Consider the following 115,343-nt stretch of genomic DNA (forward strand, 5'->3'; position numbering starts at 1 on the left):
GCTGACATGGCATGCCGATGGCCAGATCGACATGGCTGAGCGTCGCTACGGACCAAATGGCCGGTGGTTGGGCGAAACGGCACTGTCGCTGGACCTGAATAACCGCGCATGACACCGCTTTATCGCGGTTGAGACCACTCCTGCAAAACCCAAACACCTCAGGTGATCCGTCGCATCCGGCAGGTAGCAATTGAGTGCCTACAGCTCCGACAATCCTGCATGCTCAATCCTTCGGCGGCAGCAGGTGAGCCAACTCCCATTCGCCCAGCCGCTTTTCCAGATGATCCCGGACGGCCTTGGGAGTGGGCAGACACAGCGTCTCCTTGACCAGTGCCTTGGCTGCACTCATCGGCACCCGACGAATGGCAGCGCGCACCCGAGGCAGGCTGGGCGCATTCATCGATAGAGTACCGAACCCCATCCCCATCAGCAGCAAGGCGCCAGCAGGATCACCGGCCAACTCGCCACACACCGAGGTCGGCATCTGCAATGCCGAGGACTCCTCGGCGAGGCGAGCCAAGGCAACGAGTACAGCCGGATGGCAGGCATCGTAGAGTTCGGCGACACGCGGATTATTGCGATCGACCGCCAACAGGTACTGGGTCAGATCATTGCTGCCGACCGAGAAGAAATCCGCCCGTTGCGCCAACGCCTCGAGCTGGTACAGCGTCGCCGGCACTTCGAGCATGATGCCGACCTTGGGACGATCGACATTGACGCCGTCTTCGGCGAGCTCGATACGCGCCCTGTCGAGCAGCTTGAGCGCATCATCGACCTCATCCACATTGGTGATCATAGGCAGCATGATCTGCAGATTGCCGAGCCCCTGAGACGCTCGCAGCATGGCACGCAACTGCACCATCAGCACTTCGGGATGGTCGCGGGTGACCCGGATGCCCCGCCAGCCGAGAAACGGGTTGGCTTCTTCAATCGGAAAATACGGGAGGTCCTTGTCGCCACCGATATCCAGGGTACGCATGACGACCGGCAGAGGCTCGAAACTTTCGAGCTGTTCACGATACAGTCGTGTCTGCTCCTGCTCCCCCGGAAAGCGCTCGGTGATCATGAACGGCACTTCCGTTCGGTACAGCCCGACACCGGCGATACGGGACTTCAGAGACGCGACGGCATCCACCGCCAGGCCGGTATTGACCATGAGCGGTACGTCATGGCCGTCCGGCGTGCGGCTGGGTAGATCCTGCTCGTGTTCGAGCACTTCCGCCAGCGCCTGCTCTTCGTCAATGAGCATCTGGTAGTGGGCCGAGATTTCTTCCCCGGGCCGGACGAACAATCGCCCCCGGTGACCATCGAGAATGACCGGTGCCCCATTAAGGCGTGGCAGCGGCAGATCGACCATCCCCAGCACCGTGGGAATGCCCATGGCACGTGCCAGTATGGCGACATGCGACGTGCTCGATCCGCGCACCGCCACCAGACCGGCCAGCTTGCCACGGGGGACTTCCCCCAGGGTTGCCACGCTCAGCTCGTCGCCGACCAGAATCGCCCGATCGGGAAACGTATCGGGCGTCTGTGGCGTCTCTTCCTGAAGGTGCGCCAGTACGCGTCGTCCCAGGTCCCGGACATCGGCTGCCCGCTCACGCAAATAGCTGTCATCGACGCGTTCGAGGTACTGCACGTGGCGACGTACCACATCGGCCAGCGCGCCAGGTGCCCACTGCCCTTCACGAATACGTTTTTCGACTTCCTGGCCCAACGCCGCTTCGCTAAGCATCTGCTGATAGACTTCGAACAGCGCCAGCTCCTGGGCACTGATACGGCTGGCCAGCCGCTCTCCCGTTGCGCGAATGTCGTCGCGGACATAGTAGATGGCATCCTTGAGACGCTGGACCTCGTAATCGATATCGGTGGGAATCAGGTCCGGGACGTTATCCAGGTCGGCAGGCGGCGACAGCACCAACGCTTCTCCGATCACCATCCCCGGAGAGGCCGCCACACCGGTAAAAACCGCCTGACCGTCAGGTTGTGTCGGCCGACTCAGGGTTCCCGTCGCCAGCGCATGTGCCAGCACACCGGCCAACTGCGCCGCCATGGTGACCAGAAAGGCTTCATCACCTTCATCGAAACGACGCTTATCCTGCTGCTGGACGACCAGCACGCCCAACATACGGCGCTGATGAATGATCGGCGCCCCCAGAAAACTGGAGAAACGCTCTTCGCCGGTTTCTTCGAAATAGCGGAAGTGCGGATGCGCCGTGGCATCCTCCAGATTAAGCGGTTCGCCACGTTCGGCCACCAGGCCGACCAGCCCTTCTCCAGGCTGCATGGTCACATGTCCCACGGCCTCGGTACGCAACCCGATGGTCTCCATCAATACCAGGCACTCCTGCTCGGTATCGTAGAGATAGAAGGAGCAGACATCAGTACGCATCGCCTTACGAATGCGGCGCACCATGGTCGCCAACGCCGCGTTCAGATTACGGGCGCCATTGACCTCCTGGACGATCCGGCGCAAAACCTCGAGCATAGTTTATCTTCTTGTCGTTACGGTATCGGCGGGAATCAGCCACGCCTTTCCAATGCCAATCGCTGTGCCCGAGGTGCCAGCTCACGCAACGCACGCCGGTACACCTCGCGCTTGAAGGAAACGACCTGCCCTAATGGATACCAGTAGCTGACCCACCGCCATCCGTCGAATTCCGGCTTGGGTGACATATCCATGCAGATCCGGCTTTCCTGACAGCGGATACTGAGCAGAAACCATTTCTGCTTTTGACCGATACACACCGGCCGCGAATGCGTTCTTACCATGCGTCTGGGTAGACGGTAGCGCAGCCACCCTCGAGTACAGGCCAACACCTCGACATCGGCCTCTGTCAGCCCGATCTCTTCTTCAAGCTCGCGGAACAGCGCCTGTTGCGGTGTCTCGTTGGACTTGATGCCTCCCTGAGGAAATTGCCACGCATTCTGTCCTACCCGACGCGCCCAAAGCAGCTGGCCCTCGCAGTTGGCGATAATGATGCCAACATTGGGGCGAAAGCCGTCAGCGTCGATCACGGACATCACCTTTTAAACCAGTATTGCAGCCATTCTTCCACAAAGCTCGAAAGGGCATCAATACACGCGTCGAGTCGCTCGCCGCTCCCCCGTCTTTCTGCCATACTCTGCGGCGTTGCAACATAACACTCGACACAGGGGAGGATAGCGTGAGCCTGGCCATTTTCGATCTGGACAACACCCTGATCAGTATTGACAGCGACCATGCCTGGGGGGAGTTTCTGCTTGAACAGGGCGCCGTGGACCCGGTGGCCTATCGCGACGCCAACGAGCGTTTTCTCCGCGACTACGAAGCCGGGACCCTGGACATACACGCCTTCCTGGAAGTGGCTCTGAAACCGCTCGCCGACAATTCCCCCGAACAACTCGCCGCCTGGCACCAGCAATTCATGGCCAGCAAGATCGAACCCAACATTCTGTCCAAAGGTGAAGAGCTACTGGCAAAGCATCGGATGCAGGGGGATACCTTATTGATCGTGACCGCCACCAACCGTTTCATTACCGGCCCCATCGCCAAGCGACTGGGAGTCGACGACCTGATCGCCGTGGAGCCGGAGATCATCAACGGGCATTATACCGGTCGCGTCATCGGCACACCCAGCTATCGTGAAGGCAAGATCGTACGTGTCGAGGCGTGGCTCGCCGACAAGGAGCATACCCTGGATGACGCCTGGTTCTACAGCGATTCGCACAACGACCTGCCGCTACTGGAACGCGTCGGTTATCCGGTGGCCGTCGATCCGGATGAGGTACTCGAACACGAAGCGGAAGCACGAAACTGGCGCATCATGAGCCTGCGTTGATCACTGCCATCGGCGAAACAAGCACTGTCGATGCCTCGAACCGATTTTTTCATATTGCGCCGCATCATGTAGCTGAATTACAAGAGAGCACCTAACTCTTTGTTCTACAAGCTTTCATGACACCGGCATCAACCCAAGCTTTTCCTTATAGCCAACTCATTAGACATAAAGTATAGCTTTGGGATGGATTTTATTTGTCGTCAAAGCGTCTATAATGCAGCTATTCGAGAAATGACGAGGACCCCAACGGCGATCGATCATTGCCGACAGGTCCGGGCCTCCGGGCAACCCTCGGAGACAGGTTCGTACAGCATAGCGAGAGCATCTCCATGGCCACATCATCATCGACTTATGACGTTCTGATCGTGGGAGGCGGCGTCTCCGGCACTGCGCTTCTCTACGAACTGGCCCGTTATACCGACCTCAAGGCCATCGGCCTGATCGAGAAATACGACCATGTCGCCATCGTCAACTCGCATGGCCGCAACAATAGCCAGACCATTCACTGCGGCGACATCGAGACCAACTACACGCTGGAAAAGGCCAAGGTCACCAAACGGACCGCCGGCATGGTCGTCAATTTCGCCACGAAACTGCCCCCCGAAAAGCGCGACCGAATTGTCTACAAGTACCCCAAGATGGTCCTGGGTGTCGGCGATCACGAGTGCAATTTCCTCCGTAACCGCTTCACGACATTCAAGGAACTGTTTCCCGGGATGAAGCTTCTCGAGCGCGATGACATCGCCGAGCTCGAGCCCAAACTGGTCGAGGGACGTCATCCGGACGAGCCGATCGTGGCCCTGGGCTCCACGAACGAATACTCCGCTGTCAACTACACGACACTCTCGGAAGCCTTCGTCGATCAGGCACAACAGAATGCCGAAGAAAAAGGCATGACCTGTGACCTGCATCTCTCGACGACAGTGGGAAAGATCGAGAAGGACGGCGATCTGTTCAAGGTGCACACCCCCAACAAGGGCACGCTCAGCGCTCGCTATGTCGTGGTCAGCGCCGGCGGTCATTCCCTGCTGTTCGCTCATCAGATGGGATACGGTCTGGACAAATCCTGCCTGCCGATGGCCGGTTCCTTCTATTTCACGCCCAAGGTGCTCAACGGCAAGGTCTACACCGTGCAAAACGAGAACCTGCCGTTCGCCGCGGTCCATGGCGATCCTGATGTCCTGGTCGAAGACAAGACCCGCTTTGGCCCCACGGCCCTGATGCTGCCATTGCTCGAGCGCTACAACATCCGCACGTTCGGTGAGTTCCTGCGCGTACTGCGTCTGGACAAGCGTGTCATCAAGGCGCTATGGGACTTGATGAAGGTCCGCGACATCCGCCGCTACATCCTCAAGAACTTCCTGTTCGAGGTGCCCTGGTTGCGTGAACGTCTGTTCCTCAAGGATATCAAGAAGATCGTTCCCAGCCTGACGGTCAAGGACGTCAGCTTCGCCAAAGGGTTCGGAGGCGTGCGTCCTCAGTTGATCGACAAGGAGAAGCAGAAGCTGGTCATGGGCGAGGCCAAGATCAACCCGGGGACCGGCATCGTCTTCAACATGACACCGTCGCCCGGCGGCACCAGTTGTCTCGGCAACGCCGAGAAGGATATGTATCTGGCACAGGAGTTCCTGGGTTTCACGATCGACAAGGAAGCCTTCGAAAGGGACTTGCTGACGGGCGAGATACCCTTGACGGAATTGGAGCGTCCGGCGGCCAGTTCGCTCATGTAAATCACGTCTAGCATGACAGTCATGCTCGCATCGCCGCCTGGGTCTAACCCCGGCGGCGTTTTTGGTATTACAGACAGCGTGGCAAGATGCATGGCGTGCGTTATGCTGTCGACTGATTTGGTAATGCTTGATTAGCGACCGGCCCAAGGAAGGCAATCCATGCCCATCAAACGTCCCTCGCCCCCCGTCCTGCTGGCCTGTGTACTGGTATTGGGCCTGGCACTATGGTTGGCCCTGGGTGACTTGCAGCGGTTTCGTAGCGAGCCCCCCGACGAAAAGACCGACGAACGTCCGGAAGCGTTGACGCGAGTCGAAGTCGTCAACAGCCAGGCGGAAATCTATACCCCCCATCTGATCACCCAGGGGCAACTGGCCGCCGACAAGGAAGTGGAACTGCGAGCCCGTGAGGCCGGTGTGGTGGAGTCGTTAACGGTCGCCGAGGGGGATGAAGTCGACGCCGGTGACGAGCTGCTGCAACTTGACCAGGAAGACCTCCCTGCCCAGCTCGACCGCGCCAGAGCCGAACTGGAAAGCGCCCAGGCGGAACTCGATGGTGCAGAACGCCTGCGCGAACGTGACCTGATCTCGCGTAACGAACAACTCAACCTGGCTGCCGCTCTTGCCCAGGCCGTGGCCGAGGTGGCCAGCCTCGAACAGTCGCTGGAGCACACGCGTCCCAAGGCGCCCTTCACTGGTACAGTGGACCGACTCGATGTGGAAACGGGTGACCTGCTCCAGGTTGGCGAAACCTACGCTCTGTTGATCGACAACCGGAATCTCGAAGCCCAGGCCCATGTCGCTCAACGTGATGTCATGCCTCTCGAACCGGGACTGCCGGTCGTTGTCACGCTGCTTGACGGTACCGAGCTCGAGGGTGAACTCAGCCATGTCGCCAGTCGCGCCGAGGAAAGCACCCGCAGCTTCGCCGTCGAAGCCCGTCTCGATAACCCTGACAGGCGTCGCGTGGCAGGTGCCAGCGCCACACTGAGCATCGAACTGCCCCAACGGCAGGCCCATGCTATCTCTCCGGCATTGTTGGCACTCGACGACGAAGGGCGACTGGGCGTCAAGGCTGTCGATGACAACGATCGCGTCGTCTTCCGGCCGGTGACACGCCTGGCCACCAACAGCGATCGCGCCTGGGTCGCGGGGCTGCCTGATCAAGTGCGCCTGATCACTCTGGGCGCCGGCCTCGTCGAGGCAGGAGAACGCGTCGACCCGGAGACATTGGAGGATACACCGGCAACCGCCGACGATCTCGACACCGTCTCCGCCAACGACCGGGATTCATGATATGCGGACGTTGATCGAGGCGGCGCTGGACCGCTCCAGGACCACGCTGCTATTGCTGATATTCCTTCTCCTGGCCGGCATCTGGGCCTACCAGGCGATCCCGAAAGAAGCCAACCCGGACGTTCCCATCCCGATGATTTACGTTTCGATGAGTCTCGAGGGCGTCAGTCCGGAAGATGCGGAACGTTTGCTGGTTCGTCCGATGGAGCAGGAGCTACGCACCATCGTGGGTGTCGATCGAATGACGTCCCAATCCAGCGAAGGGCACGCCTCGGTCACCCTCGAGTTCGATGCCGGCTTCGATTCCCGTCAGGCGCTGGCCGATGTCCGCGAACGCGTCGATATCGCTCGAACCGACCTGCCGGACGAGGCGGAAGACCCTCGCGTCATCGAAGTCAACGTCTCGGAGTTTCCGGTGCTCACCATCGGCTTGTCGGGACAACTGGAACAGAGTCAATTGCAACGGATTGCTCGTGACCTGCAGGAGGAGATCGAAGGCATCCCCGAGGTGCTGGAAGCCGAGATCGGAGGCGAGCGCGAAGAACTGCTCGAAATCATCGTCGACCCGATGGTGCTGGACAGCTACGGCGTTGACTTCGAGTCGCTATTCAACCGGGTCTCACGCAACAACCGGCTTGTCGCGGCCGGGAGCCTGGATACCGGCGCCGGTCGCCAGGCACTGAAGGTGCCCGGAGTCATCGAGAACCTCAATGATGTCATGGCCATGCCGGTCAAGGTCGATGGCGACCAGGTGGTAACCTTCGGCGATGTGGCCTACATTCGCCCCTCCTTCAAGGACCCGACCGGCTTTGCCCGGATCAATGAAGCACCGGCTGTCGTGCTGGAGATCTCCAAGCGTGCCGGGGCTAACATCATCGAGACCATCGATTCCATCGAAGCACTATTCGATGAGGCCGGCGCCATGATGCCGGATGAGCTCGAGACCACGACGATCATGAATCAGTCCGAGACCGTGGAAGACATGCTGTCGGAGCTGTTGAACAACGTCCTGACAGCGGTCGTTCTGGTATTGATCGTGATACTCGCCAGCATGGGGCCTCGCTCGGCACTGATGGTGGGACTGACGATCCCCGGGGCCTTCCTGTCTGGCATCCTGCTGATCTGGGCATTGGGATATACGCTCAATATCGTCGTGCTGTTCGCCTTGATTCTGGTGGCCGGCATGCTTGTCGATGGCGCCATCGTGGTCAGCGAACTCGCCGACCGTCACCTCCGCGAAGGTCGCCCGCCTGCTCGCGCCTGGATCGATGCGGCCTCGCGTATGGCATGGCCGATCATCGCCTCGACGGCGACCACATTGGCGGTGTTCTTGCCTCTGCTGTTCTGGCCGGGCGTGGTCGGCGAATTCATGAAATACCTCCCCGCCACGGTGATTCTGTGTCTGTTGGCATCACTCGCCATGGCCCTGATCTTCCTGCCAACGCTGGGCGGCGTCTTCAGTCGCAGTGCGCCCCGGCAGGAGTCGCTCATCACTGCAGGGGGGCGCACTTATCGACATCTGCTCGCGTTGTTATTGAAGCGCCCGGGACTGACGCTGCTGGGCGCGATCATCATCATGGGACTGATCTATGGCAGCTACGCACGCTTCAATCACGGGGTCGAGTTTTTCCCCAGTGTCGAACCGGATAGTGCTCAGGTCATGATTCGATCTCGAGGCGATTTTTCCGCCGAAGAGGGGGATGCCATCGTCCGGCGGGTCGAAAAGCGTCTCGTCGGCATGAAGGAAGTCGACAATCTGTATGCGCGCTCCTTCGCCGTGAGTGACGAGCAGTTGGGAGCCGATGTCATCGGACAACTGAGTTTCCAGCTGGACGACTGGCAGACTCGGCGACCGGCCTCTGACATTCTGGAAGACATGCGTGAACGCACCAGCGACTTGCCCGGCATCGAGCTGGAATTCCGAGAGCAGGAACAGGGCCCCGTCGCTGGCAAACCGGTTCAATTGGAGCTTAGCTCCAGCGATCCTGATGCGATCGAACGTGCCGTCGAGCAGGTACGTCGCACCATGACCGAACTGGGAGGCTTCCGCGATATCGAGGACAACCGTAGCCTGCCCGGGGTGGAGTGGCGCGTCCAGGTGGATCGGGAGGCGGCTTCGCGCTTCGGTGCCGACGTCGCCAGCGTCGGTAACGCCGTACAGTTGACGACAAACGGCCTGCTGGTTTCGGAATATCGACCGGAGCGAGCCAATGATGAAGTCGATATTCGGGTGCGCCTGCCCGAAGCCTGGCGCAATCTCGATCAACTCGGGCGACTGACCTTGGCCAGTGAACGAGGACAGGTACCGATCAGCCATTTCGTCGACCTGGAGCCGGCGCCCAAAGTCGGCACGTTGCATCGCGTCGATGGTCGTCGGGCGATCACCGTGGAAGCCGATGTCGCCGGTGGGTACCAGGCCAATGAGCGTATCCAGACCCTGCTTTCGTCGCTCGAAGACATGCCCGAAGGCGTTCAACTCGATGTTACCGGAGAGCAGGAGGATCAACAGGAAACGGCCAATTTCCTTGTCGTGGCATTCATCGTCGCCATTTTCCTGATGGCGCTGATCCTGGTAACGCAGTTCAACAGTCTGTATCAGGCCATGCTGGTATTATCCGCCATCGTCTTCTCGACTGCCGGCATCCTGTTAGGCTTGCTGGTGAACGGCCAACCATTCGGTATCGTCATGGTAGGCATGGGCATCATCGCGCTGGCAGGCATTGTCGTGAACAACAATATCGTATTGATCGACACTTATAACCAGTTGCGCGGCGACGGACTGACACCTCGCGACGCCGCCCTGGAGGCGGGAGGATTACGCCTGAGACCGGTTCTGCTGACGGCCATCACCACCGTTCTGGGGTTGATGCCCATGGTGCTGGGAGTGAATGTCAACCTGCTGGCGCCGAGCCTGGGTATCGGCGCCCCCTCGACGCAATGGTGGACACAATTATCCAGCGCTATCGCCGGCGGGCTCAGCTTTGCCACCCTGCTGACGCTGCTGCTGACCCCCTGCATGCTGGTACTGGGAAGGGGGCGTGCCCGCTAGAACGGGAATCGCCTACCTTTCAAGAGCCTGGTCGTGAGCGTTGAGCCACCTGTTCCGATTCCGGCGGTGGCGAATGAGCGGCATGCAGACGACCGATCAACTGATCTTCGAGGGCGAAGCGTTCCGTCAACCCTTTCGACAGCCGCCCCAGCCAGGCCGGCAGCCGGGAAATATAGTGCCGACAGCGACTGGGAGTGGCGTAATCGGCATCGAACGACAGAACCAGTTCCGTTGACATATCGAGCCGTTCGAGCAGTTTATCGGCAAGTGCCAGGGCTTCGGTGTCGTTGAACGCCTTGGCCTCTTCACGCAGTTGAGGGTAGATCTCGAAATGCCCGGCGCTGATGTAATCCATCAATAGTTCGCTGAAGGCATCGATACGCGCTTTTTCGACCGCATCCAGATCCGACTCGCACGCTTCCTGCAGTTCCAGGAAATTCACCAGCATCTCACGACGCTGGTCCAGCCATCGATCGATCAAGTGGTGGACACCGCCCCAACGTTCCAACGCTGACTTGCAATCTTCAAGCATGAGCGCCTCCTCACTCTGCCACGTGCCCGAACGGAATGCCCGGTTTCCATCGCGGACTGTCAGACTCACGCTACCAGTCAGCGCTGTCAATCCCACTCAAGGTTGATTCTTGCTTTTCTTTGCCAACGTTCTTCCCATCATACCGAGAGGAGCCAGCAATAGCACGATGAACCCTATCAAGGTCCAGGCAGGCAGGGACAGGCCCAGGAAGGTGAAATCCACCTCAGCGCACTCGCCTGAGCCGGTGAACACGGTCGCCAGGACTTCCCTCAACGGCATGACATCCATCATGTAGTCGAGCCCGGGGCCACAGGTCGGCACCTGATCGGCTGGTAACGACTGCAACCAGACATGGCGACCGGCAATGCCGATACCAGCCAGGATAGCCAGCGAGGAGAGTCCCGCATAGACCAGACCAACGCGTCCATGCGGATTATGCAGAATACCGACGAGAAATACGGCCGCCGCTGCCAATACAGCCACGCGCTGGAAGATGCACAGCGGACACGGCTCGAGACCGACACCGTGTTCCAACCAGAGCGCCACGCCCATCATCAATGCACAAAAAGCCAACCCGGCCAGACTCCATTGGCGGAGCGACCCTTGCCTGAACCATGTCGTCATCGAGTTTTCTCCACTCATACTGCCCGGGCGGCACGGGGTTCCCGCGCTCTGGCAAAATAGTGCGCCAGAAAGGCATCGAAGGATTCCGTATCGGCGCGTTCGATATCCACCTGTTGTTGCAACGACGTGGAGGACAACTCATCGAACAGGGCCTGACGAGCCTGACTGATGGGTGACTCGCCCAATTCGTCTGCCTGTCGATTCGCCAGTTCGAGCATGGCCTCGATGAAATCCCGGCCAGATTCACGCAACAGCGTATCGAGGCGGCCAGCGGGTGTGGTATCGGGATTATCCAGACGGGGTTCGAGCTCGGCCAACGCCTGCTGATGCCCGCCATTGCCATCGATGATATCCATCAATTCGGCCACACGCTGCATTTCAGCGAAGATTTCCCGGCCGCGGTCGGCCAGGGTGCGTCGACCGTCATCGAACATCAGTTCGAGATCCGGGTCTCGGCCGCGCTCGACGATCAGCTCTCGATTGTCGTCAAGGCGATCACACTCATCATCGGGAATCCAGGGGCTGTCGGAGAGCAGGCACCACATCAGGAAGGTATCGAGGAAACGCATCTGGGTTTCATCGATACCCAGCGGCAGAAACGGGTTGAGGTCCAGGCAGCGCACTTCGATGTATTCGACACCACGCGCTTCCAGCGCCTGACTGGGGGTCTCGTCATGACGTGCGACTCGCTTGGGACGAATATCGCTGTAGTACTCGTTCTCGATCTGCAGGATGTTGGCATTGAGTTGCCGCCACTCACCTCCCTCATTGACGCCGATGGCCTGATACGGAGGCCAGGGCGTGGAAATCGCGTGCCGCAGCGTACCGACATAATTCGACAGGGAATTGAAGCAGATCTTGAGTTGCGCCTGTACCTTGTTCTGATACCCCAGGTCGGACATCCGCAGCGTCGTGGCATGGCGCGACAGCAACGTGTTGTCACCATGCCGTTCCAGTTTGGCAGGCACTGCCTTGCCATCCAGGAAGCTGTCATCCAGCGCCGGCGAGGCGCCGAACAGGTACATCAATAACCAACTGTTGCGACGGAAGTGGCGGATCAGGCCGAAATAACGCGACGAGCGGTAATCGTTCAACGAGACGTCATCCTGCCCATTCAACTCATGAAGCCGTCGCCACAAGTCATCCGGTAACGACACATTGTAGTGGACACCGGCAATCGACTGCATGATACGGCCGTATCTGACATCCAGCCCCTTACGGTAGACATGTTTCATCGTCCCGACATTGGAACGGCCATAGTCGGCGATCGGCACGCTGTCATTGCCGTTGAGTCGGGACGGCATGCTGGCAGGCCAGAGCAGCTCATTTCCCAGATGCTGGTTACTGAAGCGGTGCAGATCGCCGAGAAACGCCATGGCATCCTGAGGACGGCAATACACCGGCGTGATGTACTCCAGCAATGCTTCCGAATAATCGGTGGTGATGTGCGGGTGAGTCAGTTTGGATCCCAGGCTGCTTGGATGCGGCGTTTGAGCAATGTGTCCATGTGGATCGACACGTAACCCCTCTTTTTCGATACCGCGCCGCAGTCGGCCGATCAGTCCCTGTCTGGCCGGCCCCTTGAGCCGATCGATGACGCTTTCGAGTTGCTCGGACAAGGTCTACACCCCATGTCGTGGAGACAACCACTGGCGCGGTGTCTCGGTCATGATTAACGAGCGCATGGCGCTGGCGTGATGTGGACAGATTATGGGGCTTGTGGCCCGGGTTTCAAGGTATTGATGCCTAGCCTTTCCCCTTGCGTGCCTGCATCAATGCCGCCCCCAGTGCCCCAACCGGCTGATCATCCTCTTTCTCGTGCTTTCCGCCCCTGCCGGAACCCGCTCGAGGCTTGCGTGATCCCTTGGCCTGACGCTCTGGCCGCTGCCTGCCACCGGGACTCGCTTCTCCGGGTTCATCACTCAGGCGCATCGACAGTCCGATGCGTGCCCGCTCCTGATCGACACTCATGACCTTGACCTTGACGATATCGCCAGCCTTGACCACCGAGCGGGGATCATCGACGAACTTGTCGGCAAGTGCAGAGATATGTACCAGCCCGTCCTGATGGACACCGATATCGACAAAGGCACCGAAGTGAGTGACGTTTGTCACGGTCCCTTCCAGAACCATGCCCGGTTCAAGATCCTTGATCTCCTCCACGCCCTCGCGGAACTCGGCAACCTTGAAAGATGGACGGGGGTCACGACCGGGCTTGTCCAGTTCCACCAGAATATCCCTGATGGTCGGAACGCCGAAACGTTCATCGGCAAATTCTTCGGGGTCGAGGGCTTTCAAGGTCTTGCTATCGCCGATCAGGCTAGCCATATCACGCTCGGTTCGGACAGCAATACGCTCCACCACCGGATAGGCTTCGGGGTGGACGGCACTGGCATCAAGCGGGTTGGTACCGTTCATGATCCGCAGGAAGCCAGCACACTGCTCGAACGTCTTCGGGCCCAGGCGACTGACTTTCAACAGTGCACGCCGATCGCTGAACGGACCTTCGGCATTACGCCTGTCGACGATATTTTCGGCCAACCCCGGATTGAGGCCCGACACGCGCGACAACAGGGCTGCCGATGCAGTGTTGAGATCCACGCCAACGGCATTGACGCAGTCTTCGACCACGGCTTCCAGGCTCCTGGAGAGTTGCAGCTGCGAGACATCGTGCTGATACTGGCCGACGCCGATCGATTTAGGTTCGATCTTGACCAGTTCGGCCAGCGGGTCCTGAAGCCGACGAGCAATCGATACCGCGCCTCGCAAGGTGACATCGAGGTCGGGGAATTCCCGGGCAGCATACTCGGAGGCTGAATAGACCGATGCACCAGCTTCACTGACCATGATCTTGGAAAGACGGTGCTCACCGGACAACGCCTGCACCAACTCACCCGCCAGTTTGTCGGTTTCACGGCTCGCGGTGCCGTTACCCACAGCGACCAGTTCCACGGCGTGTTTCTTCACCAGTCCGGCCAGGGTTGCCAACGCCTCGTTCCAACGCTTCTGAGGCGCATGCGGGTAGATGGTATCGTGATCCAGAAACTGCCCGGTCGCATCCACGACGACCACCTTGCAGCCGGTTCGCAACCCGGGATCGATAGCCAGAGTCGGTTTGGCCCCGGCCGGTGCTGCAAGCAACAGGTCCTTGAGATTGGTGGCAAACACGCTGATCGCCTCGGCTTCGGCCCGTTCGCGAAGCCTGGCCATCAACTCGGTTTCAAGATGGGTGTACAGCTTGACCCGCCAGGTCCAGCGCACGACCTCCGCCAACCAGCGATCGGCTCGGCGCCCCTGGTCGTGGATATCCATATGTCTGGCGATGGCCACTTCCATGGGATGGATCGGCGCATCGTCCTCCCCCGGCAATTTGAGATTCAGTGCCAGCACGCCCTCATTACGGCCACGGAACATCGCCAGGGCACGATGTGACGGCACCCGCGACAGGCGCTCATCATGCTCGAAATAATCGGAGAACTTGGCGCCCTCCTTCTGTTTGCCATCGATGACACGAGCACTGAGTTGCCCTTCGTCCCAGAGCCGTTCGCGCAGGCGACCAACGAGTTCGGCATCCTCGGCAAACCGCTCCATCAGGATCTGCTTGGCACCATCGAGCGCCGCCTTGGCATCCGCGATGGCCGGTGTCTCGCCCTCGGCAGGGCGCAGATAGCTCGCTGCCTCGTTTTCAGGATCGAGTGTCGGATCGGCGAGCAGCGCGTCGGCAAGCGGTTCCAGCCCCGCCTCGCGGGCGATCTGTGCCTTGGTACGGCGTTTCTTCTTGTACGGCAGGTAGAGATCTTCCAGACGCTGTTTGGTCTCGGCCGCCCGGATCTGTGCTTCGAGGGTCTCGGTCAGCTTGCCCTGTTCCTGGATGGTGGCCAAGACCGACTCACGGCGCTCTTCCAGTTCACGCAGATAGCGCAACCGCTCCTCCAGCCGGCGCAGTTGCGTGTCATCGAGACCGCCGGTGACTTCCTTGCGATAGCGAGAAATGAACGGCACGGTGGCACCGTCATCGAGCAGCGCTACCGTGGCCTTGACTTGCTGGGGACGAACGCCGAGTTCTTCGGCGAGACGAGTCGTAATATGGGCGTATGCGTCCATGGATTCCTTGACGTGAGGTCGTTGAACGATCGCGACAAGGTATCATAAATGGCGCAGCTAGCCACGGTAACGAGCGGCACACTCATCCGTCGCGGCGTTCAAGGGCATTACGATACCGAGCCTCAACTGACTCGCGTGCTCAGGTACCGAGCTGCCCGTCCTCGGACGGCGCCCCGGCCGCTCAATCCAGCATCACCGCCTGGGTATAGTCCCTGGCAGCACGCCCATGGCGCAGGGTCTCGGCCCACCAGGCGAGCCGTGCCAGCAGGGTCTGCATGCCACGCTCGAAACGCGGCGCCTGCAGCGGCCGGCCATGCTCGTCGAACTGCTCCCAGACGTTGGGAAACATCACGCCATCGCGAATGGCCACGGCATGCAGCTCGGCGAAAACATGGCGCAGGTGCTCCACCGCCCGCAGCCCACCCGACGCACCGCCATAGGAAACGAAGGCCACGGGCTTGGCCTGCCATTCCGACGTATAGCCATCGATCAGCTCCTTGAGCGCAGCGGGATAGGAGTGGTTGTACTCGGGGGTGACCACGACGAAGGCATCCGCCTCGTCGAGACGGCCGGCGAACGATGACACGGACTCGGCAGCGGGATCGATCACCATCGGCGAGAACGACTCTCGAGGCCGGATCTGGTCCACGACCCATTGACCGACGGTATCGCATAAACGCCCTTCCCTGACGCTACCATAGATCACGGCCACCTTGATCGTATTGCTCATCGCACTGTCTCCTCTGAGTGATAGGTGCGATGAACGATAAGACCTCAAGCTAAGTTGAGGTCAAAGATTATCGCGGCAATACCTCTGATAGCATTTATCTATTGACGTGACACGCCGCGGCGAAGGCGGCATGTTCGCGACGCCCGGCGCTCACATCGCCACTTCGGCGGGATTGACCAGGCGCTGGAAATCGGTGTAGGAAAGTTGCATGACGTCGGTGTGGCTGCCGGCATTGAAGGCGATGTGCTCGGCGGCAGAGAGGTGCGGCGAGACGAATACTTCCATATCGAAGAGATTGCCGAAGGGTGGCATGGCGCCGAGTTCGCACTCGGGGAAACGGTTCTTGAATTCCTCCTCGCTGGCCAGTTCCATGGACTGGGCGCCGACCGACCTGGCCAGACGCTCCAGATCCACCTGATCAGGGGCAGGCAGCACCGCCAGCGCCAGTTGCCCATCGATCTTGACCATCACGCACTTGGCGAAGTGACGACCCGGCACGTGCACCGAGGCGGCCACCTCCTGGGCCGTATAGGCCGGGGAATGCTGCAGGACGACGTACTTGACGCCCTGCTCGTCGAGATACTGCTTCACACGTTCCATGGGCATGGCGACCTCCCGTCATGGCAACCGGGCATTTTCTGACAAGCATAGTCAGTGTTACGGGGCATGGGAAAGCACCAATCATACTGTCAAGCGTACCGACCCGGTGTTTACCATCAATGTGGCAACGCTCGGTTCGACAACGCGTTTTATCCTGATGCGGCTGATCTCGCGTGATCAACCACCGGCCCTGTCGCTCGGCACGAATGTCAACGCCAGCCCGTTGTTGCACCAACGCAAACCGGTGGGATCGGGACCGTCGTCGAATACATGGCCCTGGTGACCACCGCAACGGGCACAGTGGTACTCGGTGCGAGGCCAGATCATCTTGTAGTCCGCTTCGGTCAGCAGATGGCCGTGGATATGATCGAAGAAACTCGGCCAACCGGTGCCGGAGTCGTATTTCATGTCACTGGTGAACAGCGGGAGATCGCAGCCAGCGCAGCGATATTCGCCCTCTCGGGTTTCCTTGTTGAGCTCGCTGGATGATGCCGGTTCGGTCCCATTCTCGCGCAGGATCCGGTACTGCTTTTCATCCAGGCGCTCACGCCACTCATCTTCCGACAACTCGAGCACGTCAATATCGCTGGCACGCTCCACGTCCGGCTTGGGCCGTGCACTGACCACGCCCGGCAGCGCACTCGCCAGCCCTCCGGCTCCCAGCAGTCCCAGGAAATAGCGTCGTTTCATGGTAGGTACCTCCTACGCCACTTCCGCTTTTGACCACACCGACGAAGGTCAGTTCTCGTTCAACGTCAGTTGAGACTCGGCCCCGCGGCAACGATAGCTGAATCGACACCGGAGAACTTCTTGAAATTGTCGACGAACTTGGCAACCAACGATTGCATCTGACGATCGTAAGCCAGCGTGTCCTCCCATGTTCTGCGGGGATCGAGCAAGCTGGAGTCGACCCCGGGAACGGCAACGGGCACATCGAGATTGAGCCCTTCGATACGTTGCGTCTCGACGTCACGCAGCATTCCGGACTGAATGGCGCTGATAATGGCACGGGTCGTGGGGATCGAGAAACGCGACCCGCCTTCACCGTAAGCTCCGCCAGTCCAGCCGGTGTTGACCAGATACACCTGAGAACCATAGGCTTCCACGCGCTTGATCAGCAGATCGGCGTACTCACGCGCCGGGCGCGGAAAGAACGGCGCACCAAAGCAAGTCGAAAAGGTCGCTGCCAGACCGCTTGACGCCCCCATTTCCGTCGAACCGACCTTGGCGGTATATCCGGAGAGAAAGTGATAGGCGGCGGCCTCCTTGGATAGCACCGAGACCGGCGGGAGGACACCGTTCATGTCACAGGTCAGGAAAATGATGGCATTGGGTTCACCGGCACGATTCTCCGGCACGCGTTTGTCGATGTGTTCGAGCGGATAGGCGGCCCGGGAATTCTGGGTCAGGCTGTCATCGGTATAATCGGGTTCGCGGCGGTCGTCCAGCACGACATTCTCGAGCACGGCGCCGAAACGAATGGCATGCCAGATCACCGGTTCGTTCTTTTCCGAAAGATCGATGCACTTGGCGTAGCAGCCACCCTCGATATTGAAGACGGTCCCCTCGCCCCAACCATGCTCGTCATCACCGATCAGGTAACGGGCGGGGTCGGCGGACAATGTCGTCTTGCCGGTCCCGGACAGGCCGAAAAACAGTGTGGTTTCTCCGTCTTCCCCTACATTGGCACTGCAGTGCATGGGGAGGACACCGGCGTCCGGCAGCAGAAAATTCTGTACCGAAAACATGGCCTTCTTCATCTCACCGGCATAATGCAATCCGGCTAACAGCACACGCCGACCGGCAAAATCGATGATGACCACAGCCTCGGAGTGAGTTCCATCACGCTGAGGATCACAGACGAAATACGGTGCGTTGAGAATGCGCCATTCGTCATGATGTGCCGGATTATACGCTTCAGGTCGCACGAACATGGTACGACCGAACAGGTTGTGCCAGGCGGTCTCCGTCGTTACACGAATAGGGAGATAGTGCTTGGGGTCAGCGCCGACATGCAGGTCGGATACGAAACGGTCACGCTCATCAAGATAGGCTTCAACTCGCGTCCACAATGCGTCGAAGCGTTCGGCATCGAAAGGGCGATTGACGCTTCCCCAATCAATCTTGCCACTGGTCGTGGGTTCGTCGACGATGAAACGATCCGCGGTAGAGCGGCCGGTGCGCTTGCCTGTCTTCACCACCAGGGCGCCATTGGAGGCCAAACGCCCTTCGCCGCGAGCGATGGCACGCTCGACCAGTTCGGCTTGGCTGAGGTTGGTGAAACATTGGGCGGCGCCGGTATCGGCAACTACGGGTTGGGTCATGGTCATGTCGGTGTCCTGAGGCCTTGCGGCCGATCCTCTCGTTTGCCTGTACGTCATTTTCCGATAGAACGTCAGGTCGAATCGCGGTGAGTCAGCTCACTTCCATATCATGCATGAATACGATTCGACCCCTGCACGGGGTCGACATTATTACAGAAAGGAACGCAGGGGGAAACGCCGTAGTTCGCCGATTTTCTTGTAGTTTTACTACTACATGACGTCATTTCATGACGATTTGCTTCATTAATGTATCGTCGGCGTCGGCGCATCAGGAGTATCGATCAGCGATTCGATTTCCGCCGCGCTGAAGTGGTAGTGGGTATGGCAAAAATGGCAGTGCGTATCGATGGCCTTTTGTTCATCGAGAATATCGCGTAATTCTTCGGCTCCCAGCCCGAGCAGCGCCCTGGCGATACGCTCACGTGAGCAGGTGCATCCGAAACGCAGCGATTTGGGATCGAATACTCGCGCCGTTTCTTCATGATATAGCCTGAAAAGCAATTCGCGTTGCTCAAGTGACAGCAATTCCCCATCACTCAACGTGTCGGCGAGTTTCACACAACGGTTCCAGGCATCGGCGTCGCAGGATTGACGACCATCATCAGGCAGTTGCTGCAACAGCAAACCGCCGGCACGCTGCCCATCGGCAGCCAGCCACAACCGGGTGGGCAACTGTTCCGAGCGCTCGAAGTACGCTTCGAGACAGCCACCCAGAGTATCGGCATCCAACGCCACGATCCCCTGGTAGCGGTTTCCCTCGCGCGGATCCAGCGTAATGACGATCTGCCCCTCACCGACCAACTGCCGGAAATCCGTCTCATGGGCAGGTAGTGCCTGGTCTTCGGCCAATCGGGCAATGGCTCGCAACTCACCACCCGGGTTGGACTCCGCCATCAACAACGATAGGGCACCTTGCCCTCGCACCTCGATACTCAAGGTACCATCAAGTTTGACGGTTTCGGTCAGCAGAGCCACCGCCGCCAGTAATTCCCCCAGCAGACGTGCAACGGGTTCCGGATGCGACTGCTTATCCAACACCTCCTTGTAGGCAGACTCCAAACCGACGATCTCGCCACGCACATTGGTGTCATCGAACAGAAAACGTTGAATCTGGTCGGTCATGATTCTCACTCTTCGCCGTCACGGTCGATCCCGCCGGCACGCATGAATTTCTTGATCTCCCGCCGCTGCTTGCGATCGGGCCGTTTCAATGGATGTTGCATCGTCTGCTTGGCGAGACGACGGTTCTCGGACTCGCGCTCACGATGTTCCCGGCTGCGGGACGTTTCCTGATAAAGCTCACGAGCTTGCGGAGCACCTCGCCGCTGATCGGAGAGCGCCAGGACTTCCACCTCCCAGATATCCCACCCCTGGGGAATCTTGAGCAACGCACCGACTTCGACGTTCTTGCTGGTCTTGGCTCGCCCTCCATTGTAATGGACCTTGCCTCCTTCAATGGCTTTCTTCGCCGATTGACGGGTCTTGAAGAAGCGGGCGGCCCACAACCATTTATCGAGTCTGACTGTTTCCATGAATCACCTCGCTGAGGTTTTTGTGGAAGGGACTCCAGTCGCGAAAGACGCCATTAGGCACCAGGCGGTCACACTTCAGGCAGGGCTTGTGTCCTGTAACGCGGCTAAAGCCCCTCCCAGATTCTGTCACCCGTTATCAGAGGATAGGAACTCGTGCAGTCACGAACATTAGACCGGTGGATGCTCCCCCGGCAGGATGCTGGCGAAGTGATCCAGAGCAATGAATTCTTCGAGCTCCCGTTCGGGGCGTCGACTGTCGGGTTGTTTGATTCCCAGCAAATGACGGATGCCATATTCGCGCGCACTCTCCAGCACGGCGGGATTATCATCGATGAACAGCGTGCGTTCCGGATCGAAGGGTTCGACATCCTGAAGCGCAAACCAGAATTCCGGGGCTTCCTTGGGCATGCCGACATCCGCCGATGAAACGATGGCATCGAGATACGCATCCAGGCCGGTCAGCGGCAGCTTCAGGGCCAGGCTTTCCCGATCGGCATTGGTCGCCAACACGACACGCGGGTGGGCACGCTTGAGCCACTGCAGGAAGTCCAGAGCGTCACTACGCAAGCCGATCAAATGCTGAACTTCCCGTTTCAGCGCCACGATATCGACATCCAGTTCCCGGCTCCAGTACGCCAGGCTATACCAGTTCAAGGTGCCTTGCTCACGGATGATACGGGCACGTATTTCATGTTGGGTCGACTCATCGAGCCGATGCAGTTCGACGTAACGGCGCGGCAAATGCTCGAGCCAGAAATGACTGTCGAAATGCAGATCCAGTAATGTGCCATCCATATCCAGCAATACGGTATCAACCGAACGCCAATCGATCATCGGCACAAGCTCCCCAGTAACAACCGTTGACATGCTATTGTACGGGATCGAGCGTTACGACGACACACACTGCCGGAGGCTGCATGGCGCAATTCCCCCACGACAAACCGCATATCCTCGGCCGCCGGGAAGTGGCCAGAAGTCGCCTGTTCGCGGTCGAGGAGCTCGAGCTACGTTTTTCCAATGGCGCTGAACGCACCTTCGAACGCTTGCAGGGCAGCGATCAAGGTGCGGTGATGATCATCGCCATGCCCGACCCCGAACACGTATTACTGATACGGGAGTATGCGGCAGGATTCGACGATTACGTGCTGACCCTGCCGAAAGGACTGGTCGACCCCGGCGAAGACATTGTCGGTGCCGCCAACCGGGAACTGATGGAAGAGTGCGGCGTCGGGGCCCATACGATCGAGCCGCTCGTCGAGTTGTCGCTGGCCCCCAACTACATGCGCCATCGCATGCAAGTCATGCTGGCGAGTGACTTGTACGATCAGCGATTACCGGGCGACGAGCCGGAACCGTTGATCGTCGAAACCCATGCCATCGAAGCGATACCGGCCTTGCTGGCACGCGACGACTTCCACGAGGCCCGGGCCATTGCCGCGCTGTACATCGCGCGTGACAAGTTACGCGATGAACAGCAACGGCTTCAGCTTTGGTAAGGAGACATCGGGTAGCAACGCGTCACCCCTTGCTCACCGACCCGGTGCGTCGATGAGTACCGCCTTCCTTCAGACGCACCCAGCGCCCTTGGCGATAACTATCGAGGCCAGCTTCGATCAACACCATGACCTCCATGGCTTCATCGACCGTCACCGGTGGCTCGGCCTGGCCGCGAAGGGCCGCCACGATACCCTGATAGTAGGCCAGATAATCGCCGGGCAATGTGGGATGAGTCCGTACCTCGGGTTCGGCCCCCTGCCCACTCAGCGTCAAGGTGCCATCATAGTCATCGACTCCCCACTGCGGACTCGGCATTTCTCCCGCCTTGAGCCTCGCCTCCTGGGAATCGAGCCCATATTTGACGTAACTGCCCTGCGTACCATGTACCGCAAAGCGAGGGGTCGGCTCAGCCACCAACGCACTGGCTTGCAGCGACACCCGCATGCCATCGTAGTCCAGCAACGCCAGAAAATCGTCATCGACCTGAGCGTTGTCCCGTCGAGTGCCGAGATCGAGCAGGATCGAACGCGGCATACCGAAGAGTTCGCGCGCCTGGTCAAGCAAATGGGGACCCAGGTCGTACCAGATTCCTCCCCCCGGCTTGGCTTGTTCACGCCACCGGTCTCGCACCTCGGGGCGAAAACGATCGAAACGCGACTCCACATTGACCACCCGACCTAGCGAGCCGTCCTCGAGCAGTTCGCGCAACGTGAGGAAATCGCTGTCCCAACGGCGGTTATGAAACACGGAGAGCAATCGTTCGGCATCGTCGGCATGATGCTTGAGCATCCGCGCTTCGGAAGCCGTCACGGTAAAGGGTTTATCGAGCACTACGTGCTTGCCGGCAGTCAGTGCCGCCTTGGCAAGCGGAAAATGCGTATCGTTGGGAGTGGGGATGACCACCAGATCGATATCCTGGCGGGCGAAAAGCGCCTGCGCCTTGCGCTCCACATCGACATCCGGCAAATCCGTCTGGACCTTGGACATGTCGCTGGATACCACAGCACGCAATTCGAATCCTTCGGTAGCCTGAATCAGCGGCACGTGAAACGTCTGACTGGCGAAGCCGTAACCGACCACGCCGACGGTAAATACTTCCTTCATGGCGATCCTTGAATATCCCGAATGCAATCTCGCCGTCTCCATGGCCTGTCATGGACGGCGTCATTACCATCGTTATGGAGACGGGAGGCAAAAGTCAAAGGATAACTTGCCTCCAGTACACCGAGGTATCAATCCAGTTTCGACAGGTCGCGAACCGCACCTTTATCGGCAGAGGTCGCCAACGAGGCATAAGCCTTGAGCGCACCTGACACCTTGCGTACACGCTCGATGACCGGTTTCCAGGCATGCGCGCCTCGCGACTCCATGGCATCGCGTCGTTGTGCCAGGATCTCGTCGGAGAGATCAACGTCGATCCGCCGGTGGGGAATATCGATACGGATGATATCGCCACTCTCTATCAGCCCAATCGCGCCACCGGCGGCGGCTTCCGGCGACACATGGCCGATCGAGAGGCCGGACGTTCCCCCGGAGAAGCGACCGTCAGTCATCAAGGCACAAGCCTTGCCGAGGCCTTTCGACTTCAGATAGGACGTCGGATACAGCATTTCCTGCATCCCCGGCCCTCCCTTTGGACCTTCATAGCGTATGACCACGACATCCCCTGCTTTCACCTTGCCCTCGAGGATATGCTCGACCGCTTGATCCTGGGATTCGACGACATGCGCTGGTCCTTCGAATACCAGAATCGACTCGTCGACACCGGCAGTCTTCACGACACAGCCATCACGGGCGATATTGCCATGGAGTACGGCCAGCCCGCCCTCACCTGAGAAGGCATGTTCGAGGTCGCGGATGCAGCCGGTGGCACGATCGCCGTCCAGGCTCGGCCATCGGGAATTCTGGGAAAAGGCTTCCTGAGTAGGAATACCGCCTGGTCCGGCCTTGTAGAACTCGAGCACGTCGGGACTCGGTGAACGCATGATGTCCCACTCATCAAGTGCATCGCCCAGGGTGTCGCCATAAACGGTGGGTACGGAAGTATTGAGCACTCCCGCCCGGTCGAGCTCACCGAGAATCGCCATGATGCCACCCGCGCGATGGCAGTCCTCGATATGATACTGCTGGGTATTGGGCGCCAGCTTGCAAAGCTGCGGCACCTCCCGGGACAGCGAGTCGATATCCGCCATGCGGAAATCGATCTCGGCTTCCTGCGCCGCTGCCAGCAAGTGAAGGATGGTGTTGGTCGATCCGCCCATGGCGATATCCAGCGTTATGGCATTCTTGAAGGCGTCCTTCGCGCCGATCGCACGCGGCAGCAGATGCGCTTCATCACCTTCGTAGTAACGCTTGGCCAAGTCAACGATGCGCTCCCCGGCCTGCTCGAACAATCGTCGGCGAGCGGCATGCGTCGCCAGCATGGTACCGTTACCCGGCAATGCCAGCCCGAGCGCCTCGGTCAGGCAGTTCATGGAATTGGCAGTGAACATGCCCGAACAGCTGCCGCAGGTCGGGCAGGCGCTACGCTCGATCTCTTCGATCTCTGCATCGCTGTATTTATCATCGGCCGCCGAGATCATGGCGTCGATCAGATCGATACCATGATCGAGCAACTTGGTCTTGCCGGCCTCCATGGGACCACCGGAAACGAAGATGGTCGGCACATTGAGGCGCATGGCAGCCATCAGCATGCCAGGCGTGATCTTGTCACAATTGGAAATGCAGACCAGCGCATCGGCACAGTGGGCATTGACCATGTACTCGACGCTATCGGCGATGATATCGCGACTGGGCAGCGAATAGAGCATGCCGTCATGGCCCATGGCGATGCCATCGTCCACCGCAATGGTATTGAACTCCTTGGCCACACCACCGGCTTTCTCTATCTCTCGCGCAACCAGCTGTCCCATGTCCTTGAGATGGACATGGCCCGGAACGAACTGGGTAAAGGAGTTGGCCACGGCGATGATCGGCTTGTGGAAATCGTCATCCTTCATGCCGGTGGCTCGCCACAAGGCGCGAGCGCCGGCCATGTTACGACCGGCGGTGGTGGTGCGGGAACGGTACTCGGGCATGGGTGTCCTCTCGTGCTCAGTCACGACGTCATGACCGTCTCTCAGCACGGCCTGACGATCTCGAAATCCAGGTCGACCCTAGATTCTGGCACGAGCGGATATCGGTTGCCAGACGAACGGCTTAACCGAACACCACCTTGGCCACATCCTGATAGCGTTTGGCGAAGTGAACCTTCACTCCCGATTTGAGGTAATCGGGTAGCTCCTCGAAATCGCGCCGATTGGCATCGGGCAGAATCACTTCGAAAATATCGCTGCGCCGTGCGGCGATGATCTTCTCGCGAATCCCCCCTACCGGCAGTACCTGTCCAGTCAGAGTCAGTTCCCCGGTCATCGCCAGGGGACGATCAATGGACTGATGCTTGGCCAGCGACAACAAGGCGGTAGTCATGGTCACCCCGGCCGAAGGACCGTCCTTGGGTGTCGCCCCTTCCGGTACGTGCAGATGAATGTAGGCATCGTTGAAGAAATCGGCATCGGCACCGAATTCGCCCAGATGGCCCTGCACATAGCTGTAGGCGATATTGGCGGACTCCTTCATCACATCGCCGAGCTTGCCGGTCAACCGGAAACCTCGATCCAGGGCATGAACCTTGCCGGCCTCGACCGCCAGCGTTGCCCCCCCCATTGCGGTCCAGGCCAGGCCAGTCACGACACCTTCACCCTTGAGCACACTCTCCTTGCGGAATAGCGGCGCCCCCAGGAATTCTTCGAGGTTATTGACCGACACTTTCACGCTCTGCTGGCCGTTTTCGAGCATCTTGACCGCTGCCTTGCGCACGATGCGGTGCAACTGTTTCTCCAGTTGTCGCACACCGGCCTCGCGGGCATAGCCTTCGATCACCTGCTTGAGCGCGGCATCGGTCAGATTGATCCGCTTCTTGGGAATCTTGTCGCGCTTGAGCAGCTTCGGCCAGAGATAGTGCTTGGCAATCGCCATCTTCTCTTCGGCGATGTAGCCCGAGAGCCGTATCTGTTCCATGCGATCGAGCAATGCACTGGGAATCGAGTCCAGGGTGTTGGCGGTACAAACAAAAAGCACCTTGGACAGATCGAGACGCACATCCAGATAATGGTCCAGGAAATCCACGTTCTGTTCGGGATCGAGCACTTCGAGCAAAGCCGACGCCGGATCTCCCTGGAACGATTGGCCCATCTTGTCGATCTCATCGAGCATGATCACCGGGTTCTCGACCTCGACTTCCTTGATCGCCTGCACCAGTTTACCGGGCATGGCACCGATGTAGGTACGGCGGTGGCCCTTGATTTCCGCCTCGTCACGCATGCCGCCTACCGAGAAGCGATAGAACTCACGCCCCAATGCTTCGGCAATGGAACGCCCCACCGAGGTCTTGCCGACCCCCGGGGGGCCGACCAGCAATAGAATGGACCCACCGACATCCCCCTTGAAGGTGCCTTCGGCCAGGAATTCGATGATGCGATCCTTGACGTCCTTCAAACCGTCATGGTCACGATCGAGAATCTCACGGGCATGTTTGAGGTCGAGTTGATCCTCGCTGGTGATGCCCCAGGGCAGTGATGTCAGCCAGTCGAGATAGTTGCGTGTGGTGCCGTATTCCGGCGAGCCGGTCTCCAGGACGGACAGTTTGTCGAGCTCGTCGTCGATACGCTCCATGACCCGCTCAGGGACATGAAGCTCGGTCAGTCGTTTGCGGAAGGTATCGACATCGTTCTCACGATCGTCCTTGGAGATTCCCAGTTCACGCTGGATCACCTTGAGCTGTTCACGCAGGAAGAACTCACGCTGACGCTCCTGCATCTGCGCGTTGACCTGCTCGCTGATTTCGCTCTGGAGCTGAGCGACCTCGATCTCCTTGTGGAGCAGCGGCAACACCTTCTGAAGCCTCGCCATGACCGGCAGGGTCTCCAGGATCTCCTGCAACTCATGTCCTTTCGCTGACGTGATTGCTGCCGCGAAATCCGCCAGCGGCCCCGGCTCATGAGGACTGAAGCGGTTGAGATAATGCTTGAGCTCCTCGCCATACAACGGATTGATCGGCAGCAAATCCTTGATACCGTTGATCAACGCCATGGCATAGGCCCGCGCTTCGTCCTCCTCTGCCTCGACCGGCTCATAAGGATAACTGACCTCGACGAGATAGGGCGGTTTCCTGGATAACCAGCGCTGAATCTTGAAACGACGCAATCCCTGGGCAATGAACTGGATCTGTTCGTCCTCGCCCTGAACCTTGTGCATACGCACGGCAGTACCAATGGCGGGAAAATCGTCCTGAGCCAACCCCTCGACACTGGCATCGCCGACATAGGCCAGCCCGACCGTATGGTGAGGGGTATTGCCGACTCGCTGGATCGTCTCCTCCCAGCGTTCACGGTGAATCACCAGTGGTTGCACCTGCGCCGGAAAGAAAGGGCGATTATGGATTGGTAACAGGTACAGACGCTCCGGCAGGTATTCATTCGTCGGGACGACAGCACCGGTCTGGCCCTGAGGCTGCTCGTCATCCTGATTAGCGGACTCCGTAGAAGAGAACATATCCTGAAGATCGTCACGTTCGCTCATCATGCATCCTTTAGCCGAGGGGGCAATGTTGCCCTTTGGCAACAGGAATGCGGGCGGCGAGAGGAAACTTCAAGTCATGGCGATACAAGACGCCGCTCGCCACAGCGAACGAACCCCGCTACCACGGCACGGGGCGGCCGTTCAGCGATATCTCCCCGGCATCGATGTCGATCTCGAGATCATCGATATCCGGTGAGAGTCCCAACTGGAAAAGCAACAGCGTAGGCACATTCCGCCAGGTGATGTGGCCATCCAGCCGAGCCCGCCAGTCGGCCGGCACATCGTGCCCTTCCCAGTCTGTCAGTGACAATGACTCGACATCGTCACCGTCGAAGACCAGCTCGCCTTCGATGTCCACCAGCATATCCAGCATGGCGCTGTTCAGATCCACGGTGTCCAGCGTCAACTTCGGTGAGTCGGCCAGCATGGCCTGAACCTTCGGCTCGAGACGCTCGAGCAATCGGCGCCGTTCAGCGGCATCCCAGTGCTCGCCTCGCTCGGCGACCTCCCGTATCAGCGCGGCCGTTTGACGGGTCGCATCGGCATTCAGACGTGACAACGCGATTGCCACCCCTCCGCCGATCATGGATTGATCCCCCATACGCGCATCATCAAGCGACAGGTCGACGGCTAACCGGCCTTGCTCGTCATCCAGTTGCCAGTTGCTTTGATAACGCCAGCGTTCGATCGAGATGTCGGGTATCAGTGGGCCACGGTACGCCAACTGGGACAGTCGGATCTCATCCTGTTGTTCGATGTCGTCCGTCTCTTCGTCATGACGGTAACGACTATCAAACTCCAGTTTTCCAACCTCCAGGCGGCCGATGTCATCTTCCAGCGTCCAGGGAGCGACCGACCCCACCAGGCTGACATCGCCACGTTGACCGTATATGTCCCACTCCACACCCTGCGTTTCCAGCCGCCATCCCTGTTCCTTATCCTCCATGGTGAACGGTGCCAGCGAGAACCGGGAATCGAACTCCCCTGACAGAGAGGCATAATTGGCATTCCAGCGTGGCGGGGCAACCGGCAGGTGATCGCCGAACAACCGCTCACGATCCGTTCCCAACGCAATATCGACGTCTCCCTCGGCCTGAGTGCTCAACACACCGTGGCGCGCCGTATAGGGAATGGAGGCCCGCCAGTCATCACGTCCCTCGGGCGACAAGCGAATACGTCCCCGAGACACGAACCAGCCATGCTGGATCTCATCACGCTCTACTTGATAGCCACCCTCGTTCTCCAGCTCCGCAATCGCATGCCGCAGTTCACGTTCGAACAACGAGCTGGACAACGCCTGTGCTCCCAGATAAGCGGCACCGACCAATCCCAGCACAATCGCAATCAGCCATCCCTTGCGCTTGAACATCTCTACGTCGTCAACCTTTGGAGTCAGTGCAGCCAGAGCCACAGGTGAATGGTTCCCCAAGCATAGAGACCCGCCATGACATCATCGATCATGATCCCGAAGCCACCGGCCACATGCCGATCGGCCCAGCGAATCGGCCAGGGTTTGAAGACGTCGAAAATGCGGAAAACCAGGAATCCCCACAGCGCAGCTTCCCAGGAAAAAGGTACCGCCGCCATGGTCAGCCAATAGCCGACAAATTCATCCCAGACAATACCGGAGTGATCGTGGACACCAAGATCATGTGATGTCTTGTCGCACAACCAGATGCCGATCATGAAAGCAACGGCGACCAGGCTGAGATACCAGGTAAGCGGCAGGTCCGACATCAGCCAGTAGAATGGAATCGCACCCAATGTGCCGAAGGTGCCGGGCGCCCAGGGTACCGCCCCACTGCCCAGACCAAAGGCGAGGAAATGGGTGGGACGATGCCAGGTCGTTGCCGGAGCACGTTTCATGACATCGCTCCCGGGAAATGCTGCCAGCCTGCCGGCCCGGCGCAGGAGACACCCCGAATCCCCGGTGACGACGAAAATCGCCCGACCGGAGTCAAGGACACTCCGACCGTTGCCAATGCCGAACGCGCCTCGTCCAGAGAGTCCGGAGGCAAGGCCAACAGGAGCTCATAATCATCCCCGCCGGTGAGGGCTGCCTGTAACGCATCGGCCTCCCCCAGGCGATGCGTCAATATCGGTTCACGGGGTATCGATGACGCATCGAGATCCGCGCCGACACCACTGGCTGTGCAGAGATGACCGAGATCGGCGAGCAACCCGTCGGAGATATCGATCGCCGCCGTCGCGAGATCACGCAGCAAACGTCCGGCTTCAAGGCGTGGCTGCGGTAACAAATAGGCGACCAGCAGCGGATCGTCGAGATCGCGCTCGCCATTCTGCCAGGCACGCAGGCCGCCATGGGCACTTCCCAGACTACCGGTCACGACGACCAGATCCCCTGCCCTGGCCCCGCTACGTTTCAGCGCTTGGCCATAAGGGAGTTCGCCATGCACGGTCACGCCGATCGCCAACGTACCACGGGTGACATCCCCGCCGGCCAACGCCACCCCGTGCACATCGGCCAGGGCATGAAAACCACGTGCGAATTCGGCCAGCCACTCATCATCGGCATGAGTCAGCATCAACGCCATCAGGCACCACCGCGGACGGGCCCCCATGGCAGCGAGATCGCTCAGACTGACGGCCAATGCTCGATGACCAATGGCATGGGGCGGTGCCTCACGGGGAAAATGAATCTCACTGACGGAGGTATCGACGCTCACCACCAACTGGTGCCCGGGCGTCGGCCACAGCAATGCACTGTCATCGCCAATACCCAACTCGACCCCCTCGCCCTGAGTGGGTCGAGCAAAGTGCCGGGCGATCAGTTCGAACTCACTGGTCACCGGCATATCAACGACGGGCATGGACCTCGGCATACCGCAGGCGTGAGGCGAGCTTGTCGAGAATGCCGTTGACGTACTTGTGACCGTCGGTGGCGCCGAACGACTTGGCGAGCTCGACGCCCTCGTTGATCACCGCTCGATACGGTACGTGCAAACGATGTGACAATTCGTAGGCTCCCAAGCGCAGGATGGCCAACTCGACCAGATCCAGATCCTCCAGACGACGATCCAGCAAGGGGGCAATCGCCTCATCCAGAGATTCACGGTGTTTGACCACGTTGTGCAGCAGTTCATGGAAAAGCGCCATGTCGGCGATTTCCATGACTTTCGACCAATTTTCATGGTCAGAGAGATCCTCATCGGCGGTCTGGGATCGGAACTCCGCTTCAATGGTCGCGATCGGCTTGCCTGTCAACTGCCACTGATACAGGCCCTGGATTGCAAGTTCCCGCGCTGCGTGACGGGACTCCTGGGCCGCCGTTCCACGCTGGGTCCCTTTCATGACTCACCCCCGAACTGCCTGAGCAACGAGACCATCTCCAGTGCCGCCATGGCCGCCTCGGTCCCCTTGTTGCCGGCTTTGGTGCCCGAACGCTCGAGAGCCTGCTCGATGGAGTTCACTGTCAGAACGCCATTGGCGATCGGCGTTTCATATTCGAGTTGCAGACTGCTGATCGCACTGTTGCAGTTGCCGGCGACATATTCGAAATGGGGCGTCCCACCGCGGATCACCGCGCCCAGCGCGATCACTGCTTCGGGCTGAGCAACCTTGAGCACGCGTTTGACCGCAAGCGGCAGCTCCCAGGCTCCCGGGACGTGCACGATATCGATGTGTTCGGCGCTGACACCATGACGAACCAGGCAGTCGACCGCGCCCTCCACCAGCGAGTCGACCACATGATGATTGAAACGACCCACCACGATGACGTAACGGCCATCGACGTCGGTGAAACTACCTTCGAGTTGGGTTATGGATTGCATCATTCTCATCCTGCTGATGGCGCACCGCACCCATAGTGCGGCGGCTCGAAGTCATCGGTCCCGACTCAGGGACTCAACCGCTCCACGACTTCCAGATCGAAGCCGGACAGCGCAGAAAATTTCCAGGGCGAACTCAATAGTCGCATCTTGCCGACGCCGAGATGGCGCAGTATCTGTGACCCGGTGCCGATGGTAAGGTAGTTGCCGGCACCGTCGGAATCACTGTTGCGAGGTGCGCGGCGACGCTCGAGAAGTAGATCGAGCTGATCCTTCAGATCCTTATGGGGTCGGCCGTCATCGAGTAGGACGAATACACCGCTATCAGCCTCTGCGATTTCCGCCAGTGCCGCCTGAGACGTCCAGCTTTGGCTGTCGGACCGCGCCAACGTCAACAGGTCACGCAGTGTGTCGGCCAGATGGACACGTACCGTGGTCAAAGAGTCCGGCGTCGGATGCCCTTTGACGAGAGCGAGGTGATGCGCTCCTTGGATGCGATCACGAAAGACATGCAGTTCCATTTCCCCGTACGCGGTCGACACGGGGGTGGCTTCCACATGCTCGATGGTCTGCTCGTTATGGATACGATAGTGAATCAGATCCGCGATCGTGCCCATCTTGAGGCCATGCTCGGCCGCGAAACGCTCGAGTTCGGGACGCCGGGCCATGCTGCCATCTTCATTCATGACTTCACAGATGACGCCACTGGGCTCGAAACCGGCCATGGCCGACAGGTCACATGCCGCTTCCGTGTGGCCGGCACGCCGCAGCACCCCACCGGGTTCGGCCATCAGCGGGAAGATATGGCCCGGCTGGACGATATCCTCTGCACGCGCGTCCCGCGCCACGGCAGCCTGGATGGTCCTGGCCCGATCAGCGGCGGAAATGCCGGTTGAGACCCCCTCCGCCGCTTCGATGGAGAGCGTGAATTTGGTGCCATATCCTGCCCCGTTGTCACGCACCATCAGTGGCAGCCGTAACCGCTCACAACGTTCTCGGGTCATCGGCAAGCAAATCAAGCCACGGGCATGGCGTGCCATGAAGTTGATGTGTTCGGCCTCGACCATTTCGGCCGCCATGATCACATCACCCTCATTTTCGCGATCCTCATCATCCATGAGAATCACCATCTTGCCGCGGCGGATGTCGTCGATCAGTTCCTCGACGGGAGCAAGGCCCGACGGCGAATCCTTTGATGTAGGCACCATGGTGGGTTCTCCCAAAAACTATAATGTGCCGTCGTCGTAGAATGGCGACGACTCGCGTTACCCTTACACCTCTTTGGCAGGTGACGCCAGCACGGAATCGGCGCTCAGGGTACCTTGGTGGAAGGCTGTGCGCCAGTCTCCTGCGTATCTGTCGCTTGCAGGCGACGACTATGTGGTATCGCAATGATCCGCCAATCCTGTCCCAGCGCACGAATATCGGTGATATCCAGCGGCTTCTGCTGGGACATCCGAACCAACCCAGGCAGCTCGAACAACGGCCGTGCCGTCCCGCCGAGGAGAGTTGGTGCCACGAACAACACCATCTCATCGACCCAGCCGCCATCGAGCATCGCTCCCGCCAGCGTGGCCCCGGTTTCCAGCAACGCTTCATTGATATCCTCGGCGTTGGCCAGATATTCCAGTAATGCCCCCGGTTCGACGCGACCATCCGGGGCCGAGGGCAGGCATACCACCTCGGCGCCCTGCGCTTCCAGCCGTTGCCGGCGCTCGGCATCACAGGAGCAGGTCGCCACCAGGGTGCGGCCTGGCTGACGCAAGCACTTCGCTGCCAGCGGCAGACGCAGTCGCGAATCGACGATGACACGCAGGGGCTGACGGCCAGCAATGGTCTCGGCATCGGGTAGATCGAGTTGGTCAGCACGCACGGTCAACCGGGAATCATCAGCAATGACCGAATCGACGCCACTGATAACGGCCCCGGACCGTGCTCGCAAACGCTGGACCTCCGAGCGGGCACAGGGACCGGTAATCCATTGTGATTCCCCCGATGCCATTGCCGTACGTCCATCAAGACTCATTGCCATCTTGAGACACACGAAGGGGCGCCCTCGATGCATACGTGACAGAAAGCCGCGATTGAGTTCCCGCGCATCGTTCTCGAGTACGCCACACTCGACGTCGATGCCGGCCTCACGCAGCATCTTCATCCCGCGACCGGCTACCTGTGGGTTGGGATCCGATAGCGCGATGACGACGCGCTTCACCCCGGCTTCGATCAATGCCTCGGCACATGGACCTGTACGACCGTGATGCGAACAGGGCTCGAGAGTGACATAGGCAGTCGCACCGCGTGCCGCCTCCCCGGCCGCTCGCAAGGCATGAATCTCGGCATGCGGCTCTCCGGCTCGAGCGTGATATCCTTCACCGACGACCGTTTGCCGTTTGACCAGCACGCAGCCGACACAGGGATTGGGGTGGGCGGTATAATAACCGTGCCGTGCCAGCCGCAAAGCACGCGCCATCCAGGCTTCGGGGTTCGGTGTTACCATGCCTTGCTTACGTCTCATTGATCGTCATTGGGAGGAAAGGTCGGCTCCTGGGCCAAGCGGTCAATCTCGGCGCGGAATTCATCAAGATCCTGAAACCGCCGGTATACCGAGGCAAAACGGATGTAGGCGACCTGATCCAGACGCTTTAGTGCGCGCATGACTTCTTCCCCCACCTCACGGGCTTCGACTTCGCGCTCACCACGGGCTCGCAGGCGCTGACGAATACGCTCGACAGCCGCCTCGATGGCCTCGGCGCTGACAGGTCGTTTCTCCAGCGCACGCAGCATGCCGGCACGCAGCTTGATTTCATCGAAGGTCTCACGCGAGCCATCACCCTTGATCACTCGAGGCATGACCAATTCGGCCGTCTCATAGGTGGTGAAACGCTCACTACAGGCGTTGCACTGACGTCGACGGCGAACCTGATCGCCATCAGCAACCAGTCGCGAATCGGTGACCTTGGTATCCTGCTTACCACAAAATGGGCAATGCATCGGGAATGTTCCGGCGTCCTGGGGATGTATCGGCGTCTATCTTTCTCAATTCGACGAATTTGATGATAGTGTAACGGCTTGTTCGGGGAGTACATAGCCTTGGTCTGCATTGCAGTACGTCCGGCTGGCATGGGTTCTGCATCAGATGTGGCCATCACCTGCCCCGAACAGCGTATCTGGCCCGGCCGGAGACCGACCATGAGCACATCCGTTCCCCACGCTCCCCCTGAGTTCCTCGATACCGTCGCGTTCAACGATATCGCCTATCGACGCCTGCAAGAGATCTATGGGCCACGCGCCGACGAAGTCATGCGGCGCCTGGCAACGCTATTGATGCACCGTCGTGATGCACTCGAGAACGCGCCTCAAAGACACGATGGATCACTATGGAGCGAGCGCGACCAGTGGTTGATCACCTACGGCAATACGCTCACTGACGGCGATCGCACACCACTGGATGTCCTGGACGACTTCCTCGAGACCCGTTTGGGTAACACCTTCAGCGGCGTGCATGTCCTCCCTTTCTTTCCCTGGAGCAGTGATGACGGCTTTGCTGTCATCCACTACCGTGAAGTCGACCCCGCCCTCGGGGACTGGCCGGATATACGCCGAATTGCCATGCATCGCGACCTGATGGTCGACCTGGTCATCAATCATGTCTCCCGAGAATCCTTATGGTTTACTGATTATCTGGCCGGCTCCCAGCCAGGGAGGGATTATTTCATTGAAATGGAGCCGACGACCGACCTGTCACAGGTGGTGCGTCCCCGCAACTCACCGTTACTGATTCCCGTGCCTACGCGTCGAGGGACACGGCATCTGTGGGCCACGTTCTCCGAAGACCAGATCGACCTGAACTTCGCCAACCCTGATGTGCTCCTGGAGTTCATCGGTATCCTGTTGTTCTACGTCGAGCAAGGGGCTCGCATCATCCGTCTGGATGCCATCGCCTACCTATGGAAAGAGATCGGTACGTCCTGTATCCATTTACCGCAAACCCATGCCATCGTTCGACTACTTCGGGCCATCCTCGATCATATGGCGCCCGGTACCTTGTTGATCACGGAAACCAACGTGCCACATCACGAGAATCTCAGTTACCTGGGTCTCGAACGCCTTGGAGACGACACCGACACGCCGGATGAAGCCCACCTGATCTATCAATTCACCCTGCCGCCACTGCTGGTTCATACGCTGACCAGCGGTGAGGCAATGACTCTGGCCAACTGGCTGCGAACACTTCCCGACCTGCCCCCCGGGTGCAGTTACTTGAATTTCACCGCCAGCCATGACGGTATTGGTGTCCGGGCCCTGGAAGGACTCCTCCCCGAGCATGAAGTCGAGGCCCTGCTGGAATTGATGCACCGCTTCGGCGGGTTCGTCAGCATGAAAACCGGTCCTGACGGTCAGGATTCTCCTTACGAGATCAACATCACCTATTTCGAGGCGCTGAAGGGAACCCGACGCGGTCCCGATCCCTGGCAGGTCGAACGTTTTCTATGCAGTCAGAACCTGATGCTGGCACTGCAGGGCATCCCGGCCCTGTACCTGCACTCACTCACGGCGACACTGAACGACCATGAAGGCGTCGAACGCAGTGGTCGGTTACGCTCGATCAACCGACACCAATGGGAGATGAAAGCACTCGACGAACTCCTCGACAGCCGGAACACCCCCACCCGGGAAGTGTTCCTGGCCCTCAAACGTCGACTGGATATCCGCCGTCACGAGCCCTGCTTCCACCCCAATGCAGCACAACGGGTTCTCGACTCCCCCGCCGAACTGTTGGGCATAGAGCGGGGACCAGTGGCCGACGGACGCCGACTGATCGCCATTTACAATGTGACCGACAAACGCCAACCCCTGGCAGTGGATGAACTGGCAGGTCATGACTGGTTCGATCTGTTGGCAGGAGAACCCTGGCAACCGCACGACACCCTGGCCCCCTACCGCAGCCTGTGGCTGATCACGGACCCATGACGAGGCGCCGGAATATCGCTACAGTGGATACTCCCTGGATGCCGCTATCGTGTCATCCCAAGTTCTCGAGGAATTGAGTCCACATGCGAATCCCGGCACCTTTCGTACCACTGCTCCTGGCGATGTCGTCACTCCCCATGTCGGTCATGGCGCAGGAGTGGCCGGCACCGATTCGGGCTCTCGAAGAACAGAACCTGACGATCCATGAGTCATTCGACGCTCCGGCCGGCATGACCGGCTATGCCGCCAGCGTGCAGGACAGGGAGATCGCCATCTACCTGACGGAAGATGGGGAACATGCCATCGTCGGGAATATGGTCGATGCCGAGGGCAACAACCTGTCGGAAGCCCCATTACAGGAAATTGTTCGTGGCCCCCAGGAAGAACGTATCCGGCAGGACTTGCAGGATAGCGCCTGGATCGCCGATGGCCGTGACGACGCCGACCGGGTCATTTACATGTTCTCCGATACCCACTGCCCATACTGCCAGGAGTTCTGGGAAGACTCGCGCGACTGGGTCGAAGCGGGCAACGTCCAGATTCGCCATATCCTGGTCGGCATTCTCGACCGTGAAAGCCCTCGCCAAGCCATGACGATTCTGGAAGCCGACGATCCCGCCGCCATGCTCGACAGACATCATCGAGGCGAACCGATCGAGTGGCTGGAGACCATTCGTCCTGAAATGGAAGACCAGGTCTACGGCAACCAGCAATTGATGGAGAGTCTTGGTCTGGTCGCAACCCCGGGCCTCATCTATCACGTTGATGGGCAGCTCGAGATGACACAGGGAATCCCCGAGGACATGGAAAACGTCATGGGCTCACCGCGCCCTTGATGGACACGGAGATGACCCGACCAGACCACGGTACACACGACTGATCACCGTCCGGTGCTCATACCTTGCCCTGATTATCCATCTCGACAGCGGCATGCATCCGTTCCAGGAAGTCGGGAATCGCCGCTTGTACACGATTCCAACTGGGGATGAAGGGTTTGTCGCGAGGTTTCTCGAGGAAGGCATCCCCCGCTTCCATGATATTCGTGGCAAAGAGCTCCACCGCTTGCTCTTCACTGTGTCGATCGAGCTTGAGTCCGTTCATGATCGCATCGTTGTCATACGTTTCGATCAGGTCCAGGGCGATACGGTAGTAAGTTGCCTTGATGGTGCGGAAGCTTTCTGCATTGATCTGGACCCCGAGCGTCGCCAGCTTACGATACAACGCCTTGGCAATGTCCAGACTCATGCGATTGAGCCCGGTATTGGGGTCTTCCTCGGACACCGGTTGATGCTTGTGGTCGTAGATGTCGGCGATATCCACCTGACACAGTCGCTTGGTGGAATAATTGCGGTGCACTTCGGAGAGCACGCCGATTTCCAATCCCCAGTCGCTGGGAATGCGAATCCCATCGAGTACATCGGCCCGCATCGAGAATTCGCCGGAGAGCGGGTAACGGTAGCTGTCCAGATAATCGAGATACGGCAAAGGGCCGTAAATCTTCTTCAAGGCGCGGATGAGCGGCGTCACCATGAGGCGTGCGACCCGGCCGTTGAGCTTGTTGTCGGCAATGCGGGAATAGTATCCCTTGCAGAACTCATAATTGAACTGCGGGTGCGCCACAGGATAAATCAGGCGCGCCAGGAGCGATCGATCATAGGTGACGATGTCGCAGTCATGCAGTGCCACGGCTTCGGCACGCCGCGATGCCTGGACATAACCGGCACAGAACCACACATTGCGCCCCTTGCCCAGCTCTTGTGGTGAGATGCCCTCTTCCGCCAGTTCCGCATCGAGCGCCTGCAACCGGGGACCATCATTCCAGAGGATGCGATGATGCTGGGGCAGGCGCGAAAAGAACTCACGAGCATGCATGAACTGGTCACGATCGGCACGATCGAGGCCGATGACGATCTCCGACAAGTAAGGCACTTCAGTCAACGTCTCGACGATGTGTGACAACGCCGGGCCTTCGAGTTCGGCATAGAGCGACGGGAGAATCAGTCCCATGGGCCGGCGCATGGAGAATTTCACCAGATCCGCCTCCAGGGCCTCCACTGGACGCTGGGTCAGATTGTGAAAGTTAGTGATGATACCGTTCTGATAGAAATCACTCATGCAGGGCTTTCCTCGCCGCTGACGTTATCGGGAAGCGTCTCGCCCCACCAGTGGTCCATCCCCTCGCTCCAGCCGGCAGGGCCGGGCGAGCGAGCATGGTAGACATGATCTCCTTCGAGCGAGACGACTTGCCCATGGCGTCCCGGGATCAGCACTGCCAGATCGGCTCGCTGTAGCATCGGAATGTCGTTGGGTCCATCGCCGAGCGCCAGCGTATGAGGGCGCTGTCCCCGTAATGCCCGGAACCGGTCGATCAACCAGCCAACCGCGCTCCCTTTGTGGCTATGCCCCATGACATGCCAGAAACGCCCTCCTCGGGTCAGTTGCATACCATCACTGTCGAGGGAATCTCGAAAGCGCGAGATCAATGCGTCGTCATCCTGCCAAAGCACTGGCTCACTGCCTTCGCGGAGACGCGCCTGCCGTGCCTGGGGTTCCGACAACCCGGTTACCGCCATGATGTCTTCCAGACTCATCTCGCCCATACAGCAATATGACAGCCCCTGACGTTCGCGAATTACTTCGAGACGCTTGCGAATGAATCCGATATCCAGTCCCGGCGTTTTGACACAAAGACTACCGATATCATCGGGATCGCGATCCAGGCGGGCATGCTGCCAGGCGGGAGGGAGGCCGATGACAGCACCGTTCTCGGCAATGAAGGGACTTTGTTCGAGTCCGAGTTGTACTCGTAACGCCAGCAATTCCGCACGCGTTTTGCTCGACACGGGTATCACGGGCACGTTGGCAAACCGCAGCCGCTCCAACCAAGGATGTGCCGGCTGCCAATCATAGCTGTCATGATCGAGCAACGAGCCATCGAGATCGGTAAATACCAGGCGTGCACTGGTGGCAGTCGGCTCAAACATGGGGGCCCACCTGAGAGCTATTCATGGGAGTCTACACAGAAGCTAGCACGTTGCGTGCCATAGCGCCTAAAGTGTGACGCACCGGGTCTCGGATGGGGAGCCGATATGATAGCAACGCACTCTTCGAGTGCACCTCATGATCGAATTCGTATTCAGTGGGCACGAACAGTGCGAATCGCGTCGATGCGCTGCAGACCGGCAATACTCGCCTTGTCACTGTCGATGCTCGTGGAAGGCATGCCAAGCGGGTCCATGGCTAACCGGTACGACTCGTTGAGCGCGGTGGAACCAACCAGCAGCAGATCCCGCCACTGCCCTGCCTGACGCAAGGCGGCCCGAACCTCGCCGCCGATCAATACTCCGGACAGGAAACTGGCCACCTGAGGCGCGTCGAGACCGCCATACAGATGACGGCTACGTGCCTCGAACAGTGCATGCAATATCCCATCCTCATGGCCTGATGCGTTCACCCCCTGATGGAACGCCTCTGCATCGAACGCGGCATCGGAAATGGCCGGCTGTCCCGGGAGCGTATGGAAACGCACGGCATGATATAGTTCACCGGTCATCATGGTGGTGAACGACTGCATTCGTCCGCCTTCCAGATGCGCCCATTTACTATGTGTGCCCGGCAGGCAACAGGCTCCACTGTCGCGCCCCGCCAGCATCAAGGCACCGAATGCCTGTACTTCTTCGCCGCGCATGACATCGACATGGTCAGGCGTCACCATCTTGACACCGGGAACGATCCAGGCGTTGGACAATCCCGGCGCCGGCATCAACTCATCCACCAAGGTGTCGAGATCGACGGGCAACTCCAGTTGCGGCGCCTCGCACCAGCCATTACGTGAGCCGACCATACCGGCCAGATAGACCGGCACGGCCTCCTCACCCCCTCCTGCATTACGCCAATCGACGATCTGCGCATGGCAGTAATGCGGAAATTCGTCGGTACTCAACGCTTTAAGGCCTGCTTCCGAACGACGCGTATCCAGACACTCGCCCGTGCCGGCATCGACGAGAAAGGCGCGGAAGTTGCTGGTCCCCCAATCAATAGCGATGAACTGGCGTGTCATGCGTCTTCCTCACGCTCGGTACGGTCGATCTGGGCTGCAAGCGCTTCCAGACGCTGCCATTCGGCCACCAGCGACGTGGCGGCGGTACCCACTTCATCGGGGTGGCGACCCGGCTGATAGAGGTTGCTGCCGAACCCGAAACCTCGTACTCCTGCTGCGTGCCAATCTGCCATGTTATCCCGGTTGACGCCTCCGACGGCGAATACGGGGAGATCGGATGGCAAAATGGCCGAGACATCACTGAAATACCCTACCCCCAGACGCGCTGCCGGGAACAGTTTGAGCGCCGTTGCACCGGACCTGGCAGCCATCAACGCTTCACTGGGTGTCATACAGCCAATGAACGAGGCCAGCTCCTGTGCCTTGCCCGCCTCGACAATATCGGCATCGATGTTCGGCGTAATCAACAAGGAAGCACCAAGCGACCCCAAACGCTCGACATCCGCCACATCGAGCACGGTTCCCGCGCCAACCAGAACATCCTCCGGCATCCGTTTCACCAGACGCTCGAGACTCTGCCATGGGCGTGGCGAATTGAGCGGCACCTCGATCATCTTGAAACCGGCCTCGACCAGTGCATCACCAACGGCTTCTACCTCTTCGGGACTGATGCCGCGCAGGATTGCCACCAAAGGGCGATCCTGCATGGCCGACGCCAACGCGGTCTTCTGTTGCGCATTCATGGACTCATATACTCCTCTGTTCACCGATCGCTCCGGCCGACTCACCACTCGGCAATGGAGCCATCTTCATGCTGCCAGACAGGATTGCGCCAGCGGTGACCGACCTTGGCTCGCTCCTCGACAAACGCCTCATCGATCTCGACACCAAGCCCAGGGCCATCAGGAATGGCACAGAATCCATCCTCGATTGCCAGCGCAGACTTATCGACCAGGTAATCCAGGACATCGTTATCGCGATTGTAGTGGATTCCCATGCTCTGCTCTTGAATGAAGGCATTGTGGTTCACGGCATCCACATGGAGTGACGTTGCCAGCGTCAACGGGCCCAGTGGACAGTGTGGGGCCAGCGCCACGTCATAACAGGAGGCCAGACTGGCGATTTTCATACCCTCGCTGATACCACCGCAATGCGACAGATCCGGCTGAATGATGTCGACCATGCCGTCAGCAAGCAGATCACGGAATTGATAACGGGTATGCAGGCGTTCACCGGTGGCGATGGGGTACCCGAGCCCCGAAGCGATATGCTTGAGGCACGGGAGATGTTCCGGTAATACCGGTTCCTCGACGAACATCGGATGATAGGGTTCGAGCTCACGCAGCAACGATTTGGCCATCGGGCGATGCACGCGACCGTGAAAATCGATGGCGATACCGACTTCCGGTCCCACTGCCTCACGGGCTTCGGCGACCCGAGCCACGGCTTCATCCACCTTGGCGTGTGAATCGACGATCTGCATTTCCGGCGTTCCGTTCATCTTGAAAGCAGTAAAGCCCCGATCGACCAAGGCCTTGGCCCCGGCTCCCACATCGCTGGGACGATCGCCACCGGTCCAGGCATACATCCGCATCTTGTCGCGAACCGCTCCTCCCAATAGTTGATGCACCGGCACACCGTAATCACGCCCCTTGAGATCCCACAACGCCTGATCGATACCCGCGATGGCCGACATCAGAATGGGCCCGCCGCGATAGAAGCCGGCGCGATACAAGGTATTCCATAAGTGTTCGATACGGTGTGGATCCTCGCCGATCAAATAATCGGAGAGTTCATGAACGGCGGCCTCCACCGTCGCTGCACGTCCTTCCACGACGGGTTCTCCCCAGCCGTAGACGCCCTCGTCGGTCTCGATCTTGAGAAACAGCCAGCGGGGCGGCACTTGCCATGTTTTGAGCTGTGTAATCTTCATCGATTGCCTCTCTTGCAATACCTCTGAACTCGTATCGAATCCGTTTTCTGGCTTTAGCACTCGCTGTTCCGGCTCTCCGGTAACGACAGTGCCTGTGGCCAGCGTATGACCGACAATTGGCCAGTCGGATCATCCATCCCCAGGTCGCGCCCGGTGCGCTCGAGTACTGACAGTGCCGCCTTTTCAGCTTCCTCGGGCTGACGCAGGCGGATGGCATCCATCAGCCGGCGATGCCGCTCCATACTGTCATCCAGCTCATCGGCACTCTGATTCGTGGTTCCCACTAACAAAGCAATCGCTGGCTTGAGCATATGACTGACCTGCGACCAGAGCACATTATGCGTCGCGGCAAAAATCGCTTCGTGAAATGCGATGTCATATTCATCGTAGCTGATACCTTGGTACTGGTTGTCGTCACGGTTCAAAGCCTCGACCATACCGTGGTAGGCCGTTTCTAGGTCCAGCAGATCGGCCGCACCGGCGTTTTCGGCAGCCAGCCGAGCCATGAACGGCTCGACAGCCACACGAAAAGAGAAAATCTCGCGTTGGAAACGTGGATTGGGTCGTGCAAAGCGAGCCATCCAATCACTGACGCGCGGATTCAGAAGATGCCATTCCGACAATTCGGTCACGCGGCTGCCCTGACCGGAAATACGCTTGATCATGCCGGCAGCCACCAGTGTCTGCAGTGCACTGCGTACCGTACTGCGACTGACGCCATAGTTCTCGCAAAGATCGAGCTCCTTCGGTACGAAGTCGCCAGGTTCATAATGGCCGTTGAAGATGGCCTCGGCCAGGTGCTCGGCAATATCGGGTCGGGGTTGCCGTTCGGAATGAGTCATCACGCTCACGCTTCACGTTCCAACGAGAGTTGCGGTTATTGTCATACTTAACAATACACTATGTTCGACATAGCCTCGAAGATTCTTCTCGCCCTGTGAACTAGACCATCGTCTAAGCACATGACGGCACAAAAAAACCGGCAGCCCCTTGGCAGGGACCGCCGGTCATCAAACTGTCAGCGAAGCGAATCAGTCGCGATAAACAGGAAGGCGGGTGCAGAGCGTTTCCACTTTCGCTTTCACTTCGGCTTCAATCTCGCTGGTGTCTTCTCCTTTCGCCATGACATCGAGGATGTCACACATCCAGCCGGCCAGATCACGGCATTCAGCCTCACCGAAGCCGCGCGTGGTCACTGCCGGGGTGCCGATACGCAAGCCGGAAGTCACGAACGGACTCTGCGGATCATTCGGTACCGCATTCTTGTTGACGGTAATGTGAGCCCGTCCAAGAGCGGCATCCGCATCCTTGCCGGTCAGGCCCTGCTTGATCAACGACAACAGAAAGAGGTGGTCTTCGGTCCCACCGGAGACCACGTCGTAACCGCGCTCGATGAACACGCCCGCCATCGCCTTGGCATTCTGGACCACCTGCTGTTGGTAGTCCTTGAACTCCGGCGCCATCGCTTCCTTGAAACAGATCGCCTTGGCGGCAATCACATGCTCCAGCGGTCCCCCCTGACCACCGGGAAAGACTGCCGATTGCAATTTCTTCTCGATCTCGGGATCTCCCTCATTGGAGAGGATCAGACCGCCACGTGGTCCACGCAGCGTCTTGTGGGTCGTGGTAGTGACGACATGCGCATGCGGCAAAGGCGTCGGATAGACACCAGCGGCCACGAGGCCGGCGATATGCGCCATATCGACCAGCAAATAGGCGCCGACCTCATCAGCGATTTTACGAAAATGCGCCCAATCGATGATCTGGGAATAGGCGGAGAACCCGGCAATGATCATCTTCGGCTGATGTTCACGGGCCAGCTTGGCGACTTCGTCATAATCGATCCGGCCATTGTCGTCGATGCCGTACTGAACGGCATTGTAATGTTTGCCGGAAAAGTTCGGTTTGGCCCCATGAGTCAAGTGACCGCCGGCATCCAGACTCATGCCCAGCACGGTATCGCCGGGTTTGATCAGTGCCTGGAAGACCGCCCCATTGGCTTGGGAGCCGGAGTGCGGTTGCACATTGGCATAGCTGGCATCGAACAGTTGCTTGGCGTAGTCAATGGCCAGCTGCTCGACGACATCAACGTATTCGCAGCCTCCATAGTAGCGCTTGCCCGGATAGCCTTCGGCATACTTGTTGGTCAGCTGGCTTCCTTGTGCCTCGAGCACACGGGGACTGGTATAGTTTTCCGAAGCGATCAGTTCGATATGAGCTTCCTGGCGTGCCACTTCTTTCTGCATCGCATCAAACAGCGCATCATCGAAACCGGCAATTTGCATTTCACGGCTGAACATCGTCGAACACCCTCGATTCATAAGAAAAATGAACGGTCGCCATCATAGCGCAGGGATGCTTGGCTTTCATATGAAACCCAGTCATCCCCTTCCCCATAATTTCTCACGTTGGGTTTAGGAATACTCAAGCTTCTCCAAGCAACCCCAAACTGGCCATCGGCGTCTGACGCCGGACACTACGCGACAGGACATGTCCTATCATGCCGATCAGCAGGGCGCCGCCGAATGGCAACACCACCCAGAGTTCCCAATGCATGCGTGGGGATAGATCGAGCCAACCGAGGTACAAGCCAGCCGCAGCCAATTCCGCCAACAGGGCTCCCATCACACCACTGATCAGCCCGAGCAGCGCGAACTCGGCCCCTTGAATGCGGGAAATCAGCCGGTCGCCGGCCCCGAACACCCTCAGCAATCCGCTTTCATGAGCTCGTACCGGGCGACTTGCGATCAATGCGGCATAGAGCACGCTGATGCCCGCGAGCAATACCAGCAGCAGAACCAGCTCCACCGCATGCGTCACTTGGCTCAGCAGTTCTCTCACCCGCTCGAGGATGGCATCGACATTGATCAGCGAGACGCCTGGAAAGGCTTCGGCCAGTTCACGTTGAAGCGCCCGTTCCTCGCTGTCGAGGTGAAATGCGGTGATGTAGCTGTGGCCGAAACGCTCCAGCACATCCGGCGGAAAAATGACATAGAAGTTGGGTCGAAAACTGTCCCAGTCGAGATCACGCAAACTGGTAATCTCCCCCGTGATCTCGGCACTGCCAATGGCAAAGGTCAATGTATCGCCAACACGCAAGCCGAAGCGATCCGCTAACCCATCTTCCATCGATATGGGCACAGCGTCTCCAGCCGCATGCGCATCAACGGCACCCAGCCAGTTACCCTGCCCACCTTCGCCGAACCACTCGCCGGCAACGATCCGGTTCCCTTCCGGCACGTCACTACGCCATGTCAGGTTGAGTTCACGACGCAGCGCGTTATCCCCACGGGCCTCGTCCGGCACAGCCGCACGTGGATCATTCCCATTGATCTCACTGATCCGGCCTCGCACCATCGGATAGAGCGCGCTACGCGAATCAGCAGCGCCCTCCAGCATCGATGAAAACGACTCACGTTCATTGGGCTGGATATTGATGGCGAAAAAATTGGGCGTATCGTCCGGCAACTGTGACTGCCAGGTCGTCAGCAGATCGCCTCGCACCAAGGCGATCATGGCCATGGCGGAGAAGGTGACAGAAAACGCGAGCAACTGGCCCAGGCTTGCCCGACGACGTCGCGCCAATTGACGCGCTCCCAACCGTACGACCAGGGCATTGCCACTGACGGTCGCCGGCACCCGTGAGGCCAGATGCAGAACGCCCGTCATCAGCAAGGCCCCCAGGCCCCACAGCACGGCAAGCATGACCATGCCACCCGCGAGAATGGCCAGCGACAGCGTCAGATTGCCTGAGTAGAGCCACAGCAGACCGCCGAACACCAGACTCGCTACGCCGATCACGGCCCAGGCCGATGCCGGGAGTGGATCGAATTCGCGACGCAACACCTTGAGCGCGCTGACACGTTTGAGCCGTAACAGCGTCGGGCCGGCAAATCCGGCCAGAATCGCCATCGCGGTAAGTATCCCCAGTAATAGCGGCATTGGCCCCGGAGGTGGCAATTCCAGGGGAAGGAAGTTGCTCAACAGCATCAACAACCCAGCCTGACCGACAAGACCCAATATGGCACCGACGGCGGAAGCGGCCAATGCCAGCCAGAGCAGTTGCAACGCGAATAAACGTGTCAACTGGCGTTGGGTAGCGCCGAAACAGCGTAGCAATGCGGCCGTATCCAGATGGCGGTCGACATAGCGACGCGTTGCCATTGCCACGGCAACCCCCGCCAGCAGTACTGCCGCCAATCCCGCCAGACTCAGGTACTGTTCGGCCCGGGACAAAGCGTTACCGAGTTGAGGACGATCACGCCGCACATCCTGGACCTCCACTCCCTCGGCAGCCAGGGTATCCAACCAATCCTGCAATGATGCGACGACCTCCGACGGCCCCCTGCCAAGCAGTTCGAACTCGACCCTTGACCCTTCCTGTACCAGCTCGGTCGCCTCGAGATCATCCATGTGCATCATCAAACGCGGATTGAAGCTGCCAAAACCCCCTTGTTGATCCGGCTCTCGTTCAATCAATCCGGTCACGTCCAGGGATGTCGCGCCAAGTTGCAGTGAATCGCCTTCTTCAATATCCAGCAATTGGGCCAACCGGGGCGCGATCCAGACTTCGCCGGGTGCCGGACCTGTAGCTACTCGCTCGAGTTCCCCTTGCCGTTCGACATGGACCTCGCCGTAATGCGGGTACGCATCGTCAACCACCTTGACGCTGGCGGGTTCGAAGGCGCCGTCGAAACTCGCCATCGAGACCATGTCAACCTGCTCACTCAGTGCCAGACCGGCATCCCTCAAGCGCTGGCGAATCTCATTGTCAAAGGGCCTGCTCTGTTCGAGCACCAGGTCACCCCCCAGCATCTGCCCCGCTTGGCGTTCCAGCCCTCGTTCCAGCCGGTCGAGAAAGAAACCGATCATCGTCGATGCCGCCACGGCAAGCGCCAATGCAACGAATAAGGCACGCACATCCGCAGCACGCAAATCCCGCCTGAGTCCTCGCCAGGACAGCGCCAGCCAGTGCCCTCTCCCGGACGGCGCTTGGCCGCTCAAGGGGTCTCCCATTGCCGCGGTCATATGCCCACCTCTTCGAGCGACAAAGGCGCGAGACATCCCTCATCGAGTTGCAGACAGCGCTGACAGCGTCTGGCCAGGGCGTGATCGTGAGTGACCAGCACCAGGGTCGTACCGGCTTCCTGATTCAACTCGAACAGCAGGTCAATCACGCGCTCGCCGGTGGCAGGGTCGAGGTTGCCCGTCGGCTCATCGGCAAACACCAACTCAGGTAGGGTGACGAAGGCCCGAGCGAGAGCAACCCGTTGCTGCTCACCGCCCGATAGCTGCTTCGGCAAATGGTCGAGACGTTCGCCCAGACCGACCCGCCCCAACCATTCACGGCCACGAGCGTCGGCCCCGGCGGTCGGCGATAACTCAAGCGGCAACAGGACGTTCTCCAACGCCGTGAGCGTCGGCAACAACTGAAAATTCTGAAATACGAAGCCCACACGACCGGCGCGCAACTGTGCACGTCCATCCTCGTCGAGGTCACCCAGGGATTCTCCGAACAACGACAATTCACCGCTGGTGGGGACATCCAGACCGGCCAGCAACCCCAGCAAGGTGGACTTTCCCGCTCCACTGGCCCCTAGAATCGCTACGCTTTCGCCGGCGACTATCGACAGGCCCAGATCCTGCAGAATCGTCAACGGTCGTTCACCGCTAAGAACCTCCTTGCCGAGCTCGCGCGCTTGTAGTATCGGTGTTCCGTCGGACCGAGAGGATGAAGCCATGCTGCTGGACGAACGATTCGAACTGAACTCGCTATGTGACATACGTCGCAAACTCCCTGGGTGGTATCGACCGGCCGGGGTCGTGGCCACATTGATCATATCACTATTGCTCGCTGCTCCCCTCGCAGCCGATGACACTCCTCACCTACTGATCATGGGCGACAGCCTGAGTGCCGCCTACGGTATCGACGAAGATGAGGGGTGGGTCAGTCTATTGGAAGACCGACTCGGGGATCAGGCCGACGTGACCAATGCCAGCATCAGTGGAGAAACCACATCCGGCGGCGCGCAACGACTGCCCGATCTGTTACGACAGCATGAACCCGAGATCGTGCTGTTGGAGTTGGGTGGTAACGATGGCCTGCGTGGTCTTCCCCCTGACCAGATGCGCGCCAACCTGGCCGCGATGATCGAGCAAAGTCAGGAGACAGGAGCCCAGGTACTGTTACTGGGCATCGACATCCCTCCCAACTATGGCCAGGCCTATCGTGACGCGTTTCGCAGCGTATATACCGAACTGGCAGACGACCATGACGTTTCCCTGGTGCCTTTCATCCTGGAAAATGTGGCAACCCGCGACTCGATGATGCAGGACGACGACATCCATCCCACTGCCAGTGCCCAGCCGACGATTCTGGACAACATCTGGCCGGCACTGGGGCCCCTGCTCGAAGGCGAAAGTGATGACGCTCAGGAGTGATCGACGACCCCCTCGGGAGACGTCTGTGATTGTTGCAGCGCCAATCCTCCGAGGATCAGTACCAGGCCGATGAGCGTTGACGCCAGAATCGGTTCGCCCACCACCAGGTTAAGCAATAACAAAGACACCGGTGGTGCCAGAAATATCAGATTGGCAACCCGTGCCGTCCGCGAGATTCGCTGGACGGCGAATTGCCACAACACGAACGCGATACCCATTTCGAACAAGCCGACATAGATACCGGCACCGAACGCCACGCTGCCATGCCACTGAATCCCCGGTCCAAATAACAGCAACACCGTCAGTACCGGCAGACCGACACTGAAGTTCTGCCACTGAGCGATCAACGGTGGCCTGGGATCCCGGGCATTGAGTAACCAGTACAACGCCCAGAGCAGAGTCGAGGCCAGAGCAAAACCGACACCGAGAGGATCGGCGAAGGCCACATCCATGACGGCACCGCGCGTGGCAATGACCCACACCCCACTATAGGCAACCAAACCGGCGAGGACATCGATACGCGTCAGCCGCTGACCGAGAATGGGGACGGCGAGAAAGGCCATCGCCAACGCCCAGGTATAGTTGAGCGCCATTGCCTCCTGACCGGGTAAACGATCATATGCCGCAAACAGCACGAGATAGTAGGCCGCCGGATTCATCAACCCGGCCCAAGCGGCCGTTCGCCACCCCTGCCGAAAGGCTTGCATCAGGCGGCCTTCCCGATAGACCAGGCCCCCCATCAGCACCCATGAGACCAACGCCGCCAACCACATCAGTTCCAGCGGTGTCATGTAGGACAGCGCGATCTTGAACGCGGTTGCCACCGTTGACCACAGCCCAACCGCCCCCAGACCACAGAGCATGGCGCGACGTTCCAGTGTCATGTGGACTCCCCAGGCAACGACCCGAGCCAACCGAAGCCCGGGATGGAAAATGAATTCCTGTAGTTCGACTTGAATTATCGATCGATATGGCCCAGATCTCTTTCCGGATCCAGCCGGTCTCGTATCTGTTGTTTGAGCGATTTGATATCGGGAAAACCGCCGTCCCGTTTACGTTCCCAGACCAACTCGTCGTCATATCGGATAGCAAAATGACCGCCGTGACTGGGAATCAGTGCGACTTCGTCGAGTTGTTCGCCAAAGGTCGACAACAACTCCTGCGCATACCAGCCCGCACGCAAGAGCCATTGGCATTGCGTGCAATAATGGATCGCCACGCGCGCCATGAACTGTAACCCCTGTATTCATCGATGGTTCAGGCATCATATCAGTTCGCCTTACCGGCCTCATCCAGCCATCCGGGACCCAGCATGTCCCTGCTCCGCTGGTCCGCACCGAACGACCGACGGCCGTCCCGATATCGAATCCGGTGAATAACAGGCGCAACACGTTGAAATCCGGCCGTTGGCTGGCCATTATGTGCTCTGATAGGTATAGACAGGAATGTGCAGCACAATGAAAAGACCTCCCATGATCAGCTCGGATCTCCTGGAACGCATCGTCAATGCCTCTGAAGACGGCATCGTGGTGGCCGAACAGGAAGGTGACGAGAACATCCTTATTTACGTCAACGAGGGGTTCGAACGACTGACTGGCTATAGCGCCGACGAAATCCTCTATCGTGATTGCCGTTTCCTTCAAAACGAGGACAGTGATCAGCCGGCGTTGGCCAACATTCGCCAAGCGCTGGCCGAGGGTCGTCCCTGTCGAGAGATCTTGCGCAATTACCGCAAGGATGGAACCTTGTTCTACAACGAGCTATCGATCACGCCAGTCTACGACGACGCCGATCAACTCACCTATTTCATCGGGGTTCAGAAGGATGTAACCCAGCGAGTCGAGGCTTTCCAGGAACTGGAACGGCTCAAGGCCCGATAACACGATATCATCGCAACGAGCACTAGCCTTTCCCCCGTCCGACCACTATCATCGTGGCCCATCGACACATTTCCAACCAAGTGGATTTTCATGGCGCAATACGTCTATACCATGAACCGGGTGGGCAAGGTTGTCCCGCCTAAACATCAAATTCTCAAGGATATTTCCTTATCCTTCTTCCCCGGCGCCAAAATCGGGGTATTGGGCCTCAATGGGGCAGGCAAGTCGACACTGCTGCGTATCATGGCAGGCGTGGACACCGAATACGAAGGCGAAGCGCGCCCCATGCCGGGCATCAATGTCGGGTATCTTCCTCAGGAACCGCAACTCGATGATGAGAAGAATGTCCGCGAGACCGTCGAAGAGGCGCTCTCTGACCTCAAGGAGGCCCAGGCCAAGCTGGACGAAGTCTATGCCGCCTATGCCGAACCCGATGCCGACTTCGATGCCCTGGCAGCCGAGCAGGCGCGTCTGGAAAACATGATCGAGGCCGCTGACGCGCACAACATCGATCGCAAATTGAATGTTGCCGCCGAGGCCCTGCGACTACCGCCCTGGGAAGCCAAGGTAGGTAACCTGTCAGGTGGTGAGCGGCGTCGCGTCGCGCTTTGCCGATTACTGTTATCCAACCCCGATATGTTGCTGCTCGATGAGCCGACCAACCACCTCGATGCCGAGTCGGTGGCCTGGCTCGAGCGTTATCTGCATGACTACAGCGGTACGGTCGTTGCCATTACCCACGACCGCTACTTCCTGGACAATGTGGCAGGCTGGATTCTGGAACTGGACCGTGGCCAGGGAATTCCCTTCGAAGGCAACTACTCTCAGTGGCTCGAAGCCAAGGATAAACGCCTGGAGCAGGAAGCCAAACAGGAAGTCTCGCGCCAGAAAGCGATCAAGCAGGAGCTCGAGTGGGTTCGTAGCAACGCCAAGGGGCAGCAGTCCAAGAGCAAGGCGCGTCTGGCACGTTTCGAAGAGATGCAGTCCGGCGATTTTCAGAAGCGCAACGAAACCAACGAAATCTATATTCCTCCCGGTCCACGCCTGGGTGACAAGGTCATCGAATTCCATAACGTCAGCAAGAGCTTCGATGGCCAGCTACTTTACGAGGATCTCTCCTTCCAGGTACCCAAGGGAGCGATCGTTGGTCTGGTTGGAGGTAACGGTGCCGGCAAGTCGACTCTGTTCAAGCTGATTACCGGCCAAGAGCAACCCGACAGTGGTGAAGTCGTTCTGGGCGATACCGTCGACATCGCCTATGTCGAACAGATGCGCGATGCACTGGACAACAAGCAGACCGTCTGGGAAGCCGTGTCCGGCGGCCAGGACATGCTCAACATCAACGGCTATGAAGTGTCATCGCGTGCTTATGTCGGTCGCTTCAACTTCAAGGGCAACGATCAACAAAAGCGTCTTTCCGAGCTGTCCGGTGGTGAACGCGGACGCTTGCAACTCGCCCAGACCCTGAAACAGGGCGCCAACGTGCTGTTGTTGGATGAACCCTCCAACGACCTGGACGTGGAAACCCTGCGAGCCCTGGAAGAAGCGCTGTTGGCTTTCCCCGGTTGCGCCCTGGTCATCTCGCACGACCGTTGGTTCCTTGACCGGATCGCAACGCATATTCTTGGCTTCGAAGGCGATTCCAACGTGGTCTTCTTCGAAGGTAACTACACCGAGTACGAGGCGGACCACAAGAAGCGAGTCGGCGACGATACCCCCCACAGGATGAAGTACAAGAGAATCGACGCCTGAGGCACTCTGCGCCGATTATTAGCTTTGTACTGTAAAATGAACCCCAAGGCCCCTGAGGACCTTGGGGTTTTCTTATGGCTGACGGCGTATCGCCCCGGTTTTAACTGAAGCGGGGTATCAATAGAAGCCGGGCTCCCCCTCCGGTCGGGTCTTGAAGCGACGGTGCAACCAGAGATACTGCGTGGGTGCCTTACGGATCGCTTGTTCGATGAAGGCATTGATCCGGGTCGCGTCCTCCACGTCATCCCCCGTGGGAAAATCCGCCAAGGGCGGCAGGTATTCCAGAGTATAGGTGCGGTCATCGGGATTACGGTGGAACACCAGCGGCATCACGGGCGCCCCCGTCATACGAGCCAGCTTGGCAGTCAGCTTGATCGAAGCCGCCTCGATTCCAAAAAAAGGGGCGAAAACACTGACGTCACGGCCGAAATCCTGATCAGGCGAATACCAGACCGCATGGCCTGCCTTGATGCGACGCACCGCTCCGCGTAGATCATGACGATCGATGGCTTCACCGAAGATACGATTACGCGCACGGGTCATGAAGCGTTCGAAAAGCGGATTATCATGTGGCCGATACACCGCATCGGCAGGAAAGAAAAGTGAATGCAAGGCCCCACCGAGATCCAGTGTGGAGAAATGGACACCGACGATCAGCGCTCCCTTGCCCTGCGCGAGTGCACGATGCATGTGTTCTTGACCCTGGAAAGACACCCGGTGCCGGAAATCCTCCGGATCCCGGCACCAGCCAGTGGCGGTCTCCATGATACCGATGCCATTATCGATGAAGGTATCGCGCACCATACGGCGTCGCTCACTGTCGCTTTTTTCAGGAAAGCACAAGCGCAGGTTGGTGTCGGTGATATGACGGCGGCGGCGAACCAGTCGCCAGCTCAACCACCCTACCGCTTTCCCTAGCCACAGCTTGAGCCGCCATGGCAACCAGGCAACCACCTTCATCAGGGCGATGGCCAACCAGGTCGGCCAAAAGCGTGGATGGGCAAACGATGACGGATAGACTCTCTTGGCCATAGAAGCAACAGCACTCAGTCGATAAAGGCGGCCATTGTAGACCGCCGCTCCCCTTTCGTCAGGCCCGAGCCTCCTGATATCGACGCGGTACCCGTGGAAGTATCCCTGTCAGCAGGGTATAGCTGATGGTATCGCAGTGCCGTGCCACCTCATCGATCGATAACAACGTGCCGTTGTCGGCCTTCCCCCAGAGAACGACCGAGCTGCCAATCCCGACCTCGGGCATATCGGTGATGTCGACGGTCAGCATATCCATCGAAACCTTGCCGGCAATGGCAGTGCGTTGCCCCTCGACCAACACCGGCGTGCCATCGATCGCATGGCGATCGTAACCATCGCCGTATCCACATGCCACGACACCGATACGGGATGGGCGCCGTGCCTTCCAGCGACCGCCATACCCCACCGGTTCGCCGGTCGCCAGTTCCTGAACGGCAATGATCCGTGAACGCAATGTCATGACCGGCTTGAGTGCCCGGCTGGCATCGTTGGCAGCTTCCAGCGGGTCACTCCCATAGAGCATGACCCCGGGACGATTCCAGCTGCCATGAGCTTCCGGCCAAGCCAGGGTCGCCGGCGAGTTGGCCAGACAGATCGGGGCTCCCAGGTGCTCCGAGAGCTGGGTCATGGTGCGCATCTGTTGCTGGAAATATGCCGGTTGGAGTGCATCGGCGGTCGCAAAATGACTCATCAAGTGCAGATTGGCAACCTTATCGGGGGCGGCTTGCAGGCGCCACCAGATGGTCTCCGCCCGGGCTGGAGGAAAGCCCAGACGGTGCATGCCGGAATCCACTTTCAACCAGGTCGGGATCGGTTTCCGTGGCTGAAACGACAGTGCGGCCTCGACTTGCCACTCGCTATGGACGGTCATCCACAACCCCAGCCTGTCGACCTGCTCCAGCTCTTCGGGCTCGAAGATGCCTTCCAGCAGTAAAATCGGAACCGATATGCCTGCATCACGCAGCACAGCGGCTTCTTCAATGCTGGCTACAGCCAGGGCGGGGGCAAGGTCCTCGAGAGCACGGGCACAGGGAACGGCGCCATGGCCATAGGCATCGGCCTTGATGACAGCCACAGTCTGGCTATTCGGGGCGAGGTCTCGAGCAAGACAGTAGTTATGACGCAGTGCCTCAAGATCAATATCGGCAACCAGCGGACGGGACATCATGCACTCCAATGAATACTATCGGCAAAGACAACAGGAGGCACGATTATTTGCCATTTTTAACGCAATATCACGCTATAAAACCCTGAATATTCCCTTGCTTCCCATATAAAACACTCGATATAAGGGAGTTGAACGACAATAATTACTGCAAGAGATCACAGGGCGAGCCACATTCGACATCATACGAACCGTCAAATGCGAACCGCCCTGCCGAGTGGTTGATAAAACGACATCATTCGAAAATGGCGTCTAGCGACAACCCCTGTTTTTCCAGCACTCGGCGCAGCTTCTTGAGTGCCTCGACCTGAATCTGACGAACACGCTCTCGCGTCAAGCCGATCTCTTCGCCGACCTCCTCCAGCGTAGCGGCTTCATGTCCCCGCAGGCCAAAGCGGCGTATGACGACCTCCATCTGTTTCTCGGTCAATTCCGCCAGCCATTCGTCGACATGTTGCTTGACATCGACATCCACCAGCGAGGATTCGGGGCCCAGGTCGTTGTCATCAGCCAATGTTTCGATCAGCGGCTTATCACTCTCGTTCCCCATCGGATAATCCACCGATGAGACACGTTCATTGAGCCCCAGCATCTTCTTGACCGTTCCGACTGGCTTGTCGAGGAATTCGGCGATTTCCTCAGGGGTCGCTTCGTGATCCAGTTTCTGGGTCAATTCCCGCGCCGCCCGCAGGTAGATATTGAGCTCCTTGACCACATGGATTGGCAAGCGGATGGTTCGGGTCTGATTCATCAGCGCCCGTTCGATGGTCTGACGAATCCACCAGGTGGCATACGTGGAAAACCGGAAACCGCGCTCGGGATCGAATTTTTCCACGGCGCGAATCAGGCCCAGATTCCCTTCCTCGATCAAATCCAGAAGAGACAGGCCGCGGTTGAGATAGCGTCTCGCGATCTTGACCACCAAACGCAGGTTGGATTCAATCATTCGGGCTCGCCCAGCTGGATCCCCTTGCTGGGCGAGCCGCCCGTAATGAACTTCCTCTTCCGGCGTTAGCAGCGGCGAGAAACCAATCTCATTCAGATAGATCTGGGTTGCATCCAGACTATGATGATAGCTGTTTTCCTCGCGGCTGAGCGCCTTCTCGAACTCCTCGTCATCCTTGGAAGGTGTGTCAGTATCAACGTCAAGGGCTTCCTCGACTTCCAGATCCATCTCCTGCAGGTCTCGTTCGAGTATGCTCATGTCGCTACCCCATCGTGTGCTGCCCAGATAATGTTACCAATGCCAACATGCATGGCACGGTAAGCAGCTAACATTTCATGATTATTCTTGTGTCTCGCCGTCACTAGCGTGACGGCAGAAAATCCAGGGGATCCTGCGGCTGACCATTCTGTCTGACTTCAAAATGCAGCATGACCTGGTCAGCATCGGTGTCGCCCATCCGAGCAATCACATCTCCTGCTTCTACCACATCGTTTTCGCCTACCTCCAGGCTGTCGTTATGGGCATAGGCACTGAGAAACTCATCATTGTGCTTGAGTAGAATCAGGTTACCGTATCCCCGTACGCCATCGCCTGCATATACCACGATGCCCGGTCCGGCCGCCTTGATAGGTTGCCCCTTTTGCCCACCGATATCAATCCCGGCGGTGAGTTCCGATTCATCGTCGAAACGGCCCACCAACTCGCCATCCGAGGGCCATTGCCAGGGAATATCCTCAACCGGAGTGTAGGATGACCGCTCGCTATCCGACGCGGCATCGCCATCTTCACCCGCAACGGATGTCCCGGCGTCGCTCTCGGCGGCCTCTTCAGTATCTCCCGAAGAGGATGACGATGTCGTGTCATTTGCAGTATCGTCACTACGACTTTCGTCTACATCGGAAGTCTCGTCACTCTCGTCATCGGATGCGGTCGCCGTTTGAGCGTCTTCTGAAGCGGACGCCTCCTCACGGGCAAGGCGCTCTTCACGTTCGGCACGATCCCGCTCACTCAAACTGCCATCGGCCCCAGGGCTGTCATAATCGAATATGGGCCCCGGCGCGTCATTGCCACCGGCAACGGCCGCTGCGCCCAACGACTCGTTACGGGTTCCACTATCATCGACCTCCTCACGAGGCAATGCCCTCAGGCGACGATTGCGCTCGATGGTTTCCTCATCAGGAGCCAGCCAGTCAGGGTTATCACTGCCCCCTTGTGCTTCAGCCGCAGCGCTCGCGCCGGCAGCCACCGAGACTCCCCCTTCGCCACCATCAGCCGATGATGACTCCTCACCGGAACGCCCCCCCGCTGCCAATTGCAGGGTCTGGCCGGGCTGCAGTCGATACGGGGGAGACAAATCATTGCGCCGAGCCAATTCACGAAAATCCATATCATGGCGCCACGCAATACCATAGAGCGTATCGCCGGCTTCCACGGTGTAGGTATCAGCACTCGCCTCATCACGACTGAGTGACAGGTCTCTTACCTGCACACGGGATCCGCCTTCCTGCTGGGCGGCACAGCCCACCATGGCCAGGGCAACGGCAGACACCAACAGCGCCTTACGCATGAGAATCATCCTCCTTGTGGGAGTGGTTCGGCGAATTGGCATAACGGCTGATCGCCAGAACCAGAATCACACCGACCAGCATCAATGCCAGTGCGGAAATCATATGTGCTGACTCACCAGTCAATACGGCGTAGTCGTGCGGAAGTAAATAACGGTATTCCAACGGAATCATCTGCTCATCCGGCCCCAACTGATAGCTCAATAATTCACGCCACGGCCACAGCGTCGGCAGTGAACCGATGATAAAACCGATCAATAACTGTAACGTCGCGTCATGGTGACGGATCAGCAACCATGACAGTAGCCGGGAAAAACACAGCAATCCCAACAAGCACCCAAGCCCGAACGGCAGCAGTAACATCAGATCCCCTGCTTTGATCCCTTCCATGACCGTGCCATACAGGCCCATGGTCAACAACAGAAAACTGCCTGATACCCCGGGCAACAACATGGCACTGATAGCAATGGCGCCAGCCGCCATCAGCATCAGGGAGGGCGCCCCTAGCATCGCGATGCCGGGCATCAACGTGGGTAGCCATTGCGCCAGCACGATACCGATCAGCAACGCCGGCAAATACCGCCAGAGCCAGGTCTCCATCCGATGTCTGACGACAATGGCGGAGGCGAGAACCAATCCGAAGAAGAAGGCATTCAGAAGCACCGTCTGCTCCTGCAATAACCAGGTTACCACGTGGGCCACACTGAACAGGCTAACGAAGATCCCGGCAACCAAGGGCAACAGGAATCGCAGGTTGAGGTATTCGACCAGCGCCTGCCAGCCCCCTCGGCGCCATACCACGAAGGCGCCTGGCCCGAACTGCTTGATCGTGTGTATCAATTCTTCATAGATCGCCGTGATGATAGCAATCGTTCCACCGGAGACACCGGGAACCGCATCCGCGGCTCCCATTCCTGCCCCTTTGAAGAAGGTCGAGTAGGACAGCTTCAACGAATGACTCCTTGCAGCAATGGCACGAAGCGCACCGGCTCGAGCCTCTCTTGAGTGAATCCGGCCCCATCGCGACGGACGCGCATCAGCCACTGTTGCCCATCGATGTCTTCCACGGGCGCGATCAACACACCGCCATCAGCCAGTTGTGTCATCAACCCCTGGGGCAATTCGCTGGCACAGGCGGTCAGCAGGATGACATCGAACGGCCCGGCATCCGGCCATCCCTCACCGCCATCCGCCAGCCGCAGGCTAACGTTGTACGCTTTGAGACGACGCAGCGTCTGTGTGGCACGACGATGCAGATCAGCAATACGCTCCAGCGACCAGACATGGGGAACCAGCCGAGAGAGAATCAGTGTCTGGTAGCCTGACCCCGTGCCCACCTCCAGCACCCGCTGCGGTGCCTCGGCAACGACCAGTTCGGTCATGCGAGCCACGATGGCGGGTTGGGATAACGTCTGTCCTGATCCGATAGGAAGCGCGGTATCCTCGTAAGCGCGGTGCGACAACGCTTCATCGACGAACAGATGTCGCGGCTCACGACCGATGGTGTCCAGTACCTGCGGATCACGGATACCACTGTCCATCAAACGAGCGATCAGACGGTCACGTGTACGTTGTGATGTCATACCGACACCCAGCAGTTCAAGCGAGTGCATCGAGCCACCCCTGTACATCGTCCAATGCAGTATGTTGCGTCAGATCGGTCTGTAACGGCGTAATCGACACGTAGCCGGCCTCGACAGCGGCAAAATCGGTATCCGGGCCATCATCGGCATTTTCGCCCACCGTGGCTATCCAGTAACGCTCTCGCCCCCGGGGATCCAGAACCTTCATCGGGCGCTCTGCCGGCCCGCGATAGCCAAGACGGGTGACGCGAAAACCACGGATTTCCGACCAGGGCACGTCCGGTACATTGACGTTGAGCAGACTCCTCGGCGGCAGGGATAGTGATTCAGCCGCGCCAACAAGACTCGCTGCCACACGACCGGCAGTCTCGAAATAGCGCTCTCCCACCAGCGACATGGCAATAGCGGGCATGCCCAGATTCCGTCCCTCCATGGCTGCCGCCACCGTACCGGAATACAGCACGTCATCCCCCAGGTTCCCCCCATGGTTGATGCCCGAGATCACCAGATCCGGCTTTTCTTCCCAGACACCATTGACACCGAGGTAGACGCAGTCCGCCGGCGTGCCATCAACGCTATAGAAACCACTATCAAGCACCACCAGGGCCAATGGACGGGTCAAGGTCAATGAATTGCTGGCACCGCTCTTATCGCGATCAGGGGCAACGACCCGCAGTCGGGCATGATCGCAGAGGAAATCATGCAGAGCCCGCAGCCCCGGCGCATGAACTCCATCATCATTGGACAATAACAAACGGCGCATCATCTCTCCTTGTCATTATCCCGACCGCCATCAGAGCGTCGGGTGTGTCATCAGTTCCCGCAATACAGAGGTGGCGAAACTCCCCCGGGGAAGTTCGAATGACAGGCACAACGCCCCGGCGTCGCGCGTCAAGGTCGGGGCGGTCAAGCGGACACGCAATGCGCGGTGCCCCAGGCGGACACCGGCCTTTTCCAGTCCTCGAGCCAAAGAGGGTTCATCCTCGACGACCGCTTCGTATCGCGCGGCCTGAGAGCAAGCCATCGACGCCCCCACTCCCCACAGCACGCCACTGGGATGGATATCCAGCTCCCGTGCTCGTAACCGCAGGGCGTCATCGACCGAATCAATGCGAAACTGGCTACTGGACCCATCGAGTATCGCGACCTCTCCGGCCAAGGGAGTGGACCAGTTACCATCACGAATTCGGGCGGCCAGTTGCTGGTTGAAGAGATAGGAGCGCGCGGCAGACAGCAACATTCCCTGACGATCATCACGCTTGCGCCAGCCTTTCGTCAGTACAGTCCGTGCCCGTGCCAGGTTGCGTCCCTCTGGGCCGAACCGCTGGGGGCCCACATAGTTAGGGACGCCCTCGCGGCACATGCTCTGCCAGCGGGACTCCATACCGGGATCGCTGACGACATCGCCATGGAGCCGCAAGACAAAACGGTTGCCACGATGCACGCCTCGCTTGAGCTTGCGCCGATGACGCATCTGCTCAAGCACATCGATGCCCATATCGCCTTCCCTAGTCCCCAATGCCACCGCCACATCCTGCGGCACTTGACGACCGGGCAATGCTACGGAAAACCACTGTCGGGTGACGGCGTGCCGGTCTTTCATTCCGGAATAGCCCACATCACGGTGCGATACCTCGAAATAGTCTGCGAGACGCCTGACCATCTCCGGCGTCGACACACCGCGTTTCTCGATCCACAACCAGAGGTGCTCTCCCGCCCCTTCCGGGGTAAAACCCAGGTTTTCTTCCACGCGAAAGTCATCCGGGGACATCCGGTACTCACCGGCGGGCAGTATTCGCTCCTCGCCTCGTGAGTATGCCCGCGGCCATGAGGGAGGCCAACTGTGGGCAGATAACGCCGCTTCCACGACCTCACTCACGGGCGTCCTCCATCATGGCCTAGTCGTTGCAGCAGGACGACGGCTTCAGCGGCAATCCCTTCGCCTCGCCCCGTAAAGCCCAACCGTTCCGATGTGGTCGCCTTGACGTTGACGGCCACACGGGGGATCGCCAGATCCGCCGCGATATGATCGATCATCGCCGGCACATGGCTAGCCATTCTGGGAGCCTGGGCAATCAGCGTCGCATCCAGGTTGCCAACCCGATACCCAGCCTGCTCGACCAGCACGACGATACGACGCAGCAGGTCGCGGCTGTCGACCCCCGACCAGGCAGGATCGGTATCCGGAAAATGGCGACCGATATCGCCCAGGGCGCACCCACCTAGCAAGGCGTCGCCAATGGCATGTAACAGGACATCACCATCGGAATGCGCTTCAAATGCGTAATGAAATGGAATCCGCACGCCACCAATCATCAAATGATCGCCCGCCTGGAAACGATGAACATCGAAGCCGTGACCGATACGCCATGTCATGTCAGCGCACTCCCCGGTTGTCGAGATGATGAGGCTTGCGCGGCCAATACGAGCTCAGCCATCACCAAATCGTCAGGATGAGTAATCTTGAGGTTGTCGCGTCGTCCCACCACCAATTGTGGCGAATATCCCAGCGCTTCCACGGCAGACGCCTCGTCGGTGATCGGCACACCGGAGCGCAACACGTATTGCAGCGCCTCATACAGCAGACGGTAACGAAACCCCTGTGGGGTCAAGGCATGCCAGAGCCGTTCGCGCGACTCGGTGTAACGAATGCGCGAGTGGTCATCGGCACGTTTCATGGTATCGGCAACCGGTGCCGCCAACAGCGCGCCAATGGGATCCTGTGTCAGTACCGTCTTCAGGTGCAGAAGATCGGAATGACTGACACAAGGCCTGGCGGCATCATGGACGATCACCAGGTCGTCATCGTCTGCGTCATCGGCGATCGCCTCGAGCGCTTGCATGACGGAATCGGACCGCTCGTCACCACCGTCAACTCGCCGCCAGTCATCATAAGGCACCCAGGCAGTATCGAACCAGCTATCCCGGGCATCCAGACAGAGGCACAGACATGCCTCGGGGTAGGCTTGGCAAAGGCGTTCCAGGGTATGAGCGAGCACCGGTCGGCCGGCAAGCGGTAGATATTGCTTCGGCTGCGTCGCCCCCATACGCGTACCTCGACCCGCGGCGGGCACGATCAACCAAATGGTACCTTGCGCTTTCATCATGGGGCCGACGCCTCGACACTCCGAGGCTCAGGCAGCGCCTGCTGTTCGACAATCGCTGCCTCAGCCGCCACGCCGGGCACCCAGAAGAACTGTTCATCCTGACGTACCATGCCGATATCACTGCGCGCCCGCTCTTCAATGGCATCGAGCCCTGTCTTGAGGTCGATGACCTCAGCGGCGAGCCGTTCGTTTCGTTCGCGCCTGGGGCGATTCTGCTCTTCCTGGGCATCGGCCCGGGCACGCACTTCGGCGAGTTCACGCAACCCGCCATCACCGAACCATAGCCGGTACTGCAACATCAAGGTCAAGACGGCCAGTATGATAGCGAGCCACTTGAGCATTCGAGCATCCCGTCGCGATACATTGATCGTCGCATTATGCCATCTTTCATCGGCAGTGCGCAGCGCCTGCTAGCGTTTGAAAGGCAGCGCGTCCAGCGCCTGCCTGGCATAGGCATCAATATAGCGACACTCTTCGTCACAGAAACGCACCACGGCATCACGCAGACCGGGATCATCGATATAGTGCAGTGATCGCAATCGTCGCGGAGCGAATCCGCGGGACAGCTTATGTTCGCCCTGGGTGCCGGGATCGAACACGGTCAGGCCATGCGACAGGCAGTAGTCGATACCCTGGTAATAACACGCTTCGAAGTGAAGACATTCTGCCATCACTTCACTACCCCAATAGCGACCATAAAGTGTATGGGTTCCCTGAAAGCAGAGCGCGGCTGCCACCGGCCGACCTTCCAGGCGGACCTGCATCAACACCATCGACCGAGGCATGGTATCGCGTAATCGCTGAAAGAAATCAAAGTTCAAATAGCCTTGCTGGCCACGCTCCAGATAGGTGATGCGATAACAGCGGAAGAAATGCTCCAGAGCCGTCTGGTCGATGGCCTCCCCGACCAGGCGCACGATCTCCAGGCCTTGGTCGGCCACGATACGACGCTCGCGGCGTATCTCCTTGCGTCGACGGGATGTCATCGTGGCCAAAAAGCCATCGAAATTTTCATAGCCATCATCACGCCACTGAAATTGCAGCCCATGGCGAGTCACCAGCTCCGGGTGGGCTCGCTGCCAGATGTCGATATCCGCATCGTGGGCGAACAGTAGATGCCAACTCGAAACGTCGTCATTTTCCCACGCCTGGGAAAAAAGGCGCAGCACGATGTCGTGCTCGACATCACGGCTCAATAACAACCTCGGGCCGGGCGCCGGCGTGAAAGGAATCGCCGTCAGCGCCTTGGGATAATAACGTCCGCCGGCTTGCTCCCAGGCATCGGCCCAGGCCCAATCGAAGACGTACTCCCCAAAAGAGTGGAATTTTCGATAACAGGGCATGCCAGCGACCAGCCGGGCACCGCGCCACACCGTCAAATGGCAGGGCTCCCATCCGGTTGCAGAACATACTGCACGACTAGCCTCGAGCGCATGCAGGAACTCGTGGCGCAAGAAGGGATGGTCGTCATCGACCAGAGCGTTCCACTGCTCGGCATCCACCGACGCAATCGCTGACACGCGCTGTAACGACAGCGACGCATTGTCGGCATGGTGATGACTCATGGCCTTCCGCTTCCCCGGCATTATTCGATCTCGGCATGGTTAGCCAGCATCCTGCGATGCTTCTGCTCCTTACAGCATGCGGTCATTTTCGGTGGGACATCAAGCGGACGAGGGAAAAAGCGAGGCGCCGGTCGGCGCCTCTCATCAGGTCAGACATCGTGCCGGAGAACATCCCGAGCGGAGCCGTGAGTGCGCGTGGATATCACCCCGGCACGATGCCTTGACTCGTCAAGGGCAACACCGTCACGAATGGACAATGCTATCCTGTAATCAACGGGCGGCAGCCTGCATGGCCAATGCCGCATCCAGCATGCGATTGGCGAATCCCCACTCGTTGTCGTACCACGCCATGACTTTGACGAGACGTCCGTTGACACGGGTGTGATTCGCATCAAAAGTCGACGAGTTGGCGTCATGGTTGAAGTCGATGGAGACCATCGGCTGAGCATTCACTGCCAAGACCGGCGAGGACTCCGCAGCCTTGGCGACAATCTCGTTGATCTCTTCCTTGCTGGTGTCCCGACCGGCGGTAAAGGTCAGATCGACCAGAGAGACATTGATTACCGGCACTCGTACAGCGAGGCCGTCGAACTTGCCGTCCAGTTCCGGTAGAACCAAACCCACGGCGGCAGCGGCACCGGTTTTGGTCGGAATCATCGACTGGGTGGCACTGCGCGCCCGGAAGGGATCCTTGTGGTATACGTCAGACAGGTTCTGATCGTTGGTATAGGCATGCACTGTCGTCATCAGACCGCTCTCGATACCCACGGCATCGTTGAGTGCCTTGGCGACGGGTGCCAGACAATTGGTGGTGCAGGACGCGTTCGATACGACCCGATGGTCGGCAGTCAGGGTGTTCTCGTTGACACCATAGACGACGGTGGCGTCGGCATCGGGACTTGGGGCCGAGATCAGTACCCGCTGTGCCCCGGCATCGATATGTTTGGCCGCATCGGCACGCTTGGTGAACAACCCGGTGCATTCCATCACCAGATTCACATCGAGCGACTGCCAGGGCAGTTGGGCCGGATCGCGCTCGGAGAGGACACGAATCCGTTCGCCATCGACAGTGATACTCTCCTCATCATGGTCGACACTGAACGGAAAATGACCATGGACACTGTCATGCTTGAGAAGGTGGGCGTTGAGCGACGGGTCGCCCAGATCATTGATCGCGACGACCTGGATACGGTCGCGATATCCGTTTTCATAAATGGCACGGAGAGCGTTGCGACCGATACGCCCGAACCCATTGATAGCGACACGTAATGTCATGGCGGCATCCTCGCTATTTGATGATTTCTCGACTTATTGAATTGAAACAATCCTACATTTTAGAGCTAAGTTTCCCCAAAAGCTAACGACATTCAAGCATTTTATTGGTAAATTTACCAACATAGCCATTCACTCCGCCAACGAGGTAGCCCATGGCCAATGCAAACACCCCGCTCAACCCCACAGTTGCCGAAGTGACACAACGCATCCGCGACCGCTCGCAACAGCGCCGAGCCCTGTACGAACAGCATATGCAGGACCAGTACAAGCGCGGCGTGCATCGCAGTGAACTCTCTTGCGGCAACCTCGCGCATGGTTTCGCAGCCTGCGGCACTGAGGATAAAAACCAGCTCAAGATGATGAACAGTGCCAACCTGGGCATCGTTTCCGCATACAACGACATGCTCTCGGCACACCAACCGCTTGAAGACTTCCCCAACGTCATCAAGGATGCGGCGCGACGCATGGGGTCGACCGCCCAGTTCGCCGGCGGTGTACCCGCCATGTGTGACGGTGTCACACAGGGACAGCCGGGCATGGAACTCTCCCTGTTCTCCCGGGAAGTCATCGCCATGGCAACCGCCGTGGCACTGTCACACAACATGTTCGATGCGGCACTCTACCTTGGTGTCTGTGACAAGATCGTGCCCGGCCTGTTCATCGGTGCAGCACGCTTCGGCCACCTCCCCGGGGTATTCGCGCCGGCCGGCCCCATGCCGAGCGGACTCCCCAACAAGGAGAAGGCTCGTATCCGGCAGCTGTTTGCCGAGGGCAAGGCATCTCGCGAAGACCTGCTCGAGGCTGAATCACAGTCTTATCATAGCCCCGGTACCTGCACTTTCTATGGTACGGCGAATTCCAACCAGTTGATGATGGAAATCATGGGTCTTCATCTACCGGGCGGCTCGTTCGTCAACCCCGGCACGGAAATGCGCGAGGCCCTTACCCGCTATGCCACCGAACAAGCGGTACGCAACAGTGAACCCGGCGGCAACTACCGCCCCTTCTTCAAGCAGATCGACGAAAAAGCCATCGTCAACGCCATCGTAGGACTGCTGGCATCCGGCGGCTCCACCAACCATTCGCTGCACCTGGTGTCGATGGCTGCCGCCGTCGGACTGACCCTGACCTGGGACGATTTCACGGACCTTTCTTCGGTCACTCCGAGCATGATGCAGGTCTATCCCAATGGTCAGGCCGACATCAATCACTTCCAGGCAGCGGGCGGCATGAGTTTCCTGATCCGCGAACTGATCAACGCCGGCCTGATCCATACCGACATCCCGACTGTCTTCGGCACCGACCTGACGGCCTATACTCAGGAACCCTTCCTCGACGAGGGCAAGCTGGTATGGCACGAAGGGCCTACGGTCAGCCTGGACGAGGATATCCTGCGCCCCGCCGACAGGCCGTTCGCTTCCACAGGGGGACTGACCGTGCTCGACGGCAATCTGGGCCGAGGCGTCATCAAGATCTCGGCGGTCAAGCCGGAACATCGGCTCGTCGAGGCGCCGATCAAACTGTTCAACGACCAGAACCAACTCAAGGCGGCATTCGATGCCGGCGAGCTCGATCGAGACGTCATCGTGGTGGTGCGATTCCAGGGCCCGCGTGCCAACGGCATGCCCGAATTACACAAATTGACGCCCTATCTTGGGGTGCTCCAGGATCGCGGGTTCAAGGTCGCATTGATAACGGACGGCCGTATGTCGGGGGCATCGGGCAAGGTCCCTGCTGCCATTCACATGACACCGGAGGCGTTCGACGCCGGCCCGCTTGCCAAGCTGCGTGACGGTGACGTGGTACGGCTGGATGCCGAGAAGGGCAAGCTGGACGTGAAGATCGAGGCGTCACAATGGCAACAGCGCGAAGCCCAGTCCGCCGACCTGGAAGCGTACCAGTACGGCCTTGGCCGTGAGTTGTTCGCCGGTTTCCGCCACCTGGCCGGGCGTGCCGAAGAGGGATGCAGCGTATTCGGCGGTTTTGAAGCCGACGACCTGGCCCGCCGGGAACAACAGGGCAGAACGCAGAACGAGGACGCCTGAGAATGACGCGACCCGCGCTGATCGGCGATATCGGGGGCACCAATGCCCGTTTTGCCCTGGTGCGCCCCGATACATTCGCGCCCTACGACATTCAGACGCTGCCGTGTGCCGACTATCCCTCGCTCATCGAGGCGGTTCAGGAGTACCTGGGACGCCTGGGCCTGAAGGGAGACAGCGCTCCTCGCGAGGCTTGCCTGGCTTTCGCCTGTCCCATTGATGGAGACCGGGTGAAGATGACCAACAACCACTGGGCCTTTTCCCGGCGGGAGGTACAACACACTCTCGGCCTGGACCTGTTCAAGATCATCAACGATTTCACGGCCCAGGCGTTGGGGGTACCGCACGTTGAGGCGAGCGATCTGGTACCCGTCGGTGACGGTCAGCCCGCTCCTCACAGCGCACGTCTGGTGATCGGTCCCGGCACCGGTCTCGGCGTTGCCGGCGTTTTCCCCGGCCAGCATGCCTGGATCCCGCTACCCGCCGAAGGAGGCCATGTCACGTTCGCTCCCACCGATGAACGTGAACAGAACCTGCTTCGCTATTTTCAGACGCGATATGGGCGTGTCTCGGTAGAGCGCATTCTCTGTGGCCAAGGACTCCTCGACCTGTACCGTGCCCATGCATCGCTCAAGGGAGCCAATCCGAAATACGATACCCCGGCAGACGTCACGACCGCAGCGACCGAGGGGGATGCCATAGCGGTGGACACCGTACAGCGCTTCCTCAAGATCCTTGGCGATGTCTGCGGCGATGCTGCCCTGACACTGGGCGCGCGAGGCGGCGTCTACCTTTGCGGGGGGATCCTGCCGCGCCTGCTCGACTGGCTGCCGACAAGTCGTTTCCGCGCTGCCTTTGCCGACAAAGGACGTATGAGCGCCTACAATGCAGCGATCCCAACCTGGGTGGTCACCGCTCCCTGGACGGGTCTGTTGGGAGCGGCGGAAGCCCTGCATAACGAGGAGGTGGCATGATACCAACGTCGTTGCGTGAATTACTGGACGAGACGACAGGACAACGTGAAGTCGAGTGGGCGGGGCGCCGGATCTGGCTGATCAAGGAGGCATGGGGCGAGCTGGCGGTATCGTTGCAAGGCGCCCAGGTGCTTCACTATCAACCCGGTTCCCGCCACGAGACGCCGTCACCATCCGATTCTTCGCCCTCCGCACAGGATGGATGGTTATGGGTGACCCCCACGCCCCAATCACTGCCGGGAACGATTCGGGGCGGCATTCCCTTGTGCTGGCCCTGGTTTGCCGATGAGCGAACCGCCGACGAAACGCCGGATCATTCCGGACCGATGCACGGCCTGGCCCGACAGGCCCAATGGCGACTGGAAGCGTCGGACGATCACGAAGAGGGCCGTGAGCTCCACCTTTCCCCGGTCGAACGCCTGCATACCCAGCTCACCCCACGGGCTGTCATTCAGGCCAATGCCCAACGCCTTCACGTCGAACTCATCACCGAACATACCGGGGAAACCCCCGTCAGGATGAGTGGTGCACTGCACTCCTATCTGGCCGTATCGAATACATTCGAGTCGCGGATCGAAGGCTTGGCCGGTGCACGCTATCTCGACAAGCATCAGGACTTCTCGGAATTCATTCAACAAGGGGAACTTGGCATACGCGATGCGCTGGACCGCATCTACGAATCCAATCGTGATGTGATACTCGAGGATTCACAGCGACGCTTACGTATCGCCAAACAGGGCAGCGACTCGACCGTCATCTGGCATCCTGGCGAATCGCAGCTACGAGATGTACCGGCCGAGGCCAGCCGGCACTTCCTGTGTGTCGAATCGGCATGTACTCGTCTCGACCCGGTGTGGCTGGTTCCAGGCGCACAACACCTGCTGGGAACGACACTCACGGAGGCATGACCATGGACCACTCTCCGGCTTTCGATGTGCCCTTTGTGCTGGGAATGATGCGCCTTCACGAGGGAGATGAACTGCACGATCCCGAACGACTCGCCGACTGGATCGAGGCACGCCTCGATCAAGGGCTCTACTGGTTCGATCATGCCGATGTCTACGGTGACCGGCAGGGGGAAACCCTGTTTGGGGCAGCGCTCAAGCAGCGTCCTTCACTTACCTCCCGCGTCCGTGTCGTGACCAAAGCCAGTATCGTCACACCAGGGCGCGACACCTCACCGTATGCTGTCAAGCACTACGACAGCTCCAATGACTACCTGACGGCGGCGATCGATGCATCGCTGCAACGCTTGGGGGTCGAACATCTCGATCATTTTCTGCTACACCGTCCCGATCCGCTGATGGATGCTCAAGCCACTGCCAGAGCGCTGGACAATGCCATCGATGCCGGCAAGATCGGGGCCGCAGGCGTTTCCAATTTTCTTCCAGAGCAGTGGCGCCGACTCCAGGCAGCCATGAACCATACGCTGGTCGGCCACCAATTACAGCTCTCCCTGGCGCATCCCGAGCCGCTCTTCGATGGACTCTACGACGCTGTGCTGGCCGACAGCTTGAGCCCTATGGCCTGGTCCCCCCTGGGTGGAGGTACCGTCTTCGAAGACGTACTCGGGGCTTCGCTGTCACGCCTGGCCGAGGACTTCGCGGCAAGTTCTGCCGGTCTGGCACTGGCCTGGCTACGTGCCCTGCCCGGCCACCCCGTACCGGTCATTGGCACCCTGAAAGAGGAGCGTATCGATGAATTGCTCGATGGTGCGCGTTACGATATCAACCGTCCGACCTGGTTCGCTCTGCTCGAGGAAGCCCGCGGCCATCGGGTGCCATGATCCCGACATCAGGTAAAGCGCTCGGCACGCCGATGCCTCGTGTTTCACAGGATGTCGGTATCAACCCGGAGGTGACACGATTCACCTGAAATGCTTGCATGGGCAATGATGCAGTAACGGCATCACGCATAACAAAGACTCCATGACCAAAGGGTAAATTCGCATGTTCCAACTCACTCGCAGCGTCACCTGGCAGTCACTACAACGGTTACGCGAAGAAACCGCCAACGACCGTATCCGCGACTATTTTACCGCCGATCCCGATCGGTTCGACAAGATGAGCCTGCGTGTCGGCGGATTGTTCCTGGATTATTCGAAGCACCAGGTCTCGGACGAGGTGCTCGACAAATTGCTCGAGCTGGCTGAGCACTCGGCGCTGGTGCAACGCCGTGCCCAGATGTTTTCCGGCGACATCATCAACGTCACTGAAGATAGACCAGTGCTGCATACCGCCTTGCGTGACATGAGCGATGGGCCGGTATACGTCGACGGCAAGGATGTCATGCCGGAAATCCAGCAGACCCGCGAGCAGATCCGGCGTTTCTCGGAGGAAGTACGCAGCGGGGAATGGAAAGGGTATAGCGGTGAGCGCATCAAGGATGTCGTCAATATCGGCATCGGCGGGTCGGATCTGGGTCCCAATATGGCCTGTCGGGCCTTGCTGAAATACCGCCATCCGGAATTGCGTTTTCACTTCGTCTCCAACGTCGACGGCACTCACATCCAGAAAGTGCTCCAGAACCTCGATCCGGCCAAGACGCTATTCATCGTCTCGACCAAGACCTTTTCCACCCAGGAGACCCTGCTCAACGCCAAGACGGCCCGACGCTGGTTTCTGGATCATGCCGGCGAGGATGCCGATATCGGGGCGCATTTCGTGGCCGCCTCGACCAATCGCAAGGCGGCCATGGAATTCGGTATACGTGAGGAGAACGTCTTCGAATTCTGGGCCTGGGTCGGCGGTCGCTATTCCATGTGGTCCTCGATCGGTTTGCCCATCGCCTTATCGATCGGCTTCGATGGTTTCATCGAGCTACTGGAGGGCGCCTACGAGATGGACCGCCATTTTCTCGAGGCTCCGGACCGCGAGAACATGCCGGTACTGATGGCCCTGATCGGAATCTGGTACATCAACTTCCAAGGGGCCGAAACCCACGCCATCGTGCCCTACGATCAGGCGCTCCATCAATTGCCGGCCTTCCTGCAGCAACTCGATATGGAATCCAACGGCAAATCGGTGGACATCTTCAGCCAGCCGGTGGATTACAAGACCGGGCCGATCGTCTGGGGACAAACAGGCTCCAATGGTCAGCATGCTTTTTTCCAGTTGCTCCATCAGGGCACGCGCTATGTCCCCATCGACTTCATCGCGTCGCTCAAGCCCGAACCCGGTTTTGAGGATCACCACTTCGCGCTGCTGACCAATATGCTGGCCCAGGCCAACGCGTTCATGGAAGGCAGTCAGAAAGGCAGCCAACTCGACCCCTACAGCTGTCCGGGCAACCGTCCTTCCAGCACCTTGCTGCTCGATGAACTGACACCCAAGAACCTGGGCGCCCTGATAGCGCTCTACGAGCACAAGGTCTTCGTTCAGGGCGTCATCTGGAACATCAATTCCTTCGATCAATGGGGAGTGCAACTCGGCAAGCGTATCGCCGGCGAGATCAGCGAACGCATCGATGAACGCACCCAGGACTTCGACGCATCCACACAGGGGCTGTTAGGCTTGGTTCGCCAACATTTCGGCAAAACCACGCTCAAGACGGAAACCCGCAAGCGTCAATCCGACAAAGGCGGAAAGGAGACACGTCAATGACCCCCGTGATTGCGTTCGGAGAAGCACTCGTCGACATGCTTTCCAGCCGCCTGGGAGATGAAAACCCGACCTCCCCGGAAACCTTCACACCCTATGCCGGTGGTGCCCCCGCCAATGTCGCGGTCGCTTGTGCACGGCTGGGAACGCCCAGCCGGTTCCTGGGCATGCTGGGTGACGATCACTTCGGCGATTTTCTCGCCGAGGAACTGGCAGCGCACGGCGTCGACATCTCGGGCGTCGTGCGTACCGATAAAGCACGTACAGCGCTGGCTTTCGTCTCGCGGGACGCCTCGGGCGAGCGAACCTTCGACTTCTATCGCCCCCCCGCGGCCGACCTGCTCTATCGGCTTGAGCATCTGCCCGCCGGAGTCTTTTCATCACCCGTGATCCTGCACCTGTGCACGAACAGCCTGACCGATGCCGAGATCAGCGATACCACGCTGGCGATTGCCGACATGGCGACTCGCGCTGGCTGTCTGATCAGTATCGACGCCAATCTTCGTCACAATTTGTGGGACAGTGGCGAAGCCGAGATCGGTCGTGTGCACCAACTGCTCGATAAAGCGCAACTGCTCAAGCTTTCCCGGGAAGAGCTCGATTACCTGAGAGCCGATCACCCCGCTGATGCCTGGCTGAATGAGCGGCTGGCTGCCGGCGTACGACTGATTGTCGTGACCGACGGCCCCAATGACGTCGAGGTTCGGGGAGCCAAGACCCATTTCTTTGTCACACCACCCAACGTGTCGGCAGTCGACACTACCGCCGGCGGCGACGCGTTCATCGGTGGCCTGTTGACCTCGATCGCGGGAAGCGGCATTCAAGATGACTGGCATCAAGGCGATGAGCGCCTACGCCATTTCATCGACATCGCCTGTCGCTGTGGTGCTCATGCCGTGATGCGTCCCGGTGCCTATGCTGCCCTGCCGACACAGGACGATTTGACGTAGTTGTAACGTTTAGATCTGGCCAATGCCTCGAGGCATTGCGCCAGAGCCCCTCTGCAGGCTGATAGATCGGTATGGCGATGGCTTCCCTCGATCTTGGCTCCTCAAGCTTTTCGAACTGCCTGACAAGCAAGCCGAGTTAGCGATATCTCGCCCTAGATACCATTCCTGATCAGGTTCAAGCCGCCCGGGGCGTCGGGTGCCAAGCGACACGCTCGCCGCTATCGGCATCGAAAAGGTGCACCTGCTTGAGGTTAAGCACCAGATGGATGGTATCCCCCGGTGCAATCTCATGGCGCTCGCGAAACACCACGGTCACATGCTGATCGCCGAGCCGGGCCACCACATGGATTTCGGCACCTGTGGGTTCCACCGAGACCACCTGCACCGGTACACCCTCATCGGCCAGCGTGATTTGCTCGGGACGGATACCGTAAACGGCGGTCTGTGGCGATGTGGATACATCGAGCTCACCCAGAGGCAGACGGCCACCACCACGCACCTCGAACTCACCGTCACTGCCCGGCCGACCATGGATCAGGTTCATCCCCGGCGATCCAATGAACCCTGCCACGAACAGGTTGGCAGGGTGATCATAGAGCTCGAGGGGTGTTCCCATCTGCTGCACATAGCCTTGGTGTAGCACCACGATGCGATCTGCCATCGTCATCGCCTCGATCTGGTCGTGGGTGACATAGACGGTCGTGGTCTTCAAGCGCTGGTGCAACTCCTTGATTTCGGTGCGCATCGACACACGCAGCTTGGCGTCCAGGTTGGAGAGCGGCTCATCGAACAGGAACACCTGGGGATCGCGGACGATGGCACGCCCCATAGCGACACGCTGACGCTGGCCACCCGAGAGCTCACGAGGATAGCGCTTGAGGAAGGGCTCCAGGTTGAGGATCTCCGCAGCAGCCTCCACCTTTTTGCTGACTTCCGCTTTATCGACCTTAGATAATTTAAGGGCAAACCCCATGTTTTCGGCCACAGTCATGTGGGGATACAGCGCATAGCTCTGAAACACCATGGCAATATCGCGTGCTTTCGGCGGCATGTCGTTGACTACGGTGTCGCCGATCTTTACCTCCCCGCCGGTAATGCTCTCAAGGCCGGCGATCATGCGCAGCAGGGTCGACTTGCCACAGCCCGAGGGCCCCACAAGGATGACGAACTCGCCATCGTCGATCTCCATATCAATACCGTGAATGACTTCTTCGTCGCCGAAGCGCTTCTGGATATTTTTGAGCGTGATATTAGCCATAATTGTTATATCCTACTTTAGTCTATACCAATGACTTTTGTGGCGTATCGTCCGGAATCCATCAGCTTTATTGTTAGACATTGGTCTTAAAAAATACCATCACCATCTCTCCTAACTTGTTGCTACATGAAAGAAGAAAGCAGGTTACAAGCCTTATATAACACTACTAACTTTATGTTTTTTATAACTTTATATATTTTTTACCGAAAAAACACAGCGCTTTACCTATTCCGGCTTCTGCCCCGACTTCATCCCATCATAGCTTATTAATAACTCATGCTGACACGATTCTTCAAATCCACTATGTTATTTACAGGCGATCCGCAATACTTGCTTATAACGCAAACCGAGCGCCGAGAAATGAATGCCTTTCAAGCGCCTCTTTCGCTTCCTGGCCTCAGTGGATTTGCTGCACAACAACAATGGAACGGGAGACCGCAAGATGCCATCAATACGACTGCTCACTGCTACCGGACTCGGTCTGGCCATGACGACTTCCAGCTTAACGGCCTTAGCCCAGGACGATGTCACCCTCCGTTGGGCAATGCATCCCGGCGAAGAAGCCGATGCCGTGATCGACTACTTCGCTGAAGAGTACGAGCGCGAAACCGGTGTCGAGGTGGAGGGGGAAATCCTGCCCCCGGACCAACTGCGCGATCGCATGTCCATCGAGGCTATCGGCGATACGGGTCGCTGGGACATGGGCTACCACAGTCCTGGCTGGTTCGGAAGCTTCAAGGACCACGTCGTTGACCTCACTCCATATATCGAGAAATACGACTTCAACATCGACGCCTATCCGGAGCGGATTCGCGAGTCTCACATGGAGAGCAACGCCCGTCCCGGCGAGATCATCGCCTTGCCGACCACTCCGGCGGCCCCGATGCTGATCGCACGAGAGGACTTCTTCGAACATCCCGACGAGCAGGCCGCCTTCGAAGAGCAGTATGGCCGTGAGCTCGAGGTCCCCCAAACCTGGCAGGAACTCTACGACGTCGCCGAGTTCTTCACCCGCGAGGCGGGTGAGACCGTGGCTGGTGAGACGCTGGAAGAGGATCTCTATGGTTGGAGCGATGCCCTGGGTGCGGGCAGCGGTGTAGCGCGCAGCTTTATCGTGATGCTCTACTCCACCGGCCTGGAAGGTTGGGACGAGAACTACCAGACCGATCTGGATCACCCTATTCTGGTAGAAGCCGCTAATCTTTTCGTCGATTTGGCCAATGACGTGGCGCCTCGGGCTGCGCGCAACTGGGACTTTCTAGAAGGGTTGAGCTACTTCCGCGACGGTCGCCTGGCCATGGCCACCATGTGGCCCCAAGGGCTGTCCACCGTGGAAGATCCCGATGGTGAGGCCGCCGGTAATGTCCACTACCAACCGCTGCCCGAATACGAGGGCAACCTCAAGGACTATGAGCAAGGGGTTCCCTTCCTTGGTGGTGGCGGTGTCTTCGTCTTCGATACCGACAACGCCGAGGAGTCTTTCAAGTTCCTCAAGTGGATGCTGCAGGACAACGAAATCGAGTGGGGTAAGCGCACCAAACAGTTCTCACGCAAAGCCCATTTCGAAAGCGAGGAGCTACGTAACCTCGAGCCACACTACGCCGACTTCCTGCCTGCCTACGAGCAGACTCTGGAACACGTCTTCGTTCGCCAGGGCATTCCCGAGTACGGCACCGTCATGTGGCAGGGTACTGTGGATTTCGCCACCGACGTACTCAGCGGCGACCTCGAGCCCGAACAAGCCCAGGAGCGTTGGGTCGAGAACATGGAGCGTACGTTCCAGCGCGCCGGCTACCTCGAACGGTAACGCCCCGCCGGCCGGTGCTCCGATACCGGCCGGCCTCATTTCCATGACGCCATCTCCGTCACCGAGGTACACCTGATGCAGAACAACAGTCTCAACCGCTACACACGAGGCTGGTACTTCGTGTTACCCGGCCTGATCGCCATGTTGCTGATCGTGGCCTTCCCGCTGGGAATTGCCGCTCGCTTCAGCCTTCATGATGTCTTCCTTTATGACTTCAACAATCAGTGGTTCGTTGGCCTCGATAACTATCTGCGGGCCTGGTCGGACCCACTGTTCCTCAACTCGGTGAAGGTGACAGCGATATTCACCGTGGCCAACACCCTGGGCTGCCTGGTGGTCGGCCTGCTGGTGGCCTTCCTGCTTAGTGGTAAACGGATTCGTTTTAAAATCGGCTGGATGGCACTTTTCTTGCTCCCGTTCGTGATGACCCCGGTGATTGTCGGCATCACCTGGCGACTGTTCATGTGGGAGCCGGACTTCGGCGTGATCAATCAGTTGCTGGGGATGCTCGGCATCGAGGGGCCCTACTGGCTGACCGATTCCTCGACAGCGCTTTTCTCCACCGCGCTGACCAATGCCTGGCACCTGACGCCTATGGCCATCCTGGTACTCTACGCCGCACTAACCACCATTCCTGAGGAGACCTATGAAGCCGCCCGGGTGGATGGCGCCGGTCCCTTCCAGACGCTGTGGTACGTAGTGCTGCCAATGATCCGTGCCCACATCCTGTTCGTCTCGATCATCATCATGACCAGCGCCTTCCGCGAGTTCGACATGGTCTACACCATGACTGGTGGCGGCCCCGGCCGTTCCACCACGGTGATGAGCATCCTGGCCTACAACCGCGGTATCGCCAACCAGGACATGGGCATGGCCAACACCATCGCCTTCACCATGTTCATGATCATGGCAGTGGTCGCCTGGCTCTATATCAAGGTCTACAAGGTCAACAAGGAGGCCAGCGCATGAGCGACATTCGCAACCCTCTGGTGACGACCGGTTCACCGAACGCCAACGCGAGTAACCGCCGTGGCCTCAGTCACTACCAGAAAGGCCGTCTGTTGCTGGGTGGCCAGTATGCCGGCCTCACGCTCTGGCTGATCGTCTCGCTGCTACCCCCGGTCATCCTATTGGCCGCAGCCTTCAACGAGACCGCCATGTTTCGCTCCCCGCTGGCCCTTCTGACCATGAGCGAATTCACATTGGCCAACTTCACCACCGCCTTCCGTGCAGGTGACTTCTGGTTCTACTTTCGCAACAGCCTGATCATCTCGGTGGCAGCGGTGATCATCTCAGTAGTGGTCTGTGTGCCCATGGCCTATGGCCTCAACAAACTGCGACCACGGATCCGCTCAGGGCTCTCCTTCGCCGTGCTTGCCATGCGCTTCCTGCCGCACGTCGTGCTGGCCCTGCCGCTCTTCCTGATTTTCGTCAACATCGGGCTCACCGGGTCGCGCTTGGGCTTATTGTTGGCACACCTGGCGATTCATATTCCCTTTGCTGTATGGATGATGGTGGGGTTCTTCGAGAACGTGCCCAAGGAGATGGAAGAGGCTGCCATCGTCGACGGTTGCGGCCCCTGGAAGCTGTTCTGGACTATCTCCCTGCCGGTAGTACGCCCCGGGCTCAACGCCCTGGCGATCCTGGTATTTATCATGTCATGGAACGAGTACCTGTTCGCCCTCTTCCTGGCCGGTAGCGATGCCCAGCCATTGACCGTAGGCATTACCCGCTTCATGGGGGGAGTCGAGGCCGGCGCCCAGTACGGTGTCATCGCCGCCTATGCCAGTCTGATTGTCCTGCCGGTGATCTTCTTCGCCCTGGTAGCCAATCGCTACATCGTCTCAGGTATGACCGCTGGCGCCGTCAAAGGATAGCGAAAGACACCAGGTCGGCAAAAAATGGGTTTATCGCATATCAGCGTGAAACAGGCCAGGCCCGAGGAAGCAGGCAGAATAGAGAAACGGCGGTAAATCCGTATTTGTAAGAAATCGCCGACGATACGTGTAAGCCATCTCAGTCGAACCGTGTCAGGCCGGTTTTCTCAAGGACTCACTTGTCGTAGCGTAACGGACGCGCCTGACGACAAGGATAGTTTCATGGCCCAGACCGGTCTGCAGTTTACTCCCGAGGGGGCCGGCGTCCTCGACGAAGAGTTAGCCGTCGTTGCCTTCACCCATACCGAGCAGCTGTCGCACCCCTTCACGCTCGAGGTCACCCCAGTTGCATGAACGCGTGGGCAGCGAGCTCGAGGCTCAGGGACAGCGGACCGACTACGAACACTACGACTATCCCGATCGCTACAAGGCCGACGCCTCGGGCCGGCCCTTCACCCTGACCGATCACGACCTCGCCGAGCTCAACCGCGACTGGCAGGTCGTGAGTGTCGTGCATCACGGCGAACAGCCTCAAGCGCTGGAAGAGGACGCCGTCGGCAGCGACGGCATGACCCGCTATCACAACGAGGCGGTCCTCACGCCCGGCGACCGGGCCTGGCGGCCCACGCCCGAGCCCAAGCCGCGGGTCGATGGTCCCCAGGTGGCCTTCGTGGTCGGCCCCGAGGGCGAAGATATCCACTGCGACGACCACGGCCGGGTCAAGGTCCAGTTCCCCTGGGATCGTTATGCCGCCCCCGACGACACGGCGAGTGCGTGGCTCAGAGTGAGTACCATTTCAACCCTGGAAGCGAAGGAGACGCCACTCCGTTCTCGCTGCAAGAAGTGCTCGCCGAGTATCAAACCTTCATTGGCTTATGCGAATCCATGCCCCCCGAAGAGGCCGCGCAGGAGTGCCGTTTCGTGGGCTATGTCCAGCAGTTCTCTGAACAACAGCAAAGCAAATATAGCGACTATCTGGAGAGTATCCTAACCCTCGCGTCGCTAGGTATCGCCACCCCGGAATTGGCGCTGTCGGCAACAGACACTGAGGTAGAAGCACTGAAAGGAGGGGTCAATGCCTTCGATACCTACTGCCGTGTGCTCAAACAAAGCGTCGAGTTACACCAGGCGGTAGAGGACAAGCTCCGCGAGTGGGAGAGCGGCACCGCCGGCCATGCCAAGCTGCCTATCTTTTTGTTTGAACAAGAGCGCCAGCAGTATGAACGTCTCCAGAAGACGCTAAGCGAGCTGTTCCAACAGACGGATGACACCGTCAGCAAGATGGAGCCTGGTCGCGTCCTCATCTGGCATACCGATATCGACGACGACCGCCATGCCATTGGCTACCAGAAACGCAAGATCGAGCTGCTGGTTCGCCGCGATTTCCCGTTACGCGAGTTCAGCTCACCCCAGGCAGACCAGTCGCTTAGTCACCTCAGCCTGTATCAGTTGATGCCCGCCATGACCCAAACCGAGCGGCAAAGGCTGGATGACGCCAGTAAAGAGCAGTGGGGGGCTGCGCTGCCGAAGATTCTGTTCACGGGCCCGAGTCGTGAACGCTGTTGCCAAAGGGTTTGCCGGTGCCAGCCTGGCACTGGCAGCCGAGACGGGCATCTCCCTTGGCGAGGAAGGCCTCAGCGCGAGCGGTGTTGATTGGGCCAAGCGGGTATCGAACTGCTCTACAGCGCCATGACCGGTGGACAGAATGCGGGGCCGATTGCTTTTGAAATCGTAGAGGCCGGTCGTGGTGAACGACGCGAACAGATAGCCAGTTGGGTTCAGCAATTAACCCCTGAAGGGTTAGGCGCGCTACTGTATCTACTCGTCAGCAAGCCAAGGGCGTTTGAGGTAGAAGAGCCTGGTAGAGGAAGAAGTGCTGGCAACAGCCAACACTTTAATGCTCAGGAAGCGCTGGATTTTCAGCAAATTGCCATAGCTAACTGCTTGGGCTGGATTGTGGAGGGCGTCACCATGAACGTTTACGGCCCCCTCTGCCGCTTTAGCCGCGAAACCCCTACCCCTTCCCAGTACCTGTTTACCAAAGCGGTGGTCAGAATGACCGCCAACGGCCAACCGCCGCATGACTATCCAGCTTCCGCTTACCAGAACCATAAGAGTGATCTGGATGAGTTTATGGAGCGAGTTTCAGGGCTGATAAATGATCGTGTTATTGAATCAAAAAACGATTACCACCGCTTCGTCGCAGGCCTTGGCACTGAAATCTGTGCGGGTTAACAAGACAGTCTACAAAGGAATGATGTAATGCGATCAACCATCCTGGCAACCCTAGCCGGGCTAACGCTCCCTATATCGGCACCGACTGCCGCCTTTCCCGGTAAAGCGCGATGAACCAAAAAAAGACCCGCCATTTCAACTGGCGGGTCGAACAACAGCACAGGCCGTCGAGAGATAAGGTACAAGGGCGTCACTTAATGGTGGAAACGTTCAGCGGCCTGGCGGGCGAGTTCACGAATCCCATTCCAGTCTTCGGCATCCACCAGTGCTTTAGGGGTCAGCCAGGAGCCGCCCACGCACATGACATTCGGCAACGAGAGATAATCCTGGGCATTATCAACGGAGATGCCGCCCGTCGGGCAGAAATGCGCTTCAGGAATCGGCGCGGAGAACGCCTTGAGGGCCTTGACGCCACCACTCGCCTCAGCGGGGAAAAACTTGAAGCGGCGGTAGCCGTACTGCCAGCCGGTCATGAGTTCGGAAATCGTGGCAATGCCCGGCAACATGGGAACCGGACTCTCGACTCCATAGCGATATAACGCATCCGTGGCCCCGGGGGTCACGATGAAATCCGCCCCCACCTGCTCGGCCTGACGATACTGTGCCGGTGTGAGTACGGTACCGACACCAATGCTGGCACCGCTCAGTGAGGCACGTATCCGCTCGATGGCATCCAGCGCACAATCGGTACGCAGCGTGATTTCCAGCACCGTCAGACCACCCTCATAGAGAGCCCGCGCCATGGGCACCGCGTCTTCCAGACGGTTGATGGTGATCACGGGAATCACTTCCGCTTTAAGACAAATACTGTCCAGTTCGGTGGTACGCGTGGACGGCAACTGCTTTTCGATAGCCATGTGTCAGTCTCCAGAAAATCGCTCAGGGTGCCCAGTAGATTGCCAGTGGGCAGGCAAGAAAGGCGCGGATGGGCAACTCACGAACATCGTCTCCCGCCAAGGCTCGCCCCAGGACGACTCGCTTCTCTTCACCGGTGAGGTGGAGAATATGTCGTTGCGCCTGATGCAGGCGACCGGCACTCAGGGTAATGCGTGGTTGAGGCTGGCCAGGTGAACGAACGGCGACAACAGCCTCGTCGGTGGACAGGGCCAATCCCAATTCTTGACTGTCGGGAAACAAGGAGGCCGTATGTCCATCGCCTCCCATTCCAAGGATGACGACACTGGCAGGCCAGTCGAGATTTTCAATCCGTTCGTTGACCACCTCGGCCCCCTGCTCGGGTGTGGCGTCATCGCTGGTCAATGGTACGAAATTGGCCGCACTGGCCGGACCGGTCAACAGGTGTTCATTGACCAGACGCGCGTTGCTGTCGTCAGCAAAGGCATCGACCCAGCGCTCATCGGCAAGCGTGATATCAATACGATCCCACGCTAGATCCTTGGTGGCCAACGCCTGAAAGAAAGGCACCGGTGTTGACCCACCAGAGACTACCAGCAAGGCACGTTCACGGGACGCAAGGTCGGTTCTCAATGCTTCGGCGACCGACTCGGCCAGCTGTTGCGCCAGCTGTGCACGGCAATCATTCATGTCAGTAGTCCTCATACCAGCTACGTCCGTCCTGGGTAATCATGGCAATCGACGCCACCGGACCCCATGATCCTGCAGGATAACGACGCGGTGGCGTATCCCGGGCTTCCCAGCCGGCAATCAGTTGATCGATCCAATGCCAAGCGTATTCGACTTCATCACGACGCACGAACAGATACTGATGGCCCTTCATGACTTCCAGCAACAGCCGTTCATAGGCATCAGGGATTCGCGACTTCGGAAACGCACTATTGAAGTCCAGATGCAGAGGCCCTGGGCGCAGGCGCATGCCCTTGTCCAGCCCGCTATCCTTGGTCAGAACCTGCAGGGCAATACCTTCCTCCGGCTGCAAACGGATGATCAACTTGTTCGCAGCCAGACCACGTTGGTCCGGGTCAAATATATAGTGCGGCTGCTGGCGGAAATGAATGACGATCTGCGACAGCTTCTCGGGCATGCGCTTGCCGGTACGCAGATAAAACGGCACACCCGCCCAGCGCCAGTTGGCCACTTCGGTCTTCATGGCCACGAAGGTCTCGGTACGACTCTCCTTATTGGCGCCTTCCTCCTCCAGATAGCCCGGTACACTCTTGCCGCCACTGGTACCAGCCGTGTACTGGCCGCGAACGACATTGCGATCCAGATCGTCGCCGGTGAACGGCTTGAGCGCCTTGAGCACCTTGACCTTTTCATCGCGGATCGCATCAGCGTCCAGATTCGCCGGCGGATCCATGGCGATCAGACAGACCAGTTGCAGCAAGTGATTCTGGACCATATCGCGAAGCTGTCCGGCCTGATCGAAATAGCCCCAGCGTCCCTCGATACCGACTTGTTCCGCCACCGTAATCTCGACGTGAGAAATATGATTCTGGTTCCATTGCGTTCCAAACAATGGATTGGCAAAACGCAAGGCAATCAGGTTCTGCACGGTCTCCTTGCCCAGGTAGTGATCGATGCGATAAATGCGTGATTCAGGGAATACTTCGCCAATCGCATCATTGATTTCACGGGAGGACGCCAGATCATGCCCGATCGGTTTCTCCACCACGACACGAGTGTCGTCATCCAGACTGCCGCTGTCCTCCAGATGCCGGCATATCGGGCCGTATAAACTGGCCGGGACCGCCAGGTAGACCGTCATCGGGCGGCGGGCACCCTGACGCCACTGCCGAATCGCTTCATACCCTTCGACGCTGGAAAAATCCAGCTTGAGATACTCAAGACGGTTCATGAAACGCTCGAGACTGTCCTGATCCTGCTCGCCGGACTGGACATGCTTCTTCAATGCATCCGCCACCTTGCCGCGAAAGGCCTCGTTGTCTCCGTCCTGGCGGGCCAGTCCGAGGATGCGCGTGGACTCGGCCAGCAACCCCTCTCGATCGAGCTGATACAGCGCAGGATACAGCTTGCGCAATGCCAGATCCCCCAGCGCCCCGAACAAGGCCAGATCGATATCCGGTTGGGATGCATTGAGCGGCGAAGTCTCGTGAGTCATGCCACGCTCCACAAAATATGGTTAAATTACATACAAAATACGCGATAATGCCAGTCTCTGGCAACTATTATGCGTAAACTTACTAGAAAACCAAACCATCTCATAGCCAACACTTGGATGTTCCCCGAGCAAGGGGCTAGTATGCTCCACATAATGTAGTTAAATCACTACATAAGGCAACCACAGTCCAAGTCACCCTGTATTGGCACAACGATGGGCCATGAACATGAATAGAGTGTTGCCGCTCGATTCACCCTTACCCAGTTTGTCTATGGAGACGTTCTCACTACCATGGCCAGCCACGACCTGATCAACCGCATCCGTGCACGCCTGGACGACCTCAACCGCTCAGAGCGCAAGGTCGCCGACGTCATACTCCAGGATCCGGCTGCCGCCACCGGCATGAGCATTGCCACATTGGCACAGGCCGCTTCTGTCAGTGAACCTACCGTCAACCGTTTCTGCCGCAATTTCGAAGCCAAGGGGTATCCGGACTTCAAGATCAAGCTGGCACAGAGCCTGGCGGGCGGCACTCCCTATGTCAGTCGCAATGTCGAGCGCGACGATGACGCCGCCAACTATGGCGACAAGATTTTCGGTGCCACCATTGCGGCGCTGGATGAGGCACGACGCGCCCTGGATGCCAAACTGGTAGAACGTGCCGTGGACTATCTGATCCAGGCCAAACAGATTCACTTCTTCGGTCTGGGCGCCTCGGGTCCCGTCGCCCAGGACGCCCAGCACAAATTCTTTCGTTTCAACCTGCCAGTGATGGCGTATGAAGACGTCCTGATGCAGCGCATGGTCGCGGCTGCCTGCCATACCGGTGATGTCGTCGTGATCATTTCCTATACTGGGCGCACCCGCGAACTGGTGGAAATCGCTCGACTCGCCCGCAACAACGGCGCCATCGTTCTCGGTATCACGGCGACCGACTCGCCATTGGCGGACGAATGCACCGAGACACTGGAAGTCACCCATCCCGAAGATACCGATGTCTACATGCCCATGACATCGCGCATGATTCACTTGGCACTGATCGATGTGCTAGCTACCGGGGTGACGCTGAGACGCGGTGAAGATTTTCTGTCTCATCTCAAGAAGATCAAGGATAGCTTGCTGGTGACACGGTTCCCGGCGAAGGACGATGAGTGAAACGCCCTGATACGACCGGGAGCGACCATGATTCCATTAACACTTCGTGACTGGCGCGCCTGGCAACCGACAGGTACGGTCTCGCGCGATCCGAGACTATCCACCGAGCCCCGGCCCAAGGGGACGTCAGTACCCGCCTTGCTCCGTCGCCGGCTCAATATCGTGGGACGGGCCGTCTGTGACATGTTGGCCGAACTCGATCCAGACGGACAAAGCATTATTCTGCACGCGTCCCGCCACGGCGATACGGAGCGCACGTTGGAAATGCTATATGCCCTCAACGAAGGTAACGACCTGTCACCCGCCCGCTTCGGCATGTCAGTGCATAATGCCATGCTGGGCGTTCATTCCATCGCCAGTAACAACCAGCGTTCTTTACAAGCCATCGCCGCTGGGGGCAACGAAGTGGCGGCGCTATTCAGTGAAGCGCGTGGGTACTTTGCCGAGGGTGAGCCCGAAATCATCGCCGTTTTCAGCGAGGCCTCCGTCCCCTCACGCTTTTCGGATCACCTCGACCACCCCGTCGACATGGCGGCCGTAGTCATGCGCCTGGCAACCAGTGACGGTATCCCCATTACAAGCCGGCCCCTGGATGAGGTCGGCAGCCTGCGCCCACCACAACCCACGGATGTGATCTCTTGGCTTCTGTCAGGCGGCAACCTCCCCAGCCCGTCTCAACGACTCATGTGGCACCTTTCTCCCTGACATGCCTCTCGTTGCCACCACGACATGGACAATGATTGCGGCAACCCGGATTAGCAAGGAGAATAGCTCGACACCGATGACCGGACGCCATGAAACGATAACCCGCTGGATGAGGGATTCTCCGTGACGCATTCCCTTGAGCTTGAACTCAAGCAAATGATCATCGACACCCTGGAACTCGAGGATGTCACCCCGGATGATATCGATCCTGATGCCCCGCTTTTTGTCGAGGGGTTGGGATTGGATTCCATCGATGCGCTGGAGCTGGGCCTGGCTCTGCAAAAACACTATGGCATCAAGCTGGATGCCGAAAGCGACGATACCCGACAACACTTCGCCAGTCTGAACCACCTTGCAGCCCTGGTAGAGGCCAGACGCGTCAAGTAATGCCAAGGACGACCCGCGGATGACCGTCTCGGCTTCTCTCCAGCAGATGTTGAGCTCCCCGAAAACGATCCTCCTGACGCTCTTGGCGCTGTCATGGCCCATGGCAGTGGTGGCACTGACGCCCCATGCAGGCGCCTGGCTGCCACTTGTAATCATGGCACTTCTTGTCTGGTGGCGACTGTCTCGGGAGCGACGACATTGGGGGCTCGTACTCATGTTCGTTGCGGCCATGCTGGCTCTGTCCGGCCACGCCAGCATCGGGATTCGCGCCTGGCCGATCCTCGTCAACGCCTCGCTTCTGGGGATGTTCGCCTGGACGCTGCGTTGCCCTCCGTCATTGATCGAGCGTTTGGCACGGCGGCAGGAGCCCGATCTATCGGAACACGGGGTGCGTTACACGAGACGCGTGACCCAGGTGTGGTGCCTGTTCTTCGCCGGTAACGGCCTGATCTCCCTCTGGACAGCGCTCTACGCAGACCTGGCAACCTGGGCGGTCTACAATGGCGGCATTGCTTATGGGTTGTGTGCGTTGCTATTTGTCATTGAATGGTGTGTCCGCCAACGCGTCCGCGAGAAGTCGTCCGACGCGTTCTCCCGAAAAGATGATGGCTACCATGACTGATACGGTTCAATTACCCAGCGCATGGCGTCAAGTGTCTTTGGAAGCCGCTTTCGGCTGGCACCTTTTACCTACGCCGGAAGCTGTGACTTGGCAAACCTTCCATGGCCGTATCGGCGCCTGGCAAGTCCTGCTGGGTTCATTGGGAGAGCCAGGATCGAACTGGTTATTGCATGAGCACGACCCGTTGGAATTCGCCGCTGCGCTAGTCGCCATCTGGGAGCGCGGTGATTGCGCATGGCTTCCGGGTGACGACCGGCCTGGCTCGCTCGCCCCGCTTGCCTCTCGGACACGAGCCAGACTGGGTGATATCGAACAGGGGTATCGACCCGGCATGTCACATCCTCCTTGCTGGGGGGAGGATTTTTCCCCGCAGCGTATCGCTCTGTCGCTCTATACGTCGGGCTCGACGGGGCAACCTCAGCGTATCGACAAGACATTCGCTCAGTTGCAGGCCGAACTCACCATGCATGCCGATTTCTGGCCTCTGGAAAACCGGCTGGTCATTAGCCAGGTCAGCCATCAGCATATCTATGGCCTGCTATTTGCCATATTGCGACCACTCTTTGAACACGCGCCTATCGCGCTGACGCCCTGTCGCTACCCCGAACGCCTGAACGCGATTCTGACGCACCTGTCATCGAGTCGGACAGTGCGCCCATCGACCGCCGTCCTGATCAGTGCCCCACCCCCTCTTGAGCGTTTGCCGACACATCTGACCTGGCACGACGCTGCAAGGAGTCTGCATCGGGTCCATTCATCAGGCGCTCCCCTCACGACGGCTGCCAGTCAACATGCCTTTCAACTGCTGAACACTCCCATCCAGGAAATCTATGGGAGTTCGGAGACCGGGGGTATCGCCTGGCGAGACCAGCAGATGGAGGAGGTCTGGTGCCCGTTTCCCGGGGTCGAGGTGCACAAGGACGATACGGGCCTTCTCTACCTGCGCTCCCCCTTTCTGGCCTCGAACGGTTGGGAGCGTCAGGCCGACCGTCTCCGGATGGTGGAAAACGGCCGATTCCAGTTGCTCGGACGTGCGGACCGCATCGCCAAGGTGGGTGGTAAACGTCTATCGCTGACAGCCATGGACCAGTCGCTGGCAACACATCCAAAGGTTGTGTTCGCACGAACCGTCGAACTGCCTGACCGACGTCACCGCCTCGGCGTCATCGTACAACCAACGAGTGACTCGTTACCCCATGATCATAATGCACGCCATGCGCTGATCGGCTCACTGCGAGCCCACCTTTCGAGCACGTATCCATCCACCGTCGTCCCCCGCTATTGGCGTTTTGTCGATGACTGGCCCAGCAATTCTCAGGGAAAGCTGACAGCCCCGCTCATCGTGCGACTGTTCAGAGACCTGGATGACACACGTTTGCCACGCTGGCTGGGAAGTCGTTTTAGCAGTGCCGATCACTGTGATATTCAGCTCGAAATTCCCGAGAGGCTCCGCTATCTCCGTGGCCATTTTCCCGGCAATCCGGTGGTACCGGGGGTAGTGATCATTCAGTGGGTGATCGCCCTTGCCCACGAGGAAGGCCTGGCGACAGGGACGTTCCAGCGTATGGAACGCGTGCGATTCATGCAACTGCTACTGCCCGGCGACAGGGCCAGCCTGTCCCTCGATAAGGCAGAGACACCCTCAGGACTACGGTTGACGTTCACTTTATCAGGAGAGCGTGGCCGCCATGCCAATGGACAGATCTACTTGACGCCCCTGGAGCCCGGTGATGACGAGTGAAGCGCCAGCCCGCCCCTGTGTGCTGATTCCCGTCTACAACCATGCGCATGCCATCGGTCAAACCTGCGATAACGTGCGCCGGTTACATATCCCCATTCTGCTTGTCGATGATGGCAGCCATAGCGAGTGCGCCAAGGTCCTCGATGAACTGGCAACCAATGACGATATCGTATTACTGCGTTTACCCCGGAACATGGGCAAGGGCGCCGCGGTCAAGGCGGGCCTGCGGGAGGCGGAAGCCCTGGGTTTCACGCATGCGCTGCAAGTGGATGCTGACGGACAGCACGACCCCGACGATTTCGACGCGTTTCTTACCGACCTGGACAGCCAGCATGAGGCACTACGCATCGGCTATCCCCGTTTCGATGACAGCGTGCCGCGTCACCGTTTCTATTCCCGCTACATCACGCACATGCTTGTCTGGCTCAACACGCTCAGCTTGACACTTCGCGATACCATGTGCGGCGTCAAACTCTATCCAGTAGCCAGGGTCAACAGGATAGTGACACAACATGCATGCGGCGAGCGGATGGAGTTCGACACGGAACTCCCGGTACGCTGGGTCTGGGAGGGGTTGCCGGTGAGGAACCTACCGGTCCGGGTGCACTATCCACTGGATGGCGTTTCGCATTTCGACCTCTGGCATGACAACGTACTACTGGCCGGCATGCACACGCGCCTGTTCATCGGCATGCTCGCTCGCCTGCCCATGTTGCTGAGGCGGCGATTCATGAACTCTGGGATCCACGAATGAAGGCATCGACCCGTTCCCCGCAGCATTGGGCACGTATTCAGGAATCAGGCACCGTGATCGGCATGCGCATCATGGTCTGGATTCGGCGACGACTGGGGCGCTGGCCCTTTCGCATCATGCTGGGACTGGTCATCGCGTACTACTACGCCACACACTCGCTACCGCGCCGGGCGTCGCAGGACTATCTCGAGCGCATCTGGCTGTGTCGTACCGGCCATCCTCCACGTTGGCGACTATGGCTGGGGCTTCGTCATTTCTGGGCTTTCGGGCAATCCCTCATGGACAAGGTCGACGCCTGGAGTGGCATCACCCCTTCAGTAACGTTGAGCCAGGAGGATCGCTCACGGCTGGATCACGCCATTCGCAGTGGCCGGGGCGGAGTCATGCTGGTCTCCCATATCGGCAACCTCGAAATTTGCAGCGCCCTGAGCGACACCCGTGATGACTTTCATGTCACCCAGTTGATGCACACTCGCAATGCACGCAAATTCAACCGGCTTCTCGATCGCTCGACATTACAGCGAGGACCGGAGATCATCGAAGTCAGCGAGATCACGCCGGCCACGGCCATGCGTCTGGCCGAACGCATCGAAAGCGGCGGATTTGTCGTCATTGCCGCCGACCGGATCCCGCTCAACAACGACGGCCGTACTCGTACGTTCGATTTCCTGGGCGAGCCGGCCCTTTTTCCTGAAGGGCCTTTCCGGCTGGCCAGCCTGTTACGATGTCCCATCTATACGCTGAGTTGCCTCCGTGAATCGGATGGGGAGCATCGCGTTGAGTTCCGCCAATTCGACGACACTACCGCGCTGAAACGGCGGGACCGCGATACGTGGTGTCAGGATGCCATGGAACGCTATGTGAGCTGGCTATCCAACCAATGCCGTCGCTATCCGCTTCAATGGTTCAATTTCTTCGACTTCTGGCACTGCCATGAACTTACCTTTGACTGATCATTCACAGGCCACGGTAGTCCTCGATGGTAGCCCCCTCGATATCGAAAGCGTGGAGGCCGTGGCGAATCGACATGCCCGGGTGGTGTTATCGGACGACCCCGACTTCCGCCAGCGGATCGCATCCGGTCCGGCGTTCCTGGATCGTTTGCTGGAAGAAGAGGGTGTGGTGTACGGCGTCACCACGGGCTATGGCGATGCCTGTACGCGTGCGGTTCCGCCCGAACAACATGCGGAACTGCCGCGTCATCTATACACGTTCCATGGTTGCGGCCTCGGCGAACACCTGTCGCCTGTCGAGGCTCGTGCCGTGGTCCTGGTGCGCCTGGTCTCTCTCTGTCGGGGGGTCTCGGGTGTCAGCATGGAACTTCTAGAACGGCTCACCCAGCTCCTGGATATGGACCTGATGCCGGTAATGCCCGCTGAAGGCTCGGTCGGCGCCAGCGGCGATCTGACCCCTCTGTCGTATCTTGCCGCCGTTCTCTGTGGTGAACGCGAGGTCCTCGATAACGGGCAACGTCGTCCCACATTGCAAGCGTTTGCCGAACACGGCATCGTGCCCTATCGATTGCGTCCCAAGGAAGGCTTGGCGCTGATGAACGGTACGGCCGTGATGACCGCCTTGGGCTGCCTCGCCTGGCGACGTGCCGAACGCCTCTCGCGACTGGCCACGCGCTTGACGGCCATGAACGTCTGGTCGCTCAATGGCAATCCCCATCACTTCGATGCCGGCTTGTTCGCGGCCAAACCGCATGCCGGTCAGCAACGCGTAGCAGCACGCTTGCGATACGATCTGGGCTATACCGACGATGACCACGATGCCCCACGGAACTCGCCCCGCCTGCAGGATCGCTACTCAACCCGCTGCGCGCCCCATGTCATCGGCGTATTGGAAGACAGTCTGCCCTGGCTGCGTCAATTCCTCGAAAATGAACTCAACAGTGCCAACGACAACCCGCTGATCGACCCGGTGGGCGAAAAAGTCATGCACGGTGGCCACTTCTATGGCGGTCATATCGCTTTCGCCATGGATTCTCTAAAACCGCTGGTCGCCAACCTTGCCGACCTGCTGGACCGACAGCTGGCTCTGCTGGTCGATCCGCGCTTCAACCATGGCCTGCCCGACAACCTGAGTGGTGCCAACGCCGATCGCGCACCACTCAACCACGGCTACAAAGCGGTTCAGATCGGCGTCTCTGCCTGGACGGCCGAAGCGCTGAAGGCGACCATGCCGGCCAGTGTCTTTTCGCGTTCCACGGAGTGCCACAATCAGGACAAGGTCAGCATGGGAACGATAGCCGCGCGTGACGCCTTACGCGTTATCACCTTGACCGAACAGGTGGGGGTCGCAGTGCTGCACGCCGCCTGCCAGGCAGTGGACCTGCGCCGTCGTGAGGCGGATTCGCTGCCCGAGACACTGGCCGACTTCCAGCACCGTTGCCGCGAACGTATTGCCTTTGTCGAGGAGGATCGGGCGCTGGAGTCAGAACTGCGCATGCTTTGTGAGTCGCTCGAACCGCTGACCGATACGCTTTACGCCCACTGATTCCGACCGGAGAGAGCCATGTTCCGTCACTGGCTGTTGCTTCCTGTACTGCTTCCGCTGCCTGCCGTGGCCTTTGATCTCGATGATCTTCAACGCCGTTTGGGTGATATCCCGGGACTGGAGGGTCGGTTCGAACAGCAACGTCATCTCGCCGACCTCGACGCTCAGTTGGATAGTCACGGCTCCTACCGTTATGAACGTGACGCGCGCGTCATCTGGCAGCTTGAAGCACCCGTGGAGGAGCGAATGGAATTCACACCGGACGCTGCCGAGAACATCGCCGACGATGAAGCAGGCAACCGGCGTGATGCGCAGGTCGCGTCCCTGTTCCTGGAACTGCTCGGCGGTGACTGGCAAGCACTCGACGAACACTTCGACCTGTCACTCGAGGGCAGTGACGAACAGTGGCATGTCACTCTAACGCCGGAATCCAGTGCCTTAAAGGAGCGCTTGGAACGCATTGAACTGCGTGGCGGCGAGTTCCTGGAACGGCTCGAACTGAATGCCGCCAACGATGACGAGTTACGGATCGAGTTTTTCGAGCAACAGGTGATCGTCCCGGACAGTGGAGATAGCGGCGAGGCGGGGCATGCCGACGACACCTGAACGTTCGCCAGAAGAAGGCGATACCCTGACTCGACGGTTAGCGACGCTATGGGGTGTGATACTGCTGGTATGCGGTGTCATCCTGGCGTTGCAACTCCGCCATGGACTGCCGACCGATACACGGCTGACCGCCATGCTTCCCGAAGACCGGCAGTCGCCACTGATCGAGCGCGCGGCCGATCAACTCAGTACCGGCTTCGAAGAGCGCTTCGTGCTTGCCCTCACCTCGCCATCGCTGCGCACCGATACCGAATCGCTGGCCAGACAGCTCGAGCGAACGACCGCCAACGCGCAGGACAATGGCTCCCCATTACTTGATGACCTCGACTGGCGAGATACGGACCTGGCGGTAGAGGACCCGCACGACCTGCTGGGCGATTATCGCTACCGGCTACTGACCGATGACTTGCGTAATGCGATCGACGACGATGGGGGGGAATCGCTCGTTGACCCGGCGTTACGTCGTCTGTTTTCCCCTGCAGGGGACCCTCAGCCTGTCGACGATCCGTTCGGCTTGCTCGATGCGTGGCTCGATGAGCGCGACGGCAGTCGCATCCAGGCGCATGACGGTCTGCTCACGGTAGAAAACAACGGGCAACGTCATGCGCTGCTGATCGGTCGCCTGTCGAGCCATCCCTATGATCCGGCAACACAGCAGGCATTGACCCGGACCCTGACCACGTTCATGAGCCACCATCCCGATACGACGCTGATGCGTTCCGGGCTCGTCTTTCATGCCGCTGCCGGTGCCGAACAGGCCAAGCGGGAAATCACCACCATCGGTCTGGGTGCGCTGACCGGGTTGATCATCATCCTGTTGGCGGTCTTTCGATCGCCACGGGTCCTGCTGCATCTGCTGCTGCCGCTCGCCACCGGATTGCTGTTTGCGCTCCCCCTGACGCTGCTCATCTTCGGCCGGCTGCACCTTCTCACACTGGCCTTCGGCGCCAGCCTGATAGGCATCGCCATCGATTACGCCCTGCACCTGCAATGTCATCGGGCTTCACAAGACTCCCGATGGCCAATCAGATCGTTGTTGCCAGGTCTAACCCTGGGATTGATATCGAGTCTCATGGCCTATCTCGCCCAAGCCCTGACACCACTGCCGGGACTACGCCAGATGGCGGTATTTGCCGCGCTCGGACTGACAGGAGCGTGGCTGACGGTCATCCTTTGGCTCTCCCGGTTCAAACTGCCGGCATGTCCGCACACCCGAACCCTGGCCGAACGCCTCTGGCGCTGGACGACCCCGAGGCGACAGCTCGTCCCTTCGGTGGCCGCGGCCGCCGCCGCCTTGCTGATCCTTATCAGCGCGTCCTCGCTGACCGTGGATGACTCATTGCAGTTGCTCAACCCCTCTCCAACCTCCTTGCTGGAAGAGGAGCAACGTGTGCAGCAGCTTATGGATAGTGATACGGGCAACCGCTTCTTCGTGGTCGAGGCATCGACGGAAGGGGAGCTCCTATCACGGTTAGCCGATCTAGGCAGTACCCTGACCACCTGGCAGGATGAAGGGACTTCGCTGGACTACGACAGTCTGACCCGCAATGTCCCTCCTTATGAGCGTCAAGACGCGAACCTGGCTCGCGTGAACACACTTTATGGCGAGCCCCTGGAAACGCTCGTCCAGCGTGCCGACCTGCCTGAGGCAACCCTCGAACGCGCACGATCCAGACTGAGTGATGTGCCCCGACTGGACCTCTCGTATTGGCTATCCACACCGCTCGGTGAACTGCAACAACGTCTATGGCTGGGCGAGACCGACAATGATGGTGTGGCTGCCACCCTGGCGATCAGCAACGTGGAAGATGCCACCCTTGACGGTCGCCTCACCGAACTGGCCGATCGTCATGAAAGCGTCCGCTATGTCAACCGCGCCGATCATCTGTCGGGGCTGCTCGCTCTGTGGCGGGAACACATCGCCTGGTGGGTCACTCTGGCTATCGCCGCACTGGTACCGATCATGATCTGGCGGTATCGGCTTCAGGCCTGGCGTGTCCTGACGCCACCGGTGGGCGCCATCCTCGGTGTGCTGGCCCTTTTCGCACTGACAGGCACACCTCTCAACGTCTTCAGTCAGTTGGGCCTGCTGCTGGTTCTGGGTATCGGTCTCGATGCCGGCATTTTTTCGGTCGAGCACGCCCGCCGGCCTTCGGCCTGGCTCGCCATTACCCTGTCGACGCTCAGCAGCATCCTCGCCTTCGGCCTGCTATCGTTCAGCAAGACACCAGCACTGCATTACATGGGCCTTTCCTGCTTGACGGGACTGGCGATTGTATGGCTACTGGTTCCATGGAGTCGCCCGAAGGCGGCGTCATTGCATCGGGAAACCGCATATGTCGACTGATCCCATCTCCTCCACCGATACCGATGTCATCGTGATCGGCGCCGGCCCGGCAGGGGCGGCAGCGGCATCACGACTGGCCAGGGAGGGATTACGGATCGAGGTCCTTGAACGGGATCATTTCCCGCGCTTCTCGATCGGTGAAAGCCTGCTCCCCCAATGCATGACTCATCTGGATGAAGCCGGGTTGCTGTCATCGGTGCAAACCGCCGACTATCAACTCAAGAACGGCGCCGTCTTCACCCGTGACGATCATGAGACCGCGATCGACTTCCGCGATAAGTTCAGTGCCGGCTGGGGAACGACCTATCAGGTCGAACGTGCCGATTTCGATCACCGCTTGATTCGCGCTGCCAGCGAACATGGCGCCCGGGTGACCTTCGGCATGACCGTCACCGATTTTCATCCCGATTCCGAGCGGCCGCAGCTACAGGTTACCGACGAAGCCGGCAAGCAAACTCTCCTGACCGCACGCTTCGTCCTCGACGCCAGTGGTTATGGTCGTGTGCTGGCCCGACAGCTTTCGCTCAGCCGCGATCCGCGCCTCGAGCCTCGCATGGCACTTTTCACCCATGTCGAAGACCATATCGACGATACGCGATTCGATCGGGAAAAGATTCTCATCGGGGTTCACCCACAGGATACGTCGGTATGGTACTGGCTCATCCCCTTTGCACGGGGACGGGCTTCAGTCGGCGTCGTCGGTGATATCGACACGCTGTCGAGTCGTGGGGAATCCCCCGAAGCGCGCTGGCAACACTGGATCGATGACGAGCCACGCTTCCGGAAACTGCTGCAAGGTCATCGTCTCATTCGCCCGGTGGGTTCACTCAAGGGGTATGCCGCCGACGTCGAACGCCTGCATGGGCCCGGCTACGCCTTGCTGGGAAACGCCGGCGAATTCCTGGACCCGGTCTTCTCCTCCGGTGTGACCATCGCACTGCGCTCGGCCAGCATGGCAGCCCCGCTCGTCGCTCGACAACTGGACGGCGAGAGGGTGGATTGGCACACGGAATTCGAGCTTCCATTACGCCGTGGCATCGAGACCTTCCGCACCTTCGTGAATGCCTGGTACGACGGCCGCCTGCAGTCGATCATCTTTCATGACGCGCATCCCCGCGACCTCAAGCGCATGATCAGCTCGGTACTGGCCGGTTATGCCTGGGATACCGACAACCCGTTTGTCGCCTCACCGGACAAGCATCTGACGACACTTGCCCAGCTATGCGGTCACACGCACTCCACGCCGGCGGCACCCTCATGACATTCGTGCGACTCCTGCTCCCAGCGATGCTATTGGCCATTCTCTCGGGGTGTGCTCTCGCTCCCGGCGGGTCGCCGTCACCGGATTTCACCGCGGCCCCGTCAACGCCCGAGACGCTACAGCGCCGCCTGACTTTCACGCCGGACGACGAAAACGAACCGTCCAGAACGCTGATCGGCATCATTCGCCTGGAAGAGCGCCAGTTACGGGCTGCGCTCCTCACCCCCCAGGGCCAGCGACTGGTGACACTGGTTCATGACGGCCAAGCAAGCCGATTTGAACCGGGGGATGTTTCCCGTGAAGCGCTGGAGGAGAAGATACCCTTTCCTCCTGACTGGCTCGCATCACGGCTGGAATGGAGCTTGTGGCCCACCGGTGCGCTGGCCGACGCATTTGCCGACAGTCCATGGTCGGTGGAAGAGACGCGAGGCGACCGGGTGATCAGATATCGCGGCAAGCTCATGGCACGAATCACCCCCGCATCGACATCGGCCGGACGGGAAGAAACGGCATTGCTGGATGATCGCGCAGGTCGCTATCGTCTTCGCATTGAACCGATCGAGGCATCATCCCCATGAGCGAATCCACGCCCCCTATCCCCAGTGCATGTCGCTTGCTTCCGCCGGCCATTGTCTGCAGCCTGGGTGACGGTGTGGACACTATCGCCGATGCGCTGATTCAGGGGCGACGCGGATTGAGTGTCAGTGATGTCTTTACCCCCGGTCGGCCGTTGCCATTAGGTCAGGTCACTTCGCCTCTGTCCGATGACAGTACCTGGCCGGTCCACCATCGAAGCCGCAATAATCGCCTGCTGCACAGCGCGCTGGTGAAACTGGGAGACGCACTGAACACCGTATTGTCCCGTTACCCGCGATCACGAATCGGTATCGTCATTGGCACGAGCACCTCAGGCATCGGAGACACCGAGCAGGCATTGGCGATTGCCGGCCGCAACGACCCATTGCCGGCATCATTTCGCTACGCGCAACAGGAGCTTGGCGCCCCGGCCCTCTTCGTGGCCGAGCAGTTGGGAATCACAGGACCTGCCTATTCACTATCGACGGCCTGCAGTTCGAGCGCACGGGCACTCGCGAGCGCCAGGCGTCTGTTGCGTTCAGGTGAATGTGATGCCGTCATTGCCGGTGGAGCCGACACCCTCTGTCAGCTCACGGTCCATGGCTTTGCCAGTCTGGAAGCTGTCAGCGATCACCCTTGCTTACCTTTCTCCGCCAACAGAGACGGCATCAACCTGGGCGAAGCCGCTGCGCTGTTCGTCATCACTCGTGACGAGGGCGGTATCCAATTGGCGGGAACCGGCGAAAGTGCCGATGCCTATCATGTATCGGCGCCGAGGCCGGATGGCAGTGGTGCCTTTGCAGCAATGCAGGCGGCCATCGAACAAGCCGGTCGGACACCGCACGATATCGACTATCTCAATCTGCATGGTACTGGTACCTCCCATAACGATGCGATGGAGGCCAAGGCAGTGACCGACCTGTTCGGTGAGGCACTACCACTCTGTAGCTCCACCAAAGCCCTGACCGGCCACACGCTGGGCGCTGCCGGCGCACTGGAAGCGGCTTTCTGTTGGCTTGCCCTCAAACGCGGCTTTTACCCACGCCATGTCCACGATGGCCAATATGACACGACATTGCCTTGGTTACCCCTGACCACGACCGGTGACCACCGAAAACCGCGCGTGGCGTTGAGCAACTCGTTCGCTTTCGGAGGCAACAATGCCTCACTGTTACTTGCCCGCACGAGCTGATATGTCGACTTCCGCTTCGCTCCCCTGCCCAATCGCGCCCTATGTCCCCCAGACAGACACCATGTGTCTGCTCGATCGCATCGTTGCCGTCAGTGATACAGCACTAAGCGCCAACGTCACCCCCGATCGCAACGATCCTTTCGTGACCGCCGAAGGGATTCCCGGGTGGGTATGCCTCGAATGGATGGCCCAGGCGATTGCGGCCTGGGCGGGGTGGCATGCTGACGGTGAGCGGGGTCCGGTGAACGGGTTCTTGTTGGGCACCCGGCGCTTCACGACGGAAACCGAATACCTGGCCGTGGAAACCACCTATCGGGTCGACATTGAATTGGACTTTCAGGCCGACAACGGGCTCGGCCATTTCCGAGGCATGGTCAAACAACACAACGGTACCACCATGGCTCATGGTACATTGACTGCCTATCAGGCTCCGATCGCGTCGGATAGCGACGATACATCGACACCGAGCACGTCACCATGACACACACCATTCTTGTCACAGGATCAAGTCGAGGTATCGGCCGAGCCATTGCGTTACGGCTGGCTCGTGACGGTTTCGACATTGTGCTGCACTGTCGGCACCGTCGTGACGCTGTCAAAAGCGTGGCTGCCGACATTCGCCAGTTGGGACGACAGGTGCGCATCCTGTGCTTCGACGTTACCGACCGGCAGACAGCCCGTGCCATGCTGGAGGCCGACATTGCCGAACATGGCACCTACTACGGTGTGATCTGCAATGCCGGCATCACCGCTGACGGGGCCTTTCCAGCCTTGTCGGACGATGACTGGGATAATGTCATCCATACCAATCTCGATGGCTTCTACAATGTGGTAAAGCCCTTGACGATGCCGATGATTCGCCGTCGATCTCCGGGTCGCATCGTCGTCATGTCGTCGGTGTCCGGTTTGATGGGCAACCGCGGGCAGGTGAACTACAGTGCCGCCAAAGCCGGCTTGATCGGGGCGGTCAAGGCGCTGGCCGTTGAACTTGCCAAGCGTCGTATCACCGTCAATTGTGTCGCTCCTGGCTTGATCGAGACGGATATGACCGAGGGCGAGATCGATGATGAGGCCTTGAAGATGATTCCGATGCAGCGAAGTGGTCATAGTGAGGAAGTGGCTGCCACGGTCAGTTTTCTCTGCTCAACGGATGCCGGCTACATCACGCGCCAGGTGATCGCGGTCAATGGTGGCTTGTGCTGAATCAGCGCCTCTATTTACTCATCGCTCACCTGCCGGCCGACAGCGATCACCGGCAGGAATCATCATTGGGACGGGAATTGCTGACCCGGCTCGCCCGGCGGCACGGTATCCACTGTCGCAAAGACGACTGGTCACCTCGTGGCGCCGGCCCTCCCAGACACCCCCGGCTACCAGCTACATGGTATCCGGCGTTGACCCATCGGCATGGACGTGTCGTCGCCGGATTGGCGACCTGCCCAGTCGGCCTGGATCTGGAATATCACCGCAGCCGACACCACCGTCATATGACGGGCATGATCGACGCTCTGCCCGAATCAGAGGTCCGCGCTGCCATTCATGCGTCAACCGCACCACAGAAGACGTTCTACCGTGCCTGGACCTGGCATGAAGCACTGTTCAAGCTCGAGACACACTACGGTGCATCGCCTACCAGTGTGCTTCATACCCGATTGGCGCGGCTCGATGGTCACGACCGATGCGGCTGGCTCTGGCAGAATGATGGCTGGACTCTGGCGGTCGTCTCGGGAGAACAAGGACTTCACATTCAGTCCCTTCCTTTTCTCGCATTCCGTCAGTATCGTCGAGCACTCGACGGTCTCTCGATGAACGCAGCATAGGATATCATTGCCTACATGGACCGCTTCGGCATGCCACACTATTCTATCGCCATGATGCGCACTGCTACCGGCCTGTTGCTTGTGGCCACCTCACTCCCCGCCTGGTCGGACCTGGAGGCCCTGCAAGAGAAACTCGCCGAACCGCACGCCTTGCAGGGCTCCTTCGAACAGCGACACTGGCTTACCGACCGGGACACTCGTCTGCATAGCGAGGGGAGGTTCCTCTACTACCGCGATCAATATGTCATCTGGCACTACCATACGCCCATGGAAGCGACGCTGAGATTCCAGACCGCGATCATGTCGACACCGCACGTGTCAGCGACCGAGGAGGAGGAGGACGATGACGACGCGAATGAGGATGGGAAGAGGGGCGATACGTTGGAGGAGCTGCTGCCAGGACGTATCGAACTCGAGCAGTATCTGGTGGCCCTGATGGGCGGCAACTGGCCCGTCCTGCAGGAAGAATTCACGATCGACATGCAAGGCAAGCCGGATGACTGGGAGGTCATGCTGACACCGAGTGCGCCCCCACTGGAGACCTATCTCAGCACCATCACGTTGAGTGGCGGCGAACACCTCGAGCACTTGACGTTCAATGCAGCGAATGGCGACGAACTGGAAGTCAGTCTGATTGACGTCACCCCTATCGTCGATACCCAAGTCACGAGGTTCCTGGTCGATTGGTTCAATCTGTCCGAGGATCTGGTGGAAGAGAGCGTGTCGGAAGAAGACGAGGACGACGACGGGGAGACATCGGAGGATGACGAGTGAGCGCCCTGCCCTTCAGCACTTCAGCGCTGCGCCCGACCTGCCGATAATCCCTTCAGTCGACCATCACTTGCCATCATGAGGAAAGCGCCATGACCTCACCCATTGCTGCACTCATCATTCTGTCCATCGCCGCGGGGCTGGGGTTGGGTACCGCCGGTGTCATGATGAGCGATCTGCAATGGCCGCTTTCGGCTGACCAATTGGTGTCTGCAGGGTTGTTCAGCTTGACGACCCTGGTCATGGCGGGACTGTTGTTCATGATGGGCGTGCTTATCGCCGGCCTGCGCACGCAGCAACAGGCTGTCTCGGCAGGGCTGGAAGCTCACAACCGGCAACTGCGCGCTGCCGAAACCGCACAGCTCATGGAACGTTTCATACACCAGGCTGAAGCGCTTCTCGACAAAGAGAGTCTCGACCCCAATAAACGCAGTGTCTTGCGCTGTCTGGCGATCGATGCCCTGCGGGGCAATACGGGACGCGGGGATCCCAACATCGGGCGACTGGCCCGCCTGTTCGAGTGGTTGGCCAGTGAAGCCGAACTGCACCGAAACGACGACACTCGCATGCGCCTGATCGACCCTGTCTTGCGCCAATATGCCGAGATCGCCGAACAACTTTGCCATGTCGGCGAGGGCGATCCCGAACGTCTGGCTATCTTCCTGCGTTACCAGCCGCAGCCTCATCCAGATTCGGCGGATAAGACTTAATCGGGGACTCTCGCCGTTACGGTAATCTCGACGAGCAACTCATCCGCTGGCATCTGAGCGACCACACAGGTTCGGGCAGGTGCATGCCCTGTCGGTACCCATTCGTCCCAGACAGCATTCATGGCAGCCACATCCTCGCCATGGCGCAGATACACGGTCGCCGTCAGCAACTGCTCGCGATCGGATCCGATCTCCTTGAGCAACGCATCAACGCGCGCCAACATGCTTTGCGTTTGTTCGGTGATGTCACCGAAGCGGGCCTCGGTTCCGGCCACCTGACCACACAGATAAGCCACTCCATTGTGAATCACGGCGCGACTCATGCGCGCCTTGGTGTCATGTCTGACGATCGTCATACGTTCTCTCCCACCATGGCGCTCACTGCGCACAATCGATACATTTCAATACTGAGGGGTCCCATTCCAACCGCTTCGCCGCGATCCATTCGCCACACTCGATGCATTCACCGAAACAGTCATCATCGATACGTTGCAAGGCCCCCTGGATACGGCGCAGAGCATTCTGGCGCCGACGCTCCTCTTCCTGCGCCATAGCCTGTGCCTGCATGGCATCCATTCGCGACAGACGCCCTACCGAGGTCTGGTCGAGTACCACGGTATCACGTGAAGACTGTGACGACTCGCTCTCGGCCTGCAGACGCTCTCGCTCCTCGAGCAAGCGGGAGCGCATCTCGTCGATGTCGAGTTCCGGGTGATTCAAGGCCACTCTCCGAAGAAGGGTCGGGTCTATTTTTTCCTGTCGCTTGAAATGGTAGCACGTGGCGTCCCGAATAAGGGACCTTGATGACCACAAGGCGGGGCGACGGCGTAAAAACCCCACGGCGTAAAGCCATGAGGAATAAGCGAAACAGTCCTTCCATATTCGTGAGATATCGCTAGCCAGGCGCTATCCGCAAAGTCGGCGAGCAAAGGACAGGCGAGGAAAAAATCGGCGAATGTGCAGAGTTTACGCGTTGTAAATGAGCATCTTGAACCGATTTTAACCCCGTCTGGGCAAGCGTAGGCATTGTTCAGACAATGCCTAGAACCAGACTTCAGTTTGTACACCGAATGTCCACTCATCACCGATGAAGTCCTCGCTACCGAAGGAATCATCGGCACTGTAATCATTCAGCTCATCGCTCCAGTCTTTCCAGGAAGCATACAGGCGAATCTCGGGACGATTCCAGAAACCGCCCACTTCGGGCTTGAACGTCGGGGCGATGGTCAGACTCGAATAGTCACCCGAGACGCTAGTGAGCCCATCATGACCATTGGGATCCAGATCCATGTATTGATAACTGGCCTCATATTGCATTTCAAAATTCTCGGTGATTTCATTCGCCAAGCGAACATTCACACCTGCCCATTGGTAATCGTCTCCTTCGGCAAAACGATCATCACTGACTTCGGCAAGTATTGATGGAGCCATTCGCCATGCTGGAGCGATATAGGTCGTACCATACAGTGCCAGGCGGGTTGCGGTCGCATCATCGGTAAGGTCGCCATTGCTGCCGAGGCTTTTCACTTCGGCCCCCAAACCTTGTCCATGTAACATGGCGGCTTTGAAACTACCATCGGATAAACCGAAGAAACTATCGCCATGATAGGCGAGCATGGCATGAGCACCATTATCTGCCGCTGTCTGGTTTTCTTCTATATCGCGCTCATCGTTATCATTGGCTGACATTGCATTCAACATCACCTGCCAGTTACCGAAGTAATTATTGGATGTAATAATAAGATTATCAGTACTGGCGGTATCATCACCGGGATTTTCCCGGTTCACCACATCGAAATCGCTGAAACTTCGGCCATAGAGAGATAAATTCGATGTCCAATTATCGGTAAATTTCATATCGTAAATCCCCCCACCGGTTCCGGCCAGGAAGACGACATCGCTATCCAACCAATGGATATCGAAATTATCTCGATCGAAACGTTTGCCTGCCCAGATAGACGCGTCCTTGAAGGCACCGGTAAAACTTGGTAAATCGCTGAATTCCGCATAGACCTGTCGAACATTGAGATCCGACTCATCAGCCGTCCAGTCGTTGCTGGTAGTGACGCCATCAGCAATCATCGTGGTGTATTTGGCCTTGGCGCCATTATCATATTGTTGACGATAATTCAGGATCGCCTCGGCATAGGTGTCAGTCTCATTGCCCAATCGGCCAACGGCTCCGCCCAGATTGCCGGCCGGTGTGACATAGGGACCGCCTTCGGCACTTTTACCTTCGTCGTTGAGGAGAAGTCCCGATCTTGCATAGGCTTCGAAGGAGAATCCCTCCTCGCCGCTCGCTTCCCTCTCGATACTCTCCAGACGCTCTTTCACCTCTTCGGATGTCAGCTCTTCATCAGCACGTTTCTCGGCCAGATCGGCACGATCCTCGGCAAGGTCAGCCCGTTTCTCCGCTGCTTCGACACGCGCCTCGAGCTCGTTCAACCTCTGTTCGATATTGCTGGAATCCGCGCTGGCGTACCCCGTCATCAACAGGCCCACAGAAGCAATTGCGGTTGCGAGCGAGGTCTTTCGTTCAACAGCATTCATTGTCATGCGCATCCTTTGTTGTTGTTCCGAAATATCGTTCTACTTACGTGTCTACGACTTCAGCGCCTGATTGACACCTGGCGTTATCGGCATCGAAGTCAGGCCAGAACTTAATCGATTAAGTTAAAACACACAAAAACCTATCGCCGAATTTACGACTAATGTCTAGGGGGAAATACGGCTCGCGGCAAGACGACGTCAACTACGACCAAAGTCTCGGTTGAAGTCCGTCGCCGCGAACGGCTAACTGTGATCGTACTGATCTTAATCGATTAAGACAGGCATTAAACAAGACCTGCATATCGACAACAACAATCGACGAGGAAGCCACCATGCTCAAAAAACCCTTGATCAATGCCGCCCTCCTGGCTACCGCTACTGCTGCCTTCGCCAGCCCGGTCCACGCTGCCGACCTGACCATCTCCTGCGGGGCCGTAGGCGCCGAACTCGAGCTCTGCGAGGAGGGCGTCGAAGCCTGGGAGGAAGAGACCGGCCACGAGGTCGACATCGTCTCCACTCCCAACTCCTCCACCGAGCGTCTGTCGCTCTACCAGCAGATCCTCTCCGCCAACTCCGGCGATATCGACGTGATGCAGATCGACGTGGTGTGGCCGGGCCTGCTGGCCAACCACCTGCTCGACCTCAACGAGGTGCTGGGCGACGATGCCGCCGAGGGCCACTTCGAGGCCATCGTCGAGAACAATACCGTCGACGGCAAGCTGGTGGCGATGCCCTGGTTCACCGACGCCGGGGTGCTCTACTATCGCAAGGACCTGCTCGAGGAATACGGCCACGAGCCCCCCGAGACCTGGGAGGAACTCACCGAGATCGCCACCGAGATCCAGACCGCCGAGCGCGAGGCCGGCAACGATGGGATGTGGGGCTTCGTCTTCCAGGGCCGCGCCTACGAGGGGCTGACCACCAACGCCCTGGAGTGGGTGTCGAGCTACGGTGGCGGCACCCTCGTCGACGAGGACGGCAAGGTGACCATCAACAACGACCGGGCCGCCGCAGCGCTGGACCTGGCCGCCTCCTGGATCGACGACATCACCCCCGAGGGCGCGCTCAACTATACCGAGGAGGAGGCTCGCGGCATCTTCCAGTCCGGCGACGCCGTGTTCATGCGCAACTGGCCCTACGCCTGGTCACTGGCCCAGAGCGAGGACAGCGACGTGCGCGACAAGGTCGGCGTGGTCAAGCTACCCCACGGGCCGGACGGCGAGAGTGCGGCGACGCTGGGCGGCTGGAACCTGGCGATATCCAAGTACAGCGAGGCCCCGTCGCTTGCCGCCGAGCTGGTGGCCTTCCTGACCGGCGAGGCCGAGCAGAAGCGCCGCGCCATCGAGGGCTCCTACAACCCGACCCTCGAGCGCCTCTACGAGGATGATGAGGTGCTGGCGGCAGTGCCCTTCTTCGGTACCCTCTACGATACCTTCGCCAACGCCGTAGCGCGCCCCTCGGCGGTGACTGGCGAGAGCTATGGCCGCGTATCCAACGCCTTCTTCGACACGACCCACAGCGTGCTCTCCGGTGACACATCCGCCGCCGACGCCCTTGCCCAGCTGGAAAGTCAGCTGCGTCGCCTCGAGCGTCGTTGGAAATAACCCGTGGAGTCCGACATGACGACCACTACCACGACCCCGAGTGCACCCGAAAGGGCGCGTCCCTATCGCGGCACCAAGGTCCGCCGGCAGCGGGTCCGCGCCGCCTGGACCTTCCTCGCCCCCATGCTCGTCACCCTGGCCCTGGTAGCCGGCTGGCCGCTGCTGCGCACCTTCTACTTCAGTCTCACCGACGGCACCCTCTCGGCGCTGGGTGATGCCAGCTTCATCGGCCTGGAAAACTACCTGGTCTACGACAATGGGACCTGGTACGGCCTGCTTACCGATCCACTATGGTGGCGCGCGGTGTGGAACACGGTGTTCTTCGCCGCGGTGTCGGTGTCGCTGGAGGTGGTCTTCGGCGTCATCGTCGCGCTGATCCTCAACGCCGAGTTCCGGGGCCGGATGCTGGTGCGCGCCGCGGTGCTGATCCCCTGGGCGATCCCCACCATCGTCTCGGCCAAGATGTGGGCCTGGATGCTCAACGACCAGTTCGGAATCATCAACCACCTGCTGATGGCGCTGGGCCTCATCGATTCGCCCATCGCCTGGACCGCCAGTGCCACCTACTCCATGTGGGCGGTGATCATGGTCGACGTCTGGAAGACCATCCCCTTCGTCGCCCTGCTCGCCCTGGCCGCTCTGCAGATGCTGCCCAAGGACTGCTACGAGGCCGCCGAGGTCGACGGCATCCACCCGGTGCGGGTGTTCTTCAAGGTCACCCTGCCGCTTATCACCCCGGCGCTGATGGTGGCAGTGATCTTCCGCCTGCTCGATGCGCTGCGCGTGTTCGACGTCATCTACGTGCTGACCTCCAACGCCTCCAGCACCATGACCATGTCGATCTATGCCCGCCAGCAACTGGTCGAGTTCCAGGACGTGGGTTACGGCAGTGCCGCGTCGACCCTGCTGTTCTTGATCATCGCACTCGCCACGGTGGCCTACCTCTACCTGGGCCGCAAGCAACTGCAACTGGGAGGCGACTGACATGACCGCACGCGAGTTCAAAAAGCTGACACTACGCCTTGGCTTCTGGCTTCTGATCGTCCTGGTGCTGATCTACGCCATCTTCCCCTTCTATTACGCCGTGATCACCTCGCTGAAGCCCTCCAGCGAGCTGTTCACCGTGAACTTCTGGCTGGATTCACTGGACTTCTCCAACTACGTGGCGATCTTCAGCCAGGGCAGTTTCGTGCGCGCCATCTTCAACTCCATCCTGGTATCGTTCAGCGTGGTGGCGATTGCCCTGCTGCTGGGCATCACCGCCTCCTATGCCCTGGGCCGGGTGCGTTTCCGCGGCCGCACCACGGTGATGCTGGTGATACTGGGTGTTTCCATGTTCCCTCAGGTGGCGGTTCTCTCCGGGCTCTTCGAGGTGATCCGCGGGCTCGGCCTCTACAACAACCCGGCCGGCCTGATCCTCAGCTACACCATCTTCACCCTGCCCTTCACCGTCTGGGTGCTGACCACCTTCATGAAGCAGTTGCCCCAGGAGCTCGAGGAGGCGGCGATCATGGATGGCGCCACCCCCTGGGTGACCATCACTCGGGTCTTTCTACCACTGATGTGGCCGGCGATGGCGACCACCGGGCTGCTGGCCTTTATCGCCGCCTGGAACGAATTCCTGTTCGCCCTGACCTTCACCCTCTCGGACAGCCAGCGCACCGTACCGGTGGCCATCGCCCTGATCTCCGGCGGTAGCCAGCACGAGTTGCCCTGGGGGCCGATCATGGCCGCTTCGGTCACCGTTACCGTGCCGCTGGTGGTGCTGGTGATGATCTTCCAGAAGCGCATCGTCTCGGGGCTCACCGCCGGTGCGGTCAAGGGCTGACAACCATATCGCAGTCGAAACTGTCGAGAAGCGCCGGGGGCAGGTCGCAGCGAAGGTCTTTTGCCATGGGTGAGGAGCACTGCTCCGAACGGGCTGGCCATGGATGGCCAGCCCCGGTCCTGCAAGCGAAGCAGGATGCGAGAGCGCAGCAGGGCAAAAGTAGCGCCCACGGAAGGGTTTACAGCGCCTTCGCGTAGGCCTGCCGCCGGTCAAACTCCGACATCTGGCTCCAGTGGCGTTTAATTGACTCAAGGATCCTTTCAATGCAAGACAACACCTTCTGGTGGCGCGGTGGCGTCATCTACCAGATCTACCCACGCAGCTTCATGGACGCCAATGGCGACGGCATCGGCGACCTGCCCGGAGTGATAGAGAAGCTGGATTACGTCGCGAGTCTCGGGGTCGATGGTATCTGGCTGTCGCCGTTCTTCACCTCGCCGATGCTAGACTTCGGTTACGACGTCAGCGACTATCGCGACGTGGACCCCATGTTCGGCACCCTGGACGACTTCAAGGCGCTACTGGCCCGTGCCCATGCACTGGGCCTGAGGGTGGTGATCGACCAGGTGATCAGCCATACCTCGGATCAGCACCCCTGGTTCCAGGAGAGCCGCACCGATCGCAGCAACCCGAGGGCCGACTGGTACGTGTGGGCCGACCCCAAACCCGACGGCACCCCGCCCAACAACTGGCTATCGATCTTCGGTGGCTCGGCCTGGACTTTCGACTCGCGGCGTCGCCAGTACTACCTGCACAATTTCCTGGCCAGTCAGCCGGACCTCAACTTTCACCACCCGGACGTGCGCCGGGCACAACTCGACAACCTGCGCTTCTGGCTGGAGCTGGGCGTCGACGGCTTCCGCCTGGACACCGTCAACTTCTACTTCCATGACGCCGAGCTCACCGACAACCCGCCGGTGCCGACGGGAGAAACCGCGACCCTCGGCGCCCCGGACAGCAACCCATACACCTGGCAACGCCACATCCATGACATCAGCCGCCCGGATAACCTCGACTTCCTGCGCGAGCTGCGCTCACTGATGGACGAGTTTCCCGGCACCACCACAGTGGGCGAGATCGGTGACGACAACCCGCTCGAGCGCATGGCCGAGTACACCGCCGGCGGTGACAAGCTGCATATGGCCTACACCTTCGATCTGCTCAACGAACCCCACTCGCCCGCTTACATCCGCGAGGTGATCGAACGCTTCCAGCGCCTGGCCGGCGATGCCTGGCCCTGCTGGGCACTCTCCAACCACGACGTGGTGCGCAATGCCTCCCGCTGGGGCGAGCGCGAGGATCCACTGGCTTATCCCAAGGTGGCCCTGGCCATGCTCTTCTCGCTACGTGGCAGCGTTTGCCTCTACCAGGGCGAGGAACTGGGTCTGCCCGAGGCCGAAGTGCCTTTCGAACGCATTCAGGATCCTTACGGTAAAGTGCTGTGGCCGGAGTTCAAGGGCCGCGACGGCTGCCGTACCCCCATGCCCTGGGAGCCGAACCAGGACGCCGGCTTCACCGCTCCGGGCGTGGAGCCCTGGCTACCGATGGACGAGCGCCACCTGGCCCTGGCCGTGTCGCGCCAGCAGAACGACTCAACCTCCGTACTCAACGCCACGCGTCGGCTGCTGGCCTTCCGGGCCGCTCATCCAGCACTGATCGACGGCGACCTCGAACTCATCGACGTCGGCACTGAATTGCTCGGGTTTATCCGCCAGATGGACGAAGAGACACTCCTCTGCGTATTCAACCTCACCGGCGAGACTCGCGAGGCACGGCTGCCGCTGGCGATCAAGAACACCCTCGACGGCCACGGCTTTACCCATGACATCGACGACGATTCGTTGCGGCTACCACCCTACCAGGCGGCCTGGCTCGTCGTCTGAACCGAACTACCACGACAAATCGCCGGTCCACGACGATCCAACTTCCCGAGCGGGGCCGGCAAGGAGCAGAACCATGGCAAGCGTCAAACTCGACAAGCTCAACAAGGTGTTCGGCCACGACCGCATCATCACGGACGTCGACCTGGACATCGGCAGTGGCGAGTTCGTGGTCTTCGTCGGCCCTTCCGGCTGCGGTAAATCCACCCTGCTGCGGTTGATCGCCGGACTCGAGTCGATCACCGACGGCGAACTGCGCATCGGCGAGCAGGTGGTCAATGACCTACCGCCCCGGGAGCGCGGTGTGGGCATGGTCTTCCAGTCCTATGCGCTCTATCCGCACATGACGGTCTACGAGAACATGGCCTTCGGCCTCAAGCTGGCCAAGACCGCCAACGAAACCATCGAGGAGCGGGTCATGGCCACGGCGCGCATCCTGCAGCTCGAAGAGCTGCTGCACCGCAAACCCAAGGAACTCTCCGGCGGTCAGCGTCAACGCGTCGCCATGGGGCGGGCCATGGCCCGCGAGCCACGCATCCTGCTCTTCGACGAACCGCTCTCCAACCTCGACGCCTCGCTGCGCGTGCAGATGCGCAACGAAATCGCCCGGCTGCATCAGCGCCTGGGATCCACCGTGATTTATGTCACTCACGATCAGGTAGAAGCCATGACGCTGGCAGACAAGATCGTGGTGCTCAATGCCGGCCAGGTGGAACAGGTAGGAACGCCCCAGGAGCTCTACCAGCGTCCGCTCACCAGGTTTGTCGCCGGTTTTATCGGCTCGCCGACCATGAACTTCCTGCCCGCCGAGATGGTAGCCGGCACGGCCGAGGGATGCCATGTGCGTGCCAGCGGCATTGGCGAACTGGCCCTGCCCCAGGAACCCGGCCGTCACGATACCGGTGATGCGCTGACCCTGGGCGTACGGCCAGAGCACCTGAGCCTGGCGCCGGCCAGCGGCGACAACAGCTTCGAGATCGTCAACGTCGAGTACCTGGGCAATGAGGTCTATGTCTATCTCGAGCCCAAGGACGGCGACACCCTGTTGATCCACCGCAGCGAGGCCCCCAGCCGCTGGCAGACCGGCGAACGTGTCGCCCTGGTGCCCGACCCCGAGCACGTGCACCTGTTCGACGGCCGGGGGCGCGCCCTGGCGGTCGCCTCCGCCCATGCCGTGGCCTGAGCCATCCGCGGCCGGACTGCCCCGGCGCCGTCCGACCGCACTGGCTGCCCAGGGCCCGACGCGCTATGCTAGGCTGCTAACTAAATCGTTACAGCTCCATGGAGTTCGCCCCTGTGCCCCCCTCACGTCGCATGACACTCAAGGACCTCGCTGCCGAATTGGGCGTTTCTACGGCCAGTATCTCTAATGCCTTCAATCGTCCCGATCAACTATCCCCGATGCTTCGTGAAAGGATTCTCAACGAAGCCAAACGACTGGGCTATGCCGGTCCCGATGCCAAAGCAAGGAGCCTCCGTACAGGACGCTCACAGATCATCGCTGTCATTCTGGCTGAAAGCCTCACTTACAGCCTCAATGATGCCGTAGCCAGTGAATTGCTCTCAGGCATTGCCGAGGTTCTCGATGCCCATGGCCACACCATGTTGCTGTTATCCGGACGCCAGCATGGCTCAGAAACGCATGGTTCCACCAATATGGCCGACGGCTATATTGTTTACGGCCTGATGCCCAGCATGACCATGCTTTCGGAACTGCCTGCCCAGAACCCATTGGTAGCCGTCGATTTCGATATCGAGCATTGCCCCACCATACATATCGATAACGAACCGGCCAGTTATTCGATAGCGCGACATGCACTACTGACGCCGCCAAAACGGCCGGCAGTCATCAACCTGCGATTGACCAAGCAACCTTGTAACGGGCGTATTACTGATGAGCATGACCTGTTCTCGGCGCACCACACCATCACCCGCTCCCGCCTGATGGGCATCCATCGCGCATTCAAGGAAAGCGGCATCGATCCGGCATCGGTCCCCATGTGGAATGTCGAAGAGAATATTCACGACGTTTGCGCCCCAGTGATCGCAGACATTCTCGATCAACCGGAAGAACATCGACCGGACCTGCTGCTATGCATGTCCGACCGGATTGCCCTGACTGCACTGACACTGGCTGAACAACGTGGCCTGTGCGTGCCCGATGACCTGCGCATCACCGGTTTCGACGGTATCGCCGAGGGTCAGTACCGGGCCCCGCGCCTCACCACGGTGCGCCAGGACAGCATCGAAAAAGGCCGCCTGGCCGCCAGGATGATACTGGGACTGTCCCCCAAGGAGCAAAAGTACCTGTCGACGGAACTGCTGATCGGCGAAAGCTGCCCGTGACCTCGACAGCATTCCGGCCGGGTCAACCCATCATTCCACCTGCTCAATAAAGGAAGCCGGACGCCCGGTGTGCGTCAACGTCAGCCGATGCATGGCACGCGTGCAGGCGACGTAAAGCAGATTGCGATCCATCTCCGTCACATAGTTACGCTCGCTGACATCCGGCACGATGACGCGGTCGAATTCCAGCCCCTTGGCCATATGGGCTGTACAGATGATGACGCCCGTGGAAAAGGATAGGCTCTGCTCGGAGAGTAACTGCAGATTATCGACCGTTTCCTTCAGCCCATCGAATAAGCGCTGTGCCTGTTTCTGAGTCTTGCATACGACCCCGAGCGTATTGTGATCCGAAGCAGCGAATGCCGTGATGAGTTCAGCAATCGTCGCCGTTTCGTCCCGTTTCGTGCGGCACTTGATGATATCGGGCTCATCACCATGGCGCTCGATGACTTCCAACTCCGGATTGGGAGAAATCCGCTGAGCAAAGCGCGTGATCTCGTAACTCGAACGAAAGCTCTTGTTGAGAGTGACATAAGCAGCCTGATGCAACACCCCCCGGATCTCCTCGGCCTTCGAGCCACTGTAGGGATTCACCGATTGATAGGCATCACCAAGAATCGTCTTGCGGCAACTGAAGAGCCGCCCGATCACGGCGTATTGCACCGGTGTATAGTCCTGCATCTCGTCAATCAACAGGTGCTTCACGTTGCGCCAGGCCGAATGTACGCCATCCAAGCGCATTTTCAGGTAGATCATGGGGAAGACATCAGCGTATTCCAGCTTTCCCCCCTTGGCTGCCTTGAAGTATTCCGGTTGGCCGACCCACTCGTAAAACCCCTTGTAGGTTTCACGTAAGGTGGATTCACGCAGCATTTGCCGGATGGACGCCGTCAACTCCTTGCGCTCCTCGGGCATCAGATCGTAGTTGTATTGATTACCGATTTTACGCTCGATTTCCCAGGCCACCTGTTTGATGCGCTGCTTGCTCGGCAGGGAGCGGTGCTTGCGAAACACCTCTTCCAACAGCCAACCGGGAACCAACCGACGTGCGATCCAGAGGTCTTCGGCCGCGAAACGGTGCTGTTCGACATGGGCGGCATAGGCATCCAACTGTTTCAGGAACTCTGTAGATGCCTTGTAACGTAAACGCGCTTTCATCGCCTCATCATCTTTTTCAAGCAACATGGAAGTTTGCTCGAAAAAGGTCTGGAAACGGTATTGCCCATCCAGCAATTCGTGGGCCAGATCCTCCATACCGACTTCATTGACACTCTCTTCTCCCAATTCAGGCAGCACATTGGCGATATAATCGGCGAACACGCGGTTAGGAGAAATTATCAGGATGTCTTCGGACGAGAGCGAATCCTTGAAGCGATAGAGGAGATAGGCAATACGATGCAGCGCAATGGACGTCTTGCCGGAGCCGGCAACCCCCTGGATAATCAGAACCTTGGCATCGTCATTACGGATAATGGCATTCTGATCACGCTGAATGGTCGCGACGATGTTCTTCATTCCTTCGTCAGACGACCGACTCAGCTCTTCCTGTAATACGTCATCAACGACATTAACCGCGCTGTCGATCATCAGCTCGATCTCACCGTGCTTGATGCGGAACTGGCGCTTCAGTCGGATCTCGCCGTCGACATGGCCTTCCGGCGATTCGTAGCGTGCCGCTCCGGTTTCATAGTCATAAAACAGCGAGGCGATAGGGGCGCGCCAGTCATAAACGACATTGCGCCTGGCGAGATCATCGTGGAAATGATGGATACCGATATAGATAGGTTCGGCATCCTTGCCATGATCCTGAGCAAAATCAAGGCGGCCAAAATACGGAGAACGAAACAACTTGAGCAGCCGATTTCGCTTCGCCTGAGTAGCCTCACCAGTCATCACGGCTTGCTGGATGGACTCACGCGCGGAGATCTTTTCGACATGATCCATCTCGTCGCGGCTGCTCCACAGATACTCTTTCTGGTCCTGAATATCCTGAGCGTAATGGCGCAGCCTGGCATCCGTATCGTCCAGGTTCCGTTTGAGACGGGCCTCGACATCGTCCAGGTGGTCACGCTCTTCTCGTTCTGCTGGCAACAATTCGTGATGGTTCTCCGACATGAACGTCAACTTCCGATCGCTGATGAGACATGAGATATGAGACATAAGACATGGCACCGACCGGTGACATGTCAGCGCGGGGGGTCGACCCTAGGGTGGAGAGATCATACCTGCAGCAGCCCTTATCGCAACAGCAACACCGGGACACTGGCATGGCGCATCATGCTCGTCGTCGTGCTTCCCACGAGCAGGTGACGGATGCGAGAGTGTCCATAGGCGCCCATCACCAGCAGATCGATATCGTTGGCAGCTTGGTAGTTACGTAGGGTCTCTTCCACTTCGCCGGCGCAGATTGCCCCCTCAGCCTCCAGTCCGGCATCGCGCAGGGTCGACACGGCCCAGTCGAGCTGAGAGCGATTGTCTCCCGTTTCAGCTCCGACGATGACGACATGGCAGGCCACTCCCCGAAACAGCGGACTCTTGGCGACCATTTCCACGCCTTTGCGGGTGGTCTTGCTGCCATCAAAAGCAATCAATGCCTGGCGGGGCCGAGAAAAGGTATCGGGCACCATCAGGATCGGTCGATGCAGCGTGCGAACCACGCGCTCTAGATTCGATCCGAGATGTTCACTGGCTCGATATGCCGTTTCACCACGTTTGCCCAATACCAGCAGACGCGTCTCTTTCTCCAGATCCGCAAGCGTTTCCACCAGTGTGCCATTACGTTGACGAATGCCAGGTTCGGCGACACCATCCTCGATGGCTCGTTCCTTGGCTGCCTTCAGCATCAATCGTCCCTGTTCCTGGGCGACCTTGGCACGCTGCTCGTCCAATTGGGCAAGCTCCTCGAGCAAATGCTCTCGCGCTCCCAGTCCGATGTTACCGGACAGATCGGCATCCGCCGTCTGGGGATGGTTGTCCACCACGTGGACGAAAGTCAGCGGTGTCTCGAGGGCCAGACTCGCCCACGCAGCGTAATCGCATACACCCTCGGAAAATTGTGAGCCGTCGATAGCGGCCATTACCTGATCTGTCATTTATCGTTCCTGAAGCTGGCGTTATTCGACGGTGCAGATGACACCACCGAGGCGACGGCATGTCGCAGGATGTGCCGTTGTGGCTACGCGTCCTAGCCTATCCCGCCAGGCCGTGATCGTCGACCGGCAGATAGGCCACCGAATCAATGTCCGCCCATCAGCTTCTCGACGGCTGCGGGGTCATCATGCACGGCATAGCGATCGACGATGGTGGCACTGGCTTCGTTCAAACCGACCAGTTCCACTTCGGTGCCTTCGCGACGGAACTTGATCACTACACGGTCCAGCGCCTGGACCGCAGTGATATCCCAGAAATGGGCCCGAGACAGATCGATGGTGACTTTTTCCACCGTCTCCTTGAAGTCGAAGGCAGCCGAGAAGCGCTCGGATGAAGCGAAAAAGACCTGCCCCACCACGCGATACGTCCGATGGTAACCAGGATCGACCTCTTCCGAGCCGATATAGAGAATATTACCGACCTTGTTGGCAAAGAACATCGCGGCCAGCAGCACACCGACGAACACGCCGATCGCCAGATTATGAGTGACCACCACCACGACCACCGTTGCCAGCATGACGATATTGGTGCTCATCGGGTGTTTCTTCAGATCGCGCAGGGATGACCAACTGAACGTTCCTATGGACACCATGATCATCACCGCCACCAGAGCCGCCATGGGGATCTGCGACACCCAGTCCGACAGGAAGACGACCATCAGCAGCAGTACGATGCCTGCCACCAAGGATGATAGACGACGACGCCCACCGGATTTGATGTTGATCACCGACTGCCCGATCATCGCACAGCCGGCCATCCCCCCAATGAGACCGGAGCCGATATTGGCAATGCCTTGGCCTTTGCACTCACGATTCTTGTTGCTGGATGTGTCGGTCAGATCATCGACGATGGTGGCTGTCATCATCGATTCCAGCAGCCCGACGACCGTCAGCATGACCGATGTCGGGAAGATGATCATCAGCGTCTCAAGGGTGAGTGGCACATCCGGCCAGAGCAGGATCGGCAGCGAGTCGGGCAGTTCGCCCATATCGCCAACCGTGCGGATATCCATACCCGACACCATGTACACCAGGGTCAATATCACGATACAGACCAGCGGCGAGGGAATGTTCTTGCCGACCACCGGTACATAAGGAAACAGATAGATGATGGCCAGTCCGGCAACAGTCATGGCATAGACGTGCCAGGTCACTCCGGTCAGCTCGGGCAACTGGGCCATGAAGATGAGAATCGCCAATGCGTTGACGAAACCGGTCACTACCGAGCGCGAAACGAAGCGCATCAGGTCCGCCAGGCGCAGGTAACCGGCCATGATCTGCAGGACACCGGTCAATAGTGTCGCGGCAAGCAGATATTCCAGGCCATGATCCCGCACCAGAGTCACCATGAGCAATGCCATGGCGCCAGTGGCACCTGAAATCATGCCGGAGCGTCCGCCAGCAAAGGCGATGACAACAGCGATACAGAAGGAGGCATACAGCCCCACCTTGGGGTCGACGCCGGCAATGATGGAGAAGGCGATGGCTTCGGGAATCAATGCCAGCGCGACAACGATACCGGCGAGCGAATCGCCCTTGAGATTGGATAACCAACTGTGTTTGAAGGATTCGATCATGCATACATCCCGTCGTGGAGTGGCAACAACCTGCCCACGGCGGGGTGGAACCCGAAGCCGAGGAGGCTCCAGGTTGCGACTTTCGTCGTAAAGAATCGCGCAGGGAGCGCGCAATTCTATCAGCAATCGTACCGCCCTGCACCGACGATTTGGCTACGGCGATACGCGTGTATGGTGCCGCTTACTGATCCGAGTTCCCGTTTCCTTCGGTCGTGGAGCCGCCGACGGAAGCCCCCATGTGCTTGAAGGCTTCCAGTAGATCCAGAGGCAGTGGCACCACGATGGTAGACGCATTCTTGTTGCTCATGTCACTCATGGTCTGCAAGTAGCGCAACTGCAAGGCTGCCGAGTTTTCGGACATCACGTTGGCGGCCGCGACGAGCTTCTTGGAGGCCTGCAACTCACCCTCGGCATGAATCACCTTGGCACGACGCTCGCGCTCCGCTTCCGCTTGCCGGGCAATGGCGCGGATCATGCTTTCATCGAGGTCGACATGCTTGATCTCCACATTGGCGACCTTGATGCCCCAGGATTCTGCGGAAGAATCGATGATCTCCTGGATATCGTCGTTCAGCTTGTCACGTTCGGAAAGCATTTCATCGAGATCGTGTTTACCCAGCACCGAACGCAGGGTCGTCTGTGCCAACTGGCTCGTCGCATTGATGAAATGCTCGACCTGGATAATGGCCTTTTCCGGATCGACGACTCGGAAATAGAGCACCGCATTGACTTTCACAGTGACGTTATCCTGGGAAATGACATCCTGCTCGGGCACATCCATGGTAATCACACGCAGGTCGACCACCTGCATCTTCTGTATGAACGGAATGACGATCACCAACCCTGGACCCTTCACTTTCTGAAAACGTCCGAGAAAGAACACCACACCGCGCTTGTATTCCGGCAGGATACGGATCGATGCCGCCAACAGCATGACCAGTAGCACCACCGGTACGAGATAGGAAAACATCATGGAAGATCTCCTTGGCTGGACTATGAGGTTGCGAAACTCATGCTGAATGTTGT

General features: G+C 59.0%; 107 protein-coding genes and 1 pseudogene (2 of these 108 only partly in view). 48 read left to right on the forward strand and 60 right to left on the reverse strand.

From position 1 onward, the window contains the following. Positions 1-112, forward strand: the 3' end of a protein-coding gene (locus BLW01_RS01965) for an NRDE family protein (RefSeq protein WP_092567810.1). The gene continues 671 nt to the left of window position 1, outside the view; the window shows 112 of its 783 coding nt (coding positions 672-783); its start codon lies beyond the left edge, outside the window; its stop codon occupies positions 110-112. 111 nt (positions 113-223) lie between these two features. Here the strand turns inward: BLW01_RS01965 and ptsP are convergent, their stop codons facing one another. Both ptsP and BLW01_RS01975 read right to left on the reverse strand, forming a co-directional pair. Next, positions 224-2,485: a phosphoenolpyruvate--protein phosphotransferase gene (gene ptsP, locus BLW01_RS01970; RefSeq protein ID WP_092567811.1), complete on the reverse strand. Its 2,262-nt coding sequence runs from the start codon at positions 2,483-2,485 to the stop codon at positions 224-226. A gap of 35 nt (positions 2,486-2,520) precedes the next feature. Beyond that, positions 2,521-3,015: an RNA pyrophosphohydrolase gene (locus BLW01_RS01975; RefSeq protein WP_092568078.1), complete on the reverse strand. Its 495-nt coding sequence runs from the start codon at positions 3,013-3,015 to the stop codon at positions 2,521-2,523. A 149-nt stretch (positions 3,016-3,164) separates the two neighbouring features. Between BLW01_RS01975 and BLW01_RS01980 the strand changes: the two genes are divergently transcribed. The 4 genes from BLW01_RS01980 to BLW01_RS01995 all read left to right on the forward strand — a co-directional run bounded on the left by BLW01_RS01980 (position 3,165) and on the right by BLW01_RS01995 (position 9,890). Continuing rightward, positions 3,165-3,818, forward strand: a complete 654-nt coding sequence (locus BLW01_RS01980) for a histidinol-phosphatase (RefSeq protein WP_092567812.1) — start codon at positions 3,165-3,167, stop codon at positions 3,816-3,818. A gap of 329 nt (positions 3,819-4,147) precedes the next feature. Continuing rightward, positions 4,148-5,548 carry an FAD-dependent oxidoreductase gene (locus BLW01_RS01985; RefSeq protein WP_092567813.1) on the forward strand — a complete coding sequence of 467 codons (1,401 nt, stop codon included), beginning with the start codon at positions 4,148-4,150 and terminating at the stop codon, positions 5,546-5,548. A 159-nt stretch (positions 5,549-5,707) separates the two neighbouring features. After that, positions 5,708-6,841: an efflux RND transporter periplasmic adaptor subunit gene (locus tag BLW01_RS01990; RefSeq protein ID WP_092567814.1), complete on the forward strand. Its 1,134-nt coding sequence runs from the start codon at positions 5,708-5,710 to the stop codon at positions 6,839-6,841. A 1-nt stretch (position 6,842) separates the two neighbouring features. Continuing rightward, positions 6,843-9,890 carry an efflux RND transporter permease subunit gene (locus BLW01_RS01995; protein WP_092567815.1) on the forward strand — a complete coding sequence of 1,016 codons (3,048 nt, stop codon included), beginning with the start codon at positions 6,843-6,845 and terminating at the stop codon, positions 9,888-9,890. Positions 9,891-9,909: 19 nt separating this feature from the next. Here the strand turns inward: BLW01_RS01995 and rsd are convergent, their stop codons facing one another. The 11 genes from rsd to yrfG all read right to left on the reverse strand — a co-directional run bounded on the left by rsd (position 9,910) and on the right by yrfG (position 21,170). Continuing rightward, complete coding sequence (rsd, locus tag BLW01_RS02000; RefSeq protein WP_092567816.1) at positions 9,910-10,422, reverse strand: sigma D regulator; 513 nt, start codon at positions 10,420-10,422, stop codon at positions 9,910-9,912. A gap of 96 nt (positions 10,423-10,518) precedes the next feature. Next, positions 10,519-11,046, reverse strand: coding sequence for a disulfide bond formation protein B (locus BLW01_RS02005; RefSeq protein ID WP_092567817.1), 528 nt, complete (start codon positions 11,044-11,046; stop codon positions 10,519-10,521). A gap of 14 nt (positions 11,047-11,060) precedes the next feature. Then, positions 11,061-12,665: a glutamate--cysteine ligase gene (gene gshA / locus BLW01_RS02010; protein WP_092567818.1), complete on the reverse strand. Its 1,605-nt coding sequence runs from the start codon at positions 12,663-12,665 to the stop codon at positions 11,061-11,063. 127 nt (positions 12,666-12,792) lie between these two features. Further along, the gene (locus tag BLW01_RS02015; RefSeq protein ID WP_092567819.1) at positions 12,793-15,150 is read right to left on the reverse strand and encodes a Tex family protein; all 2,358 of its coding nucleotides are present in this window, start codon (positions 15,148-15,150) and stop codon (positions 12,793-12,795) included. A gap of 181 nt (positions 15,151-15,331) precedes the next feature. Continuing rightward, complete coding sequence (locus BLW01_RS02020) at positions 15,332-15,880, reverse strand: NADPH-dependent FMN reductase (protein ID WP_092567820.1); 549 nt, start codon at positions 15,878-15,880, stop codon at positions 15,332-15,334. A gap of 150 nt (positions 15,881-16,030) precedes the next feature. Further along, positions 16,031-16,486 (reverse strand): aminoacyl-tRNA deacylase, encoded by a 456-nt coding sequence (locus tag BLW01_RS02025; protein ID WP_092567821.1) that lies wholly within the window; start codon positions 16,484-16,486, stop codon positions 16,031-16,033. A 171-nt stretch (positions 16,487-16,657) separates the two neighbouring features. Then, entirely contained in the window at positions 16,658-17,170 is a 513-nt protein-coding gene (gene msrB / locus BLW01_RS02030) for a peptide-methionine (R)-S-oxide reductase MsrB (protein ID WP_092567822.1), read from the reverse strand. Positions 17,171-17,235: 65 nt separating this feature from the next. Next, positions 17,236-18,810, reverse strand: coding sequence for a phosphoenolpyruvate carboxykinase (locus BLW01_RS02035; RefSeq protein ID WP_229806341.1), 1,575 nt, complete (start codon positions 18,808-18,810; stop codon positions 17,236-17,238). Between the two features lie 237 nt (positions 18,811-19,047). Then, positions 19,048-19,926 (reverse strand): Hsp33 family molecular chaperone HslO, encoded by an 879-nt coding sequence (gene hslO, locus BLW01_RS02040; RefSeq protein WP_092567823.1) that lies wholly within the window; start codon positions 19,924-19,926, stop codon positions 19,048-19,050. A 5-nt stretch (positions 19,927-19,931) separates the two neighbouring features. Then, on the reverse strand, positions 19,932-20,336 hold the full coding sequence (locus BLW01_RS02045; protein ID WP_092567824.1) for an RNA-binding S4 domain-containing protein: 405 nt from the start codon (positions 20,334-20,336) through the stop codon (positions 19,932-19,934). 168 nt (positions 20,337-20,504) lie between these two features. Beyond that, on the reverse strand, positions 20,505-21,170 hold the full coding sequence (yrfG, locus tag BLW01_RS02050; RefSeq protein WP_092567825.1) for a GMP/IMP nucleotidase: 666 nt from the start codon (positions 21,168-21,170) through the stop codon (positions 20,505-20,507). Between the two features lie 83 nt (positions 21,171-21,253). On the opposite strand from yrfG, the gene nudE reads away from it, so the two are divergent. Beyond that, positions 21,254-21,832, forward strand: a complete 579-nt coding sequence (gene nudE / locus BLW01_RS02055; RefSeq protein ID WP_092567826.1) for an ADP compounds hydrolase NudE — start codon at positions 21,254-21,256, stop codon at positions 21,830-21,832. A 22-nt stretch (positions 21,833-21,854) separates the two neighbouring features. Here the strand turns inward: nudE and BLW01_RS02060 are convergent, their stop codons facing one another. From BLW01_RS02060 to nrdR, 11 genes are all read right to left on the reverse strand, one after another. Beyond that, positions 21,855-22,937, reverse strand: coding sequence for an oxidoreductase (locus BLW01_RS02060; RefSeq protein ID WP_092567827.1), 1,083 nt, complete (start codon positions 22,935-22,937; stop codon positions 21,855-21,857). 128 nt (positions 22,938-23,065) lie between these two features. Beyond that, a complete protein-coding gene (gene ilvD, locus BLW01_RS02065) occupies positions 23,066-24,910 on the reverse strand; it encodes a dihydroxy-acid dehydratase (RefSeq protein WP_092567828.1) in 1,845 nt (614 codons plus the stop codon). Positions 24,911-25,031: 121 nt separating this feature from the next. Beyond that, positions 25,032-27,452 carry an endopeptidase La gene (gene lon, locus BLW01_RS02070; RefSeq protein WP_092567829.1) on the reverse strand — a complete coding sequence of 807 codons (2,421 nt, stop codon included), beginning with the start codon at positions 27,450-27,452 and terminating at the stop codon, positions 25,032-25,034. A 118-nt stretch (positions 27,453-27,570) separates the two neighbouring features. Continuing rightward, entirely contained in the window at positions 27,571-28,821 is a 1,251-nt protein-coding gene (locus BLW01_RS02075) for a DUF945 family protein (RefSeq protein ID WP_092567830.1), read from the reverse strand. Positions 28,822-28,844: 23 nt separating this feature from the next. After that, positions 28,845-29,318 carry a phosphatidylglycerophosphatase A family protein gene (locus tag BLW01_RS02080; protein WP_092567831.1) on the reverse strand — a complete coding sequence of 158 codons (474 nt, stop codon included), beginning with the start codon at positions 29,316-29,318 and terminating at the stop codon, positions 28,845-28,847. Further along, entirely contained in the window at positions 29,315-30,283 is a 969-nt protein-coding gene (gene thiL, locus BLW01_RS02085) for a thiamine-phosphate kinase (RefSeq protein WP_229806340.1), read from the reverse strand. Before thiL ends, BLW01_RS02080 begins: the two co-directional genes overlap by 4 nt. Continuing rightward, positions 30,270-30,764 (reverse strand): transcription antitermination factor NusB, encoded by a 495-nt coding sequence (nusB, locus tag BLW01_RS02090; RefSeq protein ID WP_092567832.1) that lies wholly within the window; start codon positions 30,762-30,764, stop codon positions 30,270-30,272. Before nusB ends, thiL begins: the two co-directional genes overlap by 14 nt. Continuing rightward, a complete protein-coding gene (ribH, locus tag BLW01_RS02095; RefSeq protein WP_092567833.1) occupies positions 30,761-31,243 on the reverse strand; it encodes a 6,7-dimethyl-8-ribityllumazine synthase in 483 nt (160 codons plus the stop codon). Before ribH ends, nusB begins: the two co-directional genes overlap by 4 nt. A gap of 65 nt (positions 31,244-31,308) precedes the next feature. Continuing rightward, entirely contained in the window at positions 31,309-32,448 is a 1,140-nt protein-coding gene (gene ribBA, locus BLW01_RS02100) for a bifunctional 3,4-dihydroxy-2-butanone-4-phosphate synthase/GTP cyclohydrolase II (protein ID WP_092567834.1), read from the reverse strand. 104 nt (positions 32,449-32,552) lie between these two features. Next, positions 32,553-33,737 (reverse strand): bifunctional diaminohydroxyphosphoribosylaminopyrimidine deaminase/5-amino-6-(5-phosphoribosylamino)uracil reductase RibD, encoded by a 1,185-nt coding sequence (gene ribD / locus BLW01_RS02105; RefSeq protein WP_092568081.1) that lies wholly within the window; start codon positions 33,735-33,737, stop codon positions 32,553-32,555. Positions 33,738-33,751: 14 nt separating this feature from the next. Further along, the gene (nrdR, locus tag BLW01_RS02110) at positions 33,752-34,231 is read right to left on the reverse strand and encodes a transcriptional regulator NrdR (RefSeq protein ID WP_092567835.1); all 480 of its coding nucleotides are present in this window, start codon (positions 34,229-34,231) and stop codon (positions 33,752-33,754) included. A 198-nt stretch (positions 34,232-34,429) separates the two neighbouring features. On the opposite strand from nrdR, the gene BLW01_RS02115 reads away from it, so the two are divergent. Further along, on the forward strand, positions 34,430-36,211 hold the full coding sequence (locus tag BLW01_RS02115; protein WP_092567836.1) for a sugar phosphorylase: 1,782 nt from the start codon (positions 34,430-34,432) through the stop codon (positions 36,209-36,211). Positions 36,212-36,294: 83 nt separating this feature from the next. Next, positions 36,295-37,047 carry a thiol:disulfide interchange protein DsbG gene (gene dsbG, locus BLW01_RS02120; protein ID WP_092567837.1) on the forward strand — a complete coding sequence of 251 codons (753 nt, stop codon included), beginning with the start codon at positions 36,295-36,297 and terminating at the stop codon, positions 37,045-37,047. A gap of 58 nt (positions 37,048-37,105) precedes the next feature. On the opposite strand, the gene BLW01_RS02125 is transcribed toward dsbG, so the two are convergent. From BLW01_RS02125 to BLW01_RS02165, 9 genes are all read right to left on the reverse strand, one after another. Beyond that, a complete protein-coding gene (locus tag BLW01_RS02125; protein ID WP_092567838.1) occupies positions 37,106-38,326 on the reverse strand; it encodes a glycosyltransferase family protein in 1,221 nt (406 codons plus the stop codon). After that, positions 38,323-39,195: an HAD-IIB family hydrolase gene (locus BLW01_RS02130; protein ID WP_092567839.1), complete on the reverse strand. Its 873-nt coding sequence runs from the start codon at positions 39,193-39,195 to the stop codon at positions 38,323-38,325. The genes BLW01_RS02125 and BLW01_RS02130 overlap by 4 nt, the downstream gene beginning before the upstream one ends. A 152-nt stretch (positions 39,196-39,347) precedes the next feature. Then, complete coding sequence (locus BLW01_RS02135) at positions 39,348-40,271, reverse strand: 2-dehydro-3-deoxygalactonokinase (RefSeq protein ID WP_092567840.1); 924 nt, start codon at positions 40,269-40,271, stop codon at positions 39,348-39,350. Continuing rightward, on the reverse strand, positions 40,268-40,954 hold the full coding sequence (locus BLW01_RS02140) for a 2-dehydro-3-deoxy-6-phosphogalactonate aldolase (protein WP_092567841.1): 687 nt from the start codon (positions 40,952-40,954) through the stop codon (positions 40,268-40,270). Before BLW01_RS02140 ends, BLW01_RS02135 begins: the two co-directional genes overlap by 4 nt. Positions 40,955-40,995: 41 nt before the next feature. Continuing rightward, complete coding sequence (gene dgoD / locus BLW01_RS02145; protein WP_092567842.1) at positions 40,996-42,144, reverse strand: galactonate dehydratase; 1,149 nt, start codon at positions 42,142-42,144, stop codon at positions 40,996-40,998. A 53-nt stretch (positions 42,145-42,197) separates the two neighbouring features. Next, positions 42,198-42,986 carry a FadR/GntR family transcriptional regulator gene (locus tag BLW01_RS02150; RefSeq protein WP_092567843.1) on the reverse strand — a complete coding sequence of 263 codons (789 nt, stop codon included), beginning with the start codon at positions 42,984-42,986 and terminating at the stop codon, positions 42,198-42,200. A 189-nt stretch (positions 42,987-43,175) separates the two neighbouring features. Then, positions 43,176-44,444: a serine hydroxymethyltransferase gene (gene glyA, locus BLW01_RS02155; protein WP_092567844.1), complete on the reverse strand. Its 1,269-nt coding sequence runs from the start codon at positions 44,442-44,444 to the stop codon at positions 43,176-43,178. Between the two features lie 124 nt (positions 44,445-44,568). Continuing rightward, positions 44,569-47,160 (reverse strand): ABC transporter permease, encoded by a 2,592-nt coding sequence (locus tag BLW01_RS02160; protein WP_092568082.1) that lies wholly within the window; start codon positions 47,158-47,160, stop codon positions 44,569-44,571. Between the two features lie 8 nt (positions 47,161-47,168). Continuing rightward, entirely contained in the window at positions 47,169-47,885 is a 717-nt protein-coding gene (locus BLW01_RS02165; protein ID WP_092567845.1) for an ABC transporter ATP-binding protein, read from the reverse strand. Between BLW01_RS02165 and BLW01_RS02170 the strand changes: the two genes are divergently transcribed. Continuing rightward, a complete protein-coding gene (locus BLW01_RS02170; RefSeq protein ID WP_092567846.1) occupies positions 47,884-48,585 on the forward strand; it encodes an arylesterase in 702 nt (233 codons plus the stop codon). The two genes, BLW01_RS02165 and BLW01_RS02170, sit on opposite strands and share 2 nt — an antisense overlap. Here BLW01_RS02170 and BLW01_RS02175 read toward each other — a convergent pair. Together BLW01_RS02175 and BLW01_RS02180 are read right to left on the reverse strand one after the other, a co-directional pair. Further along, the gene (locus BLW01_RS02175) at positions 48,576-49,469 is read right to left on the reverse strand and encodes a DMT family transporter (protein ID WP_092567847.1); all 894 of its coding nucleotides are present in this window, start codon (positions 49,467-49,469) and stop codon (positions 48,576-48,578) included. The genes BLW01_RS02170 and BLW01_RS02175 overlap by 10 nt on opposite strands. Before the next feature lie 74 nt (positions 49,470-49,543). After that, a complete protein-coding gene (locus BLW01_RS02180) occupies positions 49,544-49,813 on the reverse strand; it encodes an Rdx family protein (RefSeq protein ID WP_092567848.1) in 270 nt (89 codons plus the stop codon). 229 nt (positions 49,814-50,042) lie between these two features. On the opposite strand from BLW01_RS02180, the gene BLW01_RS02185 reads away from it, so the two are divergent. Both BLW01_RS02185 and ettA read left to right on the forward strand, forming a co-directional pair. Beyond that, positions 50,043-50,465, forward strand: coding sequence for a PAS domain-containing protein (locus tag BLW01_RS02185; RefSeq protein ID WP_092567849.1), 423 nt, complete (start codon positions 50,043-50,045; stop codon positions 50,463-50,465). Positions 50,466-50,555: 90 nt separating this feature from the next. Continuing rightward, positions 50,556-52,217, forward strand: coding sequence for an energy-dependent translational throttle protein EttA (ettA, locus tag BLW01_RS02190; RefSeq protein WP_092567850.1), 1,662 nt, complete (start codon positions 50,556-50,558; stop codon positions 52,215-52,217). A gap of 117 nt (positions 52,218-52,334) precedes the next feature. On the opposite strand, the gene lpxL is transcribed toward ettA, so the two are convergent. The 13 genes from lpxL to gap form a co-directional block, all read right to left on the reverse strand. Next, complete coding sequence (gene lpxL / locus BLW01_RS02195) at positions 52,335-53,249, reverse strand: LpxL/LpxP family Kdo(2)-lipid IV(A) lauroyl/palmitoleoyl acyltransferase (protein WP_092567851.1); 915 nt, start codon at positions 53,247-53,249, stop codon at positions 52,335-52,337. 58 nt (positions 53,250-53,307) lie between these two features. Then, positions 53,308-54,414: an alanine racemase gene (gene alr / locus BLW01_RS02200; protein ID WP_092567852.1), complete on the reverse strand. Its 1,107-nt coding sequence runs from the start codon at positions 54,412-54,414 to the stop codon at positions 53,308-53,310. Positions 54,415-54,649: 235 nt separating this feature from the next. Beyond that, positions 54,650-55,618 carry an RNA polymerase sigma factor RpoS gene (gene rpoS, locus BLW01_RS02205; RefSeq protein WP_092567853.1) on the reverse strand — a complete coding sequence of 323 codons (969 nt, stop codon included), beginning with the start codon at positions 55,616-55,618 and terminating at the stop codon, positions 54,650-54,652. 103 nt (positions 55,619-55,721) lie between these two features. After that, positions 55,722-56,927 (reverse strand): peptidoglycan DD-metalloendopeptidase family protein, encoded by a 1,206-nt coding sequence (locus tag BLW01_RS02210; protein ID WP_092567854.1) that lies wholly within the window; start codon positions 56,925-56,927, stop codon positions 55,722-55,724. Beyond that, positions 56,920-57,876 carry a DUF368 domain-containing protein gene (locus BLW01_RS02215; RefSeq protein WP_229806338.1) on the reverse strand — a complete coding sequence of 319 codons (957 nt, stop codon included), beginning with the start codon at positions 57,874-57,876 and terminating at the stop codon, positions 56,920-56,922. Before BLW01_RS02215 ends, BLW01_RS02210 begins: the two co-directional genes overlap by 8 nt. Next, positions 57,873-58,538, reverse strand: a complete 666-nt coding sequence (locus BLW01_RS02220) for a protein-L-isoaspartate(D-aspartate) O-methyltransferase (protein WP_092567855.1) — start codon at positions 58,536-58,538, stop codon at positions 57,873-57,875. The genes BLW01_RS02215 and BLW01_RS02220 overlap by 4 nt, the downstream gene beginning before the upstream one ends. Further along, entirely contained in the window at positions 58,525-59,271 is a 747-nt protein-coding gene (gene surE / locus BLW01_RS02225) for a 5'/3'-nucleotidase SurE (RefSeq protein WP_092567856.1), read from the reverse strand. Before surE ends, BLW01_RS02220 begins: the two co-directional genes overlap by 14 nt. A gap of 30 nt (positions 59,272-59,301) precedes the next feature. Continuing rightward, positions 59,302-60,387, reverse strand: coding sequence for a tRNA pseudouridine(13) synthase TruD (truD, locus tag BLW01_RS02230; RefSeq protein ID WP_229806337.1), 1,086 nt, complete (start codon positions 60,385-60,387; stop codon positions 59,302-59,304). After that, entirely contained in the window at positions 60,384-60,884 is a 501-nt protein-coding gene (gene ispF / locus BLW01_RS02235; protein ID WP_092567858.1) for a 2-C-methyl-D-erythritol 2,4-cyclodiphosphate synthase, read from the reverse strand. Before ispF ends, truD begins: the two co-directional genes overlap by 4 nt. Then, positions 60,881-61,615, reverse strand: coding sequence for a 2-C-methyl-D-erythritol 4-phosphate cytidylyltransferase (gene ispD / locus BLW01_RS02240; RefSeq protein ID WP_229806336.1), 735 nt, complete (start codon positions 61,613-61,615; stop codon positions 60,881-60,883). The genes ispF and ispD overlap by 4 nt, the downstream gene beginning before the upstream one ends. Further along, positions 61,612-61,956: a cell division protein FtsB gene (gene ftsB, locus BLW01_RS02245; protein ID WP_092567859.1), complete on the reverse strand. Its 345-nt coding sequence runs from the start codon at positions 61,954-61,956 to the stop codon at positions 61,612-61,614. Before ftsB ends, ispD begins: the two co-directional genes overlap by 4 nt. A gap of 69 nt (positions 61,957-62,025) precedes the next feature. Then, positions 62,026-63,180 (reverse strand): GNAT family N-acetyltransferase, encoded by a 1,155-nt coding sequence (locus BLW01_RS02250; RefSeq protein ID WP_092568085.1) that lies wholly within the window; start codon positions 63,178-63,180, stop codon positions 62,026-62,028. A 270-nt stretch (positions 63,181-63,450) separates the two neighbouring features. Then, positions 63,451-64,455 (reverse strand): type I glyceraldehyde-3-phosphate dehydrogenase, encoded by a 1,005-nt coding sequence (gene gap / locus BLW01_RS02255; protein WP_092567860.1) that lies wholly within the window; start codon positions 64,453-64,455, stop codon positions 63,451-63,453. Positions 64,456-64,607: 152 nt separating this feature from the next. On the opposite strand from gap, the gene edd reads away from it, so the two are divergent. The 6 genes from edd to BLW01_RS02285 all read left to right on the forward strand — a co-directional run bounded on the left by edd (position 64,608) and on the right by BLW01_RS02285 (position 72,020). After that, a complete protein-coding gene (gene edd / locus BLW01_RS02260) occupies positions 64,608-66,500 on the forward strand; it encodes a phosphogluconate dehydratase (RefSeq protein WP_092567861.1) in 1,893 nt (630 codons plus the stop codon). Between the two features lie 2 nt (positions 66,501-66,502). After that, the gene (glk, locus tag BLW01_RS02265; RefSeq protein WP_092567862.1) at positions 66,503-67,471 is read left to right on the forward strand and encodes a glucokinase; all 969 of its coding nucleotides are present in this window, start codon (positions 66,503-66,505) and stop codon (positions 67,469-67,471) included. Next, positions 67,468-68,379 carry a D-hexose-6-phosphate mutarotase gene (locus BLW01_RS02270; RefSeq protein ID WP_092567863.1) on the forward strand — a complete coding sequence of 304 codons (912 nt, stop codon included), beginning with the start codon at positions 67,468-67,470 and terminating at the stop codon, positions 68,377-68,379. The genes glk and BLW01_RS02270 overlap by 4 nt, the downstream gene beginning before the upstream one ends. A 2-nt stretch (positions 68,380-68,381) precedes the next feature. Then, entirely contained in the window at positions 68,382-69,257 is an 876-nt protein-coding gene (locus BLW01_RS02275) for an aldo/keto reductase (protein WP_308428080.1), read from the forward strand. A gap of 163 nt (positions 69,258-69,420) precedes the next feature. Then, positions 69,421-71,073 (forward strand): glucose-6-phosphate isomerase, encoded by a 1,653-nt coding sequence (gene pgi / locus BLW01_RS02280; RefSeq protein WP_092567865.1) that lies wholly within the window; start codon positions 69,421-69,423, stop codon positions 71,071-71,073. After that, complete coding sequence (locus tag BLW01_RS02285; protein WP_092567866.1) at positions 71,070-72,020, forward strand: carbohydrate kinase family protein; 951 nt, start codon at positions 71,070-71,072, stop codon at positions 72,018-72,020. Before pgi ends, BLW01_RS02285 begins: the two co-directional genes overlap by 4 nt. A gap of 175 nt (positions 72,021-72,195) precedes the next feature. Here BLW01_RS02285 and BLW01_RS02290 read toward each other — a convergent pair whose 3' ends face one another. Beyond that, positions 72,196-73,278, reverse strand: coding sequence for an ABC transporter ATP-binding protein (locus BLW01_RS02290; protein ID WP_092567867.1), 1,083 nt, complete (start codon positions 73,276-73,278; stop codon positions 72,196-72,198). A 364-nt stretch (positions 73,279-73,642) separates the two neighbouring features. Between BLW01_RS02290 and BLW01_RS02295 the strand changes: the two genes are divergently transcribed. The 7 genes and pseudogenes from BLW01_RS02295 (at position 73,643) to BLW01_RS02320 (ending at position 79,197) form a co-directional block, all read left to right on the forward strand. Beyond that, positions 73,643-75,085, forward strand: a complete 1,443-nt coding sequence (locus BLW01_RS02295) for an ABC transporter substrate-binding protein (RefSeq protein ID WP_092567868.1) — start codon at positions 73,643-73,645, stop codon at positions 75,083-75,085. Positions 75,086-75,160: 75 nt separating this feature from the next. Next, positions 75,161-76,054 (forward strand): carbohydrate ABC transporter permease, encoded by an 894-nt coding sequence (locus BLW01_RS02300; RefSeq protein ID WP_092567869.1) that lies wholly within the window; start codon positions 75,161-75,163, stop codon positions 76,052-76,054. Then, entirely contained in the window at positions 76,051-76,962 is a 912-nt protein-coding gene (locus BLW01_RS02305) for a carbohydrate ABC transporter permease (RefSeq protein ID WP_092567870.1), read from the forward strand. The genes BLW01_RS02300 and BLW01_RS02305 overlap by 4 nt, the downstream gene beginning before the upstream one ends. Before the next feature lie 222 nt (positions 76,963-77,184). After that, on the forward strand, positions 77,185-77,316 hold the full coding sequence (locus BLW01_RS18850; RefSeq protein WP_268244656.1) for a hypothetical protein: 132 nt from the start codon (positions 77,185-77,187) through the stop codon (positions 77,314-77,316). After that, positions 77,306-77,752 (forward strand): annotated as a pseudogene (locus tag BLW01_RS18615) (type VI secretion system tip protein VgrG); the annotation flags it as partial. The gene BLW01_RS18850 and the pseudogene BLW01_RS18615, both read left to right, overlap by 11 nt. Then, entirely contained in the window at positions 77,737-78,615 is an 879-nt protein-coding gene (locus tag BLW01_RS02315) for a hypothetical protein (protein WP_175529741.1), read from the forward strand. The pseudogene BLW01_RS18615 and the gene BLW01_RS02315, both read left to right, overlap by 16 nt. Beyond that, positions 78,616-79,197, forward strand: a complete 582-nt coding sequence (locus tag BLW01_RS02320; protein ID WP_092567872.1) for a hypothetical protein — start codon at positions 78,616-78,618, stop codon at positions 79,195-79,197. Positions 79,198-79,391: 194 nt separating this feature from the next. Here BLW01_RS02320 and BLW01_RS02325 read toward each other — a convergent pair whose 3' ends face one another. Genes BLW01_RS02325 through zwf form a run of 3 tightly spaced genes read right to left on the reverse strand, consistent with a single transcriptional unit; the run spans position 79,392 to position 82,237 of the window. Then, on the reverse strand, positions 79,392-80,054 hold the full coding sequence (locus tag BLW01_RS02325) for a bifunctional 4-hydroxy-2-oxoglutarate aldolase/2-dehydro-3-deoxy-phosphogluconate aldolase (protein WP_092567873.1): 663 nt from the start codon (positions 80,052-80,054) through the stop codon (positions 79,392-79,394). A gap of 22 nt (positions 80,055-80,076) precedes the next feature. Then, positions 80,077-80,742, reverse strand: coding sequence for a 6-phosphogluconolactonase (gene pgl / locus BLW01_RS02330; RefSeq protein ID WP_092567874.1), 666 nt, complete (start codon positions 80,740-80,742; stop codon positions 80,077-80,079). Between the two features lies 1 nt (position 80,743). Beyond that, positions 80,744-82,237 (reverse strand): glucose-6-phosphate dehydrogenase, encoded by a 1,494-nt coding sequence (gene zwf, locus BLW01_RS02335; RefSeq protein WP_092567875.1) that lies wholly within the window; start codon positions 82,235-82,237, stop codon positions 80,744-80,746. Between the two features lie 291 nt (positions 82,238-82,528). On the opposite strand from zwf, the gene BLW01_RS02340 reads away from it, so the two are divergent. From BLW01_RS02340 to BLW01_RS02425, 18 genes are all read left to right on the forward strand, one after another. Continuing rightward, entirely contained in the window at positions 82,529-83,392 is an 864-nt protein-coding gene (locus tag BLW01_RS02340) for a MurR/RpiR family transcriptional regulator (RefSeq protein WP_092567876.1), read from the forward strand. A 27-nt stretch (positions 83,393-83,419) separates the two neighbouring features. Then, on the forward strand, positions 83,420-84,097 hold the full coding sequence (locus tag BLW01_RS02345; RefSeq protein WP_092567877.1) for a beta-ketoacyl synthase chain length factor: 678 nt from the start codon (positions 83,420-83,422) through the stop codon (positions 84,095-84,097). Positions 84,098-84,220: 123 nt separating this feature from the next. Continuing rightward, the gene (locus tag BLW01_RS02350) at positions 84,221-84,484 is read left to right on the forward strand and encodes a phosphopantetheine-binding protein (protein WP_092567878.1); all 264 of its coding nucleotides are present in this window, start codon (positions 84,221-84,223) and stop codon (positions 84,482-84,484) included. Positions 84,485-84,503: 19 nt separating this feature from the next. Beyond that, on the forward strand, positions 84,504-85,106 hold the full coding sequence (locus tag BLW01_RS02355; RefSeq protein WP_229806335.1) for a COG4648 family protein: 603 nt from the start codon (positions 84,504-84,506) through the stop codon (positions 85,104-85,106). Further along, positions 85,099-86,847, forward strand: a complete 1,749-nt coding sequence (locus tag BLW01_RS02360; RefSeq protein WP_175529742.1) for an ApeI family dehydratase — start codon at positions 85,099-85,101, stop codon at positions 86,845-86,847. The genes BLW01_RS02355 and BLW01_RS02360 overlap by 8 nt, the downstream gene beginning before the upstream one ends. After that, positions 86,837-87,601 (forward strand): glycosyltransferase family 2 protein, encoded by a 765-nt coding sequence (locus BLW01_RS02365; RefSeq protein ID WP_092567880.1) that lies wholly within the window; start codon positions 86,837-86,839, stop codon positions 87,599-87,601. Before BLW01_RS02360 ends, BLW01_RS02365 begins: the two co-directional genes overlap by 11 nt. Continuing rightward, entirely contained in the window at positions 87,598-88,554 is a 957-nt protein-coding gene (locus BLW01_RS02370) for a lysophospholipid acyltransferase family protein (RefSeq protein WP_092567881.1), read from the forward strand. Before BLW01_RS02365 ends, BLW01_RS02370 begins: the two co-directional genes overlap by 4 nt. Next, positions 88,547-90,100, forward strand: a complete 1,554-nt coding sequence (locus tag BLW01_RS02375) for an HAL/PAL/TAL family ammonia-lyase (protein ID WP_229806334.1) — start codon at positions 88,547-88,549, stop codon at positions 90,098-90,100. Before BLW01_RS02370 ends, BLW01_RS02375 begins: the two co-directional genes overlap by 8 nt. A gap of 18 nt (positions 90,101-90,118) precedes the next feature. After that, a complete protein-coding gene (locus BLW01_RS02380) occupies positions 90,119-90,706 on the forward strand; it encodes a LolA family protein (RefSeq protein ID WP_092567883.1) in 588 nt (195 codons plus the stop codon). Next, a complete protein-coding gene (locus tag BLW01_RS02385) occupies positions 90,690-93,053 on the forward strand; it encodes an MMPL family transporter (RefSeq protein WP_092567884.1) in 2,364 nt (787 codons plus the stop codon). The genes BLW01_RS02380 and BLW01_RS02385 overlap by 17 nt, the downstream gene beginning before the upstream one ends. After that, positions 93,043-94,314, forward strand: coding sequence for an NAD(P)/FAD-dependent oxidoreductase (locus BLW01_RS02390; RefSeq protein ID WP_092567885.1), 1,272 nt, complete (start codon positions 93,043-93,045; stop codon positions 94,312-94,314). Before BLW01_RS02385 ends, BLW01_RS02390 begins: the two co-directional genes overlap by 11 nt. Beyond that, the gene (locus BLW01_RS02395) at positions 94,311-94,892 is read left to right on the forward strand and encodes a DUF3261 domain-containing protein (protein WP_092567886.1); all 582 of its coding nucleotides are present in this window, start codon (positions 94,311-94,313) and stop codon (positions 94,890-94,892) included. Before BLW01_RS02390 ends, BLW01_RS02395 begins: the two co-directional genes overlap by 4 nt. Continuing rightward, positions 94,889-96,082, forward strand: a complete 1,194-nt coding sequence (locus tag BLW01_RS02400) for a beta-ketoacyl-ACP synthase (RefSeq protein ID WP_092567887.1) — start codon at positions 94,889-94,891, stop codon at positions 96,080-96,082. Before BLW01_RS02395 ends, BLW01_RS02400 begins: the two co-directional genes overlap by 4 nt. A 1-nt stretch (position 96,083) precedes the next feature. Beyond that, positions 96,084-96,563 carry a hotdog family protein gene (locus tag BLW01_RS02405; RefSeq protein WP_092567888.1) on the forward strand — a complete coding sequence of 160 codons (480 nt, stop codon included), beginning with the start codon at positions 96,084-96,086 and terminating at the stop codon, positions 96,561-96,563. Next, the gene (gene fabG / locus BLW01_RS02410) at positions 96,560-97,285 is read left to right on the forward strand and encodes a 3-oxoacyl-ACP reductase FabG (RefSeq protein ID WP_092567889.1); all 726 of its coding nucleotides are present in this window, start codon (positions 96,560-96,562) and stop codon (positions 97,283-97,285) included. The genes BLW01_RS02405 and fabG overlap by 4 nt, the downstream gene beginning before the upstream one ends. Next, positions 97,279-97,902, forward strand: coding sequence for a 4'-phosphopantetheinyl transferase superfamily protein (locus BLW01_RS02415; protein ID WP_229806333.1), 624 nt, complete (start codon positions 97,279-97,281; stop codon positions 97,900-97,902). The genes fabG and BLW01_RS02415 overlap by 7 nt, the downstream gene beginning before the upstream one ends. Positions 97,903-97,932: 30 nt before the next feature. After that, a complete protein-coding gene (locus BLW01_RS02420) occupies positions 97,933-98,676 on the forward strand; it encodes a LolA family protein (protein ID WP_139243902.1) in 744 nt (247 codons plus the stop codon). Between the two features lie 89 nt (positions 98,677-98,765). Then, positions 98,766-99,383, forward strand: coding sequence for a hypothetical protein (locus BLW01_RS02425; RefSeq protein WP_092567892.1), 618 nt, complete (start codon positions 98,766-98,768; stop codon positions 99,381-99,383). On the opposite strand, the gene BLW01_RS02430 is transcribed toward BLW01_RS02425, so the two are convergent. The 3 genes from BLW01_RS02430 to BLW01_RS02440 form a co-directional block, all read right to left on the reverse strand. Continuing rightward, the gene (locus BLW01_RS02430) at positions 99,380-99,739 is read right to left on the reverse strand and encodes a RidA family protein (RefSeq protein ID WP_092567893.1); all 360 of its coding nucleotides are present in this window, start codon (positions 99,737-99,739) and stop codon (positions 99,380-99,382) included. The two genes, BLW01_RS02425 and BLW01_RS02430, sit on opposite strands and share 4 nt — an antisense overlap. 22 nt (positions 99,740-99,761) lie before the next feature. Further along, positions 99,762-100,103, reverse strand: coding sequence for a TraR/DksA family transcriptional regulator (locus BLW01_RS02435; RefSeq protein ID WP_092568087.1), 342 nt, complete (start codon positions 100,101-100,103; stop codon positions 99,762-99,764). Between the two features lie 321 nt (positions 100,104-100,424). After that, a complete protein-coding gene (locus BLW01_RS02440) occupies positions 100,425-101,933 on the reverse strand; it encodes a carbohydrate porin (RefSeq protein WP_092567894.1) in 1,509 nt (502 codons plus the stop codon). A gap of 332 nt (positions 101,934-102,265) precedes the next feature. On the opposite strand from BLW01_RS02440, the gene BLW01_RS02445 reads away from it, so the two are divergent. The 6 genes from BLW01_RS02445 (at position 102,266) to BLW01_RS02470 (ending at position 109,591) form a co-directional block, all read left to right on the forward strand. Beyond that, positions 102,266-103,537: an ABC transporter substrate-binding protein gene (locus BLW01_RS02445; protein ID WP_092567895.1), complete on the forward strand. Its 1,272-nt coding sequence runs from the start codon at positions 102,266-102,268 to the stop codon at positions 103,535-103,537. Positions 103,538-103,552: 15 nt separating this feature from the next. Next, positions 103,553-104,521: a carbohydrate ABC transporter permease gene (locus BLW01_RS02450; protein ID WP_092567896.1), complete on the forward strand. Its 969-nt coding sequence runs from the start codon at positions 103,553-103,555 to the stop codon at positions 104,519-104,521. A gap of 1 nt (position 104,522) precedes the next feature. Continuing rightward, a complete protein-coding gene (locus tag BLW01_RS02455) occupies positions 104,523-105,365 on the forward strand; it encodes a carbohydrate ABC transporter permease (protein WP_092567897.1) in 843 nt (280 codons plus the stop codon). A 263-nt stretch (positions 105,366-105,628) separates the two neighbouring features. Further along, positions 105,629-107,248 carry an alpha-glucosidase gene (locus tag BLW01_RS02460; RefSeq protein WP_092567898.1) on the forward strand — a complete coding sequence of 540 codons (1,620 nt, stop codon included), beginning with the start codon at positions 105,629-105,631 and terminating at the stop codon, positions 107,246-107,248. A gap of 73 nt (positions 107,249-107,321) precedes the next feature. Further along, positions 107,322-108,428: an ABC transporter ATP-binding protein gene (locus tag BLW01_RS02465; RefSeq protein ID WP_092567899.1), complete on the forward strand. Its 1,107-nt coding sequence runs from the start codon at positions 107,322-107,324 to the stop codon at positions 108,426-108,428. A 113-nt stretch (positions 108,429-108,541) separates the two neighbouring features. Further along, a complete protein-coding gene (locus tag BLW01_RS02470) occupies positions 108,542-109,591 on the forward strand; it encodes a LacI family DNA-binding transcriptional regulator (RefSeq protein WP_229806331.1) in 1,050 nt (349 codons plus the stop codon). Between the two features lie 30 nt (positions 109,592-109,621). On the opposite strand, the gene BLW01_RS02475 is transcribed toward BLW01_RS02470, so the two are convergent. From BLW01_RS02475 to BLW01_RS02495, 5 genes are all read right to left on the reverse strand, one after another. Beyond that, positions 109,622-111,706: a HelD family protein gene (locus tag BLW01_RS02475; protein ID WP_092568088.1), complete on the reverse strand. Its 2,085-nt coding sequence runs from the start codon at positions 111,704-111,706 to the stop codon at positions 109,622-109,624. A gap of 122 nt (positions 111,707-111,828) precedes the next feature. Next, the gene (locus tag BLW01_RS02480) at positions 111,829-112,683 is read right to left on the reverse strand and encodes a universal stress protein (RefSeq protein WP_092567901.1); all 855 of its coding nucleotides are present in this window, start codon (positions 112,681-112,683) and stop codon (positions 111,829-111,831) included. 143 nt (positions 112,684-112,826) lie between these two features. Continuing rightward, positions 112,827-114,317 carry a SulP family inorganic anion transporter gene (locus tag BLW01_RS02485; protein WP_092567902.1) on the reverse strand — a complete coding sequence of 497 codons (1,491 nt, stop codon included), beginning with the start codon at positions 114,315-114,317 and terminating at the stop codon, positions 112,827-112,829. Between the two features lie 181 nt (positions 114,318-114,498). After that, positions 114,499-115,290, reverse strand: a complete 792-nt coding sequence (locus BLW01_RS02490) for a slipin family protein (protein WP_092567903.1) — start codon at positions 115,288-115,290, stop codon at positions 114,499-114,501. A 37-nt stretch (positions 115,291-115,327) separates the two neighbouring features. After that, a protein-coding gene (locus tag BLW01_RS02495; RefSeq protein WP_092567904.1) for an NfeD family protein crosses the window boundary here: on the reverse strand, positions 115,328-115,343 show its 3' end. The gene runs 1,475 nt beyond the window's last position; only the last 16 of its 1,491 coding nucleotides appear in the window; its start codon lies beyond the right edge, outside the window; its stop codon occupies positions 115,328-115,330.

It is taken from the genome of Aidingimonas halophila, assembly GCF_900106955.1.
GTDB classification, from domain to species: Bacteria; Pseudomonadota; Gammaproteobacteria; order Pseudomonadales; family Halomonadaceae; genus Aidingimonas; species Aidingimonas halophila.

Coding starts and splice junctions, on each gene's coding strand:
- BLW01_RS02130 (WP_092567839.1), bottom strand. CDS start 39,195: ATGTTTGAGCCGACTGCCACCAGTGCACGCCTGGTATTTACCGATCTC.
- BLW01_RS02160 (WP_092568082.1), bottom strand. CDS start 47,160: ATGGGAGACCCCTTGAGCGGCCAAGCGCCGTCCGGGAGAGGGCACTGG.
- BLW01_RS02395 (WP_092567886.1), top strand. CDS start 94,311: ATGACATTCGTGCGACTCCTGCTCCCAGCGATGCTATTGGCCATTCTC.
- BLW01_RS02300 (WP_092567869.1), top strand. CDS start 75,161: ATGCAGAACAACAGTCTCAACCGCTACACACGAGGCTGGTACTTCGTG.
- BLW01_RS02015 (WP_092567819.1), bottom strand. CDS start 15,150: ATGGACGCATACGCCCATATTACGACTCGTCTCGCCGAAGAACTCGGC.
- BLW01_RS02485 (WP_092567902.1), bottom strand. CDS start 114,317: ATGATCGAATCCTTCAAACACAGTTGGTTATCCAATCTCAAGGGCGAT.
- BLW01_RS02060 (WP_092567827.1), bottom strand. CDS start 22,937: ATGAAGGAAGTATTTACCGTCGGCGTGGTCGGTTACGGCTTCGCCAGT.
- nusB (WP_092567832.1), bottom strand. CDS start 30,764: ATGAAAGGGACCCAGCGTGGAACGGCGGCCCAGGAGTCCCGTCACGCA.
- BLW01_RS02450 (WP_092567896.1), top strand. CDS start 103,553: ATGACGACCACTACCACGACCCCGAGTGCACCCGAAAGGGCGCGTCCC.
- BLW01_RS02490 (WP_092567903.1), bottom strand. CDS start 115,290: ATGATGTTTTCCTATCTCGTACCGGTGGTGCTACTGGTCATGCTGTTG.
- BLW01_RS02045 (WP_092567824.1), bottom strand. CDS start 20,336: ATGGAAACAGTCAGACTCGATAAATGGTTGTGGGCCGCCCGCTTCTTC.
- BLW01_RS02390 (WP_092567885.1), top strand. CDS start 93,043: ATGTCGACTGATCCCATCTCCTCCACCGATACCGATGTCATCGTGATC.
- BLW01_RS02125 (WP_092567838.1), bottom strand. CDS start 38,326: ATGAGTGATTTCTATCAGAACGGTATCATCACTAACTTTCACAATCTG.
- BLW01_RS02305 (WP_092567870.1), top strand. CDS start 76,051: ATGAGCGACATTCGCAACCCTCTGGTGACGACCGGTTCACCGAACGCC.
- ispD (WP_229806336.1), bottom strand. CDS start 61,615: ATGATGAAAGCGCAAGGTACCATTTGGTTGATCGTGCCCGCCGCGGGT.
- rpoS (WP_092567853.1), bottom strand. CDS start 55,618: ATGAGCATACTCGAACGAGACCTGCAGGAGATGGATCTGGAAGTCGAG.
- BLW01_RS02080 (WP_092567831.1), bottom strand. CDS start 29,318: ATGAAACGTGCTCCGGCAACGACCTGGCATCGTCCCACCCATTTCCTC.
- pgi (WP_092567865.1), top strand. CDS start 69,421: ATGTTCCAACTCACTCGCAGCGTCACCTGGCAGTCACTACAACGGTTA.
- BLW01_RS02140 (WP_092567841.1), bottom strand. CDS start 40,954: ATGAATGCGCAACAGAAGACCGCGTTGGCGTCGGCCATGCAGGATCGC.
- BLW01_RS02430 (WP_092567893.1), bottom strand. CDS start 99,739: ATGACGATCGTCAGACATGACACCAAGGCGCGCATGAGTCGCGCCGTG.
- BLW01_RS18850 (WP_268244656.1), top strand. CDS start 77,185: ATGGCCCAGACCGGTCTGCAGTTTACTCCCGAGGGGGCCGGCGTCCTC.
- zwf (WP_092567875.1), bottom strand. CDS start 82,237: ATGACTCACGAGACTTCGCCGCTCAATGCATCCCAACCGGATATCGAT.
- BLW01_RS02465 (WP_092567899.1), top strand. CDS start 107,322: ATGGCAAGCGTCAAACTCGACAAGCTCAACAAGGTGTTCGGCCACGAC.
- BLW01_RS02475 (WP_092568088.1), bottom strand. CDS start 111,706: ATGTCGGAGAACCATCACGAATTGTTGCCAGCAGAACGAGAAGAGCGT.
- BLW01_RS02400 (WP_092567887.1), top strand. CDS start 94,889: ATGAGCGAATCCACGCCCCCTATCCCCAGTGCATGTCGCTTGCTTCCG.
- BLW01_RS02380 (WP_092567883.1), top strand. CDS start 90,119: ATGTTCCGTCACTGGCTGTTGCTTCCTGTACTGCTTCCGCTGCCTGCC.
- BLW01_RS02445 (WP_092567895.1), top strand. CDS start 102,266: ATGCTCAAAAAACCCTTGATCAATGCCGCCCTCCTGGCTACCGCTACT.
- thiL (WP_229806340.1), bottom strand. CDS start 30,283: ATGCCCGTCGTTGATATGCCGGTGACCAGTGAGTTCGAACTGATCGCC.
- nudE (WP_092567826.1), top strand. CDS start 21,254: ATGGCGCAATTCCCCCACGACAAACCGCATATCCTCGGCCGCCGGGAA.
- BLW01_RS02480 (WP_092567901.1), bottom strand. CDS start 112,683: ATGACAGATCAGGTAATGGCCGCTATCGACGGCTCACAATTTTCCGAG.
- lpxL (WP_092567851.1), bottom strand. CDS start 53,249: ATGGCCAAGAGAGTCTATCCGTCATCGTTTGCCCATCCACGCTTTTGG.
- BLW01_RS02115 (WP_092567836.1), top strand. CDS start 34,430: ATGAGCACATCCGTTCCCCACGCTCCCCCTGAGTTCCTCGATACCGTC.
- BLW01_RS02355 (WP_229806335.1), top strand. CDS start 84,504: ATGACCGTCTCGGCTTCTCTCCAGCAGATGTTGAGCTCCCCGAAAACG.
- BLW01_RS02340 (WP_092567876.1), top strand. CDS start 82,529: ATGGCCAGCCACGACCTGATCAACCGCATCCGTGCACGCCTGGACGAC.
- ptsP (WP_092567811.1), bottom strand. CDS start 2,485: ATGCTCGAGGTTTTGCGCCGGATCGTCCAGGAGGTCAATGGCGCCCGT.
- BLW01_RS02005 (WP_092567817.1), bottom strand. CDS start 11,046: ATGACGACATGGTTCAGGCAAGGGTCGCTCCGCCAATGGAGTCTGGCC.
- BLW01_RS02165 (WP_092567845.1), bottom strand. CDS start 47,885: ATGGCTTCATCCTCTCGGTCCGACGGAACACCGATACTACAAGCGCGC.
- BLW01_RS02180 (WP_092567848.1), bottom strand. CDS start 49,813: ATGGCGCGCGTGGCGATCCATTATTGCACGCAATGCCAATGGCTCTTG.
- BLW01_RS02425 (WP_092567892.1), top strand. CDS start 98,766: ATGACCTCACCCATTGCTGCACTCATCATTCTGTCCATCGCCGCGGGG.
- pgl (WP_092567874.1), bottom strand. CDS start 80,742: ATGAATGATTGCCGTGCACAGCTGGCGCAACAGCTGGCCGAGTCGGTC.
- BLW01_RS02020 (WP_092567820.1), bottom strand. CDS start 15,880: ATGAGCAATACGATCAAGGTGGCCGTGATCTATGGTAGCGTCAGGGAA.
- BLW01_RS02075 (WP_092567830.1), bottom strand. CDS start 28,821: ATGTTCAAGCGCAAGGGATGGCTGATTGCGATTGTGCTGGGATTGGTC.
- BLW01_RS02365 (WP_092567880.1), top strand. CDS start 86,837: ATGACGAGTGAAGCGCCAGCCCGCCCCTGTGTGCTGATTCCCGTCTAC.
- BLW01_RS02275 (WP_308428080.1), top strand. CDS start 68,382: ATGGACCACTCTCCGGCTTTCGATGTGCCCTTTGTGCTGGGAATGATG.
- BLW01_RS02360 (WP_175529742.1), top strand. CDS start 85,099: ATGACTGATACGGTTCAATTACCCAGCGCATGGCGTCAAGTGTCTTTG.
- hslO (WP_092567823.1), bottom strand. CDS start 19,926: ATGACCGACCAGATTCAACGTTTTCTGTTCGATGACACCAATGTGCGT.
- msrB (WP_092567822.1), bottom strand. CDS start 17,170: ATGAAACGACGCTATTTCCTGGGACTGCTGGGAGCCGGAGGGCTGGCG.
- BLW01_RS02440 (WP_092567894.1), bottom strand. CDS start 101,933: ATGAATGCTGTTGAACGAAAGACCTCGCTCGCAACCGCAATTGCTTCT.
- surE (WP_092567856.1), bottom strand. CDS start 59,271: ATGCGCCGTTTGTTATTGTCCAATGATGATGGAGTTCATGCGCCGGGG.
- BLW01_RS02250 (WP_092568085.1), bottom strand. CDS start 63,180: ATGAGTCATCACCATGCCGACAATGCGTCGCTGTCGTTACAGCGCGTG.
- BLW01_RS01990 (WP_092567814.1), top strand. CDS start 5,708: ATGCCCATCAAACGTCCCTCGCCCCCCGTCCTGCTGGCCTGTGTACTG.
- rsd (WP_092567816.1), bottom strand. CDS start 10,422: ATGCTTGAAGATTGCAAGTCAGCGTTGGAACGTTGGGGCGGTGTCCAC.
- glyA (WP_092567844.1), bottom strand. CDS start 44,444: ATGTTCAGCCGTGAAATGCAAATTGCCGGTTTCGATGATGCGCTGTTT.
- dsbG (WP_092567837.1), top strand. CDS start 36,295: ATGCGAATCCCGGCACCTTTCGTACCACTGCTCCTGGCGATGTCGTCA.
- edd (WP_092567861.1), top strand. CDS start 64,608: ATGGCCAATGCAAACACCCCGCTCAACCCCACAGTTGCCGAAGTGACA.
- glk (WP_092567862.1), top strand. CDS start 66,503: ATGACGCGACCCGCGCTGATCGGCGATATCGGGGGCACCAATGCCCGT.
- BLW01_RS01985 (WP_092567813.1), top strand. CDS start 4,148: ATGGCCACATCATCATCGACTTATGACGTTCTGATCGTGGGAGGCGGC.
- BLW01_RS02290 (WP_092567867.1), bottom strand. CDS start 73,278: ATGGCTAATATCACGCTCAAAAATATCCAGAAGCGCTTCGGCGACGAA.
- ribD (WP_092568081.1), bottom strand. CDS start 33,737: ATGGTAACACCGAACCCCGAAGCCTGGATGGCGCGTGCTTTGCGGCTG.
- BLW01_RS02210 (WP_092567854.1), bottom strand. CDS start 56,927: ATGCGTAAGGCGCTGTTGGTGTCTGCCGTTGCCCTGGCCATGGTGGGC.
- BLW01_RS02035 (WP_229806341.1), bottom strand. CDS start 18,810: ATGACCATGACCCAACCCGTAGTTGCCGATACCGGCGCCGCCCAATGT.
- BLW01_RS02170 (WP_092567846.1), top strand. CDS start 47,884: ATGCTGCTGGACGAACGATTCGAACTGAACTCGCTATGTGACATACGT.
- alr (WP_092567852.1), bottom strand. CDS start 54,414: ATGTCCCGTCCGCTGGTTGCCGATATTGATCTTGAGGCACTGCGTCAT.
- BLW01_RS02150 (WP_092567843.1), bottom strand. CDS start 42,986: ATGACTCATTCCGAACGGCAACCCCGACCCGATATTGCCGAGCACCTG.
- dgoD (WP_092567842.1), bottom strand. CDS start 42,144: ATGAAGATTACACAGCTCAAAACATGGCAAGTGCCGCCCCGCTGGCTG.
- BLW01_RS02325 (WP_092567873.1), bottom strand. CDS start 80,054: ATGGCTATCGAAAAGCAGTTGCCGTCCACGCGTACCACCGAACTGGAC.
- BLW01_RS02385 (WP_092567884.1), top strand. CDS start 90,690: ATGCCGACGACACCTGAACGTTCGCCAGAAGAAGGCGATACCCTGACT.
- BLW01_RS02370 (WP_092567881.1), top strand. CDS start 87,598: ATGAAGGCATCGACCCGTTCCCCGCAGCATTGGGCACGTATTCAGGAA.
- BLW01_RS02220 (WP_092567855.1), bottom strand. CDS start 58,538: ATGCACTCGCTTGAACTGCTGGGTGTCGGTATGACATCACAACGTACA.
- BLW01_RS02270 (WP_092567863.1), top strand. CDS start 67,468: ATGATACCAACGTCGTTGCGTGAATTACTGGACGAGACGACAGGACAA.
- ilvD (WP_092567828.1), bottom strand. CDS start 24,910: ATGCCCGAGTACCGTTCCCGCACCACCACCGCCGGTCGTAACATGGCC.
- fabG (WP_092567889.1), top strand. CDS start 96,560: ATGACACACACCATTCTTGTCACAGGATCAAGTCGAGGTATCGGCCGA.
- BLW01_RS02455 (WP_092567897.1), top strand. CDS start 104,523: ATGACCGCACGCGAGTTCAAAAAGCTGACACTACGCCTTGGCTTCTGG.
- BLW01_RS01995 (WP_092567815.1), top strand. CDS start 6,843: ATGCGGACGTTGATCGAGGCGGCGCTGGACCGCTCCAGGACCACGCTG.
- ispF (WP_092567858.1), bottom strand. CDS start 60,884: ATGACATGGCGTATCGGTCACGGCTTCGATGTTCATCGTTTCCAGGCG.
- yrfG (WP_092567825.1), bottom strand. CDS start 21,170: ATGATCGATTGGCGTTCGGTTGATACCGTATTGCTGGATATGGATGGC.
- BLW01_RS02460 (WP_092567898.1), top strand. CDS start 105,629: ATGCAAGACAACACCTTCTGGTGGCGCGGTGGCGTCATCTACCAGATC.
- BLW01_RS02295 (WP_092567868.1), top strand. CDS start 73,643: ATGCCTTTCAAGCGCCTCTTTCGCTTCCTGGCCTCAGTGGATTTGCTG.
- BLW01_RS02285 (WP_092567866.1), top strand. CDS start 71,070: ATGACCCCCGTGATTGCGTTCGGAGAAGCACTCGTCGACATGCTTTCC.
- gap (WP_092567860.1), bottom strand. CDS start 64,455: ATGACATTACGTGTCGCTATCAATGGGTTCGGGCGTATCGGTCGCAAC.
- ribH (WP_092567833.1), bottom strand. CDS start 31,243: ATGCAATCCATAACCCAACTCGAAGGTAGTTTCACCGACGTCGATGGC.
- BLW01_RS02175 (WP_092567847.1), bottom strand. CDS start 49,469: ATGACACTGGAACGTCGCGCCATGCTCTGTGGTCTGGGGGCGGTTGGG.
- nrdR (WP_092567835.1), bottom strand. CDS start 34,231: ATGCATTGCCCATTTTGTGGTAAGCAGGATACCAAGGTCACCGATTCG.
- BLW01_RS02405 (WP_092567888.1), top strand. CDS start 96,084: ATGTCGACTTCCGCTTCGCTCCCCTGCCCAATCGCGCCCTATGTCCCC.
- BLW01_RS02185 (WP_092567849.1), top strand. CDS start 50,043: ATGAAAAGACCTCCCATGATCAGCTCGGATCTCCTGGAACGCATCGTC.
- ribBA (WP_092567834.1), bottom strand. CDS start 32,448: ATGGTGCCTACATCAAAGGATTCGCCGTCGGGCCTTGCTCCCGTCGAG.
- ftsB (WP_092567859.1), bottom strand. CDS start 61,956: ATGCTCAAGTGGCTCGCTATCATACTGGCCGTCTTGACCTTGATGTTG.
- BLW01_RS02345 (WP_092567877.1), top strand. CDS start 83,420: ATGATTCCATTAACACTTCGTGACTGGCGCGCCTGGCAACCGACAGGT.
- BLW01_RS02420 (WP_139243902.1), top strand. CDS start 97,933: ATGCCACACTATTCTATCGCCATGATGCGCACTGCTACCGGCCTGTTG.
- ettA (WP_092567850.1), top strand. CDS start 50,556: ATGGCGCAATACGTCTATACCATGAACCGGGTGGGCAAGGTTGTCCCG.
- lon (WP_092567829.1), bottom strand. CDS start 27,452: ATGAGCGAACGTGACGATCTTCAGGATATGTTCTCTTCTACGGAGTCC.
- BLW01_RS02135 (WP_092567840.1), bottom strand. CDS start 40,271: ATGACACGCCAGTTCATCGCTATTGATTGGGGGACCAGCAACTTCCGC.
- BLW01_RS02025 (WP_092567821.1), bottom strand. CDS start 16,486: ATGCCCATGGAACGTGTGAAGCAGTATCTCGACGAGCAGGGCGTCAAG.